This is a genomic window from Curtobacterium sp. LFS084 (assembly GCF_047977705.1).
In the GTDB taxonomy this organism is placed as follows: Bacteria; Actinomycetota; Actinomycetes; order Actinomycetales; family Microbacteriaceae; genus Curtobacterium.
In genome coordinates this window covers 1-90,043 of record NZ_JBFPFM010000011.1, presented here as the reverse complement: position 1 = coordinate 90,043, position 90,043 = coordinate 1, and the positions used below count along the sequence as shown (strand labels likewise).

86 protein-coding genes, 5 tRNA genes and 2 pseudogenes are annotated in these 90,043 nt (G+C 72.9%); 47 read left to right on the top strand and 46 right to left on the bottom strand.

All coding sequences use genetic code 11. The annotated features are described in order from the left end of the window. The first annotated feature begins 790 nt into the window (after positions 1-790). Both aqpZ and ACNQOV_RS08790 read left to right on the top strand, forming a co-directional pair. Positions 791-1,564: an aquaporin Z gene (aqpZ, locus tag ACNQOV_RS08795; protein WP_402262685.1), complete on the top strand. Its 774-nt coding sequence runs from the start codon at positions 791-793 to the stop codon at positions 1,562-1,564. A gap of 115 nt (positions 1,565-1,679) precedes the next feature. Next, positions 1,680-2,219 (top strand): DoxX family protein, encoded by a 540-nt coding sequence (locus tag ACNQOV_RS08790; protein WP_022905529.1) that lies wholly within the window; start codon positions 1,680-1,682, stop codon positions 2,217-2,219. A gap of 93 nt (positions 2,220-2,312) precedes the next feature. Here ACNQOV_RS08790 and ACNQOV_RS08785 read toward each other — a convergent pair whose 3' ends face one another. Both ACNQOV_RS08785 and ACNQOV_RS08780 read right to left on the bottom strand, forming a co-directional pair. Then, positions 2,313-3,074, bottom strand: a complete 762-nt coding sequence (locus ACNQOV_RS08785; protein WP_416394176.1) for a hypothetical protein — start codon at positions 3,072-3,074, stop codon at positions 2,313-2,315. Between the two features lie 47 nt (positions 3,075-3,121). Continuing rightward, on the bottom strand, positions 3,122-3,871 hold the full coding sequence (locus tag ACNQOV_RS08780) for an ABC transporter permease (RefSeq protein WP_416394175.1): 750 nt from the start codon (positions 3,869-3,871) through the stop codon (positions 3,122-3,124). 70 nt (positions 3,872-3,941) lie between these two features. Between ACNQOV_RS08780 and ACNQOV_RS08775 the strand changes: the two genes are divergently transcribed. Together ACNQOV_RS08775 and ACNQOV_RS08770 are read left to right on the top strand one after the other, a co-directional pair. After that, positions 3,942-4,604: a response regulator transcription factor gene (locus tag ACNQOV_RS08775; RefSeq protein ID WP_022905526.1), complete on the top strand. Its 663-nt coding sequence runs from the start codon at positions 3,942-3,944 to the stop codon at positions 4,602-4,604. Further along, positions 4,601-5,632, top strand: a complete 1,032-nt coding sequence (locus tag ACNQOV_RS08770) for a sensor histidine kinase (protein ID WP_416394174.1) — start codon at positions 4,601-4,603, stop codon at positions 5,630-5,632. The genes ACNQOV_RS08775 and ACNQOV_RS08770 overlap by 4 nt, the downstream gene beginning before the upstream one ends. Here ACNQOV_RS08770 and ACNQOV_RS08765 read toward each other — a convergent pair. From ACNQOV_RS08765 to ACNQOV_RS08755, 3 genes are all read right to left on the bottom strand, one after another. After that, positions 5,577-6,404 carry a membrane protein gene (locus ACNQOV_RS08765; protein ID WP_022905524.1) on the bottom strand — a complete coding sequence of 276 codons (828 nt, stop codon included), beginning with the start codon at positions 6,402-6,404 and terminating at the stop codon, positions 5,577-5,579. The two genes, ACNQOV_RS08770 and ACNQOV_RS08765, sit on opposite strands and share 56 nt — an antisense overlap. Before the next feature lie 35 nt (positions 6,405-6,439). Further along, positions 6,440-7,057 carry a DedA family protein gene (locus ACNQOV_RS08760; protein WP_416394173.1) on the bottom strand — a complete coding sequence of 206 codons (618 nt, stop codon included), beginning with the start codon at positions 7,055-7,057 and terminating at the stop codon, positions 6,440-6,442. A 68-nt stretch (positions 7,058-7,125) separates the two neighbouring features. Continuing rightward, the gene (locus tag ACNQOV_RS08755) at positions 7,126-8,706 is read right to left on the bottom strand and encodes a Na+/H+ antiporter (protein ID WP_416394172.1); all 1,581 of its coding nucleotides are present in this window, start codon (positions 8,704-8,706) and stop codon (positions 7,126-7,128) included. Positions 8,707-8,809: 103 nt separating this feature from the next. Between ACNQOV_RS08755 and ACNQOV_RS08750 the strand changes: the two genes are divergently transcribed. Continuing rightward, positions 8,810-10,207, top strand: coding sequence for a hypothetical protein (locus tag ACNQOV_RS08750; protein WP_416394171.1), 1,398 nt, complete (start codon positions 8,810-8,812; stop codon positions 10,205-10,207). Between the two features lie 40 nt (positions 10,208-10,247). Next, positions 10,248-11,009, top strand: a complete 762-nt coding sequence (locus tag ACNQOV_RS08745; protein WP_416394170.1) for an SDR family oxidoreductase — start codon at positions 10,248-10,250, stop codon at positions 11,007-11,009. 83 nt (positions 11,010-11,092) lie between these two features. Here the strand turns inward: ACNQOV_RS08745 and ACNQOV_RS08740 are convergent, their stop codons facing one another. The 5 genes from ACNQOV_RS08740 to ACNQOV_RS08720 all read right to left on the bottom strand — a co-directional run bounded on the left by ACNQOV_RS08740 (position 11,093) and on the right by ACNQOV_RS08720 (position 15,726). Continuing rightward, positions 11,093-12,661 carry a helix-turn-helix domain-containing protein gene (locus ACNQOV_RS08740; protein WP_022908221.1) on the bottom strand — a complete coding sequence of 523 codons (1,569 nt, stop codon included), beginning with the start codon at positions 12,659-12,661 and terminating at the stop codon, positions 11,093-11,095. Between the two features lie 134 nt (positions 12,662-12,795). Further along, positions 12,796-13,617, bottom strand: coding sequence for an anti-sigma factor domain-containing protein (locus ACNQOV_RS08735; RefSeq protein ID WP_416394169.1), 822 nt, complete (start codon positions 13,615-13,617; stop codon positions 12,796-12,798). After that, positions 13,614-14,159 carry an RNA polymerase sigma factor gene (locus ACNQOV_RS08730; protein WP_416394168.1) on the bottom strand — a complete coding sequence of 182 codons (546 nt, stop codon included), beginning with the start codon at positions 14,157-14,159 and terminating at the stop codon, positions 13,614-13,616. The genes ACNQOV_RS08735 and ACNQOV_RS08730 overlap by 4 nt, the downstream gene beginning before the upstream one ends. A gap of 53 nt (positions 14,160-14,212) precedes the next feature. Then, entirely contained in the window at positions 14,213-14,818 is a 606-nt protein-coding gene (locus ACNQOV_RS08725; RefSeq protein ID WP_416394167.1) for a sortase domain-bontaining protein, read from the bottom strand. A 50-nt stretch (positions 14,819-14,868) separates the two neighbouring features. After that, a complete protein-coding gene (locus tag ACNQOV_RS08720) occupies positions 14,869-15,726 on the bottom strand; it encodes a DUF4397 domain-containing protein (protein WP_022907972.1) in 858 nt (285 codons plus the stop codon). Between the two features lie 236 nt (positions 15,727-15,962). On the opposite strand from ACNQOV_RS08720, the gene ACNQOV_RS08715 reads away from it, so the two are divergent. The 13 genes from ACNQOV_RS08715 (at position 15,963) to csrA (ending at position 26,592) form a co-directional block, all read left to right on the top strand. Further along, entirely contained in the window at positions 15,963-16,268 is a 306-nt protein-coding gene (locus ACNQOV_RS08715) for a flagellar FlbD family protein (protein WP_416394166.1), read from the top strand. Between the two features lies 1 nt (position 16,269). Continuing rightward, entirely contained in the window at positions 16,270-17,100 is an 831-nt protein-coding gene (locus ACNQOV_RS08710) for a motility protein A (protein WP_416394165.1), read from the top strand. A gap of 2 nt (positions 17,101-17,102) precedes the next feature. Then, positions 17,103-18,032 (top strand): OmpA/MotB family protein, encoded by a 930-nt coding sequence (locus ACNQOV_RS08705; RefSeq protein ID WP_022907982.1) that lies wholly within the window; start codon positions 17,103-17,105, stop codon positions 18,030-18,032. An 88-nt stretch (positions 18,033-18,120) separates the two neighbouring features. Beyond that, entirely contained in the window at positions 18,121-18,999 is an 879-nt protein-coding gene (locus ACNQOV_RS08700; RefSeq protein WP_022907981.1) for a flagellar motor switch protein FliM, read from the top strand. Next, positions 18,996-19,712, top strand: coding sequence for a flagellar motor switch protein FliN (gene fliN, locus ACNQOV_RS08695; protein ID WP_402262726.1), 717 nt, complete (start codon positions 18,996-18,998; stop codon positions 19,710-19,712). The genes ACNQOV_RS08700 and fliN overlap by 4 nt, the downstream gene beginning before the upstream one ends. 8 nt (positions 19,713-19,720) lie before the next feature. After that, positions 19,721-20,254 carry a FliO/MopB family protein gene (locus ACNQOV_RS08690; protein WP_402262729.1) on the top strand — a complete coding sequence of 178 codons (534 nt, stop codon included), beginning with the start codon at positions 19,721-19,723 and terminating at the stop codon, positions 20,252-20,254. Beyond that, the gene (gene fliP / locus ACNQOV_RS08685; RefSeq protein ID WP_022907978.1) at positions 20,251-21,072 is read left to right on the top strand and encodes a flagellar type III secretion system pore protein FliP; all 822 of its coding nucleotides are present in this window, start codon (positions 20,251-20,253) and stop codon (positions 21,070-21,072) included. Before ACNQOV_RS08690 ends, fliP begins: the two co-directional genes overlap by 4 nt. After that, a complete protein-coding gene (fliQ, locus tag ACNQOV_RS08680) occupies positions 21,072-21,347 on the top strand; it encodes a flagellar biosynthesis protein FliQ (protein ID WP_022907977.1) in 276 nt (91 codons plus the stop codon). The genes fliP and fliQ overlap by 1 nt, the downstream gene beginning before the upstream one ends. Then, positions 21,347-22,105, top strand: a complete 759-nt coding sequence (locus ACNQOV_RS08675; protein WP_416394164.1) for a flagellar biosynthetic protein FliR — start codon at positions 21,347-21,349, stop codon at positions 22,103-22,105. The genes fliQ and ACNQOV_RS08675 overlap by 1 nt, the downstream gene beginning before the upstream one ends. A gap of 4 nt (positions 22,106-22,109) precedes the next feature. Then, a complete protein-coding gene (locus tag ACNQOV_RS08670; protein ID WP_416394163.1) occupies positions 22,110-23,333 on the top strand; it encodes an EscU/YscU/HrcU family type III secretion system export apparatus switch protein in 1,224 nt (407 codons plus the stop codon). Then, entirely contained in the window at positions 23,330-25,384 is a 2,055-nt protein-coding gene (locus tag ACNQOV_RS08665; protein WP_402262738.1) for a flagellar biosynthesis protein FlhA, read from the top strand. Before ACNQOV_RS08670 ends, ACNQOV_RS08665 begins: the two co-directional genes overlap by 4 nt. After that, positions 25,359-26,327 (top strand): hypothetical protein, encoded by a 969-nt coding sequence (locus ACNQOV_RS08660; protein WP_416394162.1) that lies wholly within the window; start codon positions 25,359-25,361, stop codon positions 26,325-26,327. Before ACNQOV_RS08665 ends, ACNQOV_RS08660 begins: the two co-directional genes overlap by 26 nt. Before the next feature lie 4 nt (positions 26,328-26,331). Then, entirely contained in the window at positions 26,332-26,592 is a 261-nt protein-coding gene (gene csrA, locus ACNQOV_RS08655; RefSeq protein ID WP_022907565.1) for a carbon storage regulator CsrA, read from the top strand. 180 nt (positions 26,593-26,772) lie between these two features. Here csrA and ACNQOV_RS08650 read toward each other — a convergent pair whose 3' ends face one another. Further along, entirely contained in the window at positions 26,773-28,863 is a 2,091-nt protein-coding gene (locus ACNQOV_RS08650; RefSeq protein ID WP_416394161.1) for an acyl-CoA dehydrogenase, read from the bottom strand. Between the two features lie 214 nt (positions 28,864-29,077). Between ACNQOV_RS08650 and ACNQOV_RS08645 the strand changes: the two genes are divergently transcribed. Further along, positions 29,078-30,532 (top strand): peptide MFS transporter, encoded by a 1,455-nt coding sequence (locus ACNQOV_RS08645; RefSeq protein WP_416394160.1) that lies wholly within the window; start codon positions 29,078-29,080, stop codon positions 30,530-30,532. Positions 30,533-30,678: 146 nt separating this feature from the next. Here the strand turns inward: ACNQOV_RS08645 and ACNQOV_RS08640 are convergent, their stop codons facing one another. The 6 genes from ACNQOV_RS08640 to ACNQOV_RS08615 all read right to left on the bottom strand — a co-directional run bounded on the left by ACNQOV_RS08640 (position 30,679) and on the right by ACNQOV_RS08615 (position 38,200). Next, positions 30,679-30,969, bottom strand: coding sequence for a hypothetical protein (locus ACNQOV_RS08640; RefSeq protein ID WP_416394159.1), 291 nt, complete (start codon positions 30,967-30,969; stop codon positions 30,679-30,681). Positions 30,970-31,105: 136 nt separating this feature from the next. Then, positions 31,106-32,005, bottom strand: coding sequence for a glycoside hydrolase family 16 protein (locus tag ACNQOV_RS08635; protein ID WP_416394157.1), 900 nt, complete (start codon positions 32,003-32,005; stop codon positions 31,106-31,108). A gap of 268 nt (positions 32,006-32,273) precedes the next feature. After that, positions 32,274-35,654, bottom strand: a complete 3,381-nt coding sequence (locus tag ACNQOV_RS08630) for an ATP-binding protein (RefSeq protein ID WP_416394156.1) — start codon at positions 35,652-35,654, stop codon at positions 32,274-32,276. After that, a complete protein-coding gene (locus tag ACNQOV_RS08625; RefSeq protein ID WP_416394154.1) occupies positions 35,651-36,445 on the bottom strand; it encodes a DUF4194 domain-containing protein in 795 nt (264 codons plus the stop codon). Before ACNQOV_RS08625 ends, ACNQOV_RS08630 begins: the two co-directional genes overlap by 4 nt. Continuing rightward, positions 36,442-38,004 (bottom strand): DUF3375 domain-containing protein, encoded by a 1,563-nt coding sequence (locus ACNQOV_RS08620; protein WP_416394153.1) that lies wholly within the window; start codon positions 38,002-38,004, stop codon positions 36,442-36,444. The genes ACNQOV_RS08625 and ACNQOV_RS08620 overlap by 4 nt, the downstream gene beginning before the upstream one ends. A 123-nt stretch (positions 38,005-38,127) precedes the next feature. Next, positions 38,128-38,200: transfer RNA gene (locus tag ACNQOV_RS08615), tRNA-Val, on the bottom strand. 204 nt (positions 38,201-38,404) lie between these two features. Here ACNQOV_RS08615 and ACNQOV_RS08610 point away from each other — a divergent pair. The 3 genes from ACNQOV_RS08610 (at position 38,405) to ACNQOV_RS08600 (ending at position 38,719) form a co-directional block, all read left to right on the top strand. Continuing rightward, a tRNA-Gly gene (locus ACNQOV_RS08610) sits at positions 38,405-38,476 on the top strand. Between the two features lie 82 nt (positions 38,477-38,558). Then, positions 38,559-38,632 (top strand) — tRNA-Cys (locus tag ACNQOV_RS08605). Positions 38,633-38,647: 15 nt separating this feature from the next. Then, a tRNA-Val gene (locus tag ACNQOV_RS08600) sits at positions 38,648-38,719 on the top strand. Positions 38,720-38,890: 171 nt separating this feature from the next. Here ACNQOV_RS08600 and ACNQOV_RS08595 read toward each other — a convergent pair. Further along, the gene (locus ACNQOV_RS08595; RefSeq protein WP_416394152.1) at positions 38,891-39,673 is read right to left on the bottom strand and encodes an MBL fold metallo-hydrolase; all 783 of its coding nucleotides are present in this window, start codon (positions 39,671-39,673) and stop codon (positions 38,891-38,893) included. Here ACNQOV_RS08595 and ACNQOV_RS08590 point away from each other — a divergent pair. Continuing rightward, entirely contained in the window at positions 39,630-40,628 is a 999-nt protein-coding gene (locus tag ACNQOV_RS08590) for a helix-turn-helix domain-containing protein (protein ID WP_416394183.1), read from the top strand. The two genes, ACNQOV_RS08595 and ACNQOV_RS08590, sit on opposite strands and share 44 nt — an antisense overlap. 69 nt (positions 40,629-40,697) lie before the next feature. On the opposite strand, the pseudogene ACNQOV_RS08585 reads toward ACNQOV_RS08590, so the two are convergent. Beyond that, positions 40,698-41,696 (bottom strand): annotated as a pseudogene (locus tag ACNQOV_RS08585) (acyltransferase family protein); the annotation flags it as partial. 109 nt (positions 41,697-41,805) lie between these two features. Between ACNQOV_RS08585 and ACNQOV_RS08580 the strand changes: the two are divergent. The 5 genes from ACNQOV_RS08580 to ACNQOV_RS08560 all read left to right on the top strand — a co-directional run bounded on the left by ACNQOV_RS08580 (position 41,806) and on the right by ACNQOV_RS08560 (position 45,397). Beyond that, complete coding sequence (locus ACNQOV_RS08580) at positions 41,806-42,471, top strand: response regulator transcription factor (RefSeq protein ID WP_416394182.1); 666 nt, start codon at positions 41,806-41,808, stop codon at positions 42,469-42,471. Continuing rightward, complete coding sequence (locus ACNQOV_RS08575) at positions 42,468-43,586, top strand: sensor histidine kinase (RefSeq protein ID WP_416394150.1); 1,119 nt, start codon at positions 42,468-42,470, stop codon at positions 43,584-43,586. The genes ACNQOV_RS08580 and ACNQOV_RS08575 overlap by 4 nt, the downstream gene beginning before the upstream one ends. Positions 43,587-43,663: 77 nt before the next feature. Beyond that, positions 43,664-44,026, top strand: a complete 363-nt coding sequence (locus tag ACNQOV_RS08570; RefSeq protein WP_402262766.1) for an ArsR/SmtB family transcription factor — start codon at positions 43,664-43,666, stop codon at positions 44,024-44,026. A 194-nt stretch (positions 44,027-44,220) separates the two neighbouring features. Continuing rightward, entirely contained in the window at positions 44,221-45,087 is an 867-nt protein-coding gene (locus ACNQOV_RS08565; protein ID WP_416394179.1) for a cation diffusion facilitator family transporter, read from the top strand. A gap of 22 nt (positions 45,088-45,109) precedes the next feature. After that, complete coding sequence (locus ACNQOV_RS08560) at positions 45,110-45,397, top strand: antibiotic biosynthesis monooxygenase family protein (protein WP_416394149.1); 288 nt, start codon at positions 45,110-45,112, stop codon at positions 45,395-45,397. A gap of 246 nt (positions 45,398-45,643) precedes the next feature. Here the strand turns inward: ACNQOV_RS08560 and ACNQOV_RS08555 are convergent, their stop codons facing one another. Then, on the bottom strand, positions 45,644-46,162 hold the full coding sequence (locus ACNQOV_RS08555; protein WP_416394148.1) for a VanZ family protein: 519 nt from the start codon (positions 46,160-46,162) through the stop codon (positions 45,644-45,646). 209 nt (positions 46,163-46,371) lie between these two features. Here ACNQOV_RS08555 and ACNQOV_RS08550 point away from each other — a divergent pair, with 209 nt between their 5' ends. Then, positions 46,372-46,878 carry a DUF4396 domain-containing protein gene (locus ACNQOV_RS08550; protein ID WP_416394147.1) on the top strand — a complete coding sequence of 169 codons (507 nt, stop codon included), beginning with the start codon at positions 46,372-46,374 and terminating at the stop codon, positions 46,876-46,878. A gap of 204 nt (positions 46,879-47,082) precedes the next feature. On the opposite strand, the pseudogene ACNQOV_RS08545 reads toward ACNQOV_RS08550, so the two are convergent. The 3 genes and pseudogenes from ACNQOV_RS08545 to ACNQOV_RS08535 form a co-directional block, all read right to left on the bottom strand. Further along, positions 47,083-48,324, bottom strand: a pseudogene (locus ACNQOV_RS08545) (MFS transporter). 90 nt (positions 48,325-48,414) lie between these two features. After that, on the bottom strand, positions 48,415-49,239 hold the full coding sequence (locus ACNQOV_RS08540; protein ID WP_416394146.1) for an ornithine carbamoyltransferase: 825 nt from the start codon (positions 49,237-49,239) through the stop codon (positions 48,415-48,417). 48 nt (positions 49,240-49,287) lie between these two features. Beyond that, positions 49,288-49,968: an HAD family hydrolase gene (locus tag ACNQOV_RS08535; protein ID WP_416394145.1), complete on the bottom strand. Its 681-nt coding sequence runs from the start codon at positions 49,966-49,968 to the stop codon at positions 49,288-49,290. A 44-nt stretch (positions 49,969-50,012) separates the two neighbouring features. On the opposite strand from ACNQOV_RS08535, the gene ACNQOV_RS08530 reads away from it, so the two are divergent. Next, positions 50,013-50,642 carry a class I SAM-dependent DNA methyltransferase gene (locus ACNQOV_RS08530; protein WP_416394144.1) on the top strand — a complete coding sequence of 210 codons (630 nt, stop codon included), beginning with the start codon at positions 50,013-50,015 and terminating at the stop codon, positions 50,640-50,642. A 9-nt stretch (positions 50,643-50,651) separates the two neighbouring features. Here ACNQOV_RS08530 and ACNQOV_RS08525 read toward each other — a convergent pair whose 3' ends face one another. The 4 genes from ACNQOV_RS08525 to ACNQOV_RS08510 all read right to left on the bottom strand — a co-directional run bounded on the left by ACNQOV_RS08525 (position 50,652) and on the right by ACNQOV_RS08510 (position 52,845). Further along, complete coding sequence (locus ACNQOV_RS08525; RefSeq protein ID WP_402262803.1) at positions 50,652-50,894, bottom strand: hypothetical protein; 243 nt, start codon at positions 50,892-50,894, stop codon at positions 50,652-50,654. Between the two features lie 128 nt (positions 50,895-51,022). Beyond that, positions 51,023-51,736 (bottom strand): ANTAR domain-containing protein, encoded by a 714-nt coding sequence (locus ACNQOV_RS08520; protein ID WP_416394143.1) that lies wholly within the window; start codon positions 51,734-51,736, stop codon positions 51,023-51,025. Between the two features lie 12 nt (positions 51,737-51,748). Then, positions 51,749-52,447, bottom strand: coding sequence for a GAF and ANTAR domain-containing protein (locus tag ACNQOV_RS08515; RefSeq protein ID WP_416394142.1), 699 nt, complete (start codon positions 52,445-52,447; stop codon positions 51,749-51,751). Between the two features lie 188 nt (positions 52,448-52,635). Continuing rightward, a complete protein-coding gene (locus tag ACNQOV_RS08510) occupies positions 52,636-52,845 on the bottom strand; it encodes a hypothetical protein (protein ID WP_022905794.1) in 210 nt (69 codons plus the stop codon). A gap of 42 nt (positions 52,846-52,887) precedes the next feature. On the opposite strand from ACNQOV_RS08510, the gene ACNQOV_RS08505 reads away from it, so the two are divergent. Continuing rightward, a tRNA-Gly gene (locus tag ACNQOV_RS08505) sits at positions 52,888-52,959 on the top strand. A 43-nt stretch (positions 52,960-53,002) separates the two neighbouring features. Here ACNQOV_RS08505 and lasR read toward each other — a convergent pair. From lasR to ACNQOV_RS08485, 4 genes are all read right to left on the bottom strand, one after another. Further along, positions 53,003-53,722, bottom strand: a complete 720-nt coding sequence (gene lasR / locus ACNQOV_RS08500) for a transcriptional regulator LasR (protein ID WP_347032980.1) — start codon at positions 53,720-53,722, stop codon at positions 53,003-53,005. A gap of 244 nt (positions 53,723-53,966) precedes the next feature. Further along, positions 53,967-54,221, bottom strand: coding sequence for a DUF6510 family protein (locus tag ACNQOV_RS08495; protein WP_022905795.1), 255 nt, complete (start codon positions 54,219-54,221; stop codon positions 53,967-53,969). Then, positions 54,218-55,003: an FAD-binding oxidoreductase gene (locus ACNQOV_RS08490; RefSeq protein ID WP_416394141.1), complete on the bottom strand. Its 786-nt coding sequence runs from the start codon at positions 55,001-55,003 to the stop codon at positions 54,218-54,220. The genes ACNQOV_RS08495 and ACNQOV_RS08490 overlap by 4 nt, the downstream gene beginning before the upstream one ends. Continuing rightward, the gene (locus ACNQOV_RS08485; RefSeq protein ID WP_402262813.1) at positions 55,000-55,593 is read right to left on the bottom strand and encodes a molybdopterin-dependent oxidoreductase; all 594 of its coding nucleotides are present in this window, start codon (positions 55,591-55,593) and stop codon (positions 55,000-55,002) included. The genes ACNQOV_RS08490 and ACNQOV_RS08485 overlap by 4 nt, the downstream gene beginning before the upstream one ends. 256 nt (positions 55,594-55,849) lie before the next feature. On the opposite strand from ACNQOV_RS08485, the gene ACNQOV_RS08480 reads away from it, so the two are divergent. The 9 genes from ACNQOV_RS08480 to phoA all read left to right on the top strand — a co-directional run bounded on the left by ACNQOV_RS08480 (position 55,850) and on the right by phoA (position 66,731). Beyond that, positions 55,850-57,451 carry an ABC transporter substrate-binding protein gene (locus ACNQOV_RS08480; protein WP_416394140.1) on the top strand — a complete coding sequence of 534 codons (1,602 nt, stop codon included), beginning with the start codon at positions 55,850-55,852 and terminating at the stop codon, positions 57,449-57,451. Then, positions 57,448-58,497: an ABC transporter permease gene (locus ACNQOV_RS08475; protein WP_416394139.1), complete on the top strand. Its 1,050-nt coding sequence runs from the start codon at positions 57,448-57,450 to the stop codon at positions 58,495-58,497. The genes ACNQOV_RS08480 and ACNQOV_RS08475 overlap by 4 nt, the downstream gene beginning before the upstream one ends. Further along, positions 58,494-59,372 (top strand): ABC transporter permease, encoded by an 879-nt coding sequence (locus ACNQOV_RS08470; protein WP_416394138.1) that lies wholly within the window; start codon positions 58,494-58,496, stop codon positions 59,370-59,372. Before ACNQOV_RS08475 ends, ACNQOV_RS08470 begins: the two co-directional genes overlap by 4 nt. Further along, on the top strand, positions 59,369-61,168 hold the full coding sequence (locus tag ACNQOV_RS08465; protein WP_416394137.1) for a dipeptide ABC transporter ATP-binding protein: 1,800 nt from the start codon (positions 59,369-59,371) through the stop codon (positions 61,166-61,168). The genes ACNQOV_RS08470 and ACNQOV_RS08465 overlap by 4 nt, the downstream gene beginning before the upstream one ends. Further along, entirely contained in the window at positions 61,165-63,204 is a 2,040-nt protein-coding gene (locus ACNQOV_RS08460) for a CocE/NonD family hydrolase (protein ID WP_416394136.1), read from the top strand. Before ACNQOV_RS08465 ends, ACNQOV_RS08460 begins: the two co-directional genes overlap by 4 nt. Further along, positions 63,201-63,854 (top strand): TetR/AcrR family transcriptional regulator, encoded by a 654-nt coding sequence (locus ACNQOV_RS08455; RefSeq protein WP_416394135.1) that lies wholly within the window; start codon positions 63,201-63,203, stop codon positions 63,852-63,854. The genes ACNQOV_RS08460 and ACNQOV_RS08455 overlap by 4 nt, the downstream gene beginning before the upstream one ends. Before the next feature lie 29 nt (positions 63,855-63,883). After that, on the top strand, positions 63,884-64,297 hold the full coding sequence (locus tag ACNQOV_RS08450; protein WP_022905803.1) for an SIP domain-containing protein: 414 nt from the start codon (positions 63,884-63,886) through the stop codon (positions 64,295-64,297). Between the two features lie 109 nt (positions 64,298-64,406). After that, positions 64,407-64,901 (top strand): Dps family protein, encoded by a 495-nt coding sequence (locus ACNQOV_RS08445; protein ID WP_022905804.1) that lies wholly within the window; start codon positions 64,407-64,409, stop codon positions 64,899-64,901. 138 nt (positions 64,902-65,039) lie between these two features. Next, positions 65,040-66,731: an alkaline phosphatase gene (gene phoA / locus ACNQOV_RS08440; RefSeq protein WP_416394134.1), complete on the top strand. Its 1,692-nt coding sequence runs from the start codon at positions 65,040-65,042 to the stop codon at positions 66,729-66,731. A 65-nt stretch (positions 66,732-66,796) separates the two neighbouring features. Here phoA and ACNQOV_RS08435 read toward each other — a convergent pair whose 3' ends face one another. From ACNQOV_RS08435 to ACNQOV_RS08415, 5 genes are all read right to left on the bottom strand, one after another. Next, positions 66,797-67,459, bottom strand: coding sequence for a response regulator (locus ACNQOV_RS08435; protein ID WP_416394133.1), 663 nt, complete (start codon positions 67,457-67,459; stop codon positions 66,797-66,799). Next, positions 67,456-68,739: a sensor histidine kinase gene (locus tag ACNQOV_RS08430; protein ID WP_416394132.1), complete on the bottom strand. Its 1,284-nt coding sequence runs from the start codon at positions 68,737-68,739 to the stop codon at positions 67,456-67,458. Before ACNQOV_RS08430 ends, ACNQOV_RS08435 begins: the two co-directional genes overlap by 4 nt. Next, positions 68,736-69,419 (bottom strand): DedA family protein, encoded by a 684-nt coding sequence (locus ACNQOV_RS08425; RefSeq protein ID WP_416394131.1) that lies wholly within the window; start codon positions 69,417-69,419, stop codon positions 68,736-68,738. Before ACNQOV_RS08425 ends, ACNQOV_RS08430 begins: the two co-directional genes overlap by 4 nt. A gap of 119 nt (positions 69,420-69,538) precedes the next feature. Further along, complete coding sequence (gene rfaE2 / locus ACNQOV_RS08420; RefSeq protein WP_416394129.1) at positions 69,539-71,083, bottom strand: D-glycero-beta-D-manno-heptose 1-phosphate adenylyltransferase; 1,545 nt, start codon at positions 71,081-71,083, stop codon at positions 69,539-69,541. Beyond that, positions 71,080-72,480 carry an aldehyde dehydrogenase family protein gene (locus ACNQOV_RS08415; RefSeq protein WP_416394128.1) on the bottom strand — a complete coding sequence of 467 codons (1,401 nt, stop codon included), beginning with the start codon at positions 72,478-72,480 and terminating at the stop codon, positions 71,080-71,082. The genes rfaE2 and ACNQOV_RS08415 overlap by 4 nt, the downstream gene beginning before the upstream one ends. A gap of 134 nt (positions 72,481-72,614) precedes the next feature. Here ACNQOV_RS08415 and ACNQOV_RS08410 point away from each other — a divergent pair, with 134 nt between their 5' ends. Then, positions 72,615-73,721, top strand: a complete 1,107-nt coding sequence (locus ACNQOV_RS08410; RefSeq protein ID WP_416394127.1) for a glycosyltransferase family 9 protein — start codon at positions 72,615-72,617, stop codon at positions 73,719-73,721. Between the two features lie 54 nt (positions 73,722-73,775). Here the strand turns inward: ACNQOV_RS08410 and ACNQOV_RS08405 are convergent, their stop codons facing one another. The 7 genes from ACNQOV_RS08405 to ACNQOV_RS08375 form a co-directional block, all read right to left on the bottom strand. Further along, positions 73,776-74,480 carry an SDR family oxidoreductase gene (locus ACNQOV_RS08405; protein ID WP_416394126.1) on the bottom strand — a complete coding sequence of 235 codons (705 nt, stop codon included), beginning with the start codon at positions 74,478-74,480 and terminating at the stop codon, positions 73,776-73,778. 66 nt (positions 74,481-74,546) lie between these two features. Then, the gene (locus ACNQOV_RS08400) at positions 74,547-75,914 is read right to left on the bottom strand and encodes a PfkB family carbohydrate kinase (RefSeq protein ID WP_416394177.1); all 1,368 of its coding nucleotides are present in this window, start codon (positions 75,912-75,914) and stop codon (positions 74,547-74,549) included. Positions 75,915-75,991: 77 nt separating this feature from the next. Next, positions 75,992-76,615, bottom strand: coding sequence for a D-sedoheptulose-7-phosphate isomerase (locus ACNQOV_RS08395; RefSeq protein WP_416394125.1), 624 nt, complete (start codon positions 76,613-76,615; stop codon positions 75,992-75,994). Continuing rightward, the gene (locus ACNQOV_RS08390) at positions 76,612-78,036 is read right to left on the bottom strand and encodes a glycosyltransferase (RefSeq protein WP_416394124.1); all 1,425 of its coding nucleotides are present in this window, start codon (positions 78,034-78,036) and stop codon (positions 76,612-76,614) included. The genes ACNQOV_RS08395 and ACNQOV_RS08390 overlap by 4 nt, the downstream gene beginning before the upstream one ends. Further along, positions 78,033-79,034, bottom strand: a complete 1,002-nt coding sequence (locus tag ACNQOV_RS08385; RefSeq protein WP_416394123.1) for a glycosyltransferase — start codon at positions 79,032-79,034, stop codon at positions 78,033-78,035. The genes ACNQOV_RS08390 and ACNQOV_RS08385 overlap by 4 nt, the downstream gene beginning before the upstream one ends. 41 nt (positions 79,035-79,075) lie before the next feature. Next, positions 79,076-80,155: a glycosyltransferase family 9 protein gene (locus tag ACNQOV_RS08380; protein ID WP_416394122.1), complete on the bottom strand. Its 1,080-nt coding sequence runs from the start codon at positions 80,153-80,155 to the stop codon at positions 79,076-79,078. Continuing rightward, positions 80,152-80,703 (bottom strand): HAD-IIIA family hydrolase, encoded by a 552-nt coding sequence (locus tag ACNQOV_RS08375; protein WP_416394120.1) that lies wholly within the window; start codon positions 80,701-80,703, stop codon positions 80,152-80,154. Before ACNQOV_RS08375 ends, ACNQOV_RS08380 begins: the two co-directional genes overlap by 4 nt. Positions 80,704-80,803: 100 nt before the next feature. Between ACNQOV_RS08375 and ACNQOV_RS08370 the strand changes: the two genes are divergently transcribed. From ACNQOV_RS08370 to ACNQOV_RS08360, 3 genes are all read left to right on the top strand, one after another. Beyond that, on the top strand, positions 80,804-81,805 hold the full coding sequence (locus ACNQOV_RS08370; protein WP_416394119.1) for a glycosyltransferase family 9 protein: 1,002 nt from the start codon (positions 80,804-80,806) through the stop codon (positions 81,803-81,805). Between the two features lie 50 nt (positions 81,806-81,855). Further along, entirely contained in the window at positions 81,856-82,212 is a 357-nt protein-coding gene (locus tag ACNQOV_RS08365) for a PRC-barrel domain-containing protein (RefSeq protein ID WP_031263208.1), read from the top strand. A 93-nt stretch (positions 82,213-82,305) separates the two neighbouring features. Then, positions 82,306-83,325, top strand: coding sequence for an SGNH/GDSL hydrolase family protein (locus tag ACNQOV_RS08360; protein ID WP_416394118.1), 1,020 nt, complete (start codon positions 82,306-82,308; stop codon positions 83,323-83,325). Here ACNQOV_RS08360 and ACNQOV_RS08355 read toward each other — a convergent pair. Beyond that, positions 83,277-84,167: a universal stress protein gene (locus ACNQOV_RS08355; RefSeq protein ID WP_416394117.1), complete on the bottom strand. Its 891-nt coding sequence runs from the start codon at positions 84,165-84,167 to the stop codon at positions 83,277-83,279. The two genes, ACNQOV_RS08360 and ACNQOV_RS08355, sit on opposite strands and share 49 nt — an antisense overlap. Positions 84,168-84,387: 220 nt before the next feature. Between ACNQOV_RS08355 and ACNQOV_RS08350 the strand changes: the two genes are divergently transcribed. Continuing rightward, entirely contained in the window at positions 84,388-84,840 is a 453-nt protein-coding gene (locus tag ACNQOV_RS08350; protein ID WP_416394116.1) for an NUDIX domain-containing protein, read from the top strand. A gap of 152 nt (positions 84,841-84,992) precedes the next feature. Beyond that, positions 84,993-87,008 (top strand): carboxypeptidase regulatory-like domain-containing protein, encoded by a 2,016-nt coding sequence (locus tag ACNQOV_RS08345; protein WP_416394115.1) that lies wholly within the window; start codon positions 84,993-84,995, stop codon positions 87,006-87,008. A 584-nt stretch (positions 87,009-87,592) separates the two neighbouring features. Here ACNQOV_RS08345 and ACNQOV_RS08340 read toward each other — a convergent pair. Both ACNQOV_RS08340 and ACNQOV_RS08335 read right to left on the bottom strand, forming a co-directional pair. Further along, positions 87,593-88,954, bottom strand: coding sequence for an MFS transporter (locus ACNQOV_RS08340; protein WP_416394114.1), 1,362 nt, complete (start codon positions 88,952-88,954; stop codon positions 87,593-87,595). A gap of 233 nt (positions 88,955-89,187) precedes the next feature. Beyond that, complete coding sequence (locus tag ACNQOV_RS08335) at positions 89,188-89,679, bottom strand: hypothetical protein (RefSeq protein WP_416394113.1); 492 nt, start codon at positions 89,677-89,679, stop codon at positions 89,188-89,190. Positions 89,680-90,043 lie beyond the last annotated feature (364 nt).

Genomic DNA, 90,043 nt, shown 5'->3' with positions numbered 1-90,043 from the left:
AACCCGCCCGCCGCGGCCCCCCCCCCCCCCCGCAACAAGTGACCGAGCCCGCACCGATCGGGCAGTCCCGCACCCGGTGAAAAAGCGCGCACCGTGGGAAACGCCGGTGCGCGGCGCCGCACGGTGCGACGTCCGTCACCCCGTGCGAGCTTGCCCGCTGGGTGCCCCGCTACAAGCCCGCACCAAGCGGGCACCTCCGCACCAAGTGAACTAAACCGCACCGTGCGAACCGCCGGTGCGCGGCGCCGCACGGTGCGACGTCCGCCACTCCGTGCGAGCTTGCCCGCTGGGTGTTCCGCTACAACCCCGCACCGAGCGGGCAACACCGCACCCAGTGAACAAGTCCGCACCATGCGAACCGCCGGTGCGCGGCGCCCGCCACCCCTCCGGCCCGCGCGGCACAGTACGGACCCGCGCGGGGCAGGCCGGACCCGCGCGGGAACAGGACAGCGGGCGCGACGCCGGGGCCGCTTTGCGCGCCGGACGGCTGCGGGACGGGCACCGGGGGACACGAACCCGGCCGTCGCGGGGGCTTCCTGGGACGTGTCTGGAAAGTCCGCCGCCGGCGTGACCACCGTCTGGTGTACCCCGTCCCATCCGCGGACGGCGACCGCCGGAACGGCCCGATCCCGGGTCCACCCACCGGCGGCGTCCGTCCCGGCCGCGCCGCAGGGAGCGGCGTCCACCGACACGCCCCCGCGTGCATCCACGACGACAGACGAACCCGAAGGAGACCCTCATGGCCCAGCGCCGACCCGACCGCGACCGAAACCGCGGACGCAACGAACCGGTGAGCGGATCGACCTCCGAGCAGCGCCGTGAGGACGCCGTGACCTGGTCGCCGCTCGCCCGGTACGCGTCCGAGTTCTTCGGCACCTTCCTGCTCGTCCTCGGCGGTGTCGGGACCGCGCTGTTCGCCGCGAACGTCCCGAGCGCCACGGACAACCAGCAGGGCGTCGGCTACCTCGGCGTCGCCCTGGCGTTCGGGCTGACGCTCGTCGCGGGGATCTCCGCCGTCGGGCACATCTCCGGCGGCCACTTCAACCCGGCGGTCACCCTCGGGCTGCTCGCCGCCGGACGCACCGACGCGCGGCACGTCGCCGGCTACATCGTGTCCCAGGTCGTCGGCGGGCTCGTCGCGACGAGCATCCTCGCCGCCGTGCTCTCCGGCAAGTCCGGGGCGTTCCAGGCCGCGCGGGACGGCGGCTTCGCCTCGAACGGCTACGGGTCGGCGAGTCCCGGCGGGTACGGGCTCGGGTCGGTCTTCCTCACCGAGGCCGTGCTGACCGGGGTCTTCATCGCGGTCATCCTGTCGATCACGGCCAAGCGGGAGTACCAGGCGGTCGCCCCGCTCGGCATCGGGCTCACGCTCACCCTGATCCACCTCGTGAGCATCCCGGTCAGCAACACGTCCGTGAACCCGGCCCGCTCGATCGCCGCTGCCGTCTACGGCGGCGCGACCCCGCTGTCCCAGCTCTGGGTGTTCATCGTCGCCCCGATCGTGGGCGCGGTCGTCGCCGGGGTGATCGTCCGGGTCGGCGGCCGGCGCCGGATCACCAGCTGACCCGACGAACACCGCGGGACGCCCCGCCGGTCCGCCTCGGGCCGGCGGGGCGTACCGTCTGCTGGACCGTGGTCGACCGCGACGATCGACCGCACACCGACGTCAGGGAGATCGCATGAGCTCGCGCACCACCACCGCCTCCGTCACCGCCAGGACCCTGCTGCGGATCGCCCTCGGCGCCGTGCTCGTCTCGCACGGCTCCCAGAAGCTGTTCGGCGCCTTCGGCGGCGGCGGCATCGAGGGCACCGCCCAGGGCATGCACCAGATGGGCTTCCGGCCCGGTCGCCGCAACGCCGTCCTCGCCGGCCTCGGCGAGGCGGGCTCCGGCGCCGCACTCGCCCTCGGTCTCGCCACCCCGATCGCCGGCGCCGGCGCCGCGACCACGATGGGCGTCGCGTCGAGCGTCCACACGCCCAACGGCTTCTTCAACGCGGACGGCGGGTTCGAGTTCCCGGCGTTCCTCGGCTTCTCCGCCGCGATGTTCGCACTCGGTGGTCCCGGCCCGGTCTCGCTCGACCACGCGACGCGGCACGTGTTCGACCGGCCGTGGCTGCGGGCGGTCGCCCTCGCCGCGGTCCCGGTCGCCATCGCGGTGCAGGTCGCGCAGCGTCGGAAGGCGCTCGCGTCGGAACCGGCGGCGACCGACGAGTCGTAGGGCCTGCCGGACGGGAGGCGCGGTGCCGGCCCGCACCGCGCCTCCCGTCGGTCGTCCCGATCGTCGCGTGCCCCGCTGGCGCAGCGGGACGGGTCAGGACCTGACGGCGGCCTGCCCGCCGGGCCGGATCCCCCTGCGCTGACCGGAGGCGAGTGCGGACACGGCCGCCAGGATGATGATCGCGAGGACCGCCGAGACGAGTCCGGTCCCGGCGCCGAGGCCGCCGCGCGAGGGCGCCACCGCGACCCAGTCGGCGAACGACGCGCCGAGCGGACGGGTGAGCACGTACGCGGCCCAGAACGAGGCGACGGGCCCGAGGATGCGGAGCCCGCGCGCCACGACGACGCCGGCGATCCCAGCCAGGAAGAGCAGGCCGCCGACGAGGAACCCGAGTCCGGCGGACGACGCGACGAGGTCCCCGACGGCGGTGCCGAGCGCGAAGGTCACGGCCACGGCGGCCCAGTACCAGAGCTCGCGGCGCAGCGTGTCGACGTGGTGCACGTCGAGGCTGCCCGCCGTGTGTCGCCAGCCGACGAACACGACGACGAGCGCGAGAGCGAACACCAGCGTCGACGCCCAGTACGGCACGCCGATGGCGACGTGCGCCGCGTCGGCGGCCATCGTCCCGAACACCGCGACCATCACCACGGCACCCCAGTACCGCCACGGCGAGGACCGCACGCTCGTCAGCTGCACGGCGAGCACGACCGCGAAGACGACCGCCGTGACGAGCACCGTCGGGACGGGGTCGAACCGTCGCACCAGGAAGTCGGACAGCGCCTCGCCGAAGCCCGTGGTCAGCACCTTGACGGACCAGAAGGACGTGGAGGGGGCCGGGACCTTGTTCGCGCGCACCCGTCGACGGTCGCGTGCCCGTTCGGAGGATCCTCTGAGAAACGCTGTCAGGCGGGCTTCGGGGGCCGGGTCCGGACCGGCGCCAGGGTGTGGGTCAGCGTCGTCGCGACGACCGCACCGGCCGCGATGATCGCGGCGAGGACGACGATCTGGAAGCGTCCGGCCTCGATCGGGGAGACCCCGCCGAAGATCGCACCGACGAAGGCGCCGGGCAGGGTGACCAGTCCGGTGGTGCGCGTCTGGTCGGTGCTCGGCACCATCGCGGCGTGGACCGCCCGGCGGACGAGCTCGGCGGTCGACTGCCGCGGGGTGGCACCGAGCGCGAGCCAGCCCTCGACGTCGTCCCACCGGTCGTCGACGAGCTCGACGAACCGTCGCCCGGAGAGCGTGGCGCTCGTCATGGCGTTCCCGATGACGATGCCCCCGATCGCGAGCACGTACCGCGGTGTGAAGGCGATCGCACCGGTGGCGAACACGACCGCGAGCGCACCGACGATCCCCGTTGACATCGCCAGGGCGACGGGGAGGAGCCGGGTCCGCAGCGTGCCGAGCCGTCGCGCCGCCGTCGTCGTGGCCACGCCGAACATCACCACGAGCGCCGCGGCGATCCAGGGCGGGTCACGGATCACGCCGCTGAGGACCAGGCTGATCAGCGCCAGTTGCACCGTGCCGCGCACGACCGCGAGCGCCGGCGCCCACGGCGACGGAGCGCGCGCGAGCAGGAGCACGAGGGTGGCCAGGGAAACCAGGACGACGACACCGACGAGCGTCCACAGGATGCTGCTCGGCTCGTTCACGGGTCGAGCCTGCCACGGCTGTGCCAGGCTGGACGGACGGTGCCACCCGCGACGCGCCGGAGGAGGCACGGTGACGAGGACGGACCGGTTGCTGCTCGTCGAGGACGACCCGCGACTCGGGCCCCTCGTGGCGGACGTGCTCGGCGAGGACTGGGACGTGACGCTCGTGACGAGCGGCGAGGATGCGCTGGACGCGGCGGCGGACCGGATGTACGCGGTGATGGTCGTCGACCGACGGCTGCCCGGGATCGACGGTGCCGAGGTCGTGGCCCGACTGCGGCGTCGACGCGACGCGACCCCGGTGCTGATGCTCACGGCCCTCGGCGCGCTCGGCGACCGGGTCTCCGGGCTCGACGCCGGAGCGAACGACTACCTCGTGAAACCGTTCGAGTTCGAAGAGCTCGCCGCGCGGTTGCGCGCCCTGACGCGGGACTTCCGGTCGGAGGGGGACCCGCTGCCGATCGGTGCGTGGACCTTCTACCCGGACACCGCGACCGTGTACTCGCCGTACTCCGGGCGGATCCAGTTGACGGATCGCGAGAACGCCCTGCTGGAACTCCTGGCCCGGGCACCGACGACGGCGTTCAGCCGGGCGCACATCCTGTCGACCGTGTTCGGCGACAGCGAGGTCGAGGGCACGGTCGACACGTACGTGCACTACATCCGGCGGAAGACCGACCGTGAGCTCATCACGACGATCCGCGGGACCGGCTACCGGATCGGTTCACCGTGACCCGTGACGCGGACGACGTCGCGGTCCGGCGGTCGGCGGTGCGGATCGGTGTGCAGGTCGCCCTCGTGTCGGCCGGGCTGGTCGTGGTGATCGTCGGCCTCGTGTTCGCGTACGTGCTCTGGCAGTCCACGCCGACCGAGGTACACGAGCAGCACGCGGCGGACACCACGCGGATCTTCGTCGACCGCGACGCGTTGCTCGGCGCCCTGGCCGTGATCGGCGCCGGTGCGGTGCTGCTCGCGGGGCTCGCGACGTGGTTCGTCGCCCGACGTGCGGTCGTGCCGCTGGGGGAGGCGCTGCGGCTGCAGCGAACCTTCGTCGCCGATGCGAGCCACGAGCTGCGCACGCCGCTCACCGTGATGAGTGCGCGGGTGCAGCAGCTGCAGCGCAGGATGTCCGCCGACGACGACCGCACGCCCATCGTCGACGCCCTCCGCGAGGACACGCGGTCGCTCGCGGCGGTGGTGGACGACCTGCTGCGGGCCGCGACGATGGACGGCGACGACGGATCGGCGGCGACGCCGGTGTCCGCCGAGGTCGACGGTGCGGTCGCCGACCTGCAGGTGGTCGCCGAGCAGCGTGCCGTGCGCATCGTGCACGGCGGAGACGGTGGCGACGACGACGGCCTCGTCGACGTGGCGGTCCGGATGTCCGCGACGCCGCTCCGCCGAGCTCTCGTCGCACTCCTCGACAACGCGGTGGGGCACGCTCCGGCGGGTTCCGACGTCGAGGTCCGGGTCACGGCGACGCCACGGACCGTCGAGATCGCGGTGCGGGACCGTGGCGACGGCATCACCGGGATCGACCCGGACCGGGTCTTCGACCGCTTCGCGCACGGGACGCCCGCGGCGGGTCCCGCCGAGCGTCGGACGAGCTACGGTATCGGCCTGGCCCTGGTCCGCGAGATCGCCGTCCGGGCCGGGGGATCGGTCCGTGTCGGCGCCACCGGCCCGGGCGGGACCACGTTCGTGCTCAGTCTGCCGCGGGTGACCGGCGGAGCCGAACCGCCTCGACCGACCCGTCGGTGAGCGCAGCGGAGGACCGCCGGAGCCGCACGGACGTCGCCCCGACGACCACGAGGATCGCGGCGAGGAACACCGTGCTCGTGGTGATCGTGCCGATGCCCAGTCCGCCATCGGACGTCGGCTGCGAGAGCAGGTCTCCCAGCGAAGCGCCGAGCGGCCGGGTGAGCACGTACGCTGCCCAGAAGCACGCGACCCCGTCGACCCGGAGCCCGAAGCGGAGCAGGGCGACCAAGGCGATGCCGCCGGCGAAGAGCAGCAGTGCCGGGAAGTACCCGATACCGGTCTGTTCCCCGATGAGGTCGCCCGCGGCGGTGCCGAGGGCGAAGGTGAACAGGATCGCGAGCCAGTAGAAGGCCTCGCGGCGCACCGTGTCGATCCGGTGGATGGACAGCGTGCCCTCCACCCGGTGCCAGGCGAGGAACACCACGACGAGGCCGACCCCGAACACCGTCGTGCTCAGCCACAGCGGGACGCCGAGCCCGTCCGTGAGGTTGTCCGTGATGCACGTGCCCACGATGCTGATGAGGACGACGGTGACCCAGTAGACCGACGGACGGTAGGAACGTGCGCGGAACTGCAGGACGAGGAACAGCACCAGCACGGCGCCCATCACGACCGTGGTCAGGGGGAGGCCGAGTCCGAGCGTCTCGCTCATCAGGTCGGCGGCCGTCTCACCGACGGTCGTCGCGAGGACCTTGACGATCCAGAACGACGCCGTCGGGTCCGGGACCTTGTTGCGGACGGTGGCGACGTGGGCGGGGGTCGAGCGTGGCATGGGGATCCTTCGCGATCGGGTGGGGGACGAAGTGCTCAGCTGGTGGTGGAACGGCTCCGGCGGCCGCGCCGCGCGCGGACCGCGCCGATGACGACGGGCAGGACCGAGACGACGACGATGACGAGCGCGAGGAGGTCGATGTTGTGCGCCACGAACGGGATGCCGCCGAGCAGGACGCCGACCAGGGTCATGAGGACGACCCACACCGTGCCACCGAGCGCGTTCCACAGCGTGAAGCGGCGCCAGCGCACGTCGGCGGTGCCGGCGGCGAGGGGGACGTACGTGCGGACGACCGGGACGAACCGACCGAGCACGAGCGAGAGGGCGCCGTAGCGCGCGAAGAACGACTCCGCCTCGTGCAACCGCGAGGTCTTCAGCACGCGGGCGTCGTCTCGGAACAGCCGGCGTCCGGCACCGCGCCCGATCCAGAACCCGACCTGGTCGCCGAGGAACGCCGCGACCACCCCGACGACGACGATCTGCCACGCCGTGATGCCGAGTCCGCCCGAGAGGATCGCCGCGGTGACGATCAGGGAGTCACCGGGGAGGAACGGGAAGAGCACGCCGGACTCGATGAACACGACCACGCCGATGCCGAGCAGGACCCAGGGGCCGAAGGCGTGCAGGAGGGAGGCGGCGTCGAGGAGGTGCATGGCGACAGCCTCGGGCGCCGGGGATCAGGATCGTCCAAGAATCGCAGATCGTCGGAAGAGGACGGGGGTCAGCCCGACGACGCGCCGTTCAGCCTGGCCTCTTCCGCGTCGTACCCCGAGCGGACCTGGCGGAGCACGAGGTCGTCGATCTCGTCGGCGTCCCGCATCCGCAGGAGCGTGGCGGCCTTGTGCCGGACGAGTTCGAGCTCGAGGGCGACGGCGGTGTCGTGCCGCTGCAGCGCCGGGTGGTCGTCGTCCGACTCCTCGCGCGCCTGGATGACGTCCAGGTGGGCCTCGTAGTCCTTCCGCACCCGGTCCACGGTGGCCCGGTCCGCCCCGGTGGCACGGGCGAGGCGGGGGAGCGCGTCGAGGGCCTCCTCGATCGCGGTGCGCTCCGCCGTCCGACGCTCCTCGCCCACGGACTCGTCCTCGGGCAGGGCAGCCCGGCGGAGCACCGCCGGCAGGACGAGGGCCTGCCCGACGATCGTGACGACGACCACCCCGGCGGTGACGAAGACGATGAGGTCCCGGTCGGGGAACGCGCCACCGGACTCGAGCGTCCGGGGCACGGCGACGGCCATCGCGAGCGACACGGCTCCGCGGAACCCGGCGAAGCCGCTGACGAGCCGGTCGCGGTGCCCCTCGCGCGGTGCGCCGCCCGAGCGTCGGGTGACGAGCCAGACCGTGCCGCCGGCGGCGTTGAGGAAGGCGAACCGCACGAGCACGAGGACCACCGACACCGCGGCGATCACCCCGGTGGCGCGGAGCAGCTCGGCCGGGTCGAGCGCGCGCGCCGCCACCATCGCCTCGATGCCGACGAGGACGAAGAGCGCGCCGTTCAGGAGGAAGGTCAGGAACGACCAGAACGCCCGGACCTGCTGGCGGGTCTCGGCACGGTCGAGCTTCGGGCCGACCTGGCTGACGACGATCCCCGCCGCGACGACGGCCAGCACGCCGGACGCACCGATCGCCTCGGCGCCGAGGAACGCGACGAAGGGCACGAGCAGCGTCACGAGGTTCTCGAGCACGACGGTGTCGACCCGGCGGAGCACCTGGGTGCCGAGCCACGCCGCGACCAGACCCGCGGCGACACCGCCGAGGTACGACAGCGCGAGCATGCCGGAGACACCCCAGAAGGTCAGCTCCTCGGTGCCGACCGTCACCGCGACCGCGATGCCGTAGACCACGAGGGTGGTGCCGTCGTTCACAAGGCTCTCGGCCCGCAGCACCGTGACGTTCCGTCGCGGCAGCATCTTCGTGAGCACCCCGACCGCGGTGGCGTCGGTCGGTGCGACGGCGGCGCCGAGCACCCAGGCGGGCCCCCACGGCAGGCCGAGCAGGTGGAGCAGCACGGCGACCGCGCCGGCGGTCACCACGACGAGCAGCGTGCCCATCAGGACGATGCCTCGGAGGTTCTTGCGGATCTCGCGCAGCGACGTCGTCAGGCTCTCCCAGTAGAGCAGCGCCGGCAGGAACAGCAGCAGCACGGCGTCGGCGGGGAGCTGCACGCCGGCGAACTCCGGGACGAGGGCGAGCAGCGCGCCGAAGACGAGCAGCAGGACGGGCGGAGCGACCCGGATGCGGTCGGCGATGCCCGCCGTCAGCGCGATGGCGAGGCCGAGCACGACCACCAGTTCAGGTCCGAGCACGCATTCCTCCTCGTGGGGTCGGACCGGATGCGGCCGACACCCCAGTCAACGCGCTCGCGGCTGACGGTGCCGTCGGCCACCCGTGACCGGTAGCGTCACGCACGTGACCGACGCGCAAGACCCCGACCACCTGCTCCCGCTCGACGTCGTGTCCATCGGGCACCGGCTGGTCGTTCCGGACCTGCACCGTCCCGTGGCTGCCGTCGTCGAGGAGGGAACGGTCGTGCGGTGGCTGACCTGGCCGACCGCTCCGCTGCCCGACCGGGCCGTCGAGGAGGCCGAGGCCTGGCCCACGGGCGAGGGCGTGTGGGTCGTCTACTCCTCGGACGGCATCGACGAGGTCACCCGGACCGCGGTGCACCTCGACCCGGACCGCGTCGGCGCCGCCGTCGACCTCGGGGACCGGAGAGTCGTCGCCGCGGAAGCCGGAGGCCTCTGGCTCGCCGATCCCCGTGATGCATCGACGTGGATGGCTGGCACGACGATCGACGACGACGAGGACCTCGCGGCGTTGGTCGATTCCGATCTCCAGTGGGCAGAGGCCGACCCGTTCTGGCCCGACCCAGCGGCCTGGACCGAGCCTGACGACGACGAAGACGACGCGGACGACGCACCCTGGCCCGACGACGACCTCGAGGCGGGTGCCGACCACGACCCGGACGACGACGGGACGAGGGTCATGACCGCGTACCAGTGGTCCATCGGCTTCGGCGACACGGAGGACGACTCCACCGACGGTGACGGCGCCGCCGACGCAGCGGAACCGCCAGGCCCGCCGTCGCCGACGCCGCCCACCGAGCTCGTCCGCGTCGCGCCGGACGGCACCCGCACGACCATCGCTGTCGACCACCTCGTCGAGGACGTGAGGGTCGAGGGTGACCGGATGACCCTGCGGTTCCACCGAACGGGTCCGGACCTCGTACCCCGTGCGTCCGGCTCCCGGGACGTCGTCTACCGGCCGCGCGAGGTCGTCGTCGAGGTGTCCGGCGGCCTGCCGGTCACGATCGACACCGACGCCCTCGACTCGGTCCCGGTCGAGGACCCGGTCGAGTGGGAGCGGTCGGTCGAGGAGCGCGAGGCCCGTCGCGCCCCGTGGATCGAGCGCATCGACCTCACGGGCGTCGACGGCACGCGGTGGCCCCGGTGGGACGCGGACACCGTGGGCCGCGCACGCAGCGTCGCCCGGCTCGTGGAGGAGTTCGCACACCTCGCCGACCCGGTGATCGTCTGGTCGCGCGGCGTCGACGGACCGCGACGCGCCAGGAGCGACTACCGAGAGGTCCGCGTCGAGGTCGAGGGCGACTGGCCCGTGACCGAGGTCGTGGTGTCGTTCGAGCACACGGCGGTCCCCTTCCTCCGACTCCGCCGCCGCTACCGGGTGTTCGACGACACCGGTCGTCCCGTCGACCACGGCTACGTGACGGTGTACCTCGAGGAAGCGATCGCGACCGGCCACATCCCGCCCCGCAGCACCGCGGTCGACGGCGTCCTCGACATGTGACGCCTGCCGTCGACGGGCCCGTCCGCGGTAGCGTGCGGGCATGAGCGACGACACCACCGACCACCAGGAGCGCACCGCGATCGTCACCGGGGGCGGGAGCGGCATCGGCCGTTCCGCCGCCCTCGCGCTGGCGGCCGACGGGTGGACGGTCGTGGTCGCCGGTCGGCGCGCGGAGCCGCTCGACGAGGTCGCGGCGCAGTCTCCCCGCATCGTCCCGATCGTCGCCGACGTCTCGGCCGAGGCGGACGTCCGGCGCCTCTTCGACGAGACCGTGCAGCGCTTCGGTCGACTCGACCTGCTCTTCAACAACGCCGGCACCGGCGCACCGGCGACCCAGTTCGACGAGCTCACGCTCGACACCTGGAACGCGGTGCTGTCGGTGACGCTCACCGGCTCGTTCCTCTGCGCCCGCGAGGCCTTCCGGATCATGCGGACCCAGACGCCGCAGGGTGGCCGGATCATCAACAACGGCTCGATCTCCGCGCACGCACCGCGTCCGCTGTCCGCGCCCTACACGGTCGCCAAGCACGCGGTGGCCGGACTCACGAAGCAGCTCCAGCTCGACGGGCGCCCCTTCGGCATCGCCTGCGGGCAGATCGACATCGGCAACGCCGCCACCACGATGGGGTCCGGCGCCGCGGACGGCACGCTCCAGGCGGACGGCTCGACGCGCCCCGAGCCGACGATGGACGTCGCCGAGACCGGCCGTGCGGTCGCGTACATGGCCAGCATGTCGGCCGGCACGAACGTGCCGAACCTGACGGTGATGCCGACCGCCATGCCGTTCGTCGGTCGCGGCTGACGACGGACTGGAGGCGCGGGACGGATCCGCCCCGCGCCTCCAGCCCGTCATCCGGTCACGTCAGTGACCGCAGCCCGCGTCGATCAGTCGTGGAACGTCTCGATGGAGGCGCCCAGGGAGTTGAGCCGCTCCTGCAGCTGCTCGTAGCCGCGGGCGATGATGCCCACGTTGCGCAGGACGCTCTCGCCCTTGGCGGCGAGCATCGCGAGCAGGATGACCACCGCGGGGCGCAGCGCCGGCGGGCAGCTGACCTCGGCGCCGGAGAAGTGCGTCGGCCCGGTCACGTCGAGACGGTGCGGGTCGCGCAGGGTCACGCTCGCGCCGAGGCGGGTGAGGTCGAGCAGGTGGATCGCACGCCCCTCGTAGACCCAGTCGTGCACGAGCGTCGTGCCCTCGGCCATCGCGGCGATGACGACGAAGAACGGCAGGTTGTCGATGTTCAGACCCGGGAACGGCATCGCGTGGATCTTGTCGATCGGCGCGTGCAGCTCGGACGGGTGCACCGTGATGTCGACCAGGCGGGTGCGGCCGTTCGCGGCGGGGTACTCCGGCGAGACGTCGAAGCGCAGGCCCATCTCGGCCAGGGTCGCGAGCTCGATCTCGAGGAACTCGATCGGGGCCCGCGTGACGGTGAGCGTGGAGTCGGTGACGATGCCGGCGGTCAGCAGGCTCATCGCCTCGACCGGGTCCTCGCTCGGCCAGTAGTCCACGACCTCGTCGATGCGGCTCTTGCCGGTGATGCGGAGGGTCGTCGTGCCGATGCCATCGATGCGGACGCCGAGGAGCTCGAGGAAGAAGCAGAGGTCCTGCACCATGTAGTTCGGGCTGGCGTTCCGGATGACGGTCTCGCCGTCGCGGGCGGCCGCGGCGAGGATCGCGTTCTCGGTGACGGTGTCGCCGCGTTCGGTGAGCACGACGGACTTCGTGGGGACGTGCTGGCTCGCGACGCCGACCTCGTACCAGCCGGAGGTCGCCTCGACGTCGACGCCGAAGGGACGGAGCGCGATGAGGTGCGGCTCGACCGTGCGGGTCCCGAGGTCACAGCCGCCCGCGTAGGGGAGGCGGAACGACTCGTAGCGGCCGCTGAGCGGGCCGAGGAACATCAGGACACTCCGGGTCCGGCGGGCGGCGTCGGCGTCGATGGCGTCGAGGTGCAGGTCGGACGGGGCGACGATCTCGAGGGTCTCGCCGTCCTCGGACCACGTGACGCTGGCGCCGAGGCTGCGGAGCACGTCGATGATGCGGTCGACCTCGACGATGCGCGCGACCTTGTGCAGGCGGGTGACACCGCGGTTCAGCAGCGAGGCGCAGAGCAGGGCGACGGCGGCGTTCTTGCTGGAGTTCACCGCGATCGACCCGCTGAGCTTCCGACCGCCCTGCACGCGGAGGTGCGCACGCTGCGGGGCACCGCCGATGGAGACGATCTGCTGGTCGAGGGCGTCGCTGATGCGGGTGAGCATCTCGAGGGACAGGTTCTGCCCACCCTGCTCGATGCGGTTGATCGCGCTCTGGCTGGTGCCGACGCGTTCGGCGAGCTGGGCCTGGGTCATGCTGCGGCCCTTGCGTGCGCCCCGGATCAGGGCGCCGACCTCGCGGAGCGGTGCCGGGGTCCCCGCGGGGGTCGGCGTGACGACGGTGGTGGTGTCGGACATGGCGCCAACGTAACACGCTCATGAGATAAAACCCGGGGGACAACACCCAGGAATCTCCAGGGCGCAGCAGGAATACACCGTCTGTGAGACTTTAGGCGCCGACCGTTGTCCAAGGGTCGACGCTCCACGCGAGCCTACGGGGACGTGAAGGTGCCCCGGACGATCGAGTCGCCGGAGTGCGCGGGCTTGCCGTCGTCGGGCTCCGCCGACACGTCGACGACCGGGTAACGCGCGAGGTCCATGCCGGCCGGCACCCGGAACCGCCCACGGTCCCCGTCGAGGTACCCGACGCTCACCAGGCCCTTGAGGTCGGTCTGCATCATCCAGACCTCGCGGAGGGCCCCGGCGTCCCCGTTCCGGTCGCCGTCACCGTGCACGTCGACGACGAGGGTCAGTCGCCCGTCGCGGTCGCGCTCGAGCTCCGCGTTGCCGCGGGCGCCGGACCAGCTCGGGAGCGCACTGAGGTCCGTGGACGCGACGACGGTCTCGCCGCTGCCGGCCCCCGGCACGACGCCGGTGACCACGCCGATGCCCACGAGGAGTGCGAGGACGCCGATGCCCGCCGCGACGACCCCGGCGATCGTGCGTCGGCGACGACGGACCGCGGTCCCGCGGCCCGCACGCGGGCCGCCAGCGGGTCGGTCGGCCGGACCGGCCGGCCGCGGTGCCGGAGCCGGAGCGACCGGGTGTGGGACCGACGGGGCGGGGTCGACCCGCGCCTCCCGGTCGGCGTCCTGCTCGGCGCGGACCGCGGCCTGGATGCGGTCCCAGACGCGCTCCGGCGGGGCCACCAGCTCGAGGTCCGCGATCGACCGCGTGACCGCGGCCACGCGCTGGAACTCCGCGACCGCGTCGCGGCAGACGGCGCATGCGGCCAGGTGCGCCGCGACGTCGTCGTCGGCGACCGTGTCGGTGACCGCGAGCATCGCCAGCGTCTCGTCGTCGACGTGCTTCATTCGATCACCTCCAAACGTGTTCGGAGCCGAGCCAGACTCCGATGGATGTGGCTCTTCACCGTGCCGAGGGGCAGGTCCAGCCGTTCCGCGATCTCACGATGGCTGAGGTCCTCCCAGAACGCCAACCGCATGACCTTCCGCGGGACCTCGTCGAGCCGGTCGAGCTCGCCGGCGACGAGCGCGCGTTCGGCCAGGTCGAACGCGGGTTCGGGGGCGGCGGTGGTCTCCTCGACGACGACGGGGTCGGCAGCGCTCGCGTGTCGCTGCCGGTCGTTCAGGGCGTCGGTGATGCAGTTCCGGGTGATGCCGACGAGCCAGGCGCCGAGCGGGGCCCTCGTGGGGTCGTACCGCGCACTGTGCCGCCAGGCCTTGACGAAGACCTGCTGGGTGACGTCCTCGGCCGCGCTCGGGTCGGCGAGCGCCCGGAGGGCGAGGGAGTGGACGAGTGGCGACCAGCGCTCGTAGGCAGCGCGCAGAGCGGGTTCGCCCCCGGCACTGAAGGCGTCGGAGAGCTCGCTGTCGTCCGGGAGGATGGCCGTCACGTCTTCCTGTCGCTGGTGCGGTCGTCGTCGACCGCGCACTCCGATCGTACGGGTCAGGACCCGATCGGTGTGGCGGTGATGACGAGGTTGCTCTCGTAGTGGTGGGTGGTGGTGTCGAACTTCCCGCCGCAGGTGACGAGCACGAGTTGGCGCGGTCCGTCCGTCCGGAACACCGACGCCCACGGCAGACCGCGCTTCTCGAGCAGGTCGACGGAGGTGATGCGCCACCGCGTGTCGGCGCCGTCCGTGTCGGTGAGGGTGACGGTCGTGCCGTCGGGGACGTCGCGCAGGTGGGCGAACGGTCCGACGCCGTACCCGACCGCGTCGACGTGGGCCGCGATCACCACGGCCCCCGCCGTCGAGGACGGGGCCGCGCCGTACCGGTACCAGCCGGCCGTGGCCGGGTCCGGTGGCAGGGCCATGGCGCCCTGCTCGTCGACGCCCTCGGGACGGACCGGGGCGGTGACGCCCGCCCAGTCGACCGTGATGCGGTCCGGGGCAGCCGCGGTCGTGACGGGCGGCAGGGTGGCCGCCTGCTGCGGGACCGCCGTCGAGAAGGCGGACGGCACCGGCGTGGGTGCCGCGGGGACGAGCGAGGGGTGCCCGCCGGGGGAGGGGGACCCGGCCGACGAGCACCCGGTCAGGAGGGCCGTGGCCACCGCGGCGACGACGAGCGTCGCCGCGGTGGTCCGTGCCGTTCGGGCGGTGTTCAGCGTCCCGAGTCCGCTCGGCGGTCCGCCGTCGCCAGCTGGCGGCGACGGAGGACGACGGCACCGACGGCGACGGCCGCCGCGAGGGCCGCGGCACCGCCGATGAGCGGTGCGCTGTCGACCCGGTTCGTGGCCACGAGACCGGCGTTGCCCGCGGGGACCCCGTTCGGCGTGCCACCGAGGTTCGAGATCGTCTGCGTGGCGAGCGCCAGGGTCTTGTCGTCCAGGCTGCCCCAGGCGTACACGATCGTGTCGGCGCCGGCGGTGACCGCGACGTCGGCCGGGCCGATCACCGGGTCGGTCGTGCCGGTGGCCGCGACCGAGGCCGAGACGGTGCCGGCGGGGAGCTCGAGCGCCTGCTCGTCCGGGTTCGACAGGTTGCTGACGACGGCCTTGCCGCCGGCCAGGACGTCCACCGCCGGGGCGGCGGCGACGTGCCGGACGATCAGGCGTCCCTGCCCGGCCGGGGTGGCCGAGGTGTCGTTGGTGAACAGGGTCGCCGTGGGGGAGCCGTCCGTCTTGTCGTGGGCGACGGCGGTGTAGTTCGCACCGGCCTGCAGCGTGACGTCGACCGGTCCGATGATCGGCTTCGACGCGTCGGTCGCGTCGGATGCCGTGATCGCGATGCTGTGTGCACCGGCCGGCACCATCATCGGTCCGGCGAGGGTGCCCGGCTTGAAGTCGTCGAGGGCGCGCTTGCCGTCGAGGTACACGTCGACCGTGACGGCCGGCACGGCGTGCAGGACGGACAGGGTGGCGTCCCCGGACGCGGCGGTCGCCGCGGTCGCGGGCATCACCGCGGCTGCTGCTGCGAACAGGACGCCGGCGGTCAGGCCGGTGGCGAGTGTCTTGCGCATCGAAGGTCTCCTTCTGGCCCGGTGGGCCGGTACGGGCGACGTCGTCGTCGACGTCGTACGGGCACTACCGCCGAGACCCCCGCCGTGGATGCACCCGGTTGCTGAGACCTTCCTGGAGTGGGGTACACGCCGCTAACGCACGGCACGTGTGGGCCGATAGTCCTCCGTGCAGCCCACGGACGGGCAGCATCCCGCCCCACGGACGGCGGCGGGACGATCGAGAACCAGGACGGGCCATGATCGTCGTCACACGACTGAACGGCAGCGGATTCGCTGTCAACCCCGATCTCGTGGAGCGCATCCAGGAGACGCCGGACACGACGCTCATCATGGTGGACGGCGCCAAGTACATCGTCCGCGAGTCGATGGCCGACGTCATCGACCTCATCGCCGCGTACCGGGCGCGCATCGTCGGCATGGCGTACGGCACCGACACCGCCGCCCACGACGCCACCGGCCCCCAGCCGACGCTGGCCGCGGTCGCCCCGATCCACCCCGTGTCGTCCGACCGGGCATCCCGCTCGCAGGACGGGGGTCGTTGACGTGGACATCGCGACGATCATCGGCATCCTCCTCGCCTTCGGCGCCCTGTTCGGCATGGTCGAGATGGAGCACGTCGAGCTGGCCGGCCTGTTCCTGCCCGCGCCGATGCTGCTCGTCTTCGGCGCGACGATCGGCTGTGGCATCGCCAGTACGACGCTCAAGGACGCCATCGCGAGCTTCAAGGCCGTCCCGAAGGCGTTCACGGGCAAGGTCACCCCGCCGCAGTCGGTCATCGACGACGTCGTCGGGTTGGCGGAGACCGCCCGCGCGAACGGCCTGCTCGCGCTCGAGCAGGAGGCCGACAAGCACGACGACCCCTTCATGAAGAAGGCGCTGCAGAACATCGCGGACGGCACCGACGGCGACGAGCTGCGGATCCTGCTCGAGGACGAGATCGAGTCGAACGCCGCACCGGTCCGGTCGGCCAGCTCGTTCTTCATGGGGCTCGGCGGGTTCGCCCCCACCGTCGGGATCATCGGCACGGTCGTGTCGCTCACCCACGTGCTCGCGAACCTCGGCAAGCCCGACGAGCTCGGTCCCCTCATCGCGAGTGCGTTCGTCGCGACGCTCTGGGGCCTGCTGACGGCGAACTTCCTGTGGCTGCCGATCGGCGGCAAGCTCCGCAAGCTCGCGCAGCTCGAGGCCGACCGCCAGACGCTGCTCATGGAGGGCCTCCTCGCCGTGCAGGCGGGCAGCCAGCCGCGCCTGCTCGGGGAACGTCTGACCGCGATGGTCCCGCCGGCCGCACGCGGTGGCGAGGCCAAGGCTGGCAAGGGGAAGTCCGGCAAGGGCAGCGACGCGGGCGCCGACGACCAGCAGCTGGCGGCCTGACCGTGAGCGCGAACCCCCGCGGCCGCGGTCGCGGCCGCTCGAAGAAGTCCCACGACGAGGCGGAGCACCCCGACGAGCGCTGGATGGCGTCCTACATGGACATGATCACCGTGCTGATGTGCATGTTCCTCGTGCTCTTCGCGATGTCGACGGTCGACCAGCAGAAGTACATCCAGCTGAAGAACTCGCTCGCCACGGGCTTCGGCGAGGTCAAGTCGCAGAAGATCGACACCGCGTCCGGGACCGTCGTGACGAAGGACGAGGTGAAGGACGGCTCCGGCTACTCCGTCGACAAGTCGCAGGCGGACCACTCGACCGCGTCGTCCGGCACGAAGGACACGAACGTCGACCCGGCGTCCACCGTCGTCCCGAAGACCGCGACGAAGGCGGACGTCCAGGCGGCGCAGCAGGAGCTCGACGACCTGCAGGCGATCGAGCAGGCCATCAAGGCGAACCTCGCGAAGGCCGGGCAGACGTCGAACGTGCAGTTCACGGTCGACGCGCGCGGCCTCACCGTGCGGCTCGTCGGCAGCGAGACGTACTTCACCACGAACAGCGCCGACCTGTCCGACCAGGCGAAGCGGATCATGGACGCGATCGCCCCGGTGCTGAAGACGAGCGGCCACGACGTCAGCGTCGAGGGGCACGCCGACCAGCGGAACTCGACGGCACCGTACGCGACGAACTGGGAACTCAGTGCCGCCCGCGCGACCGGGGTGCTCCGTGACCTGGTGGAACGCGGCGGGATGCCGGCCGACCACGTCCAGAGCGTCGGGTTCGGGTCGAGTCGTCCGCTGGCGAAGGGCGGGACGGACGCCGACCTCACGCTGAACCGGCGGGTCGACATCGTGGTGCTCTCGAACCAGGACCAGGACGTCAGTGCCCTGATGCCGGCCCTGGCGAAGGCGCAGGACGGAGCACGGACCGGCTGAGCGAACGACCGCCCGCCCGCCCCCAGAAGGAGGCACAGCCGCGGCACAGCACTGACGGGTCCGGCACAGCGGACCGATAGACGCACCCGTGACCGAGACCCTGCCAGCGCCCGAGGTGTACGACTTCGCGCGCCCGTCGACGCTCGCCCGCGAGCACGCCCGGGTCCTCGAGCTCGCCTTCGAGACCTTCGCGCGCCAGTGGGGCACCCAGCTGACGGCGAAGGTCCGCGCGGTGAGCCAGGTCACCTGCGAGCAGGTCCAGATGACGACGTACGACGAGTACGCCGCGTCCCTGCCCGCGCTCACGGGCATGGTCCTGCTGCCGATCGCGGACGTGGTGCCGAAGGGCGTCCTGCAGGTGCCCCTCGACGCCGCCCTCACCTGGGTCTCGCACGCGCTCGGCGCCTCGAAGCCGCTGCCGACACCGGACCGGACGTTCACCCCGATCGAGCAGGCGCTCGTCCGCAAGATCGTCGAGGACGCCCTCGACGACCTCCGCTACTCGTTCGGCGGGCTGCTCGCGCACGACGTCACCGCGGGCGGGTTCCAGTTCAACTCGCAGTTCGCCCAGGCCGCCCAGAAGGGCGACCTCATGATCGTCGCCTCGTTCACGATCCGCGTCGGGGAGCGCGTCGCCCCCGGCACCCTCGCGCTGCCGGCCGACGCGGTGCTGCCGCAGCTCGGCGAGACCGCCACGCACGTCTCACCAGCCGACGCCCGCGCCCTCGTCGACGCGCAGCTCGCCTCCGTCCCGGTGGGCGTCAGCCTGCGGTTCGCGCCCGCCACGGTCCTGCCGTCGCAGGTCCTCCGCCTGGCCGTCGGCGACGTCCTGCCGCTGCCGCACCCGCAGCACCGTCCCCTCACCATCGCGGTCGACGGCGAGCCCGTCGGCACCGCCGCCGTCGGCGCGAACGGCTCGCGCCTCGCCGGCATCGTCGTCACCACCACATCGGAGCAGCCCGCATGACCGTCACGACCACCCTCCACACGCAGGCGGCCGAGGCACTCGCCGCGCAGCTCCCGACGGCCGCGCCGCTGACCGCGGTGGCCCAGCCAGGAGGCGCGACACCCGTCGCCCTCGAAGCGGCCGGTGACGCCGTGGTCGCGTCCTTCGTCGGCGGCCTGTCGGCCGACCTCGTCCTCGTGCTCACCGACCTCGAGGCCGTCGTCGCCGCCGGTGGCACCGACCACGGGATCGTCGACGTCACCGACGTGCTGCGGCCGTCGCTCGAGGCCGCCGCCGGTGTCCTCGGCGTCGGCGTCCTCGGCGACGCGCGGCGCGAGTCGGCCTCTGCGCTCCTCGCCGACCCGGACACGGTCGTCTTCGAGCTGACCGCCGGTGGCGTCCCCGGCGGCTGGTTCGCCCTGCGCGTCCGCGAGAACGGCACCGTGTCGGCGTCCGCCGTCCAGGCGCCGGTGCTCGGCATGCCCGCCGGGAACCTCGGCCGGATCAACAACGTCGAGATGACCCTGACGGTCGAGATCGGCCGCACCCGGATGTCCGTCCGCGACGTGCTCGGCATGGAGCCCGGCGCGGTCGTCGAGCTCGACCGCAGCGCCGGCGCCCCCGCCGACGTGCTGCTGAACGGCCGGCTCATCGCGCACGGCGAGGTCGTCGTCGTCGACCAGGACTACGCGGTCCGGATCACCAAGATCCTCGACGTCGCCGAGAGCGTCTGAGCCCCGACGTGGACACCGCCGTCATCGTCCTCCGCGTCGCGCTCTCGCTCGGCGTCGTGCTCGCGCTCATGTGGGTGCTGCACCGTCGCGTCGCGAAGAGCGGCCTGGTCGGGAGCAAGACCAAGGGGCGCCGCTCGGCCTCGGTCGAGGTCGTCGGGCGTCAGGGCATCGGCGGCAAGGCGAGCGTCGTCGTGGTCGACGTCGAGGGCGAGCGCCTCGTGCTCGGTGTCTCCGAGCACGGTGTCGCACTGCTCACCAGCGGGCAGGCGCCCGCGCCGGAACTCACCATCGTGACCGGACCCGTGACGCTGCCCGTGCGTCCGACCCCGTCGGCCGAGCGGTTCGGTCAGGAACTCGCGCAGCAGACGGCAGCCGCCCCGTCCCTCCCGTCCGACGCGGCGCAGCCGCTGCCGATGCGCCCCCGCAACCGTCGCGCGCAGCGTGCCGCACTGCCGACCGCCCAGCAGCTGCAGGGGTCGATCCTGTCCGCCGACACCTGGCGGCAGGCCGCCTCGGCGCTCCGGAACCGGCGGGCCGGGTGACCGCGGCGCGGACCGGACGTCTGATCGCCCTCCTGCTGCTGGGGGTGACGGTCGTGGCCGGCTTCCTCATGCTCACCGCCACCGGCGCCCACGCGGCCGGCGTCGTCCAGCCGACCGCTCCCGCCACGCCCACGGCGCCCGCGACCGGTGACTTCAGCGTCAGCGTGAACGGACCGGACGGCACCCCGTCGTCCGCCGTCGTCACGCTGATCGGGATCACGCTGCTGAGCGTCGCGCCCGCCCTGATGCTCATGATGACGTCGTTCACGAAGATCTTCGTCGTGCTCGCGATGACCCGGAACGCCCTGGCGCTGCAGTCCATCCCGCCGAACCAGGTGCTCGCGGGCCTCGCGCTGTTCCTGTCCCTGTTCGTCATGGCGCCCGTGCTCGGCCACATCAACGACGACGCCCTGCAGCCCTACCTCGCCGGGCACCTCGACTTCGCCCAGGCCGTCGAGATCGGGACGAAGCCGCTCCGGACCTTCATGCTGCACCAGACGCGTGAGGAGGACGTGGCGCTCATCACCCGTGCCGCCGGGCAGGACAACCCGAAGTCGATGGCCGACGTCCCGATGACGACGGTGATCCCCGCGTTCGTGATCTCCGAGCTCCGCAGCGCCTTCATCATCGGGTTCGTCATCTTCATCCCGTTCCTGGTGATCGACCTCGTCGTCTCGGCGGCGCTCATGTCGATGGGCATGATGATGCTCCCGCCGGTCATGATCTCGCTCCCGTTCAAGATCCTGCTGTTCGTCCTCGTCGACGGGTGGGGGCTCATCATCAAGTCCCTCATCGAGAGCTACCAGGTGGTGCACTGATGGACCAGCAGGCCGTCATCGACCTCACGCTGCAGGCGCTCCTGGTGTCGGCGAAGCTCGCCGCGCCCGTGCTCGTGACCTCGCTCGTCGTGGGCTTCGCGATCTCCCTGTTCCAGTCGGTCACGCAGATCCAGGAGGTCACGCTCTCCTTCGTGCCGAAGGCCGTCGCCGTCGCGATCGCGCTGGTCGTCTGCGGCAACTGGATGATCTCGGAGATGGTCGGGTTCACCCACGCCGCCTTCGACATGATCCCCAAGCTCCTGGGGTCCGGCTGATGGAGCTGTCGATCGATGCCGACCGCCTCGAGGCGACCATGCTCGCCGGCGTGCGCCTCGTCGCCTTCTTCGTGATCGCCCCGCCGTTCTCGTACCGGGCGTTCCCGGCGACGGTGAAGGTGATCCTCGGCATCGGGCTGGCCATCGGCGTCGCCCCGCGGGTCGCGGTCGGCTACGAGTCGCTCGAGACCGGGCCGTTCCTGCTCGCGCTCCTCACCCAGCTGCTCGTCGGGCTGGCCCTCGGCTTCCTGGTGTTCCTCGTCTTCGCCGCGGTGCAGTCGGCCGGCGCGCTCGTCGACCTGTTCGGCGGGTTCACGCTCGCGCAGGCGTACGACCCGCAGTCGCAGGTGAACGGCGCACAGTTCACGCGGCTGTTCCAGATGGCGGCGCTGGCGCTCCTGTTCGCCTCCGGCGGGTACCAGCTCATCGTCGCCGGGCTCGTGCGGTCCTTCGACGCGGTGCCGCTGACCGGCACGTTCGACCTCGGTGGCCTGGCGTCCGTGCTCGTCACCGCCCTGACCCAGATGTTCCTGTCGTCGCTGCAGATCGCCGGCCCGCTCGTGGTCGTGCTGTTCCTCGCCGACGTCGGGCTCGGGCTGCTCACCCGTGTGGCCCCGGCGCTCAACGCCTTCCAGATGGGCTTCCCGATCAAGATCGGCCTGACCGTCGTCTTCGCCGGGGCGCTCTTCATGGCCCTGCCGTCCGTCGTGTCGTCGCTCACCGGCGACGCGGTCGCCGCGATCACCGGACGGGGGTGACGACGTGTCCGACAGCGGGGAACGGTCCGAACAGGCCACCCAGAAGCGCATGCGCGAGGTCCACCAGAAGGGCCAGATCGGTCGCTCGCAGGACCTCGGCGCGTGGATCGGCATCGCCGTCGCGGCGCTCATGATGCCGTCCGCGATCGGCAACGCCGCCGCGGCGGGATCGTCGCAGCTCCGGTCCGTGCAGCGCGTCATCGCCGACCCCACCATCGGCACGATGAACGCCGTCTTCCACGAGGCCCTCGCCTCGCTCGGCGGAACCCTCGGCCCGATGCTCGCCGTCGTCGCCGTCGCCGTGCTCGCCGCGGCCGTCGCGCAGGGCGGCGTGCACATCCGGAAGCTGACGCCGCAGCCCGAGCACTTCGACCCGATCCAGGGCCTGAAGCGGGTGTTCGGCACCCAGGCGCTCTGGAACGGGTGCAAGGCGCTCCTCAAGACGGCCGTCGTGGGCCTCGTCCTCTGGACGGCCGTGCAGGCGCTCGTCCCGGTCCTCATGACGAGCGGATCGCTCCCGCTGTCGGCGGTGCTGGACGCCGCGGCCGCCGGCACGGGCACGCTGCTGCGGGCTGCGATCGTCGCCGGGCTGGTCCTCGCCGCGCTCGACGTCTTCGTCGTGATCCGCCGCAACCGCAAGCGCACGATGATGACCAAGCGCGAGGTCAAGGACGAGAACAAGCACGCCGAGGGCGACCCGCTCGTGAAGTCGCAGCGTCGGTCACGCCAGCTCGCGATGAGCCGGAACCGGATGGTGCAGGCGATCGGCACGGCGGACGTCGTCATGACCAACCCGACGCACTACGCCGTCGCCCTGTCGTACGAGCCGGGCAGGTCCGCGCCGCGCGTCGTCGCGAAGGGCGCCGGACCGATCGCCGCGATGATCCGCGACAAGGCGCTCGAGGCCCGGGTGCCGATCGTGCAGGACGTGCCGCTCACCCGGGCGCTGCACGCGGCGTGCGAGCTCGGGCAGGAGGTGCCGGTCGACCTCTACACGCCGGTCGCCCGTGTCCTGTCGTTCGTCATGGCGCTGAAGGCCAGGGGAGCGGCGGCCGGCACCCACGCCCCGCCGCGGCCGACCACCCCGGACGAGGTCGCGACGGTCATCGACCCGGCCACCATCGGCGGCGACCTCCGGCCCCGGAAGCTCCGCACGCCACGACCCGATCCCGTCCCGTCCGCCACCGCCACCGCCACCGCCACCGCCACCGAGGGAGTCCCCGCATGAACCGCACGGACCTGCCGAAGCTCGCCGTCCCGGTCTTCATCGTCGGCATCATCCTGCTGCTGATCCTGCCGGTGCCGTCGTTCCTGCTCGACTTCCTCATCATCTGCAACATCCTGCTGGCGCTGGTGATCCTGCTCACGACGCTGTTCGTGAAGAAGCCGCTCGACTTCTCGGTGTTCCCGTCGCTGCTGCTCGTCGCGACGCTGTTCCGGCTCGGCCTCAACGTCGCGTCGACCCGCCTCGTGCTCGGCGAGGGGTTCGCCGGCGACGTCATCCAGGCGTTCGGCCACGTCGCCGTCTCCGGGTCGATCATCATCGGCGCGGTGATCTTCCTGATCCTCGTCGTCATCCAGTTCGTCGTCGTGACGAAGGGTGCCGAACGCGTCGCCGAGGTCGGGGCCCGGTTCACCCTCGACGCGATGCCCGGCAAGCAGATGGCGATCGACGCGGACCTCAACGCCGGGCTCATCACCGACGCCCAGGCCAAGGAGCGCCGTGCCGCGGTCTCCGCCGAGGCCGACTTCTACGGCGCGATGGACGGTGCGTCGAAGTTCGTCAAGGGCGACGCGATCGCCGGCATCCTGATCATCGTCATCAACCTCGTCGGCGGCATTGCGATCGGCATGGTGCAGAACGGGCTGTCGATCACCGACGCCCTGTCGAAGTACGGCATCCTCACCATCGGCGACGGGCTCGTCACGCAGATCCCCGCGCTGCTCATGGCGGTGTCGACGGGCATGATCGTCACCCGCTCCGGTGCGGAGACCGAGATCGGCGCGTCCGCGACGACGCAGCTCACCCAGTCGCGGAACGCCCTCGCGATCGCGGGCGTCGCCGCGATCGCGATGGGGTTCATCCCGGGCATGCCGATCGTCCCGTTCCTCGTCATCGGTGCGACCCTGCTCGTCGTCGCGTGGCGCCTCGGGCAGACCGCGAAGCGCGAGGCGGCGGCACTCGCCCAGCAGGAGGCCGCCGCGTCCGCCGCCCCGAACGCCGACACCCCCGAGGACCTCATCGAGCAGATGCGCGTGCACGCCCTCGAGATCCTGCTCGCCCCCGACCTGGTCGACATGGTCTCCGGCGCCTCCGACGACCTGCTCGGCCGGGTGCGGGCGCTCCGCCGGAAGATCGCGATCGACATGGGGATCGTCGTGCCGCCGGTCCGCACCCGCGACAGCATCGAGCTCCCGCCGTCGACGTACGCCATCCGGATCGCCGGCGTCGAGGCCGGCCGGGGCACCGCTCCGTCGCGCAGCGTGCTCGCCCTGGGGGACCACCTCGAGGGACTCCCCGGTGAGACCACCGTCGAACCGGTCTTCGGGCTCGCCGGCAAGTGGGTGCCGGCCGAGCTCCGGCACGCCGCCGAGATGACCGGCGCGACCGTGATCGACCGCGTCTCCGTGCTCGTCACCCACCTGCAGGCGATCATCGGCGACAACGCCGCGAGGCTCCTCACCCGCGAGGACGTCAAGGTCCTCACCGAGGGGGTCAAGCAGGTCAACCCCGCGGCCGTCGAGGAGCTCGTCCCGGGGATGCTCTCGCTCGCCGAGCTCCAGCGGGTGCTGCAGGGACTCCTCGTCGAGCGGGTCCCGATCAACGACCTCGGCCGGATCTGCGAGGGACTCACGCTCCGCGCCAAGGTGTCGACCGACCCCGAAGGGCTGGTGGAGGCCGCCCGCGCATCGCTCGGCCCGGCACTCCCCGCCCGGTACCTCGACGCCGGCACGCTCCGGGTGATCATGATCGACCCGCTGCTCGAGCAGTCGATGCTCGAGGGGCTCCGACCGTCCGAGCACGGGACCCAGATCGTCCTCGACGCGCACCGCATCGAGCAGGTCCTGGGGTCGCTCCGCGACGCCGTGCGCTCGGTGGAGGACCAGGGGCTGTCCGCCGTCCTGGTCTGCGCCCCGCAGCTCCGACCGGCCGTGCACCGCATGGTCTCGGCCCAGTCGAACGGCCTGCCGGTGCTCTCCTACCAGGAGGCCACCGCCGCGGGCTCCACCATCGAGACCGTGGGAGTGGTCCGTGCCGCCGACCCGATTGCAGCGTAACGGCGCCACGCTCGACCAGCTCCGTGACGCCGTCCGCGCGGAGTTCGGTCCGGCGGCGCGCATCGTCGCCGCCGAGCGCGTGACGACCCCCGGCATCGGCGGCCTCTTCCGCAAGGCGCACGTCGAGGCGACCGTCGAGGTCCCCTCGCCCGAGGACGTCCCGACCGCGCGCGTCGCCATCAGCGACTCGCCGGTGCAGCGGGTGGGGATCGCCGCACTCCTGGCCGACGCCGAGGCCGCTGAGGCGCGCATCGCCGGGCACGACGGGACCGCCTCGACGCGCGCTGACGCGTTCGCATCGGTGCTCGACGGTTTCGTCGCCGACGGGATCACGGGGAGCGCTGCGCACCCGACGCGTGGACTGCCGGAGGCGGGGACCGGCGAGCCGGGTGGGTCGCGCCTCCAGGACGACACCGGCCTGCCGGTCGCGTCGGTCCTGCCGCTCCAGCCCGTCACGTCCGTCGAGACGGGAGGCGCGGCGCGGCTCCTCGACGAGGTGGTCGCCGAGCAGGCGGTCGCCGCCAGGGCGATCGTCCGGCCCGTCCCGTCGGTGCGGTCCGCCGACGGCGACCTCGTGCTCCTCGTCGGACGGCCGAACGACGTGGACGCGGCCGCCGGGCTGTTCGCGGCACGGTACGCACTGCGCCCGACCGACGCCGCCGACCGTCGGAGCGGGATCCTCGCGCGCGCCGAGGGCGTGCGTGACGGCTCCGCGCTGCTCGCGGTCGCCGCGTGGGACGATGCCCGGACCACCGACGGGCTCGCACCCGACCAGGTCTGGGTCGTCGTGGACGTCGGACGGAAGCCCGAGGACGCGGCACGCATGCTCGCCACCGTCGCCGAGCGGGCGCCCGTGGCGGGGGTCGTGGCGATCGGCGCGGGGGAGACCGCCACGCCGGAGTCGATCGACCTGCTGGGAGTACCCGTCGTGTCGCTAGGCTGAACGGGTGCTGGTACTCACGCGGAAGGTCGGCGAGCGGATCCTCGTCGGTGACGACATCGTCATCACGGTGCTCGACAGCCGCGGGGACGGCGTGCGCATCGGCATCGACGCGCCGCGCGGGGTGAAGATCCAGCGCGAAGAGGTCGTCCGTGCGGTGACCGAGGCGAACGCCGAGGCGGCCGCCGCTGCGGCCGGAGCCGGAGACGACGCCGAGGCGCGGCTCCGCCGGGCGCTCGGCGACCGCGGCGCCACCGGCGACGCCTGACGCGGGGCCCGAGGCGCGCCTGCGCGCTGCTCGCGTGGTCGCTTGCGCGCCGGCTCTCGCGGTCGCTTGCGTGCGCGTGCTCGCGCTCTCGAAACGCGCCCCGTGTCGAACAGTGCGCCCCGACCATCCGGGGCGCAGTGTTCGACACGGGGCGCGGTCGTGCCCGATGCTCGGCGAGGACTAGGCCCGGGGCTTCTTCTCCGGCTCGGGCAGGCGACCCGCTGCGGCCTCTGCGGCGAACCACGCGCGCGCCTCGTCCTGGCGGGCCTGCTCGGCGCCGAGGGCGATCGGCGCCCGGACGTGACCGGGCTCGTAGCCGAACGAGTCGAGCAGCTGCGGGATGACCGGTCGGACCCGGGCCACGAGCCGGTCGATGTACGCCGACACCGCTCGCGCGCGCTGCGCCGTGATGCGGCCGTGCATGAGGTACCAGTCGAGGTGCTGTTCGAGCAGCCCGAGCGCGAACAGGTCGCGGAGCCAGACCAGCACGCGGCGGGTGTCGCCGGGCGGGACCTCGTCGATGGCCTCGGTGAACGCCTCCCACTGCATGAGCTCGGCGTGCGCCTTCGCGGCCTCGATCAGCTCGTGCTGGGACCGGTTCAACAGTCGTGCTGCGCGTGCGCGGTCCTTGCCCGCCGACGCCAGCCGCATGCCGATCTCCGTGACCATCGTGTCGACGCGTCCCGCGAGCAGATCCCGCTGGGTCGACGCGTCCTGCAGGTCGGTGACGGAGGCGGCGAGGGAGCCGCGGTCGGCGACGGTCTGGCCGAGACGCCGGAGGCCCGTGGCGTCGGCGAGCTTCGTGGCCGCCTGGGCCGCGACGAACTTCGCCGTGGAGGCCGCGTCCTTCGGGGCCTTCGCGCGGAAGTCGGTGAGCAGGCGCTTCCCGACGAGCTGGAGCAGGACCGTGTTGTCGCCCTCGAACGTCACGTACACGTCGAGGTCGGCGCGCAGCCCGGTCAGACGGTTCTCGGCGAGGAACCCGGCGCCGCCGCAGGCCTCGCGGCACTCCTGGAGCGTGTCGAGCGCCGACCACGTCGACATCGACTTGAAGGCCGCCGCCTGGGTCTCGAGGTCCTCGCGGCGCTGCGGGGTGTCCTCGCGCCCACTGAACACGTCGTCGAAGGTCCGCAGGAGCTTCTCGTGGGCGAACGACTGCGCGAACACCGTCGCGAGGCGCGGGATCAGCCGACGCTGGTGCCGGCCGTAGTCGAGCAGGACGCCCTCGGTGCCGTCACCCGTGGGGAACTGGCGCCGCTCGGCCGCGTAGGTCAGCGCGATCTGCAGACCGATCTTCTGCGCGACCACCGCCGCGCCGTCGAGCGACACGCGGCCCTGCACGAGGGTGCCGAGCATGGTGAAGAACCGGCGACCGGGGGAGGCGATCGGCGAGGAGTAGGTGCCGTCCGCGGCGACGTCGCCGTAGCGGTTGAGCAGGTTCGTCCGGGGGACCCGGACGTGGTCGAAGTGCAGGCGGCCGTTGTCGATGCCGTTCAGGCCGCCCTTGTAGCCGTCGTCCTCGCCGCCGACGCCGGGCAGGAACGCGCCGTCGGCGTCACGGAGCGGCACGTAGAACGCGTGGACGCCGTGGTCGACGCCCTTCGTCACGAGCTTCGCGAAGACGACCGCCGCCTTGCCGTGCAGGGCGGCGTTGCCGATGTAGTCCTTCCACGCACCACGGAACGGCGTGTGGATCTCGAACTCCTCGGCGTCCGGGTCGTACGTGGCGCGCGTGGCGATGCTCTGGACGTCCGACCCGTGTCCGGTCTCGGTCATCGCGAAGCACCCGGGCACCTCGAACGAGACGATGCCGGGCAGGAACTCGCGGTGGTTCCGCTCGGTCCCGAGGTGGTGGACCGCGGAGCCGAACAGCCCCCACTGCACACCGGCCTTGATCTGCATCGAGGGATCCGCCGTCGTGAGCTCCTCGAACGCTGCGAGGTTCCCGCCGTGGTTGCTCGAGCCGCCGAACTCCTCGGGGTAGGGGCGCTGGATCGCACCCGCGTCGACGAGGATCCGGAGCTGGTCGAGCGTCCGGGCGCGGGCGTCGGCGTAGGGCATGCCCTCGACCTTGTGCATCGCGGGGTCGAGTGCGAGGCGACGCGAGATGCGGCGGTCCTCGGCCCACCGACCGAGCAGGTGCTCGCCGAGGAGGTCCACGTCGATCCGGACGTCGGTGTCCGTCCCGCCGACGGGGGTGCCCGCTGCGGGGTCGCCCGTGGCGTCGGCCTTCGGCGTGTTCGTGCTGTGGACGGGTGCGGTGTCGACCATGGTCGGAGCCCTCCTGAACTGCTCTGTCCCGTGTTGCAGAACCCACGCTATTGAGCCGACCCGCGAGTCGGGTGAACGCCGTCAGGGCGGCACAACGAGCGGGCCGCTCGTGTCGGGTGCGGTGGTGGGAACCCTCTAAACCACCGGCCGGTGAATTCCTGAGCAGGGCTAGACGATTGTGCGCGACGGTCCCGCCGAGGGCAGACTGTCCGGCATGTCAGGTACCACCACACCCGCACGCCAGCGGACGTTCTTCGGGCAACCGTTCGAGTTGTCGACGCCGTTCGCCGTCGAGCTCTGGGAGCGCTTCTCGTTCTACGGGATGCAGGGCATCGTCCTCATCTACATGTACTACACGCTCTCGCAGGGCGGGCTGGGCATCGACAAGGGTGTCGCCACCGGCATCATGGGCGCCTACGGCGGCGCGGTGTACCTGTTCACGATCATCGGCGCGTGGATCGCCGACCGGCTGCTCGGCGCGGACCGGACGCTCTTCGGCAGCGCGATCGTCGTGATGCTCGGACACATCGCCCTCGCGCTCATCCCGGGGGTGGCGGGGGTCGGCGTCGGCCTCGTGCTCATCGCCCTCGGCTCCGGCGGGCTCAAGGCGACGGCGACCACCATCGTCGGCGGCCTGTACAGCCGCGACGACCCCCGTCGGGACGCCGGCTTCTCGCTCTACTACCTCGGCGTCAACCTCGGCGCGTTCCTCGGGCCGCTCCTGACCGGTCTGCTGCAGAGCTCCCTCGGGTTCCACTACGGCTTCGGTCTCGCCGCCGTGGGCATGGCGGCCGGGCTCGTGCAGTACGCGATCCGACGCCGCAAGCTGCCGGACGCGGTGCGCCACGTCACGAACCCCGTCGACCGCCGTCGGCTCCCGCTCGTCGGCGTGCTCGTCGTCGTGGCGCTCGTGGTGATCGTCGCGGCCGTCCTGACCGGGCTGCTGAACGTCGACAACCTGCCGACCGTGGTCGTCGCCATCGTCATCGTCGCGACCATCGGGTACTTCGTCGTCATCCTCTCCAGCGGGATCACCGCGAAGGAGCGGTCGCGCGTCCTCGCCTTCATCCCGCTCTTCATCGGCAGCGCGGTGTTCTGGTCGCTCTACCAGCAGCAGTTCACCGTCGTGACCGTGTACTCCGACGAACGCCTCGACCGGTCGCTGTTCGGCTGGGAGATGCCCGTCTCGTGGGTGCAGTCGATCAACCCGGTCTTCATCATCGTGCTGTCGGGCGTGTTCGCCGCGATCTGGACGAAGCTCGGCGGCCGGCAGCCCTCCACCCCGACGAAGTTCGCCCTCGGCACCGGCATCATGGGCATCGCGTTCCTGCTGTTCCTGCCGTTCATCGGCACCGGGCAGAACGGCACGCCGCTCGTCGCCCTCGTCGGCATCCTGCTCGTCTTCACGATCGCCGAGCTCCTGCTGTCCCCGGTCGGGCAGTCAGTGGCCACCAAGCTCGCTCCGCCGAAGTTCCAGACGCAGATGGTGGCGCTGTTCTTCCTGTCGGTGTCGCTCGGCACCGCCGTCACGGGCGTGCTGTCGCAGTACTACGACCCGACGAACGAGGCGCCGTACTTCGCGGTCCTCGGCCTCGTCGCCGTCGCGGTCGGGGTCGTCCTGCTCGTGCTCGTCAAGCCGGTGCTGAAGCTCATGCGCGGCATCCGCTAACCTGAGGGCAGCCAGACCGGCCCCGGAACCAAGGAGTCACCAATGCTCGAACTCATCGCAGGCATCATCATCGGCATCGGCGTGCTCGGCGGCGTCGGGACCTGCATGGCCTTCGCGGCCATGATGAAGAGCGGCAACGAGGAGTACTAGCCCTCGGTGTCCGGTGCCGGCTCGACCGGCACCAGCTGACGACTCAGGACGGTCGCGCGCTCGAACGGGCCGCGGCCGTCCTTCGTGTAGACGGGCTCCTCGAACGCGACGGTCCACGTGCGCTGCGCCCCGCCGAGCTGGCTGCCACCGGGGGCCACGACGACGCCGATCGGCTCGTCGGCCCACTGCTCGCCGCCGTGGTCGGTGTCGACGACCCGCACGAGGGCGCCGATGCCGAGACCCGGCTGGTCGTCGGGGCGGGGGTTGGGGGAGCGGCGTCCGAACACGCGCCCACCGTACCGCGCCGCTCCCGCCGCCCGCTCCCCGTGGTCGGGTGACGGCCGCGCCGAGCGGTCGTGTGACGGCCGCGCCGAGCGGTCGTGTGACGGCCGTGCCGAGCGATCGTGTGACGCCCGCGCCGGGTCAGTCCCAGATCGAGATCCAGTCGACGGAGACCGTGCCGGCCGCACCCGTCGGGACGGAGCCGTGGTCGGTCCACGTCTCGCCCTGCAGGGTGACCCGCATCGGCGTGGTCGGCACGGCCGTGGTGGTGGAGGAGACGAGCTCGCCGTCCCAGTAGAACCGGACGATGCCGTGGTCCCACTCGGTCGTGGCGACGTGGTACTCGGTGGTGTCCGTCTTCGCGTGCACCTGCACCGAGCGGTCGTACCGCACGTGACGGTTCGCGTACGTGCCCGGGATCGCGGACGCGGGGCGCGGCGATGCCCCGAGCGTGAGTGACTCGGGCCAGTCGATCTCGCCGTCGTTCCACTGGTCGGAGGACGGCCACAGCATGCCGACGAACTTGTACCCGGCCGTGACCGAGGTCTTGTAGCGGATGCTCACGCGGGCGGTGGTGTGCGGGGCGTACCCGTCCGGCATGACGGCCGCGACGAGGGGTCGGCCGTCCTCGGCGTGGAAGTCGAAGTCGAGGTTGCCGTCCGCGACGGAGAGCACCTTGGTGGGGGCGTACGTCCCGAGTCCGCTGGTGTCCTGGAACCCGTCGTAGAAGCCCATGCCGGGGTAGACGGCGGCGACCTGGCCGAGCGCGGCGGGCTTCGTGAAGTCCTCGGCGTACGTCTGGTGCCACGTCCGGCCGTTCGAGGTGACGTCGCCGACGGGGAGCGGGGTCGTGTCCGGAGTGGGCGTCGGCGTCGGCGTCGGGGTGGGCGTCGACGTGGGCGTGGCCGGCGGGGTCGCAGTTGCGGTGGCCGACGCCGTTGTCGACCCCGGCGCCGTCGAAGACGGGACACACGCAGCGAGCGTGCCGACGACGAGGAGCCCGGTGACGATCGCGCCTGCGGTGCGTGTGCGAATGGTCACGGTACGGTCCTTGCTGGAGTCGGTCGAGCTCCTGGCGATCGTAGTCAAGGGATGTCCGCCATCCTGCTGCTGGCGGGACCCCAGTCCGGGGGTGGTGGCGAGGTCCGCCCCGGTCGCACGACATGCCGCGCGCCCACCGTCACGGTCGCACGAGGTGCCGCCGGGGCCGGCGCGGGGCAGCAGTTCGTGCGACCTCGGCGGCCCGCGACCTCGGCGTCCCGCGAACCCCGCGGCCCGCGACCCCGGCCCGCGGGCGGGACGGACGCGCCTACGCGTCCGACGCCACGCGGGCGATCTCGGTGATCGAGGAGTGCCCGGTGTCCGGGTGCTTCCGCATCGAGAGGAGCCGCTCCATCGAGGGCTCGAGGGCGGTCACCTTGTCGAGCGGCGCACTGACGACGAGCTGGAACCCGAGGCGCAGCCACGCGGTGACGGCCCGGCCGGCGAACTCCGAGTCGGCCTTGATGAACGCCTCGTCGAGGAACACCGGCGCGAACCGGGGCCGCGGTCGGGTCTCGTCGCCGAGCTGGTACCGGAGTGCCGCGCCGACGATGAACGCCACGAGCTCCTGCGTCTCACCGCCCGACTTGTCCCCGAGCGACGAGTACACGCCGAGGTCGTCGCCGGACGAGTCGTACCGGACGGCCGTGATCTCCATGTGCCGGCGGACGTCGAGCACGGCGTCGCGCTGGGTGGTCCGGCCACCGCGCGGGACGGACGGGTCCGGACGGATGACGGCCATGAAGCGCCGGAGCCGGCGGAACCGGGTCTCGAGCACGTCGTCGGTCAACTCGGTGTCGACCGACGCCGACAGCGCCCGGAGTTCGCGGCGGAAGGCCGTCACCTCTTCTCGGGTGACCCGGCGGATCTGGATCTTGAGCCGGTCGCGGTTGGCACCGAACGGCAGCTCGCGCAGGATCTCGTTGACGGGCTCGAGTCGCTCCTCGATCTCGACGACGGCACGGTCGAAGGCGCCGGCGAGGGGGACGAGGTCCTCGCCGCTCCACTGCGACAGCCGTCGACGCCACTCGCTGCGCCGGGAGTGCAGCCCGGTCGCGACGATCTGGTCGAGGATGGCCCGGTAGTCGGGGTAGGACGCGACGCCCGTCCCGAGGTTGGGGTCCGGCCAGGCGTCCTGGTAGCGCTGGAACGTCAGCGTCAACGCCGTCGAGGCCGAGGCCGCACCGTCGAGCGCCTGTGACAGCCGTTCCTCGAGGCGGCGCTTCAGACGGCGGGTGGCGTCGTCGAAGCCGTCGACCCCGTCCGGTGCACCGACCTCGGCGAACGTCTCCTCGAGCAGTCGGGCCTGTTCGACGTCGGGCAGCGACTGCGGGGTGTCCTCGAAGCGCGACAGGATCTCGGCCGCGGCGTCCTGACCGTCCACGAGCACGGCGTGCCGCTCCTCGAGCCGGGCGACCGACTGGCGGGCGGCGGCGCGACGGTCCGACGCCTCGTCGAGGGCGGCCCGGAGCCGACCGACGGCCGTGCGCAGGGTGCGGAGGCCGTCGTCGGCGGCGAGGAGCGCCTGGCGTTCCTGGTCGAGCCGGGCGAGCGAGTCCTCGAGGCCGGCGACGTCGATCGCCTCCCACGTGACGTCCACGACGTGCTGGTGCGCCTGGCGCAGGACGTCCAGGGCGGTGATGTCCTGCGCGACGTCGGTGCGGCGGGCCTCGAGCGTGGCGAGGTCCTGGGCGATCGCGGCGAGTTCCTGCTCGACCGAGGCGACCCTGGCCTCGTTCGTGAAGCCGATGACATTCGCCTGGCGCCGGTCGCCGTGCGCGCCACGCCGACCGTCACGGAGCTGGCCGGACTCGGTCACACGACGGCCGCCACCGCCGAGTTCCGAGGCGTCGGCGACGCACCGGGCGTCGGTGCGGTCGGACTCGATCCGCTCCCGCACCCAGGTGCTGAACGGCGACGGCTTGATGGCGAGCTTGCCGGACACCATGGACGGGTCGCCGTCGACGTCGATGTGCGGCCCGGTCGGCACGCCCTCGAACTGCACGCGCACGGGCAGGCGGAGTGCGTCGATCGCCTCGCTGAAGTCGGCGAGGCGGTCCTGGTCGACGAGCAGCGTCCGGGCGACGGGCGCCAGGACGGACTCGATCGCGGTGCGCCAGCGCTCCTCGCCGGGGAGCACGTCGAGGAGTTCGGCGACGAAGGGCAACTCGGACGGGTCGATGCCGGCCGCGCGGGCCATCGCCAGCCGAGCCTCGTGCATCGGGAGCGGCATCGCACCCTGGCGGTGCTCGAGCGACTGGCGCTCCTGCCGCAGGGTCCGCTCGCGGTCGAGGAGCGGGTACTCCTCGCGCGTCAGGGCGTCGCGACGGTCGTCGAGGTCCGAGCGCTCGGCGGCGTAGATCCCGAGGAAGTCGTGGGCGGTCCGCTGGGCAGCGGTGAAGGCCCGTTCCGAGTCGACCGTCGTGCCGAGCACGGCGGTCCGCTCGTCGAACGTCGCCCGGGACCGGACGACGGCGTCCCGCTCGCGGGTCCGGCGGTCGATGCGGTCCTCGAGCTGCGCGAGGGCGTTGCCGCCCTGGTCGCGGAGCCGGGCCTCGGCGTCGCGGAGTTCGATCTCGACCGCGGCGTGCCGGGCCTCGGCGGCGGCGACCTCGGCGCGAGCCGCCGTGCGCTCGCGCCCGTTGCGGTCGACCTCGGCGTCGAGCAGCGACCGCTTGCGCGACGCGGTCCAGTGCGCGAAGGGCGAGACCTCGGCGCCGGGTGCGATGCCGTCCAGGGCCTCGGCCGCCGCCTTCGACCGGGCGATCTCGGCGTGCAGCTCCGTGATGGGGGAGAGGATGCGGACCTTGCGCTCCTCGGTGTCCATCGCCTCGTACGCCTCGTCGAGGGCGGAGAAGTGGGCGAGGGCACGGTCGGCCGCCTCGTACGTGCCCGGGGTCTCGAGCACGAGCGACTTGTAGAGCGCGTCGACGGTCGGCAGGTGCTGGCCGGCCTGGATCCGTGCGAGCAGGCGCATCGCCCGGTTGCCACCGCCGGAGTCGCCGATCCCGAGCCGGGTCTGCAGCGTGTACGCGAGCTCCTGGTAGGTGTCGCGGATGACGAGCCCCGGCACGCGTCCGGTCAGCTCGAGGTGGTGGAACCGCGACGGGACGAACTCCTCGAGCCGGCGCAGGTCGAACGTGTCGTCGACCGTCGCCATGGTCATCTGGATGTCGCCGACCCCGCGCGCACGCTTCGGCACGATGTACGTGCGCAGCACCGTGAAGCGCCGCTCGTCGTCGTTCCGGAACGTCACCGCGACGGCACCCCAGGTGGTCTGGTCGTCACCGCGCAGGTTGACGTCGCGCAGGCTCCCGGACTCGGGGTCGCGACGGGTGTCCACCTTGCCCCGCAGGTACGTGAGCAGGTTGCGCTGGTCGGCGCTCCGCGCGCGCCCGGTGGTCGCGTCGTTCGACGCCCCGTTGAACGGCACGTCCGACGGCATCATGACGGCGAGGTACGCGTCCATCAGCGTCGACTTGCCGGTGCCGGACGCGCCCGAGATGAGCGTGGCGGTGCCGGAGAGCTCGACCTGGCGGTGGCCGTGGAACCCGCCCCAGTTCACGACCTGCATGGACTCGGCGCGCCACTGCGCGACCGTGTCGAACAGGGCGGGGATGCCGAAGGAGTCGGTCGCGGTGTCGGTCATGCGTCCGTCTCGCCTTCGTCGTCGGTGTCGGTCTCGTCTGCCGGGAGGGCCGGGTCGTCCCCGTCGGTCGGCTCGCCGTCCGGGGTGGTCGCGTCGGCGTGCGCGGTGGTGGTCCGGAGCGCCGTGTTCGCCAACCACGTGTCCAGGTCGCGCAGCCGCTCCAGCGGGAGCAGCACCTCGACCACGCTGGCGATCCGGAACCGGTCCGGGTCGCTGGTCTTGAGCAGGATCCGGGCGGTCACGAGGCGTTCGACGGCCTTCGCCACGCGGCCCTCGTCACGGGTGCGGTCGGTCGCCGTCGCGGGACGGAACCCGGCGACGTGGCCGAGGATCTCGGAGCGGTCGACGACGACCTGGTCCGGACCGGGACGGGTGTCGGCGCGCAGCCGCATCCGCAGGTAGACGAGGACGATCGTCTCCTCGCGCGTGTACGGGACGTCGCGGAGCAGCGTCGGGAACCCGCGGCGCTGGCTCTCGGAGCGGGCCTGGCGCTTCCACGCCACCTCGCGGTCGCGGTCCACGTGCAGTTCGAGGAACAGGTCGTTGAGCCGCGACCGGAGCTGGTGCTCCGCGTCGAGCACCGCGCGCCACTCGTCGGTGTGGGTGCGTGCACTCACGTAGGGGCTGCGGAGCAGCGCCACGAGGGCGCGGCGCTGCCGGTCGTCGAGACGGCCCTCGTCGCCCTCGAAGAGGGCGAAGCTCGTCTCGTCGCGTTCGTCGTCCTGCTGGACGGCTGCGGGGTCGTCGTAGGGGACCGTCTCGTCGACGGGTGCCGGTGTCGTGTCGCTCACCGCGCCTCCTGTGCGTGTTCGTCGTTCGTCGTGTCCGGGTCCGGGCCGCGCCGCTCGTCGGTGAGCGCCGCCGTCGGCATGTGGAAGGTGACCGAGCGGCCGTCCGGGCGGACCGTCCGGTGCTCGGCGAGGTGCGCTGCGGACTCGAAGTCGTCGTGGCCGGTGAGCAGGTGGGCGAGGCCGAAGAGCTCGACCGGGCGCCGCTGTTCCGGCGGCAGCCCGTGGAAGGCGTCCACGCTGGAGTCGGCCGAGACGGAGCGGAGCGCCGCGCGCAGCTCGGTGAGCAAGGGGCCACCGTGTCGCCGCAGGGTCTCGACGTCGAGCTCCTCGAAGACGTCGTCGTCCGGCTCCTCGATCGCGGGCGGGACCGACTCGGCGTCCGGGTCGTAGAACCGTTCGCGAAGCGTGCCGACCTCGGCCGTCGCCGGCAGCAGGCCGAGCGGCAGGCGGTCCCGTGCCGACCCCTGGTCCATCCACGTCGCCAGGCCGCGCTCGACCGAGCGGAGGACGGCGTCGAGCTCGCGGTCGCGGGCGACGTCGTGCGCCACGATCTGGTCGCGCAGCGTGGCCGTGAGCTGCCGGCGCTGGGCGAGGACGTCCTCGATGCCCTGCCGGAGGATGACCACCGTGTTCCGGAACGCCCGGCGCTCCGCCGCCCCGAGACCGTCCGCGAACGGGTGGGCGAGGATCGTCTGGATGTCGTCGCGGAGCCGGAGGAGCAGCGCGTCGTCGCGGAGCAGCTCGAAGGCGCCCTCGAACGCGCGGCCTTCGGGCGTTGCCTCCATGAGGTTGTCCGTCCGCGCGAGGTAGTCGTCAAGGATCTCGCCGATCGGCCGGACCTCTTGCCGGAAGTCCTCGACGATCGACCGGTGCATCGCCGCAACCGCCTCCTCGACGCGCTTGAAGTCGCTCGGGAGCTGCCGGATCAGGTCGGAGATGTTCGTGTAGCCGTCGCGCATCCGGGCGTCGTCCACGGTGTCGACCTCGCCGTGCTCGAGGCGGTCGCGCTCGGCCTGCAGCTCGGCGATCTGCGCGTCGATCCGGCGGACCTGGACCGCGGGGTCCGGCTCGGCGCGGGCCGCCCAACGGTGCACGGCGTCGACGATCATCGCGAGCCGGCTCTCGCTGATGAGTGCGCGGTCAGACGAGAGCGCGTCGACGAGGGACAGGGCCTCGAGCGCGTGGCTCGTCAGGGAGTACTGCTCGTCGCCGTCGGGGGAGTTCGACCGGACGAGCCACTGCGCGGCCACCCACTCACGGCAGAGCGCACGGCCGTTCGGTCGGGCGTCCGGTTCGCCCTGCTCGGACGCGATGCCCGCATCCGGGGCCGCCGAGCGGGCCTCGTTCGCGGGCGTGCGCGCGCCGGCGGCCTGCAGGCGCGCGACGTGTTCCTCGACCTGCAGGTGCATGCGGTCCGCGGGGACGTACTGCACGTCGCGGTCGAACACGGTCCGGAACACCGCGAGCACGACGGCGCTCGTCGGGCGGGACATCAGCCGCAGGGTCGGACGGTCGAGGACCGCCCGGACCCGGGCGAACTCGAGGTCGACGTCGGTCATGCGCCCCTTCGTCCTTGCTCTGCTGCGTGGTCTGCGGTGTCGTCCCCGTCGCGTGGTCCGCGGGTCGTCGGCGGGGGAGATGCGAAGAGCCCGACGCTGCTGCGTCGGGCTCTTGCGGGTGGGTGGGCGATACCAGACTCGAACTGATGACCTCTTCGGTGTGAACGAAGCGCGCTACCAACTGCGCCAATCGCCCCTGCACTGTGCGTGCCAGTCGATAGTAGCGGATGCCGGGGCGTGCACCGAACACGGCGCGCGTCCCGGGTGTGGCGTCGGGGCTCGACCCGGCCCGATCCGCATGAACACGGGGGACACGCCCGGTGAACGAGGAGGATTTTGGTGGATGCCCTCGGGTTCGTATAGAGTTTACGTCGTCGCCGCGACAGCGGGTCGGACAAATGCGGATGTGGCGCAGTGGTAGCGCATCACCTTGCCAAGGTGAGGGTCGCGAGTTCGAATCTCGTCATCCGCTCGAGTGTGGTCTTCTCCGGAGGACCACGACTCACCAGAGGGTATCCCACCGTTCGGGTACTCACGGAGACGTGAACCTCGATGGTGGGGTGGCCGAGAGGCTAGGCAGCGGCCTGCAAAGCCGTCCACGCGGGTTCGAATCCCGTCCCCACCTCCAGTTCCACACTCCTCTGGGCGATTGGCGCAGCGGTAGCGCGCTTCCCTGACACGGAAGAGGTCACTGGTTCGATCCCAGTATCGCCCACAGCAGAGAGCCCCCGGGAAACCGGGGGCTTTCGTCGTCCCCGGGCTCGGACCGCGAGGATCCGGGCGCCGCGCGCACGACCGGCGCCGCTGCAGTGGGGTGACCACCGAGCGGACGGGAGGCGCAGTGCGGGCCCGCACTGCGCCTCCCGTCCGGTGGTCATTCCCTGGGTCAGCCTGCTGCCCCGGGGAACGGGGACCGGTTGGCGATGTCGATGACGAACTCTCCGCCGTACTCCGGGTAGCGCTTCGTGATGGCCGCCTTGTAGGCCGCGCCGTCGTCACCGAGCAGCTCCGCGGCGTCGGCGAGGTAGCGCTCCAGTTCGCCGAAGACCGCCGGGGTGGTGGGCAGCCCGTGACCGGCGAGGACCGTGTCGTACCCCTCCGCCTGCGCGAGGAGCGACACGGCTCGCTGCCACCCGTCGATGTCCCGCTCGCCGAAGTACAGGTGCACGTCGTGGTAGACGAGGTCCTGGGCGATCAGGACGCCGTGGTCGGGCAGCGCGATCAGGAGCTGGTCGTGCGCCTCGCCGCCGACGACGTGCTCGAAGGTCAGGAGGACACCGTCGACGACCTCCTCGCCGACCCGCACGGACCCGTCCGGCGTGACGTCGGCCACCGGGACCAGGCCGCCGGTCGGCAGGTGGACGTCGCCTCGGGCGAGGATCGCGTCGCGGACCTCGGGCAGCGACACGAGCGGGGCACCCCACCGGGCCGCCGCCGCGTAGTGGTCCGGGTGTCCGTGGGTGATGACCAGTCGGTCGATCGGCTTCCCGAGTGACCGGGCGTACTCGGCGGCCTCGTCGGCGAACGGTGCGAGGAACTGCCCGTCCACGACGATCAGCCGCTCCGGGGTCTCGATGATCTGCGACGTGACGTTGACGCTCTTCTCGGGCGCCATGTAGCTGTGGATGCGGACCTCGCCCTTGTCCAGGACGGTGACGGTTCCGTTCATGATTCCTTCTCTCCGGCCGCTTGCTGCTCGCGGCCACGGATCGATACTCTCCTCACCGGGTCCCAGCATCGAGGGCACTGGTGGACTCGTTCGGATCAATCCGGGACAGGTGGTCGGTGTGGGGCAGATGCAGCAGCTGGCGTTCGGGACGACCGTCGTGCCGGGCATCGAGGTCGTCGGGATCCGCGACCTGCGGCGTCGCATGCGCTTCGGCGCCGACGGACGGCAGCACCGGGTCGACTTCCACGTCCTCACGGTCGTCGCCGAGGGCGCCGGCCGGCGAGAGGTCGACTTCGAGGACTTTCCGCTCGATCGTGACCGGGTGCTGTGGGTGCGACCTGGGCAGGTGCAGCGGTTCGAGGACGGCGACCTCGACGGACTCCACCTGCTCGTCGCCGACGAGTTCCTGGCGAGCCTGCCGGCCGCCGACGGGATCGGCGTGCGCCAGCCGGTGTCCGTCGCGGACCCGGAAGCCGCCGCCGCGATCCGTGCGGTCGCCGGCGAGCTCGCGCGCGAGCACGACCGCGCGGTCCCGTCCCGGATGGTGCTGCAGCTGCTGCTCCGTGCGGTCCTCGTCCTGCTCGAGCGCGGCGCGGCAGCGGCCGCCGACGACGGGGTGGAGGACCCGCTCGCGACCCGGTTCCGCAAGGAGGTGGAGCGGCGGTTCACCGAGCTGCACACCGTCGCCGAGTACGCACAGGTCCTCGGGCACAGCATCCGGACGATCTCCCGCGCCGTGGCCCAGGGGAACGGCACGAGTCCGAAGCAGCTGATCGACCGGCGGATCGCGCTCGAGGCGCAGCGCCTGCTCGGGTACACCGACCTCCCGGTCGCGCGGATCGCGGAGCGTCTCGGTTTCACCGAAGCGACGAACTTCAGCCGGTTCTTCCAGCGGACGACCGGGATCAGCGCGACGCGGTTCCGGACGGACCGTCGGCCACCGGTACGGCGCTGACCGGCGCTGGTGTCTCCCGAGGAGCACTGCCCGGGCGGGGAGCTCCACTCCGTGGTGGAGCCCTGCGGCGAGCGCCGTCGCGACCACGAGGGCGAGCAGCGCGTGCAGCACCGCCGCGCGGCCTCTGGGGTCGACGGGGAGGACGGTCGGGAGCCGCTGCAACACGAGCAGGTGCACGAGGTAGAAGGCGAACGAGAGCTCCCCGAACCAGCGCATCGGCGCGCTGGCGAGCGGACTCCGGCGGCCCGACAGGTCGATGCGGGCCAGCGCCGTCACGAGCAGCCCGTACCCGACGACCGTGAAGCCGCTGAGGTGCCACGGGCTCGAGGATTCGGCGGTCGCAGCCGCGTACCCGACGGCCGCGAGCGGGACCGCCAGCGCGAGCGGTGCGCCACGCCACGCTCCGGTCCGCATCAGTCGTGCGACCGCGACGCCGAGGAGGAACTCCGGGAACCGTGCGATCGGCGAGTGCCCCGCGTCGACCGGGATCGGGAGCACGGCCTGGACCGCGTGCAGGCCGAGCAACGGCTCAGCGAAGGTGGCCACGACCGCCGCGACCGCGACGACCGCCAGCGCCGTCGTCGACACGCGCCGGAGGACCAGGGTGAGCAGCGGGAAGGTGGCGTAGAACGCGGCTTCGCAGACCAGGGACCAGCTCACCGGGTTCCCGGCCTGCCACCAGTCGGGCCGCCACGCGCTGATGAGCAGGGCGTTCGCGACGACCGAGCCCCGCGACGGACTCACGATCTCTGGGACGACGGGGGCCACCACGGCGACCGCGAGGGCGAGCGCGGTGAGGTGCAGTGGGGCGATCCGAGCGATGCGCGCCCACCAGAACCGTTGTGGGCTCGTCTCGTCGCGGTGGGACCAGGCCAGCACGAACCCGGACAGGACGAAGAAGAGCGACACCCCGGTGTCGCCACCGCCGACGACGCGGGAGAGGAGCTCCTCGGACCGGCCGGAGAAGAAGCCGACGTTCCGCAGGTGGTAGGCCCAGACGGCGAGGGCTGCGCACCACCGCAACCCGGTCAGGGAGGGCAGCGCGCGCGGTGTGAGGGTGACGGACATGCCGCGAGTCCACCGGAGCCGGTGTTGCGAGCGCGTCCGTCCGACCCCTTACGTTCGCCTTACCCCGGCGCCCGTATCCTGCTCCGACACGACGAAGGGTTCTGACATGGTGCGCGTGTTGGTGGTCGAGGACGAGCCGTTCCTCGGGGACGCCGTGCAGACCGGACTGCAGCTGGTCGGGCTCAGCGTCGACCTGGTCCGTGACGGTGCCGCGGCGCTGGAGGCCGTCGACGTGCACGCGTACGACGTCGTCGTGCTCGATCGTGACCTGCCCCTCGTGCACGGTGACGACGTGTGCCGCGCGCTGGTCGCGATGCCGGAGCCGCCGCGCGTCCTCATGCTCACCGCGGCGACCACGGTCGGGGACCGGGTGTCCGGGCTCGCCGTCGGCGCGGATGACTACCTCGGGAAACCGTTCAACCTGGCGGAACTCACCGCCCGCGTCACGGCGCTGCACCGCCGACCCTCCGCGGTCGTCCCGCCGACCCTGCACCGCGCCGGCCTCACGCTGGACCCGTTCCACCGCGAGGTCTTCCGCGACGGCCGTGTCCTGCACCTGTCCCGCAAGGAGTTCGCCGTCCTCGAGGTCCTCATGCGCGCGGGCGGCGGCGTGGTCAGCGCCGAGCGACTGCTCGAGAAGGCCTGGGACGAGCACGCCGATCCGTTCACCAACGCCGTGCGGGTGACCGTGTCGACACTCCGCAAGAAGGTCGGAGCCGACCGGATCGAGACGGTCCCAGGGGTCGGGTACCGGATCGCTCGGGTCACGTCGTGACGCGGGAGCGGCTGCGGCGACCGAGCGGGATCCGACTCCGGATGACGCTGCTCGGCACCGCGGCGGTCCTGGTGGGCGGGATCGCGGTGCTCCTCGTCGTCGTCTGGATCCTCACGATCATCCCCGGGTTCACGATCACCGCGGGGCCGTTCCCCTACGGCACGACGCACGACGTCTTCACGGTGCACGGGCGGCAGGACGTCCTCACGCTGTTCTGGTTCTGCTCCGTCGTCGTCCTCGTGCCGTTGACCGTCCTGGGTGGCGTCGTGAGCTGGCTCGTCGCCCGGCGCACGGTGCGGCCGCTCCACGACGTGATCGCCACCGCCGACGGACTCGACGTCGACGACCTGCGGGCGCGGGTCCCCGTCGCGGCCGCGCAGGACGAGACCCGAGCCGTGGCGATCGCGCTCAACGCGCTCCTCGACCGGCTCGAAGCCGGCGTCGCAGCACGGAGCCGCTTCGCCGCGAACGCCTCCCACGAGCTCCGGAACCCACTCGCCACCGTCCGTGCGATCGCGCAGCTCGCCCAGCGCCAGACCGACGACCCGGTCATCCAGCGGGCGCTCTCCCGGATCGTCGCGACCAACGACCGGATGAACGAGACGACGGCGGCCCTGCTGACCCTGGCGCGCGCCGACCGTCCGGCCGCCCCGGAGCGGTTCACGGTGCACGCACTGGTCGACGACGCCGTCGAGGGCCTGCAGATGCCGATGCGGGCTCGCCGTGTCGCCTTGTTGAACGTCGTCGACCCGGCGCTCGAGGTCGACGGCGACCGGGTGCTCTTCGGGCAGCTCGTGCGCAACCTCGTCGACAACGCCGTCCGGTACGCGACGCCCGGGTCGACGGTGCGGGTGTCGGGGACGCCGGACGCCGCGGGCCCGCTCCTCGCGGTGGAGAACGAGGGCGATGCGATCGACGATGCCGACGTCGCGCTGCTGGCGGAGCCGTTCCGCCGACGGGCCACCCGGGTGCGCACCGATGCCGAGGGCGCCGGTCTGGGGCTCGCGATCGTCACGACGATCGCCCGCGTGCACGGCGCCGAGCTGGTGCTGGCCGCCCGTCCCGTTGGTGGCTTGCTCGCCCAGGTGCGGTCCACCTCGACCGGGTCGCCCTGATCGGGCCGTCCGGCGGGTCGCCGAGCGGGGTCGGCCCGGTCGGTGACGACGGCCGTGGCCTTGTGTAGTATCTGCGTGTGCACGTAGACAAGCAGCCCTGCGGACTCAGCCCGGAGTCCGAGTACGTCGAGCTCGCGGTCGAGGTGTTCGCGATGCTCGCGGACGCCACCCGGGTGAAGATCATCCTCGCGCTGCGGAACGCCGAAGAGATGAGCGTCAACCACATCGCCGACGTGGTCGACAAGAGCCCGGCCGGGGTGTCCCAGCACCTGGCGAAGCTCCGCCTGGCACGGATGGTGTCGACCCGTCGCGAGGGCACCACGGTGTTCTACCGGTTGACGGACGAGCACGCGTCGGAGCTGGTGATCGACGCGGTGAAGCAGGCGGAGCACGTCGTCGGCCAGGCGCCGCACCACCATCGGGGGCAGGAGTCCACGTGACGGCACACACGCACACGCACACGCACACGCACACGCACGGTGAGCATCCCGACCACGGGGACCACGACCACGGCGATCACGACCATCAGCACGGTTCGCACGGGCACTCGCATCCGCACGGTGGTGTGCAGGGGTTCCTGTACGACCTGTTCGTGCCGCACACGCACGACGCAGCGGACTCGATCGACGACGCGATGGAGGCCAGCACCGCCGGCGTCCGCGCGCTGAAGACCAGCCTGTTCATCCTGTTGGGCACCACGGTCCTGCAGGCGGTGATCGTCGCGTTCACGGGGTCCATCGCGCTGCTCGCGGACACCGTCCACAACTTCGCGGACGCCCTGACCGCGGTGCCGCTGTGGATCGCGTTCATCCTCGGTCGTCGCGTGGCGAACCGCCGCTACACGTACGGGTACGGCCGGGCGGAGGACATCGCGGGCATGTTCATCGTGTTCGTCGTCGCACTGTCGGCCGTCGTCGCCGGGTGGCAGGCCATCGACCGGTTCATCACCCCTCGACCGATCGAGAACCCCTGGCTGCTCGTCGCCGCCGGCCTGATCGGCTTCGCCGGGAACGAGGCGGTCGCGATCTACCGCATCCGCGTCGGCCAGCGGATCGGCTCCGCCGCACTGGTCGCGGACGGCGTGCACGCTCGCCTCGACGGGTTCACGTCCCTGTCGGTCGTCCTCGGTGCCGTCGGCGTGATGCTCGGCTTCCCGATCGCGGACCCGATCATCGGGCTGCTCATCTCGGTGTCGATCATGGTCCTGCTGTGGGGGACCGTTCGGTCCGTCGGCGCCCGGCTCATGGACGCGATCGACCCGACTCTCGTCACCCGCGCCGAGCAGGCGCTCGAGCACACGAGCGGGGTCGAGGTGGTGCGCGATCTCCGGCTCCGGTGGGTCGGGCACCGGCTGACCGGCTCCGCCACCGTCGAGGTCGCCGCCGCCTCGCTGCACGACGCCCAGCACATCGCCGAGCACGCCGCGGAGCACGTGCACGAGGCGATGGGCAACGTCGATGCCTTCACCGTCACCCCCGTCGTCCACCCGCACGAGCACTGACCACCATCGAGAGGAACCCGCCATGTCCGTCGTGAAGATCAACGCCATCACCGTCCCCGAGGGCAGGGGCGCCGACCTCGAAGCACGCTTCGTCGGACGGGCCCACGACGTCGAGCAGCAGCCCGGCTTCGAGCGCTTCGAGCTCCTCCGGCCCACCGCCGGTGGCACGCGGTACTTCGTCGTCTCGACCTGGACGGACGAGGACTCCTACCAGGCGTGGCGCACCGGTCAGGCGGGCGCGCACCACGGCGGGAGCAGCCCCGTCGCGACCGGTGCCGAGCTCCTCGAGTTCGAGACCGTCATCCTCTGATCCGAGCTCGGTGCACGGGTGACGGTCGATCCTCGCGTGCGCAGTGCTCCTCGGTGTCCCGCTCGAGAGCCTGCTCGGGTGGGGGTGGACCGATCCCGTCGTCGACAGTGGCGCGTCGCCACGGATCGTCTCGGGTGCGGCGTCGAGCACGTGCGCACCGGGCACCTTCCGGCGTTCGCCAGACCCGGCCCCGTGGTCCGGGCACAGCTTCGATGCACCCTGCTCGCGGTCGCGCGAGCGAGGCGGTCAGGGGACCGACTGCCGCGGCGACTGCTCGGGTCCGCGCGGTGCCCGGCGATCGATCGCGATGATGCCGAGTGCGACCAGCCCGGCGAGCACTGCCCCGACGGTGTTCATGAACCAGTCGTTGGTGTCGCACGCTCTCCCGAGGGACGGGACGAGCGCCTGCAGCAGTTCGACGGCAGCGGAGAACCCCGACGCCGCGGCCACCGCCCAGACCGGACGAGTGGTGCGCAGCCCGGCGAAGAGCGTCACGGGGAACAGGAGTGCCACGTTCGCGAGCGTGTCGATCCCTCGGAACGGGACCGAGAACTGCACAGTGCAGAAGGTTCCGTTCCCGCCGTTGCCGTCGGGTGTCATCGTGAGTGCCACCGCTCCGACGACGCTGACGACGGTGAGCGTGGTGAGCAGCCACCGTGTTCCGCGGCGGTACACGAACCAGCCGAGGGCCGCGAACGCGATCAGGGCCACCCAGAAGAGGACCCGCACGGCGGCCGCGTGGTTGACGAGGAAGGTCGTGATCACGGAGTGATCCTCGCACCTGTGCGCGATGCCGAGCGCCGGACGCATCCCACGCGGTCCGACCCGTTCGTGGGTCGCGGCCGGACAGGACGGTCCGCTGCGCGGATCATCGTCGGATCGGGAACACCGAGGGCGCGCTCGCGTTGCACCATGTGGTACCCCCGGGGGGTGTACAAGGGTCGTCGGCGCAAGCCACGTCAGATCGGAGCAGCATGGACACGCACGAGCACCACCGGACGAGCGAGCACGAGCGGGCTGGCCACGGCAGGGCATCCGGACCCGGCTCGACCACCTGGGCGATGGCGGCACAGGCGACGCTGCACTGCCTCACCGGCTGCGCGATCGGCGAGGTCCTCGGCATGGTCATCGGCACCGCCGCCGGCTTCCACAACGCGGGCACGATCGTCCTGTCGATCGTCCTCGCCTTCGTCTTCGGCTACGCCCTCACGATGCGCGGCGTCATCCGGTCCGGCATGACCCTGGCGGCCGCGTTCACGGTCGCGCTCGCTGCGGACACCGTCTCGATCGCCGTCATGGAGGTCATCGACAACACCGTCGTCGTCGCGATCCCGGGCGCCATGGACGCACAGCTCGACCAGTGGCTCTTCTGGGGTGCACTGGCGCTCTCCCTCGCGCTCGCCTTCGTCGTGACGACGCCGGTCAACCGCTGGATGATGAGCCGCGGGCTCGGTCACGCCGTCGTCCACGCCCACCACTGAGCAGCCGGCGCCCGCGCTGACGGTCGAGCGTCCGCCGCCGGACCGGACCGACGACGGACGGGTGGGGGGGGGGGCGCCGGGGCCCCCCCCCCCCGCCCCCCGCCCCCCCCGCCCCCCCCCCCGGGCCGGCCCCCCCCCCCCCCCCCCCACGGCCGCTCGCGCCACACGCGATGACCGTCCGCCGGCCCCGCGGAGCGGGATCCGCTACCGGGCGCCGGCCGTCCGCAGGGGCGAGCACGCCGCGACGAGGACGGCGGCGACGAAGACGAGCGTCACCGCGCCCAGGGCGACGCCGTCACCGGCGACGGTCATGACGGCACCGCCGCCGATCGCTCCGACGGCCGCGAGGGTCCGGTTCGCACTCCGCACCGTGCCGTTCGTACGACCGAGGAGCGCATCCGGCGTGACGCTCTGGCGGAGGCTCATCTCGTTCACGTTCTCGCACCCGGCGGCCGCGCCGTGCACCGCGAAGGCGACGAACAGGACCACGACGGTCGCCGGGCCCGTCGTCGCAGCCACGGCCGCGAGGGTGACCGCGGCCCAGGCCACCGGGTAGGCGGCTCGTGCGGCGATGATCGTCCGTCCGGCACCGAAGCGGGTCCCGAGCCAGGGTGCCGCGGTGGCGCCGAGGAGCGTCGCGACGCCGCCGACGGCGATGATGCCGCCGTACACGGCCGCGGGCAGGGCCAGGGTGCGCAGCGCGAAGGTCGCGAAGACGGTGAGCGCGGCGGCGTTGGCGAGGAACCAGAGGTGTGTGGAGAGCGCCAGCGGGGCGAGCGTCGCGTGGCCGTACGTCCAGCGCAGGCCGTCGGCGATGTCACTCCGCAGCTTCGAACCCGGCCGCCTGACCGCGGTCTCCTCGACGACCCGGATCCGGGCGACGAGGACGGCGTCGACGAGGTAGCTGATCGCGTCGAGGGCGATCGCGACCGGTGCGGTCACGATGCTGACGAGCACGCCGCCGAGCGCCGGACCCACCGTCTGGGCCGCTGCGTCGCTCTGGTCCACGCGTGCGTTCGCCGCCGTGAGGAGCGGGCGCGGCACGATCCGCGGGAGCAGTGACTGGGTGGCGGCGAACCCCGCGACGGACGCGACACCGAAGAGGAACAGCACCGCAGCCGTCACCCAGAGGTCGAGGAGCCCCGTCCATCAGAGGAGCGGGATCGTCCCGAGGCAGACGCCGCGGAGGATGCTCGCCCAGACGAGCAGCGGCTTCCGCGGGACACGGTCGACGGCCGCGCCGATGAGCAGGCCGAAGAGCGCGTAGGGGACGAACTGGGCAGCGTTCACCAGGCCGACCTCGACGGGCGTGGCGTCGAGGACCGTCACGACGAGGACCGGGATCGCGACCGCGCTGACGGCCGATCCGAACGCCGACACGGTCGCGGCGGTCCAGTAGGGGCGGAACCCGGGGACCCGGCGCAGCGTGGTCACGTCGTCGCCCATGCGCCAACGCTCGCAGACCGCTGTCGCGCGGGCAACCGGGCGCGCTCGGTGGACGGGGCCGGGAAGCGCGGGTGACGCCCGTCGGTCGGGTCAGCCGAGTCCGGTGCAGTGCGCCATGACGGCCTGCTGCACCGGGAGCAGGGACGCCTTGAAGGCGTGCCCGACGAACGCCGGGTGCGCCACCGCGTCGTCGCTGACCTCGCGGCCGCGGACGAACGGCGGGCACGGTGCGAGGCGGACGCCGGCCGGCGCGGTGTCGAGGAGGGCCGCCGTGATCCGGAAGGATTCGAGTGCCTCGGCATGCCGCCCGGGGCCGTCCGTGAGCACGACGTCCGCCGTCCGGATCGCGGTCGCGAGGTCGTCGGTCCACACCGCTCCGGGGGTCGCGAGGCCGTCCGGACCGCACTGCACGAGGTCGAGCCGCAGCACGCGTGCGGCCTCCTGCCAGGCCCTGGAGATGTTCCCGTCCGCTCCCACGAACAGGAAGCGCAGGGTGCCGAGGTCCGCGCCCGAGCTCCGGAGCGCGTACAGGTCCGACAGGACCTCGCACGGGTGGTTCTCGTCGGTCATGGCGTTCACCACGGGGAGCACGCCGGCGTCGGCCAGGCCCTCGACCACGGCGAGGTCGTGGTGGCGGACGACGAGGACGTCCGCCCACGAGGCCAGGTAGCCGGCGACGTCGGCCAGGGCCTCGGGCTTGTCGAGCGTCGTGTCCGGGAAGACGATCGGCTGGAGGCCCATCGCCGCGGCACCCCGCTCGAAGGTCACCCGGGTGCGCAGGCTCGTCGCGGGGAAGAACATCACGGCCGAGCCGTCGGTCGTCGGTCCCCGACCGTCGCGGTAGGCGTCCGCGAGGGCGAAGACCTCGGCGACGTCGTCCACCGTCCAGTCGTCGAGCCGGGTGAGGGAGCGCATCCCACCAGCCTAGGGAACGGGCGGGTCGGAGCGTGTCGGTGGTGCCGTTCAGGCCTCGCCGAGTGCCGTCAGCACCCGGGCGCGGAGACCACTCGGATCACCGGTCCGCCGGTCGACGAGGACCGCGTGCATCCCCACCGACCGGGCACCGGCGACGTCCCGCACGGGGTCGTCGCCGACGAAGAGGCACGCCGTCGCGGGTACGCCCAGTTCGTCGGCGAGCACGTGGAAGGCGCGCGCGTCCGGCTTCTGGACACCGATGCGCTCCGAGGTGCACACCACGTCGAAGGCGGTGTCGAGACCCGTCACCCGCAGCTTCTCGGACTGCTGGGCGGTGGTGCCGTTCGTCAGGAGGCCGAGACGGTGCCCCCGGGAGCGGAGCTCCCCGAGGAGCGGCAGGACGTCCGGGAAGACCCGCCAGGCGGCTCGGTAGGCGCCGAGGTACTGCTCGAACACGACGTCGAGCCCACGGTCGTCCCGGGGCAGCGCGATCCCGAGCGGGGGCAGGACGGTCCGGAGCCGTTCGCGCCGCTGCTCCTGGAAGCCGATCTCGCCGGAGCGCCAGCGCTCGAACTGCGTGTCCTCGGCGTCCGACCAGGCGTCGAGGACGGACGGGGTGACGGTGACGCCGAGTCCGGCGAGGAAGGCGGCGGCACCGGCACGCGCGGCGCCACGATGGTCGAAGAGGGTGTCGTCGAGGTCGAAGCCGACCGCTCGGGGCGCGCGCACGTGGCAAGGGTACGGCGGCTCCGGCCGACCGTACGATGGCCGGGATGGACAGGACGGACGACGTGACGGCGGCCTACGGGCGTCGCGCAGCGGAGTACGCGGAGCTCCTCGGCTCGATGGCGTCCGTGCACCCGTCCGACGAAGCGCTCGTGCGGGCGTGGGCCGCGACCGTCGACGGCCCCGTGCTCGACGCCGGGTGCGGGCCCGGGCACTGGAGTGCGCACCTCGCCGCCCTCGGCCACGACGTGCGCGGGATCGATCGGACCCCGGCGTTCGTCGACCACGCCCGGCAGGCGCACCCGGGCGTCGCGTTCGCGGTCGCGGACGTCGACGCGCTCCCCGACGAGCCGGAGCGCCTCGGCGGGGTCCTCGCGTGGTACTCGCTGATCCACCACGAGCCGGATGCGCTCGGGCGTCCCCTGGCGGAGTTCGCGCGGGTGCTGCGACCGGGCGGGCGGCTCCTCGTCGGGTTCTTCGCCGGCGAGCGGGTGGAGCCGTTCGACCACGCCGTCACCACCGCGTACCGCTGGTCGGTCGGCCACCTGGTCGGCGAGCTCACCGCCGCCGGCTTCGAGGTCGTCGCCACGTCGACACGGGATGCCGACGCGCAGACGCCCAGGCCGCACGGAGCAGTCTCGGCGCGACGCCGGGGCGGTCCGTCCGCGCCGCGCTGACCCGGGCGGTCAGAGTTCGCCGGGAGGCCCGGACTGCCAGCGGACCCAGGCCTCGAGCTGTGCCTTCGCGCTCTCGAGGCTCGTGTGGGACCCCGCGAGGTCGCCGTGTCGGAGCCGCACGACGTACCGCGACCCGAAGACGACCGTGCCGATCACGTGGGAGCCGCAGCGCGCCTCCCAGGTCCGCGCGTCCACCGAGGCCCAGCGGACGTCATCGGTGTCGGACTGCTCGGAACTGGAGAGGGAGGTCATGGCGCTTCCGGTCGCTGGACGATGGGATCGTTCCGGCGGCCGTGGACTGGGGTCACCTCGTCGAACGCTAGTCCCCGACGGCTGAGCGGTGGACCGTGCACCCGCCGCCACCAGCCCGGGACCGGTGCTCAGGGGAGGACGAGTCGCCGTTCCACGACCGCGCGGGCGACGTCCGCGAGCAGCAGCTGGTGGGATCGGGCGTACGCGCGGAGCATCGCGAACGCGTCGTCCATCTCCACCCGGTGGGTGTGCGCGACGAAGCCCTTCGCTTGTTCGATGACGACCCGGCTGTCGAGCGCACGCTGGAGCTGCTGCTGCGTCAGGGTCGCGTGCTCGAGGGACCGCTGCTGCAGGATGCTGATGGTGGCCACGTCGGTGAGCGCCTGGGCGGCGAGCGCGTCGTCCCGGTTGAGGGCACCCTCGGCTTCGCGGAAGAGGTTCAGCGACCCGAGCGTGGTCTCGCGGAGGCGCATCGGGATCGAGTGCACCGAGGCGTACCCCGACTCGGCCGAGGCGCGTGCGAAGGTCGGCCACCGACGCTGCATCTCGGCGGGGTCGCGGCCGGAGACGGTCTTGCCGGTGGCGAAGCACTCCACGCAGGGCCCCTCGCCGGAGTCGAGCTGGAGCAGGCCGAGGAAGCTGGACCGTTCGCTCGTGGACGCGAGCACCTCGAGCTGCTGCTCCTGGTTCACGAGCAGGATGCCGGCCGCGGAGGCATCGAAGATCTCGACGACGCTGTCGACGAGGTTCTGCAGGAGCTCGACGACGTCGTAGTCGTCGACGAGGGTGTCGGTCAGGGCGACGAAGGTGTCGACGAGTCGGTGCTCGCGAGTCGGTGCCATGGTGCGTGCTCCCTAGGTCTCGGAACCGTACGGCCGGGCGAGGTCGAGTCGGCGTGCGATGACGTCCGCGGCGACGTCGCGGACCGGTCGTTCGGTGGCGAAGGCGTGCGCGCGGAGGACCAGCAGCGCATCCTCGACGCTCACGCCGAGTTGCGCGGCGGCCATGCCCGTGGCCTGGTGCACCTCTCGTCGTGAGTATCGTCCGTTCTCGGTCGCGGTGTGCTCATCCGCGGTCGCGGCGACGAGCGCGCTGCGGAGGACGCGGCGGGCGGCGACCTCGGTGAGTTCGACCGCGCCGCGCACCTGGGCGGCGGTCAGGGTCAGGTCGTGGCCGATCGACAGGTCGACCGCGCCCACCGGGATCGTCCCGATGCGCATCGGGAAGGAGAAGATCGCGCCGACCCCGGCGCTCATCAGCCCGTCGAGCGCGAGGGGCCACCGTTCGACGGGCGTCACCCGCAGATCGGGTTCGAGGACCGGCCGACGGGTGTCCAACGCCTCCCAGCACGGGCCTTCGCCGAGGTCGAACTGGATCTCGTCGACGCGTTCGGCGAGGGCGTCGCTGGCGAACACCGTGGCGGTGCCGAACGGGTCCCCGAGCGTCGAGATCCCGACGGTGGTCACGGGCAGTGTGGCGAGGAAGGGCGGACACAGGTCCGAGCCGTCCGGCGCCGCCTGCATGGCGGACGCCGCGGCCGCGTAGTCGTCCATGGGCGGGCACCGCTCTCTGTCGGGTGTCCGGGCGGCGGTCGGTCGCACGGTCCACACCGGGCGCTGATCCGTTGCCCGCGCCCCCGACGCTAGTGCACGCCGGCGCCGCCGGGACGAACCGGATGCGTTCCGCAGCGCGTGTCATGTCCTGCGGTCGGGCTCCGACGGTCCAGGAGGCGCTGGTCGGCTCAGCCGACCGGCCGGTAGATCGCGATGGGGGGCGCCTGGTCGTCGCCGTCGTCGTGGCTCTCGCCGGAGGACAGCCAGGTGCGCCCCTCGTGCTCGATCGTCGTCGGCAGGTCGCCGTGCACGAGGATGCGCACCGCGGGCCGGTCGCCGTCGACGAGGTCCACACCGTGGGCCTCGGTACCGCCGGGGTTGTCGTGCACGTAGCTCATGGTGCGATCGAACTCCCTCGGCCTGGTAGTGTTCTCGTGTACGCGGATGTGGCGCAGTGGTAGCGCATCACCTTGCCAAGGTGAGGGTCGCGAGTTCGAATCTCGTCATCCGCTCAGTACACGAAGGCCCCGGTCACCCGACCGGGGCCTTCGTCATTCAGAGAGTAATAAGACCCAAATTAACGGCCATAATGGCCGCTACGCGGCGGGAGGTCACACCGAACTTCCGCCGAATATTTCCCATATGGAAGTTCACATTGGCTTCCGAGCAGTTGCAGATAACCGATATCTCCCAACTGGTCTTGCCGATGGCGCACCACTGCAACACTTCCTTCTCCCGGCTGGTCAGAACCACCGGTTTGCTGACCGGATGTTCGAAGGCCAGTCCGGCACCGCTCTGCAGTGCGTAGTCCTTGAGCATCCACAGGGTCGGCAGGACCGACTCTATGAAACGGTTGGCCTCGGCCCGGTTTTCCGCTTCCACGCTGAGGCTCAGCGCGCCGAGTTCGCCGCGAGCACCATGCAGCGGCATGGTCAGCCCATACACCAGGCCGGCGGCCGAGGCTTCCTCGAAGAACTCGTGCTGCTTTCGCGTCTGGTAGATGGACGGTTCCCAGAAAATCGGCAGTACGCTCTGGGTACAGTGACTGACCGTCGGGTCGACCCGCGCGTAGCCAGCCCGGTCGTAATGCTCGCGCCAGGCGGCCGGGTAGTTGCCGACGATGAAGGCGTTCTCGTAGTCCTGGCTGTCCTTAGGCAACAGGCCGAACAGGATCTTCGAGAATCCAAGGTCGCTCGCCATCTTCTGCAGGATGGCGCTCCACTCCAATTTTCCACTTGAGCGTTCCAGCTCAAGAAAACCGTCAACCAAGGCCATGGGGACGGCAGTCGTTCCCGGTCCGGGGGCGCAGGCTTCGGGTGCCCGCGCCCCTCGGACGCGCGGGCCACCGTGCCCACTCGAGCGCCTGCGGATGGGTGGTCCGGTCGGCGCCCATCGAGTGATCCGGAACGGGGCGTCGTCCGGATGGGTCGACTTCCGCCAGCATGCGGTTTCCCGCACGGATCCCGCACGTCCGTGCGCCGACACGGCGTGGCGCTCGCGCTCCGTTCGCCGAACGCCCTCAGTCGTCGCCGGGGGTGACGCGCGCGCCCGGGATGCCGATCCAGGGCCCTCCCGGGACGTCGACGACCGTGACGAGCACGTCGTCGCAGTGCGGGCACCGCGCGACGACGCCCATCGGACTGGCGTGCACCCGCGTGACCGCGAGTGCCCCGACCGTCCGGCACCCGGAGCACCGGAGCGTGGCCACGGTCGGGTCCGGTCCGAGGAACCCGGCGAGCGCCCCGGCCAACGCGTTGCCGTCGAGCATCGTCATGCGCTCCCCCCGAACCGTTCGGCGCGGACGTCGGTCGTGTCGTGACCGAGCTCGCCGAGCCAGGTGAGCACCTGCTCGACGAAGGGCGTCGACCCGCAGACGTAGACGAGGGCGCCGGCGTCCGGCGGGAACACCGCGGCGGCGAGGGCGTCCCGGGTGAGCCGTCCGGCGGGGGTCGTCGCACCGTCAGGGGCCCGGCGGCTGTACACGACGGTGGTGTCGACCCCTGCGGCCTCGGCCCGGTCGAGCTCGGTGCGGAAGAACACGTCGTCCGGGGTGCGCACGGCGTAGAGGAGCCGGAACGGCGCCGGGTCCTCGGCCTCGGCGTGCGCGGTGGCGATCGCGGCGAGCGGGACGATCCCGGATCCGCCGGCGACGAGCTGCACCGGGCGGTCCGACACGCCCGGGCGCCAGACGAACCAGCCGCCGAGCGGACCGTGCACCTCGAGGGCGTCCCCGACCTCGACGGCGTCCACGAGGAAGGGGGAGACCTCGCCGTCCTCGACCCGGTCGACCGCGAGCACGACCGAGGTCGCCGTGCCCGACGAGGCGATCGAGTAGGAGCGTGACGCCTGGTAGCCGTCCTCGGCCGTCAGGCGCAGGTCGAGGTGCTGTCCCGGGTCGTTGCCCGGCCAGGTGGGGACGTCGAGGACGATCCGTCGGGCGTTCGGCGTCTCCGGGGAGACGGCGGCGACCGTCGCGGCGTGCCAGGCCGGCCGCCTGCGTGCCGGTGCCGACGTCGGCGGGGCGTTCCGTGCCTCCAGGCCCTCGACGGCGCTCACCAGTACCGCTCCTCCTTCCACGGGTCGCCGTGCAGGTTGTAGCCCGCGTTCTCCCAGAACCCGGGCTCGTCCTCGGACTGCATGACGATGCCGCGCACCCACTTCGCGCTCTTCCAGAAGTAGAGGTGGGGGACCAGCAGGCGGGCCGGCCCGCCGTGCTCGGGGGTGAGGGGCTCGCCGTCGGCCTCGAACGCGATCCACGCCTGGCCGTCGAGCAGCTCGTCGAGCGGGACGTTCGTCGTGTAGCCGCCGAAGCTGTGCACCATGCAGAAGTCGAGCGATGTCTCGACGTCCTCGAACAGCCGGTCGAGCGGGACGCCCCGCCACGGCATGTCGAGCTTCGTCCAGTGCGTCACGCAGTGGATGTCGACGGTGACGTCCTCGACCCCGAGCGCGTGCACCTCGTCCCACGTCCAGGTGTGCAGCCCGGACTCGGTCCGGATCGAGAACGCCCAGTCGGTGGGCGCGATGTCGGGGGTGGCGCCGGCGGACAGCACGGGCCAGTCGCGCACGAGCGTCTGGCCGGGCGGGATGCGCGGGTCGTCGCGGTCGTCGCGGCGACCGCCGAAGCCTCGGGTGAAGGTCGCCATCGGTGCTCCTCGCTCGCGCGTCCGGTGACCGCGTGGTCGCCGCTGTCGTCGATCATCCCGCCTCCGACCGGCCCTCGTGTAACGGCTTGGTAAACCTTCCCGCGCCCGTGGCGGGGCCGCACTGGACCGCTCGATCGCCCGCAGCCCGCGGATCCGGGGCTGTCCGGTGCGCCGTGCGGGTCCGACGCCGGGCTTGGCCGCGGGCGATCCGCCCTCTATCGTTCACCGGAACGATTACCAGGAGGGGTCACCCCGAATGCCACCCATCGTCCACGAACCCCGGAACGCCCGCGGCCCGAGCCGTCGCGCGGTCCTCACCGGCGCCGCCGGCCTCGCCGGCCTCGGCCTGCTGACGCTCACCGGGTGCAGCTCCGGCGCCTCGGCCGGCACCACCGACCTGCCGGAGGCGGCCGCCACCGGGACCGCCCGACGCGGCGGTCGGCTCCGCATCGCCCGTCCGGCAGCCTCGGCCGCCGAGACGCTCGACTCCGCGAGCTCCCTGTCGGCGTACGAGTACCTCGGCGCGCTCTACAACCGGCTCGTCAAGCTCGACGAGCAGGGCCGGACCGTGCCCGACCTCGCCGAGGAGTGGTCGGCGAACGCCGACGGCACCGAGTGGACGTTCCGCCTCCGCCGCGGGGTCCGGTTCCACGACGGGTCGCGCTGCACCGCGGACGACGCGATCGCGAGCATCCGGCACATCCTCGACGAGAAGACCGGCAGCCCGCAGGCCGGGGTGCTCGGCGAGGTGATGGACGCGCGCTCCATGACCGCCGTGGACCCCTACACGCTGCGGTTCGCGCTCACGAAGCCGAACGCCGAGTTCCCGTCGCTCCTCACCGCCTACCAGTGCTACATCGTGCCGGCGGACGCGATCACGGACATCGGCCGGACCGGCATCGGGACGGGGCCGTTCCGGCTGTCGTCCTTCACCCCGGCGGGCGCCGGCAGCGTCGAGGCCTTCGACGACCACTTCGCCGGTCGCCCCGCGCTCGACGGGATCGACTTCTTCTCGATCCAGGACACCACCGCCCGGGTGAACGCGCTGCTCGCCGGGCAGATCGACCTCATCTCGCAGACGAACCTCGACTTCGCGACGGCTCGGGTCGTCGCCGCCTCCGACCGCGCGACCATCGCCCGCTCGAAGAACGCGCAGTGGTACACGATCCCGATGCTCGCCACCTCCGAGGAGTTCCGCGACCCGCGGGTCCGGCAGGCGATGAAGCTCGCGTACGACCCCCGCACGATCGTGGACACCGCCCTGCAGGGCACCGGCTCGCCCGGCTGGGACAACCCGGTGCCGCCGCAGCTCGCCGCGTTCGTGGACGACCACCGCGAGTACGACCCGGACAAGGCGAAGGCGCTGCTCAAGGCCGCCGGCCGGTCGGACCTCCGTACGTCGATCTACACGTCGAGCTACGAGTCGGTGTTCACCCCGATGGCGGTCGCCTACCGCGACGCCGTCGCGGACGCGGGCATCCGCCTGACCGTGCAGAACGCCAGCTCGGACTCGTACTACACGCAGATCTGGATGCAGAAGCCGCTCATGGTGAGCTACTGGTTCACGGGCCGTCCGATCGACCAGCTCCTCAACCAGATCTTCCGGTCCGGCTCGTCGTACAACGAGAGCGCGTGGTCGAACGAGCGGTTCGACGGGCTGCTCGACGACGCCCGTGCCGAGATGGACGACGCGAAACGCCTGACCCTCTACCAGGACGCCCAGCGGCTCGTGGTCGAGGACGGTGCGGACATGACCCCGATGTTCGGCGACCGCCTGGTCGGGCTGTCCCGCGACGTCGTGAACTACTCGGAGTACGGCTTCGAGTTCGACTACCTCCGGATCGGACTGCGCCGATGACCCCCACACCCCGGCGCACCGCGCCGTCGGACGTCCTCGTCCCCGTCCTCCGCCGCCTCGGCATCGCCGTCCTGACGGTCGTGCTCGCGTCGCTGTTCGTGTTCCTCGCCGTGCAGGCGCTGCCCGGCGACGTCGCGCAGCAGCTGCTCGGCCAGAACGCCACACCGGACGCGGTCAAGCAGCTCCGGGAGTCGCTCGGGCTCGACCAGAACGTCTGGCTCCGGTACCTCGAGTGGCTCGGCGGCGCGGTGCACGGCGACTTCGGCACCTCGCTCGTGAGCGTGGAACCCGTCGCGCCGACCCTCTTCACCGCGTTCCGGAACAGCATGCTCATCGCGGTCCCCGCGATGCTCGTCGGCGTCACCCTGTCGCTCACGCTCGGGGTCGTCGCGGGGGTCCGCCGCGGCCGCGCGTCCGACCGGGTCATCTCGATCGTCAGCCTCGTCGTGATGAGCGTGCCGGAGTTCATGGTCGCCACCGTGCTCGTGCTGCTGTTCGCGATCGGGCTGCCGCTGTTCCCCGCGGTCGTGCTGCGGGGGAGCGACGCCACGGTGGCCGAGCTGCTGCCGACCATCTGGCTGCCGATCATCGTGCTCACCCTGGCGATGGCGGCCTACATCGTCCGGACCGCACGGTCCTCGACGATCGACGTGATGGCGTCCGAGTTCGTCACGACCGCCGAGCTGAAGGGCCTCACCATGCGACGGGTGGTCTGGAAGCACGCGGTCCCGAGCGCGCTCCTGCCCACGCTCAACGTCGTGGCGCTCAACGTCGCCTGGCTCCTCGGCGGGGTGGTCGTCGTCGAGAACGTCTTCAACTACCCCGGCATGGGCAAGCTCATGCTCGAGTCCGTCTTCAACCGCGACCTGCCGACGATCGAGGCGATCGCACTCCTCAGCGCCGTCGTCTACGTCGTGTGCAACCTGGCGGCCGACCTCACGGCGCTCGCGCTCGACCCGAAGCTCCGCACCCGACAGCGTCGGACGCGCACCCGGACCCGCGCCGGGTCGCGCGGCACGCGCTCCGCCCGGAAGGCAGCAGCATGACCGCCATCGCCCCGCGCACCCGGACCGTCATCGGCGCCGCCGTCGCCCCCCTGCGCGGCTCGACCGCGCTGAGCATCGGCCTGGGCCTCATCGCGCTGCACCTCGTGCTCGCGGTCCTCGCACCGCTCATCTCCGGGCACGACCCGGTCGCGACGAACTCCGCCGACGTGCTCGCCGGTCCGACCTGGACGAACTGGCTCGGCACCGACCAGTACGGCCGCGACATCCTCTCGCGGACCCTCAACGGCGGTCGGTACGCGCTGCTCGTCACCTTCCTCGCGACGACCATCGCCGTGGCGATCGGCACCGTCCTCGGGTGCGTCACCGCGTACGCCGACAACTGGTTCGACGAGGTCGTGATGCGGGTCGTCGACGCGCTCCTCAGCGTGCCGTCGATCCTCGCGCTCCTCGTCGTCGTCACGGTCTTCGACGCCGGCCTCTGGGTCATCGTCCTCGCCGTGACCGTGGTCTACGCGCCGGCCGTCACCCGTGTGGTCCGCGGCGCGGCACGGACCGTGATCACGCAGGACTACGTCACCGCCGCGCGCGCCCGCGGGGAGCGCGCCCTGTCCATCGTGTTCCGCGAGATCCTGCCGAACGTGCTCGACGTGGTCCTCGTCGAGTACGCGATGCGCGCCTCCTGGATCGTCCTGCTCGTCGCCTCGCTGTCCTTCCTCGGCTTCGGTGCGAACCCGCCGACGCCGGACTGGGGGCTCATGGTGCAGGAGAACCGCACCGCCCTGACGGTCGTGCCGCTCGGCACGCTCGCCCCGATCGTCGCGCTCGCGACCCTCGTGATCGGGCTCAACCTCGCCGCCGACGGACTGGCGAAGTCCCTCGGTGTCGACCGTGCCACGCAGGGGGTCAGCGCATGACGCACACCGACCAGACCACCGCCCCGGACGTCGCCGCCCGGGCGACCGGAGCGGGCACGGACCCGATCGTCCGGGTCACCGACCTCGCCGTCTCGTACGCCGCCGGCCGACGACTCGTCCCGGTCGTCCGTGGTGTGTCCTTCACGATCGCGGCCGGTCGGACCCTCGGCCTCGTCGGGGAGTCCGGCAGCGGCAAGTCCACCGTCGCCCGCACCCTCCTCGCGCACCTCCGCGCCGGGTCGCGGATCGAGCGCGGCTCGGTGCGGGTCGCCGGCGACGACGTGTTCGCCCTGTCGCCGGCCGGGCGACGGTCGCTCCGGGGTGGCACCGCCTCGGTGGTCGCGCAGAACGCTGGGCAGGCCCTCACCCCGTCGATGCGCGTCGGCGAGCAGATCCGCGAGGCCCTGCGCGCCCACGGCGAGCCCGACGGCCCCGAGCGCGTGCTCGAGCTCGTCCGGCTCGTCCGACTGCCGTCGCCGGAGACGATCGTCCGCCGGTACCCGCACCAGCTCTCCGGCGGCCAGCAGCAGCGCGTCGCGATCGCGATGGCGGTCGCCGCGCGGCCCCGGGTGCTCGTCCTCGACGAACCCACCACGGCGCTCGACGTCGTCACCCAGGCGGCCGTCCTCGACCTCGTCGCCGACCTCGGGCGCGAGCTCGGCATGGCCGTCCTGCTCGTCAGCCACGACCTCGGCGTCGTGTCGGCGATGGCGGACGAGATCGCGGTGATGCGCGACGGCGAGGTCGTCGAGCACGCCGCCACGGCGGCGCTCTTCGCCGCGCCGCAGCACGAGTACACGCGCGCCCTGCTGGCGGCGGTGCTGGACGGGCGACGGCCGGGAGGGACGGACCACGTGCCCGAGACGGCGACCGTCTCGTCGACGGTCGCCTCCAGGGCCGGCCGCACCGTTCCTCCCGAACCGCTCGTCCGCCCCGTGGTGACCGCCGAGGACCTGGTCGTCCGCTACGCGAGCGGCCTGCCCGCCGCCGTCGACGGGGTGTCCTTCACGATCGCGCCGCGCGAGACGCTCGCCGTCGTCGGCGAATCCGGGAGCGGCAAGTCGACGCTCGCGACGGCCCTCGCGGGCCTGGTGCCCGCCGAGTCCGGCACGTTCGCGTTCGACGACGGCACCGTGTCGGGCGACCTCCGCGAGCCCGTCGCCGGACGCTCCCCGGAGCTCCGCCGTGCCGTGCAGCTCGTCTTCCAGAACGCGGACACGTCGCTCAACCCCCGGCGGACCGTCGGCGCGGCGATCGCCCGCCCGCTCAAGCTCTTCACCGGTTCCTCGTCGGCGGAGCGGGTCGGCGAACTGCTCACGCAGGTCGGGCTGGGGCCGGCGTTCGCCGACCGCCTGCCCGCGCAACTGTCCGGCGGGCAGCGCCAGCGCGTCGGCATCGCCCGGGCGCTGGCCGCCGAGCCGCGCCTCGTCGTCGCCGACGAGATCACGACGGCACTCGACGTGCAGGTGCAGGCCGGGATCCTCGCGCTCCTCGCCGAGCTGCAGCGTTCGCGCGGGCTCAGCTGCCTGTTCATCAGCCACGACCTCGCCGTCGTGCGTGGCGTCGCCGACCGCGTCGCCGTGATGACCGGCGGTCGCATCGTCGAGATCGGCCCGACCGATGCCGTCTTCGGCGGCCCGAACCACCCGTACACGGCGACGCTCCTCGCGGCGACGCTGGAACCCGGCAGCACCGTGCTGCCGGACGTCGGCGACGGCGTCCCACGCTGGCGGCACGCCGAGGGCTGGACGGACCGCGGCGACGGACACCTGACCCGGAACTGGGAGGACGCATGACCGGCTCCACCGCACTCGGGGTGGATCCCGTGCTGCCCGAAGGCGTGACCGTCCGCGACGAGTGGATCCCGATGCCCGACGGCGTCCGGCTGCACACCCGGATCTGGTCACCGTCGTCGCCCGACGGTCCGGTGCCGGTGCTGCTCGAGTACCTGCCGTACCGGCTCGACGACTGGACGGCGCCCCGCGACTCGGAACGGCACCCCTGGTACGCCCAGCACGGGTACGCCTCGGTGCGGGTGGACATCCGTGGGACCGGCTCGTCGGACGGGTTCTTCGACGACGAGTACAGCGAACAGGAGCTCCGCGACGGCGAGGCCGTGATCGCCTGGCTCGCCGAGCAGGAGTGGTCGACGGGTGCCGTCGGCATGTTCGGCATCTCGTGGGGCGGGTTCAACGCGCTGCAGCTCGCCGCCCGTGCCCCCGAGGCCCTCAAGGCGATCGTGACGGTGTGCTCCACCGACGACCGGTACGACAACGACGTGCACTACGTCGGCGGTGCGGTGCTCGGGATCGACATGGCGGCGTGGGGCGCGACGATGTTCGCCTTCAACTCGCGCCCGCCGCGGCCCGAGGTCGTCGGTTCCGGCTGGGTCGACCAGTGGCGTGACCGTCTGGATCGGAACCGGCCGATGACCCCGGTGTGGTTGTCGCACCAGGAGCGCGACGACTACTGGCGGCACGGCAGCGCTGCGGAGGACTACGACGGCATCGGCGCCGCGGTCCTCGCGGTCGGCGGTTGGGCGGACCCGTACCGCGACGCCGTGCTCCGGCTCGTGGCGAACGTGGACGCCCCGGTCAAGGGCATCGTCGGTCCGTGGTCGCACCAGTACCCCGACCGAGGGCTCGCGCCCGGGCCGTCGATCGGCTTCCTGCAGGAGACCCTGCGGTGGTGGGACCGCTGGCTGCGGGGGATCGACACCGGCGTCGAAGCGGATCCAGCGCTCCGTGCCTGGATCAACGAGGGCGAGGCGCCCGCGACGTACTACGAGTCGCGCCGCGGCCGGTGGGTCGGCGCCGAGGCGTGGCCGTCGACCGCGACCGTGGCACGCAGGGTGGGGTTGACCGCGCTCCGCGGCGGCGCAGACGGCCCGGTCGTCGTGCGGTCGCCGCAGCACACCGGCGCCGACGCGGGCCGGTTCTTCCCGTTCGGGAACGCCACCGACCTGCCGCCGGACCAGCGCGCCGAGGACGGCCGCTCGGTCTGCTTCGACCTGCCGCTCGAGGAACCGCTCGACGTCCTCGGCAACGTCCTCGTCCACCTCGCGGTCACGAGCGACCGACCACGGGCGACGCTGACGGTCCGGCTGTGCGACGTCGCCCCGGACGGCTCGTCGACCCTCGTCACGCGTGGTGTCCTGAACGCCGCGAAGCGCGACGGGGCGGACCGGAACGACCCGCTCGAGCCCGGGATGCCCGCGTCGCTGCCGGTCCGCCTCGTGTCGACCGGACACCGGTTCGCCGCCGGGCACCGGCTCCGGATCGCCGTGTCGACGGCGTACTGGCCTTGGGTCTGGCCGCACCCGGACGCGCCGACCGTGACGCTCGACCCCGCGGCGTCGACCCTGGAGCTGCCCGTCTGGACGCGTGGCGCCGACGACGGCGTCCGGTTCGAGCAGCCCGAGCGGTCGACACCGCTCGCGATCGAACGGGTCGCGCCGACCGAGGCTCTCCCGCAACGCACGGTCACGCACGACGTCGAGACGGGGGAGTGGACCCTCGACGTCGACCCCGGGTACGGCGGCGGACGCGTGTACCCGGACGGCCTCGTCTTCAGCGAGGACGCCCGCGAGACCTACCGGATCCGGTCCGACGACCCGACGAGCGCCAGCGCGACGTCCCGTTGGTCGATCGGGTTGGAGCAGCCCGGGTGGGCCGCACGGATCGAGACCGCGTCCGAGGTCACCGCGGACGCCGACGCCTTCCACGTGCGGAACACCGTGCGCGCCTGGGCACGCGACGGAGGCCCCGACGTCCCCGAGTTCCTCGTCGCCGACCGGACCTTCGTCGACGACGTCCCGAGGACCTCGGCGTGAGCGGCGCAGGACCGGCCCGGGTCCGACAGCGCCCGGAGGTCCGCCGCGCGATGATCGTCGAGGCCGCGCGGGCCGTGATCGTCCGGAACGGTGTCGGCGCCACCGGCCTGCGCGACATCGCCGCCGAGGCGGACGTCTCGGTCGGGACCGTCACCTACCACTTCGGCAGCGTCGCGGAGATCCTCAACGAGGTCGTCGTGCTCGAGACCGAGCGCTTCTACGGGGCGATCGTCGCCGCCGTCGACGCCGAACCCGACCCCGTCGTCGGCATCCGCATGCTCGTCGAGCCGCTCTTCGGCGACACCGAGCAGGTCCGGCAGCACTGGCGGATCTGGTCGGACTACTGGACCGCGGTCGTCCGTCGTCCCGAGGTCGCCGCGGAGTACGCCGAACGCATCCGCGTCTGGGAGGCGTGCCTCGTGCGGGTCGTCCGCCGGGGCACGGACGCCCGGGTGTTCACACCGGAGGGGACGGCCGAGGTCGTCGCGCTCAAGCTCGCCGCGTACAGCGACGGGGTGGCGACGCAGATCGCGCAGGGTGTCCCCGGGCTGACGAACACCGTCGCGCTGTCGTGGATGTGGACGTTCCTCGCCCACGAACTCGGTGTGCCGGCTGAGCGTCTCGCCGGAACCGTGTCGGTGCCCTTGTGATGAGGTAAGGCTTCCCTTACCGTTGCCGTATGGCACGGACCCGGCGACAGCCCAGCGAACGCATCCTCCTCGCCGGTGGCGTCGACGACCTGCCCGAGATCACCCGCATGCTCGAGGACCTGCCCGCCAACGCGTACGGCCAGGTCTTCGTCGAGACGGCCCTGCCGGAGCAGGTGCACACCCTCCCGGCGCCCCCGCGGGTCACCGTGACCTGGCTGGTCCGGAGCGCCCGCCCCTCGGCGGTGGCGTCCCTCGTCTTCGCCGACCACGGCGAGGCCCTCGCGAGCGCGGTCACGGGGTGGGCCGCCGAGTGGTGCGTCGCCGACTGCGAACCGCGCACGACCGTCTGGATCGGCTGTGCCGACAGCCCCTGGGTCGAGCGGGCGCGCTCCGTCGTGCAGATCGAGCTGGACGAGGCCGGCTTCGACACCCTCGTCGGCTGACGGGGCGAGGCCAGCCTTCGCTTCCTTGTGGCGCACGAGCGGAGCGGGCACTGTTGTCACCATCGGACCCACCCCACTCGGGTGGGACCACGAGGCAGGAGGAAACGACATGACCGACACCACCAGCACCAGCACCACGTCGCCGTTCTCGACCACGCCGGAGCTCGCCGCCGGTGTGGCGCAGTTCCTCGCCCCGGTCGTCATCGACCTCGAGGCGCTCGTCGTCAACGGCAAGCAGGCGCACTGGCACGTCCGTGGTCGCAACTTCGTCGGCGTGCACGAGCTGCTCGACACGATCGTCGAACACGCGCAGGAGTGGGCCGACCTCGCCGCGGAACGCATCGTCGCACTCGGCCTGCCCGTCGACTCGCGCATCGCCACCGTCGCCGCGAACACCACGATCCCGCCGCTCTCCGAGGGCTTCCAGAACTCCGACGTGACCATCACCGAGGTGATCGCCGAGATCGACGCCGCGCTGCTGCAGGTCCGCCGTGCGGTCGAGGGCCTCGACGAGGTCGACCTCAACAGCCAGGACGTCGTCATCGAGATCGAGCGCGGGCTGACCAAGGACCGCTGGTTCCTGCAGGCCCACCTGGCCGCGTAGACGCGACCCGTCCGACGCACGCGCACCGACCGCGCGGCAGCCGTTCACGTGACGGCCGTCGTCCGTTCACCCGCCTGTACCCACGCACAGCCATCCTCGGATGGCACCCGTTCGGGGCACAGACGAGGGGAACAACCGATGCAGCACACTCCCGAGCGACGCCGCCGGACGGCGCTCGCACTCTCCGCCGCGCTCATCGCCGGCGCCGTGGCACTGCCGGGCGCGGCCGAGGCGGTCGGGCAGCTCGCGCTCGACCAGCACGGCGGCGCCCAGCGCCACCAGGGCGACCAGACGCGCTCGGTCCAGCAGGAGATCGAGCGCGCCGGCGCGAAGAACGTCATCCTGCTCATCGGCGACGGCATGGGCGACTCCGAGATCACCATCGCCCGGAACTACCAGTACGGCGCGGCCGGCCGGCTGCCGGGCCTCGACGCCCTGCCGCTCACCGGGTCGTACACGACGTACTCCGTGGTCAAGGACGGCGCGGACAAGGGCAAGCCCGACTACGTGACCGACTCCGCGGCGTCGGGCAGCGCGTGGGCGACGGGCACGAAGACGTACGACGGCGCGATCTCGGTCGACGTCGACGGGAAGCAGCAGCAGACGCTCCTCGAGCTCGCCAAGGCCAACGGGCTGCGCACCGGCGACGTGTCCACCGCCGAGATCCAGGACGCCACCCCGGCGGTCCAGGTCGCCCACGTCGGCGCCCGCTCCTGCTACGGCCCCGACACCGCGTCGTGCGGCACGGACGCGCTGCAGAACGGCGGCCTCGGGTCGATCAGCGAGCAGCTGCTGAACACCCGACCGGACCTCACCCTCGGCGGCGGGTCGGCGAGCTTCCAGCAGACCGCGAAGGCCGGGCAGTGGCAGGGTTCGACCCTGTTCGACCAGGCCGAGCAGCGCGGCTACCAGGTGGTCTCCGACGCCGACGGCCTCGCCGCCGTCCGTCGCGCCGACCAGTCGAAGCCGCTCCTCGGACTCTTCACCCCCGGGAACTTCCCGACCCGGTACGCCCCCACCACGGCGACCGTCGGCGGGGCCGACCAGGCACCCGTGCAGTGCACGCCGAACCCGGCACGCCTGTCGACCGGGCTCTCGCTGCAGTCGCTCACGAACAAGTCGATCGACCTGCTGAACCGTGACCGTGCGAAGTCCGGCAAGGGCTTCTTCCTGCAGGTCGAGGGCGCGAGCATCGACAAGCAGGACCACGCCGCCGACGCGTGCGGCCAGATCGGCGAGACGATCGACTTCGACGAGGCCGTGCAGGCGGCGCTCGCGTTCGCCGAGAAGGACGGCAACACGCTCGTGATCGCCACGGCGGACCACGCCCATTCGAGCCAGATCGTCGACAACACGCCGCCGACCTCGCTCTCCACGGCGCTCCGCACGGCCGACGGCACCACGATGAAGGTCTCGTACGGCACCTCGGCCGCCGGCAGCTCGCAGCAGCACACCGGCACGCAGGTCCGCATCGCGGCGTACGGCCCCGGCGCCGCGAACGTCGTCGGGCTCTCGGACCAGACGGACACGTTCTTCACGATCCGCGACGGCCTGGACCTGCACGAGGACCTCGCGGCGCTGTCCCGCGGCGCCCGCGTCGACCTGTCGGTCGGGGCACCGCGTCCGGGCCAGCGCGTGATGCTCACGGGCTCGCGGTTCGCCGGCGACCGCCAGGTGCGGGTCGCGGTCGGCTCGACCGACCTCGGCACGGTCGACGTCATCGACGGCACCGCCACGGTGGAGTGGAAGGCGACGCCCGGCAAGTCGACGATCACCTTCACGGGCGTGCAGTCCGGCAAGCAGGCGTCGAAGCAGGTCCGGGTCCGCTAGCACCCGGTACGGACGACGTCCGCGGCGCGCCCTGCCGGACCGGCGGGGCGCGCCGTCGCCCTGCGTCAGCCGCCGGGCGTCACCAGGCCCGTCTCGTACGCCAGCACCACCGCGTGCACGCGGTCCCGCAGCTGCAGCTTCGCGAGGATCCGTCCGACGTGCGTCTTCACGGTCTGCTCGGCGATGAAGAGCTCCGCGGCGATCTCCCCGTTCGACCGGCCCCGTGCGAGCAGCAGGAACACGTCGCGCTCCCGTTCCGTGAGCACCTCGAGCGCCTCGGTCCGGGGCGCCACCGGCAGCGGGCCCGCGACGAACGCCTCGACGAGGTGCCGGGTCACGCGCGGAGCGAGCAACGAGTCGCCGGCCGCCACCGTCCGGACCGCCTGCACGAGCTCGTCGGCACTGGCGTCCTTGAGCAGGAAGCCGCTCGCACCGGCGCGGAGGGCGTCGAACACGTAGTCGTCGATGTCGAAGGTCGTCAGCATGACGACCCGGACCGGTTCGGTCGCGGGTGCGGCCGTGATCCGGCGGGTCGCCTCGATGCCGTCGAGCGCGGGCATCCGCACGTCCATCAGGACGACGTCCGGCCGGAGCCGCAGCGCCTCGACGACCGCTGCGGCGCCGTCGGCGGCCTCGCCGACGACCTCGATGCCGTCCTGGGCCTGGAGGATCGCCACGAGTCCCATGCGGAACATCTGCTGGTCGTCGACCACCATCACACGCGTCATCGGGCTCCTCGGTCGGCCTGCGGACGCAGGGTGGTGGTGCCGGGGTGGCAGGGCAGGGTGACCCGGACGCGGAAGCCGCCGGACGGCAGCGGTCCGTGGTCGATCGTCCCGCCGAGGGCCGCGACGCGCTCCCGCATGCCGGTGAGCCCGAACCCGCCGTCGTCGGGCGGGACGATCGCGACGGTGTCCCGCGGTGGTGCCGCGTTCACGACCTCGACCGCGAGCACCGCGTCGCGCCGTACGACGGTCACGGCGGTCTCGGCACCCGGGGCGTGGCGTGCGACGTTCCCGAGGGCCTCCTGCACGACGCGGTAGGCAGCGAGTCGGGCCAGCGGGTCGATCGTGCCCCCGGACGCCCCCTCGTCGAGCTGGAGCGCGACCGGGATCCCGGCGGCCTGCGTGGCACGGGCGAGTGCGGGCAGGTCGTCGAGCCCGGGTTGCGGAGCCCGTTCGGCGGCGGTGTCGGCGCGGAGCGTACCGAGCAACTGGCGCATCTCCCGCAGGGCGGTCCGCGAGGTCTCGGCGATCGCGGCGAACTCGGCGCGTGCGGCCGGCGGCAGGTCCGCCACGCGGAAGGGTGCCGACTCGGCCTGCATGTGCACGACCGACATGCTGTGCGCGACGACGTCGTGGAGCTCGCGGGCGATCCGGGAGCGTTCCTCGACCGAGCGGCGTCGGGCCTGCTCGAGCTCGACGTCCCGACGGGCCTCGGCGAGCTCGACCCGGACCGCCCGACGCTGCCCGACGGCCACGGCCGTGCCGGCGAGGAGCAGGGAGCTGCCCGCGGAGACGACGAAGGTGGCGGCCCAGACGTCGGCCGGCTCCCAGCGTCCGGGTGCCACCGCGACGAGGGCGAGGGTCAGCACCGTGGCCGCGGTCCAGACGGCTGCGGTGAGCCGCCAGTCGGTCCGGACGCCGAGCACGACCAGGAGCGCGCCGACGCCGATGATCGCGGTGACCGGGAGCGGCCACGGACCGGCGGGCGACCCGGCGGTGAGGAGGCCGAGCGCCGCCACCGCCGCGAGGTGCGCCACCGAGGAGGTCCGCGGCAGGACCGGGGCGAGCCCGAGCGAGACCGAGAGGACCGCGGTGACGAGCAGTGCGAGGGGGACGGGCACGTCGTACACCGCCACCGTCACGGGGGCCGCGACCGCGAACAGGGTCGCGGCGACCACGACGAGCACGATCCGAGCGACGACCACGGGCCAGGTCGCCCACTCCCGACGCGTCGACCACGGCCGGCGTCGGCGGGGCGTCACGGGTGGGACGTGGGCGGTCACGGTCGAGCGGTCCCTCCGGCGTGGGCGAGCTGCGGGGCGGGTGGTGCCGTGTCCATCTCGGCCGCACGGGCCGCGGCGCGGGCGTCCCGCTTCCGGCCGACTCTACCGAGGACGCGGTCGACGGCGATGCCGAGCCCGGCGGCGACCACCATCGAGACGAGCGCGGCGACGACGGGTTCGTGCAGCACGCTCGACGTCGCGAGGGCGATCCCGATCGAGGTGGCCGACCACGCCAGTCCGGCGATCGAGCTGATCGCGAGGAAACGGCGGTACGGCAGCCGGGTGGCGCCGGCGGTCATGTTCACCGCGACCCGTCCCACGGGGATGTACCGGCCGACGAGGACGAGGCTCGCGGACCGCCGTTGCATCTGCCGCTCGGCGAAGGCGAACGCCGAGGCGATCCGTGGGCGGCGGGATCGCGCGAGCCGGTCCAGTCCGATCCGACGGCCGATCCAGTACGCGACGGAGTCCCCGGCGACCGCGCCGAGCGCGGCGGCCACGAGCACCCCCGCGAGGAGCGGCTGTCCGGAGGTCGCGGCGACGGCGGCGACCGCGACGAGGGCCGTCTCGCTCGGCACCGGCGGGAAGAAGCCGTCCACCAGGCAGAGCACGAACAGGACGACGAAGACGAGCGGGCTGGTCGCCAGCTCGACGACGAGCGGGGTGATCTGGTCGAACACGGTGGCTCCCTCCGCCGACGGACCTCGTCGACGGTCCCGACGTTACGGAACCGCGCGCCTGCTGCCATCCCCCGCGGGTCTCGACCACCCCCTACCGTGGTGTGACGTCGCCCGACCGGTCAGGCGGCGCCGTCCGACCCGTCGGCGGCCGTCGCCTCGCGCGCGATCGTCTCGGTCGCCGCGGCTGCCTCGGTCGCCGCGGCTGCCTCACGGATCCGTCGGACCACGGCCGTCGTGGAGTGCTCCGGGACGTAGTCGACCATGACGACCTCGCCGCCGTAGCCGCGCACCACCGCGGTCTCCCGCAGCATCTCGGGGGAGTAGTCGCCGCCCTTGACGTAGACCTCGGGCCGCAGCCGCTCCAGCAGGGGGATCGGGGTGTCGGTCGCGAAGACGGTCACCAGGTCGACGCACGCGAGCGCCGCGATGACGCCCGCCCGGTCCTCGGCCGGGTTGATCGGACGCTCCGGGCCCTTCAGCCGCCGGACGGAGTCGTCGTCGTTGAGCGCGACGACGAGCAGGTCGCCGAGGTCGCGGGCCTGCCGGAGGTAGGTCGTGTGTCCGCGGTGCACCACGTCGAAGCAGCCGTTCGTGAACACGATGCGCCGACCGGCCGCCCGCGCGTCCGCCACGGCGCCGGCGAGTTCCTCGTGGTCGACGACCGTGGCCGCCGGCGCCGTCACGGACTCCAGGAGCGCCGCGGCGGTGCAGACGGACGTCCCCGCCTCACGGACGACGACGTCCGCGGCGGCCTGGGCGACGGACACGGCGTCGCGGAGCGGTGCGCGCACCGCGAGCGCCACCGTCACGGCGGCGCAGAAGGTGTCGCCGGCACCGGACGCCTGCTGCTCGGACGCCGGGACGGCACGCGTGCGGAAGCCGTCGGCAGTGCCGTCCTCGACGAGGACGGTGCCGTCGCGGTCCAGCGTGACGACGGCAGCGCGCGCGCCGGTGCGTCGGAGGACCTCCTGCCGGGCGTCCACGACCGCCGAGGCCCGGTCGCTGCCGGTCCCGAGCGACGCATCGAGCAGTGCCCCGGCCTCGCCGGCGTTCGGCGTGACGAGGTCGGGTCGGAGGTGCGCCCAGCGGGTGAGGTCGTGCGCGTCGACGACGACCGCGGCGGGACGGTCGGCGTCGAGCACCGGGACCACGTCGGCCGGGTCCACGCCGAGCCCGTAGTCGCAGACGACCGCGGCGTCCGCGCACCGGAGCGCACGGGCGACGGCACCGGCCAGACGCACACCGTGCTCGGCGGTCGGCTCGGCGGCGATCTCGTCCACGCGGACGACGACCCGGTCGCCGCCGACGACGCGCGACTTCGTCGTGGTGCGGGTGCCGGGGACGACGACCATGCAGGACGTGTCCACCCCGGCGGCGTCGAGGCGTTCGCGGAGCACGACACCGGCCTCGTCGTCGCCGAGCAGCCCGACCATCCGGACGCGTGCGCCGAGCGCGCGGGCGTTCACGGCGGTGTTCGCCGCGCCGCCCGGGACCGCGACCGTCCCGGTGACACGGACCACCGGGGCCGGTGCCTCGCGCGAGACCCGTTCCGCCTCGCCGACGGTCCAGCGGTCGAGGATGCAGTCGCCGATGACGACGACGAGCGGTTCGCGGTCGTCGACCGCGGCGACGAGCTCCCGGACGAGCCGGACGTCCGCGCTCACCGTGCGCCCCCGGCGGGCGGTGCCGCCTCGAGGTGCACGACGGTCGTGGTGGTCAGCTCGTCGAGCAGGTGCGGGCCGTACCCGAACCCGGCACCCGAGGCCCCCCGGGGCTGGGCGCTGCCGCCCGGGGCGCCCCCGAACACGGCGTTCACCTTCACCGTGCCGACGGGGAGCTCGGCCGCGGCGCGCAGGGCGTGCCCGGTGTCGTTCGTCAGCACCGTGGCGGCGAGCCCGTACCGGTCGGCGGCGGCGAGCCGGAGGCCCTCGTCGAAGTCCTCGACGACGCGGACGGGGGCGATCGGCCCGAAGGTCTCCTCGGTCATGACGAGCATGTCGTCGGTGACACCGGTGAGCACGGTCGCGGGGTAGAAGGTGCCAGGGCCGTCCGGTGTGGCCCCGCCGGTGCGCGCCGACGCACCACGCTGCAGGGCATCGTCGACGTGCGACTGCACGGTGCGCCGGAGCCGGTCGTCGACGAGCGGCCCGTACTCCGCCGCCGGGGCGGAGGTGCGCCGCTCGGCCTCGGCGACGAGTGCGGTCACGAACGGCTCGGCGACCGCGCGGTGGACGTAGACCCGCTCGACGCTCGTGCAGATTTGGCCGGTGTTGGCGAAGGCTCCGAGGGCGACCTGGGCCGCGGCCCACACCGGGTCGACGTCGCCGTCCACGACGACCGCGTCGTTCCCGCCGTTCTCGCGCACGACGTGGGCGCGGGTCCGCACGGCCGCCTCGGAGAGCCGGTCGCCGGTGGCGGTCGACCCGACGTGGGCGTAGACGTCGATGCCGTCCTGATCGAGGAGCAGCTCGCCGGTGGCGGCGTCGCCGTCGACCCCGACGAGGACGCCGTCCGGCAGGACCTCGGCGAGCAGGGCGTTCAGGCGGGCGATCGTCGCGGGGGAGCGCTCGCTGCCCTTGTGCACGACCGTGTTGCCGGTGACGATCGCGGCGCCGAGGATCCCGCACGCGACGGCGACCGGGTCGTTCCAGGGAGTGAGTGCGAGCACGACGCCACGCGGGTGCGGCACCGACCAGTCGGCAGCGCCGAACGCACCGCGCAGGGCCTCGCCGCGGTGCACGGGTCCGAGCTCGGCGTACTGCACGAGGGTCCCGATGCCCGCTTCGACCCCGCCGATCGCGTCGCCGGGGACCTTGCCGGTCTCGCGGGTGTTGAGCTCCGCCAGCTCCTGTGCGTGCGCACGGACGTGCTCGGCAGCGCGGTGGAGCAGGGCTCCGCGTCCCGCAGGCGCGGTGCGAGCCCAGGCCGGTGCAGCCGCGCGGGCACGCGCGACTGCTTCCCGGACCTCGTCCTCGGTGGCGCGCCGCACGGAGCTGGCGAGGGCCCCGGTGGTCGGGTCGGCCACGACGATGTCGTCGGTGGCGGGGGGTGCGATCGTCATGGTGTCCTTCCGAGGGGCTGCCGGGCGTCCGACGCTCCTCGCGCGGTGCTGGGCACGTCCACGGCATCGCGTTTCTCGTCCATCCGGCGTCGCTGCTGGACGCCCGGGCGGCGCACGGTCGGTAGACGGGACGGGTGCAACTGATCGGCAACGGTGGAGAACCCTTCGACGACGTCCGCGAGATCGCGGTGCTCCGGGGCGGTGGACTCGGCGACCTCATGTTCGCCGTCCCTGCGATCGAGGCCCTCGCGGCGGCCTACCCGGCGGCGCGGGTCACCCTGTTCGGCACGCCGATCGCACCGGCGGTCCTGCGCGGTCGGACCGACGCCGTACACGCGTTCGAGGAGCTCCCGGTCGTGCCGGGCGTCCGGGACGCCGGAGCCGGTGCCGGTGCCGGTGCCGGTGCCCCGACCGTCGAGGCCTTCGAGGCGCGGACCGTCGGCCGCTTCGACCTGGCCGTGCAGCTGCACGGCGGCGGCCGGAACTCGAACCCGTTCCTGCTCCGCCTCGGCGCCCGGCACACGGTCGGCACCGCCACCGAGGACGCCGAGGTGCTGGACCGCTGGGTCCGCTACGTCTACTACCAGCACGAGGTCCTGCGGGCGCTCGAGGTCGTCTCGCTCGCCGGTGCAGCACCGGTGGTGCTCGATCCTCGCGTCCGCGTCACCGACGAGGAACGCCTGGCGGTCCGCGACGGACTCGGGGTGACCGACCGGCTCGTCGCGATCCACCCGGGCGCCACCGACCCGCGTCGACGGTGGAGCCCGGAGCGCTTCGCCGCCGTCGCCCTGGCGCGGCTCCGTGCCGGCGACGACGTGGTCCTGGTCGGCGACGCGACCGACGTCCCCGCGGCCCGCGCGATCCGGGCGGCACTGCCGGACGAGGTCGTGGGCCGGCTGCACGACGTGACCGGATCGCTCCCGCTGACCGAGCTGCCCGCGGTGCTCGCCGCCGCCGACCTCGTGGTCGGGAACGACTCCGGCCCACGGCACCTCGCGGTCGCCGTCGGGACGCCGACGGTCGGGGTGTTCTGGTTCGGCAACGTCGTGAACGCCGGGCCGTTCGACCGCGGCCGGCACCGCGTGCACCTCGCCTACGTGACGCGGTGCCCGGTCTGCGGCATCGACGTCACGCAGGTCGGGTGGACGGCCGAGCGCTGCGCGCACGACCCGTCGTACGTCGACGAGGTCGATCCGGAGGCGGTCCTGGCCGACGTCGAGGACCTGCTCCGCACCACGTGACGGGAGGCGCGGTGCGAGCCCGCACCGCGCCTGGCGTCCCGCACTCGGTGCGGTCTACGGCCAGCTCGGCTCCGTCGCCGGCATGATCGACATCTCGCGGATCTCGCAGCCGGCCGGCTGCGACAGCGCGAACAGGATCGCGTTCGCCACGTACTCGGGCTCGATGAGCTGCGCGTCCGGACCGGGCTTGTACTGCTCGGTGCGGTCCGCGAAGAAGTTCGTGCGCATCCCGGCGGGGATGACGTTCGTCACGCCGACGCTGCCGCCGGTCTCGGCGGCGAGCGCCTGCGAGAACCCGCGGACACCGAACTTCGACGCCGAGTAGGCGGTGCCGTCCCCGACCCCGCGCAGGGCGAGCGAGGACGAGATCGTCACGACCCGGCCGTGCGAGGCCTCGAGCGCCGGCAGCGCCGCACGCACGACCGCTGCGGTGCCGAGCAGGTTGACGGCGACGATGCGCTCCCAGTCCCCGGAGGAGATGCCGCCGATCGGCGCGGGCTTGTCGATCCCGGCCGCGGTGACGACCGCGTCGAGACCGCCGTGCCGCTCGGCCGCGTCGCGCACGGCACGCTCGGTGGCCTCGGTGTCGGTGACGTCGACCGCGACCGCGTCGGTGCCCCCCGGGACGGCGTCGACCCGCAGGTCGAGGACGATCGGGGTACCGCCGGCCTCGGTGACCAAGGCGACGACGGCGGCTCCGAGGCCGGAGGCGCCGCCGGTGACGAGGACGCGGCCGATTGGGGTGGTGGGGACGGGCATGGACTTCCTTCCGTGGTGGTGGTGCTCGCGCGCGGTCCGCGCGCGAGCGTCGTGGGACGTCGAGGCTCAGCCGACGTGCTCGAGCGCGGCCGCGAGGCGGGTCGTCGAGCGGCCGGGGTGGAACGGGACCGTGACGACGCGGCCACCCCACTCGGCGAGGGTGGCCGTCTCGGGCAGCTCGCTCGCGGTGTAGTCGCCGCCCTTCGCCCACACGTCGGGCCGGAAGCGTCGGAGGGCCTCGTCGGGTGTCGGCTCGTCGAACACCACGACGGCGTCGACGCAGTCCAGCGCGAGCAGGAGTTCGACGCGGTCGTCCTGGGTCATGATCGGTCGTTCGGGACCCTTGAGCGCCCGGACCGAGTCGTCCGAGTTCAGGCAGACGACCAGGCAGTCGCCGAGCGCGCGGGCGGCGGAGAGGGTGCGGGCGTGGCCGGCGTGCAGCAGGTCGAAGCAGCCACCGGTCGCGACGACCGTCCCCCCGGCACTCCGGACGTCGTGCACGACGCGCATCGCGTCGCGGTCGGCTCCGGGGACGCGCACGGGTGCGGGGCCCTCGTCCGCGAGGAGTGCGGTCACCCCTCCGGCGGCGAGGTACTCGGAGGCGGCGTCGACCCCGGCTGCGACGGCGTCGGTGACGTCGGACCCGGACGCGAGCGCCACGGCGACGCTCGCAGCGAGTCGGTCGCCGGCACCGCAGGGGTCGCCGGCCGTCACGGACGGGGCGGGGACGAAGCGGTTGCCGGACCGACCGTCCGCGACGAGGGCGCCCCGGTCACCGAGCGTCACCGCCACGGCGTCGACGCCCCAGCGCGTGACCAACGCTTCTGCCGCTTCGGTCGCGAACGGCACGCCCTGTCCGCCGACGTCGGTGAAGCCGCGCGCTTCGGCCTGGTTCGGCGTCGCCACGGCGATCCCGGCGACGGGCTCGGCACCCTTGGGGTGCGGGTCCCACACCACGGGGACACGCTCGGCGGTGCGGGCGATCGCGGTGCGCAGGGCCGGCGCGGCGGCGACACCGCGGCCGTAGTCGGCGACGACCACGGCGTCCACGGTGTCGAGCGCGGCCAGCATCTCCGGCGTGGCATGTGGCACCGGCGGGGTGGCGCACCCCTCGTCGATCCGCACGAGGGCGTGGTCGACGACGCGGACGCGGGTCTTCACCGGGGTGGGCGCGCCGGACGGCCCGGCGACCACGGTGACGTCGGGCAGCAGGGACCGGATCTCGTCGGCCGGGCCGTCGTCGCTCAGCACCGTGACGAGGGTGACGTCGTGTCCGTCCCGGGCGAGCATCGTCGCGACGAGGCCGGCGCCGCCGGCGCGTCGGTCGTCCGTGCGGACGTCGACGACGGGCACCGGTGCGTCCGGGCTGAGCCGTTCGCTGGTCCCGGAGACGTCGACGTCGAGCAGGGTGTCGCCGACCACCGCGATCCGCAACCGCACGGGACCACCAGGGGCGGCCGTACCGACCAGCTGTCGGCGGGTGCCCGGCCGCTGTCGGCGGGTGTCGGCGCTCATCGGCGGCCGCCACGGCGGAGCGCGGGCTCCATGGCGCGGCAGAGCGCGTGCACGAGCACGAGCTGCGCCTCCTGCACGTTCGCGGACGCCCCGTCGATGCAGATCGCGTCGTCGACCGCTTCGGCGAGGGGGTTCGGACGCGGGCCGGTCATCGCGATCGCCCGCGCGCCGACCGCCCGTGCCGCGGCTGCCGCACGGAGCAGGTTCGGGCTCCTCCCGCTGGTCGAGAGCAGCACGACCACGTCCCCGGCGCGGGCGTGCGCCGACACCTGCCGGGCGAACACCTCGTCGTAGCCGTAGTCGTTGCCGATGGCTGTCACGGCCGACGACTCGGCGTGGAGCGCGATCGCGGAGTAGGCGGGCCGGTCCCCGTCGAACCGTCCGACCAGCTCCGACGTCAGGTGCTGCGCCTCGGCTGCGGACCCGCCGTTGCCCGCCGCGAGCAACCGTCGGCCGGCGACGAGCCGCGCAGCGATGTCGTCCGCCCAGTCGGCGATGTGGTCCCCGTGGTCGACGAGCGACGCGATGACGGGGACGGAGGCGGCGACGTGGTCGAGGACCACCCGGGCACTCGCCGTGGTGGCGTGCCCGTCGAGTCCGGTCTGCTGGTCGATGGTCATCGTGCGGTCCTCTCCGTCGGCTGCACGGCGCGGGCGATCCGGCCGGCGTCGGTGCTGCGCGTGCGTGCGGCTGCGCGGGTGCGTGCCGCGGCGGTGGTCCCGGCGACGGCCACCGACTCCGCGGCGGTGGCGCCGGCGACGCCCACCGACCCCGTGGCGGCGGTCCCGGCGACGCCCGCCGACCCCGCGACCCCTGTCGTCCCGGCGAGGAGGCGCTCGTAAACGCGTTCGCTGTCCCCCGCGACCTTCTGCCAGGTGTACCGGGCCTCTGCACGTTCCCGGCCGGCGCGCCCGTAGGCCTCCCGTCGGTCCGCGTCGTCGAGCAGCGCACCGACCGCCCGGGCGACCGCGTGCTCGTCGCGCGGGAGGACGTGCAGCCCCGTGGCGTCCTCCACGACGGTGTCGATGAGTCCGCCGACGCTCGAGGCCACGACCGGTCGACCGCACGCCATCGCCTCGAGCGGCACGATGCCGAACGGCTCGTACCACGGAGCACACACGACGACGTCGGCGCTGCGGTAGACGGCGGGCATGTCGTGCTGACCGAGCTGGCCCCGGAAGGTCGCGTGGTCCCGCACGCCGAGCTCCCGCGCCAGCGCGTCGAGCCGCTGGTACTCCGGGTCGTCCGGCAGGTCGGCGCCGGCGACACCGGCACCGCCGACCACGACGAGTTCGACGTCGCGTCCGGCGTGCACGAGGTCCGCGAGCGCGGCGATGGTCGTGCCGACGCCCTTGCGCCGGACGAGGCGGGAGGCGGACAGCACCCGGAACGGACGCTGCCGCTCCTCGACGGGGCCGTCCGGTCGGAACAGCGTCGTGTCGACGCCGCACGGGACGACCGAGATGCGCTGGAGCGGCACTCCGAGGGCCTTGAGCTCGAAGGCCTCGTCCGAGCAGGTCGCGACGACCTGGTCGACGCTCCGGCCGACGGCGGGTTCGATCCACTCACGCTCGGCTGGACTGGTGTCCGCCGAACCCTGGTGCCGACGCTTCACGACACCGAGCGCGTGGAAGGTCTGCGCAACGGGGATCCGGACGCCCCCGGTGCGGGCCTGCACCTGGGCGACGGCCTCGAGCGCAGCGTGCCCGGACATCCAGAAGTGCCCGTGCACGACGTCCGGCCGGTCGACGAACCACTCGGCGGCGAGGACGGACGCGAACGCCCCCATGTACGGGAACAGCTCGTCCTTGGGGACGTGCCGTGCCGGACCGGCATCGACGTGCACGACCTCGACGCCCGGTCGGAGGAGCACCCGGACCGGCTGCCCAGCGTCGTCGCGCCGGGTGTAGACGGTGACCCGGTGGCCCCGGTCCGCGAGTGCACCGGACAGCTCCGCGACGTGGACGTTCTGGCCACCAGCGTCGACCCCGCCGAGGACCGCGAGCGGACTCGCGTGCTCGGACACCATGGCGATCTTCATCCCAGGCTCCCTTCGAGAGCGGCTCCCGCCGCTCGGTTCGTGCGCCCCCCGCGCGTGACCACGTCGTCGAGCAGGTCGTCCCAGTCGGCCAGGTACCGTCCGAGCGCGTGCCGCGCCAGCACGGCCTCCCGTGCCACGGCCCCGCGGCGACGTGCTTCGTCGGGGTCCTCGAGCAGGGTCCTGGAGGCGCGGACCAACTCCTCGACGTCGGTCGCGATCGCGCCCGCCTCGGCGGGGACCGTGCGACTCGCGTCGGTCGTCGCGAGCGCCAGGACGGGCATCGCCATGTGCATCGCCTCGATGAGGGACAGTCCGAGGGACGTCCACCGGTTGGGGTGCACGTAGGCGCGACGCTCCGCGAGCGCGGCGTGCATCGGGTCGGACGGGACGTCGCCGAGCGCGACCACACCGTCGCCGAACCCGAGTTCCGGCAGTCGTTCGGTGGCCATGCCCCACACGTCGACCGGCGCCACCGCGGCGAAGCGGGGGAGCAGGTCCGTCCCGACCACGCGGTTCCGCCGGACCGGCTCGTTGATGACGACGCCGAAGCGGTCGAGCGAACCGGTGTACAGCGGCCCGGGGTCGACGACACCGTGCTCGATGACGGTCGTCCGGGTGGTGCCGCAGTCCCACATGAGCGCGTTCCAGTGCGTGACGTGCGCGATCGTGAGGTCGTCGCGGTCGCGGAACGGGTGCAGGCTGTTCGGCACGTCGATCCGCGGTGCGTTGTGCTCGACGACGACCACGGGCACCTCCCGACCACCGAGCAGTCGTCGAGCGAGTTCGCGTTCCTCCACCCGCTGCACGACGACGACGTCGACCTCGGCGGCGGCGACGTCGGCCGGGTCGATCTCGACCGCCGAGTCGGGCCAGTCCCGGCCACCACGGCCGAGGCCCCACGCGTCGCGCTCGGCGTTCGTCGGGATGAGGTACTCGTGCGTGCCGCGGACGAAGGCGTCCATCCAGCCGCCGTGCACGTGCCACACGAGGATCCGCATGCGGGCCTTCCGGTCGAGGAGAAGTGGGAGCAGTGCGGAAGCTACGCAGCACCCTCTGGCGCGCTCCGCAGACTTCTCCGGTCCATCCACGAAGCGCGGTCGAGGAGCCGTTCGTGCGCTTCGAGGACGTCCTCGGTGCGCACGGAGGACAGGCACGGGTGGCCCGGCACCGGGCACTCGCGGGCCCGGCTGAGGCGGCACGGAGCCTGCTGGTCGCCCAGCAGTTCGACGAGCGGCGCGTCCGGCGCCCACTTGACGGCGGGGACGACCGGCGAGAACAGGCTCACGATCGGTGCCCCGACCGCGGCCGCGAGGTGCGCCGGCCCGGTGTTGCCCACGACGACGACCTCGGCGCCGGCGAGCACCGCCGCGAGCTCGGCCGGCGTCGTACGACCACCGAGGTCGATCGCGGTGTCCCCGGCGACCCGGGCCGTCAGCGCGCGTTCGCCCGGCGATCCCGTGACGACGACGGGCATCCCGCGGGTCGCGTACGCGGCGACCAGGTCGCGGTGCCGCTCCTCCGGCCACGCGCGCGCCGGGACGCTGGCGCCGGGGTGCACGACGACGTAGCGGTCCAGGGCGGCCACCTCGGCAGGCGGGTCGACGTCGAGACGCACGCCGAGCCTCCCGGCGTCCCCCTCGGGCGGACGGAACCCGGCCGCTGCGACGATGCGCAGCGCCCGTTCGGCCTCCGGAACGTCCTCGGGGAGGTCCTCGCCGGGGCGGAGCCGCACGTCGAGCAGGAAGCCGGGGTGGTCGACGCTGGCACCGGAGACCCGGCCGACGCCGGCGAGGCGGAGCAGGAGCGCCACGGGGAGTGGCGACTGGTGGAACGAGGTGAGGACCACGGCCTCGTCCGGTGCCTCCTCGGCGACCAGGGCGCGGAACTCGGCGAGCACGGCGTCGTCGACCGGTCTGGCGGTCTCGGTCACCCACGGCGCCGCCCAGACCCGGACCCGGTCGACACCGGGCAGCAGGTCCGCCGCGGGGGCACCCTGCGGCCCGCACAGCATGCTTACGTGGGACGCCCCGGCGGCGACGGCCCGGACAGCAGGGCCCGCGACGAGCACGTCCCCGAACGAGTCGAGCCGGACGACGAGGACCCGGGGGCCGGCCCTCACGAGCGGACCGTCCGCACGTGCTCGAGCACGAGGGCGACCGCGTCCTCGATCGTCGCCGCGACCGTCGGTGCGGCGTCGACCTCCTCCTGCCGGGTGCGCGGCGTCGGGACGAGCACGGCCTGGGCGCCCGCGGCCAGCGCCGCTCCGACGTCGGCGCCGATGTCCCCGACGACCACGAGCTCGGACGGGTCGAGGCCGAGCCGGTCGGCCGCGTCGAGGACCATCCCGGGGCGGGGCTTCCGGCACGCGCAGTCGTCGTCGGCGTCGTGCGGGCAGACGCACCACACGTCGAAGGCTCCGACGAGTTCGTCGACCCGGGCGTTCGTGGCGTCGACCTGCTCGCGCGTCGCCGTCCCCCTCGCGATCACCGACTGGTTCGTCACCACCCCGAGCGCGAGTCCGGCCGCCCGGGCACGACCGACCGCCCGCCGCGCGCCGGGGACGGGCACCACCAGCCTCGGATCGGCGTTGTAGGGGACGTCGACGACGAGCGTGTCGTCGCGGTCGAAGAGGAGACCGCGCACGGTGCGGTCCGGAGCGAGAGCCATGCCCCCGACCTACCGGCGCGCAGCCGGGGGCCGGCTCAGGAACAGCCGGCGAACGCGATCCCGGACGAACGGACCGGCGCCCACGGCTACCGTCGCCCGCGTGACCGCCGTCCCCACCCTGCCCCCGTCCGACGGGCGCCCCGAGCTGCTCGTGCTCCGCGCCATCAAGCTCGGCGACCTGCTCGTCGCGGTGCCCGCACTGCACGCGCTGCGCCGCGCCTTCCCGGACCACCGGATCTCGCTCGCCACCACGGCGTGGCTCGCGCCCGTCGTCGAACTCCTGCCGGACGTCGACGTGCACCTCGCCCAGCACGGTCTGGACCACCCGATCGGTGCGCCCGCCGGGGCGATCGACGTGGCGGTGAACCTGCACGGCGCCGGGCCGGAGTCCTCCGACCTGGTCGCGGCCCTCGGTGCCCGTCGGGTGATCGGCCACGCCGACCCCACGAACGGCTTCGACGGGCCTGGTTGGCCCGACGGCGTGCACGAGCGCGACCGGTGGGCCCGCCTGCTCGCCTGGCACGGCATCGCCGCCGATCCCGACGACGTCGGCATCGCGCGTCCGGCGACGCCCCCGGTCGCCGAGGGGGCAGCGGTCGTGCACGTCGGCGCCTTCCACGGCGCACGGCACTGGCCGACGGACCGCTTCGCCGCCGTGGTGCGCGGACTGCGAGCGCGCGGCCTCGACGTGGTCCTGACGGGAGGCGCGGACGACGTCGAGCGTGCGGCCGCCGTCGCGCAGGCGGCCGGGCTGGCGCCGGGGGCGGTGCTGGCCGGTGTGCTGCCGCTGCAGGACTTCGCGGGCGTCATCGCCGCCGCCGCGCTCGTCGTCACGGTGGACACCGGGGCGGCGCACCTCGCGTCCGCCTACGGGATCCCCTCGGTGGTCGTGTTCGGACCGGCGCCACCCGAGGCGTGGGGGCCGCCCGCAACGGGTCCGCACGTCGTCCTCACCGACGCCTCGGTGCGCCGCGGCGACGTCTTCGCCGAGGACCCGGACCCGGCGCTCCTCGCGATCGGTCCCGACGACGTGCTCGCCGCGGTCGACACGCTCGCGGTCGGTCGACGACCCGCTGTGACCGACGGGACGGCCGCTCAGTAGCGTGGCCGTTGAGCGACCCGGACACGCCGGGTGCTCACGAGGAGGCACACGTGTTCGAAGCCGCGAACATCCGGGACTGGATCGGTCTGCCGGTCGTCGACGAGGCGGACGACAAGGTCGGCACGCTCGAGAGCATCTACTACGACACCGCGACCTCCGAGCCCGCCTTCGGAGCGGTCACCACGGGGATGGTCGGCTTCCAGAAGCTCCTGTTCGTGCCGCTGACCGGTGCGCTGGTCGCGCCGAAGCACCTGCGGGTCGCGTACCCGAAGAAGCTCGTGAAGGACGCGCCGACGATCGCGACCGACGGCGAGCTCGACGCGTCGCTCGAGCCGGAGGTCTACCAGCACTACGGCCTCGAGTACCGCACGGGCAGCGGGGGAGAGCGACGCCTGGGCCGTCGCTGACCGCCGGCGACGGGTCGGCGCGTTAGCCTGGTTCGTCCGACCCGTCCCTGGAGGCCGAACCTGCTCCGCTCCGTCCGCTCGACGCTGCTCGCCGTGGTGGCGGTCATCGTCGTGCTCGCGGGGTCGGTCGCCGGCGGCGGTGCGGTGTCCGCTGCGCCGATGTGGCCGGTCCCGCAGCCGTACCCGGTGACCGGCGACCCGGTCGAGACGCTCGCCGACATCCCACCGGGCAGCGAGTACGTCGCACTCGGCGACTCGTACTCGGCCGGCTACGGGCTGTCCGATCCCACCCACCTGCCGACCGGCGCCTGCGGACAGTCCGCCCAGGACTACCCGCACCGCATCGCCGCACGGTTCGGGCTCGACCTCACCGACGTCACCTGCGGCGGTGCCACGAGCGACGACGTCACGAGCGGATTCCAGTTCAAGGGGGTCCCGCCGCAGATCCGGTCGCTGTCCGAGCGCACCCGGTTGGTGACGCTGACGATCGGCGGCAACGACGCCGACCTGTTCGGCACCGCGGCGTCGTGCCTCGCCCTCTCCCCGAAGGGCCCGGTGTTCTCCGGCCGCGACGCGCCCTCCTGCCGCAGCACGCTCGTCCGGGACGGCGAGGACATGCTCCGGACGAAGATCGAGTCCCGCGTGGCGCTCGGCATCGCCGACACCCTCGCCACCGTGCGGGAGGCCGCGCCGAACGCGACCGTCCTGTTCATCGGGTACCCGGCGATCTTCCCGGACACCGACCACACGCCGAAGGGCGGCTGCTTCCGGTCCGCGCTCGACCTCGGGACCCTGGCGGGCTCCTTCCCCTCGAACACCTACCCGTTCACGAACACCGACGTGCGGTACCTGCACGGCGTGCAGGAGGCACTGAACGACGTGTCGGCGTCGGCGGCACGGGCCGCAGGGGTCCGGTTCGTCGACGTGTTCTCGAGCACCCAGGCGCACTCGGCGTGCGCGACGAAGAAGCCCTACGTGTCGGGGGTCTCGCTCGACGGGACCGGTGACCTGCGGCGGATCGACCTCGAGCCGGGCGCGCTGCACCCGAACACCCGCGGCGTCGCCTACCTCACCAAGCGCGTCGCGGCGGCCGCCCGGGACCTCGCCGGCTGATCCGCCGCTCCGGCGACCGGGGCGTCGTGCGCCGCGGGCGGGACGACGACGACCGGCGACACCGTCTCGCGCAGGACGTCGTGCAGGACCGAGCCCGAGAGCGCCGTCACGTGCCCGAGCCCGAGCACCACGACCGAGGCGCGACGCGTGTGCGCAGCGATCGCGTGCCCCGGGTGGCCCTCGACGAGCAGCGGGTGGAAGCGGACGTCGGGGTAGCGGCCCACCAGGTCCGTCGTGACCCGCTGCAGGAGCTCGGCGTTCCGGGTCCGCCACCGCATCGGGTCCTCGGCGAAGTCCGTGAGACCCGTCCGGGTGAGCACCGGCATCTCCCACGCGCGGAGCAGCGTCACCCTCCGGCGGAGCCGACGGGCCTCGTCGACGGCGATCGCGAGGGCGCGGTCGTCGACCGGTTCCTCGACCGCGAGCACGACGTCGCCGGCGATCGGATGGGGTCCCTCCGGCACGACGACCGTCGGGACCGCTGCGCGTGCCGCGACACGGGCCGGGTCCCCACCGGCGGTGGAGCCGCGACGGCCGCGGAACGTGCCGATGACGAGGACGTCGCCGCCGTCCGACTCCTCGACGAGTGCCGTGGTGAACGGTCCGGCGTGCCGTCGTACCTCGACCCGCGCGTCGGGCATCGCGGCCCGGGCAGCGTCCGCCACCGCGTCGGCGACGCGTTTCCCGTCCGGACCCGTGCGACCCTCGATCGCCGGGTCGACCCCGATCACCCGGATGCGGTCGATGCCCGTCCCGGCCCGGTCGGTGACCCAGTGCAGGGCCTCCTCGTGCGGCGCTGCCGCATCGGCGGCCAGTGTGACCGTCCTCCACCGTTCGTCCATCCCGATCGACCTCCTCGTCCGGGGTCCTCCGGGGCGTCGTCATGGCGCTCCTCACCCTGCAAACTACTCCCGCTCCCCGGTCGCGGACCCGACCCGTCGGCACGGTGCGGACGCCGACCGGGCCGACCCGCGCCTCCTGGACCAACCGGCGCAGCCGGGGACCGACCCGCACCGCGCGGCCCCGCGTCGACACCGTCCGCCGCCGGGTAGCGTCGCGCTCGTGGTGCTGAGCGCGGGACTCCTGCTGTACCGGACGGACGACGTCGGCGTGCAGGTCTGGATCGCGCACATGGGCGGGCCGTTCTGGCGGAACCGACCACGCGCGTGGTCCATGCCGAAGGGGCTCGTCGAGGGGGACGAGGACCCGCTCGAGACCGCCCGCCGCGAGTTCGCCGAGGAGATCGGGGTCGCCGCGCCCGACGGCCCCGTCACGGACCTGGGGGAGGTGCGCCAGGCGTCCGGCAAGCGTGTGCGGGTGTTCGCGGTCGCGGCCCCCGCGTTCACGGTCGACCGGGTGCGGTCGAACACGGCGCGGATCGAACTGCCGCGGGGATCCGGCCGGTACGTCGAGGTGCCGGAGGTCGACGACGCACGGTGGGTGCCGGTCGACGAGGCGCGCACGATGCTCGTCGCGGGACAGGTCGCCGCGCTCGACCGGCTGCCGGAGGGGTGACCCGCGCCGGACACCGGTCGACGGTCACCTGTCCCGATCACGGCATCGTGTGGACGGTCTTCGCGCTCCCTGGATAGCCTGAGGAGGCGTCGAGACACCGACGTCTGGCTCAGGGACCAGGTCAGCACGAGCAGGGGAGCACGATGCGGCGCTTGCGCACCGTCACGGCGGCACTGACCGCCCTCGCACTCGGAGGGGGACTCGCGCTCGTCGGCGCGTCGTCAGCCTCCGCCGCACCGGCCGGACACTGGGGGACCTTCACCCTCGCCGGCCAGACCAAGGCCTACACCGGCACCGTCAGCATGCCTGGCTTCCCGGAGACCACCTTCACGTCGAACTCGCGGCAGTCGACCGTCGTGAGCGGCAACTCCACCTGGCAGGGACCGAACACCGGCCCGGGCGCGGCGTACGGGTCGAGTCGTGGCAACACGTACCTCAACCAGCGACCGCTCGCCGACGCGGCCGGCCAGCCGTCGGTCACCACGTACACCTTCGCCGAGCCGACGCCCGGTGCGAGCAGCTGGTCCTTCGTGCTCGGTGACGTGGACGCCGACCGTGCGACCATCTCGGCCGTCACCCAGGCCGGTGCCGCCGCGACCGCAGCCGACCTCGGGTTCCAGAGCGTCTACAACTCGTGCTCGGCGACCTCGCCCGGTGGCTGGTCGTGCCCGGCGGACCCGGACGGGTCGACCGGTCGAGACGTCCCGACCTGGGACCCGGCGACGTTGACGCTCACCGGCAACGCCGGCTCGGTGGACACCGCGGGCGCGACCGCCTGGTTCACGCCGACGACCCCGCTGACGAGCCTGACGATCACCTACGAGCGCCGCAGCGGGTTCCCCGTCTACCAGACCTGGTTCGCGAACCGCACCGCCGCGATCACCGGTACGGCCACGCTCGACGGCACGCCCGTCCCCGGGGCGACGGTCACCGTGACGGCGCCGCGCGGCACCGTGTACACGACGACGACCGACGCCGACGGGAAGTACGCGTTCCCCGAGCTCCCCGTCATCAACGACTACTCGGTGTCGATCTCCGCGCCGCCCGGGGCCGACGGTGCTTCGACGGCGACGGACGTCTCGTTGAACGGCGTCCCGGGCGGCGCGGACCAGGTGCGCGACTTCACGTTCACGTCCCCCGACGGGACCACCGCGGTGATCGGACAGGTCGTGGACGACGCGGGCAACCCCGCAGCCGACGTGCCCGTGGTCATCACCGACCCGAACGCGACCGACCCGATCGAGACGGTCACGAACGAGGACGGCTACTACACCGCGTCGGGCCTGACGCCGAACACGGCGGTCACCGTCGCGGTCGACGGTGCCGACCCGGTCACGGTCACGACGGGTGCAGCCACTCCCGCGGCACCCACGCGAGCCGAGCCGATCGTGACCACAGCCGTCGCGAGCGTCGGTGGGGTGGTGCGTCTCGACGGCGCACCGCAGGCGAACGTGACCATCGACCTGCTCGACGCGTCGGGCACGGTCGTCGACACGACGGTCACCGGAGCCGACGGCTCCTACTCGTTCACGACGGTCGGTGGCACCTACACGGTCCGCTCGGCACTGCCGACGCCCGACGCGACGGGCGCAGCGACGAGCACCGCGGTGACGCTGGTCGGCGGGGGCGCGGACCAGACCCGCGACTTCGCCTTCACCACGCCCGCGGCGCCGGTACCGGTCACCACCAGCGCGAGCGGTCGGGTCGTGGACACGAACGGTGCTCCTGTGGCCGGGCGCACCGTGACGGCGACGCCGGACGAGGCGGACTCTGGCGCGCCCGTGACGGCCACGACCGGTGCCGACGGCCGCTACACGCTCGACGGACTCGCCCCGTCGACCGACTACACCGTGTCGGTCACCGGGAGCGACGTGACGATCGGGTTCACGTCCGGCCTCGACGACACCGACGTGGTGACCGTCGACGACCTCGTCGTGGCAGCCGCCGCGACGCCGACCGCCTCCCCGGTGCCCACGGCGAACCCCGTCCCGACGACCACGCCGGTCGCCGCGACGGGATCCGGTCCGACGAGCGGCGCCCTCGCCTACACGGGTGCCGACCTGACGCCGGGGCTCATCGCCGCGGGCGTGCTCGTGCTGCTCGGCGGAGGGCTCCTGACGTTCCGCGCGGTGCGCAACCGTCGCCGGACGTCGCACCTGCAGGACTGACCGCACACGCGAGGGGCGGGGCCGGCGCTGCCGGTCCCGCACCTCGTCGTCTCGTGCGCGGCGCGTCGGCCCGTGCCGTGCCGTGCCGTGCCGTGCCGTGCGAGGTTGCTCGCTCGGTGCTGGCTCGTAGCGCCGCACCCAGCCGTCAGCCTCGCACCGGATGACGGACACCGCACCGTGCGGAAGTGGCCCCGTGCCAGACGTTCGCCGGCCGGCCTCGTGCCGGAGCAGCACCGATGCGCCACACCGTGCCGGATCCGCCACCCCGTGCGAGGTTGCTCGCTTCGCGCCCGCCTGTAGCGCGGCACCCAGCCATCAACGCCGCACCGATTGACCGACACCGCACCGTGCGGAACTGGCCGCGTGCCAGACGCCCGCCGGCCGACCTCGTACCGGACCAGCACCGACGCGCGGCACCGTGCCGGATTCGCCAGCCCGTGCGAGGTTGCTTGCTCCGTGCCCGCCTGTAGCCCCACACCCAGCCGTCAACGCCGCACCGAGTGACCGACCCGGCACCGTGCGCCGCGCCGGACGGCCGGCTCGCCCCGCGCCCCCGCGGCCCCGCGCCCCCGCGCCTCAGCGCCTCAGCGCCCGCGCCGCGTCGGCACCGAGCCCGTGGCCACCGCGACCGACCCCGTGAGGGTCTGGATCGCCCGCGACACCACCGGCACCGAGGTCGTGACGACCTGGAGCGACGCGGTGATCGCCTCGATGGACGACGTCGACAGGTGCTCCTGGTTGTGCGTGTGCACCGGGAAGCCCCGACGCGCCGCGATCACGACGCCGAGCGACCCGACCAGCACAGCGGCGCCGGCGAACGGCATGGACTGCAGGCCGACGACCCCGAGTGCCTGCCCACCGATCGCGGCCCCTCCGGCGATGCCGATGTTGGACGCACCGTTGACGAGGGCGCCCGCGATGTCGGGGGAGACACCGCCGGTCCGGATCGCCGCCGCCATGAACAGCGTGCCCGTGGTGCCGTTGGCGGCCATCCACACGCCGGCGACGACCATGGTGCCGAGCAGCGACCCGTGTACGAACGGCAGCACCGCGAACGCCGCGGCCATCACGGCGACGGCTGCGATGAGGGTCTGTCGCGGTGCCCGGTCGACGAACATCCCGGCTAGCCAGAGCCCGACGACACCCGTGCCGCCGAGGACGAGCAACGCCCCGCTGACCATGTCGGCGTCGAGCCCGGCGTCGACCGCGTAGGGCCCGATGTACGTGTAGACGACGTAGTGACCGGCGAAGAGCAGCAGGTCGGCGACCACGACGGAGAGCAGGCCGGTGCGAGCCCAGGCCTTCGGCGAGCCGATGTGCGGCGAGGAGGCCCCGCGGACGCTCGGCAGGAACAGGAGCGCGACCACGGCGAGCACCGCGGCGGCGACCGCGACGGCACCGACGGCCGGGCGCCACCCGATGGACTGCGCGACCCAGGTCGCCACGGGAACGCCGATGACGAAGCCGAGCGAGCTGCCGGAGTACACGAAGGCGATCGCACGACCGGCGAGCCGCGGCGGGACGATGCGCGTGGCGTACGCCGAGGCGACCGAGAAGAACAGCGCGTGGGCGACACCGCCGACGACCCGGCCGGCGCACACGACGGCGAAGGACGGCGCGAGGGCGATCATCACGTTCGACACCGTGTAGCCGACGAGCGTCGCCACGAGGACGGTCTTGCGCGGGAGCCGGGCGGTGAGCGAGGTCAGCGGGAGCGCGAGGATCGCCACCGCCGCGGCGTACACCGTGACGACGATGCCCATGGTCGACTCGGAGACGCCGAGGTCGGCGCTCATGGTGCCGAGCAGCCCGACGGGCATGAGCTCGGTCGTGATCGCGAAGAACGTCGCGAGACCGAGCACGGCGATGCCCACGACGGACTGCGTGGTGACGGTGATCGGCCGCGTGTTCGTCGACACGGCCGAGGTGGTGGTGTGGATGGACACGCTGCTGACCTCCTCCGGGGAACGGCGGAGCGCGCGTCGGTGTCGACGTGACGACGACCGGACCGGACGGTGCCGGCCGACGATGCGCGCTCGCTGTGGTGTGTGGGTTGTGGGTACGACTCCACGGCGAGTGCGCTCTTCCAGTGTTGCACGGTGCACCGATGAGATGCGAGAGCCTTCGCCGAGAAAGTCCTAGGAGCGCTCCAACGCCTGTGGCGCCCAGGCATTCCCGGTCAGTTCTCGTTCGTCACCGTGCCCTGCACACCGCCGCCCCGGAGGTTCAGCGTCAGCGTTCCGCTCATCGACTGCGCGGACAGCGACACCGACCCGTGCAGCGCGTCCTGGCGCGGGTAGCACGCCGAGGTCGACTCCAACCGGTTCGCCGTCGCGACGAGGCAGATCGTGGATCGGTCGGTCCCGACGCCCGCCCAGACGCTCCAGGGCGTCTCGAACGAGCCCCCGTCGAGCGCTCGGTTCGTGAAGATGAGCCGGGTCGTCCGGAGCGTCACCGGCGCCTCGACCGGACCGGGCAGCTGGTCCGCGTAGGTCTGCGGCATGTCCAACAGATCCTCGAGCGTGATGGTCCCGGCGCTCGGCGTGACGCTCGGCGCCGCCGCGGGGTCCGGTCGCGACGTCCCGACGACGGTCCCGGCGGCGAACGCGACGCCGACCGCGGCGGCGACCCCGAGACCGACCCACACACGCGGGCGCGTGGTCCCGATCACGCGCGTGATCCGATCACGTACGGCGCGGGTGCGGTCCTGGAGGCGCGGCGCACCCCCGCCTCCGACGCCCGCCCCCGCCTCGTGGCCGGGCATCGTGCGTCCATCCGGACCACCCGTCCCGTCGCCAGGGGCGCCGGTGGCGCCAAGGGCGGCGGCGCCGCCGTCGACGTCGGCCGACACGTCCGCGTCGGCCCGGCGCACCGCCGAAGCGGCTGCGTCCGGCAGAGCGCCGACGGCCCCGGGACCGACCGGTGTCACACCGGTCGGTCCCGGGGTGGATGCGGACCCCGGAGCCGGGGCCGGAGCTGTGGCACCGGGAGCTCGGGACGCGTCTCCGCCGGCCGCGCCCGCCGCTGCCCCCGAC

What these genes read in the sequence shown, in the direction of transcription:
- ACNQOV_RS08790 (WP_022905529.1), top strand. Translation starts at nt 1,680, where the DNA reads ATGAGCTCGCGCACCACCACCGCCTCCGTCACCGCCAGGACCCTGCTG.
- ACNQOV_RS08765 (WP_022905524.1), bottom strand. Translation starts at nt 6,404, where the DNA reads ATGCCACGCTCGACCCCCGCCCACGTCGCCACCGTCCGCAACAAGGTC.
- ACNQOV_RS08760 (WP_416394173.1), bottom strand. Translation starts at nt 7,057, where the DNA reads ATGCACCTCCTCGACGCCGCCTCCCTCCTGCACGCCTTCGGCCCCTGG.
- ACNQOV_RS08745 (WP_416394170.1), top strand. Translation starts at nt 10,248, where the DNA reads ATGAGCGACGACACCACCGACCACCAGGAGCGCACCGCGATCGTCACC.
- ACNQOV_RS08740 (WP_022908221.1), bottom strand. Translation starts at nt 12,661, where the DNA reads ATGTCCGACACCACCACCGTCGTCACGCCGACCCCCGCGGGGACCCCG.
- ACNQOV_RS08735 (WP_416394169.1), bottom strand. Translation starts at nt 13,617, where the DNA reads ATGAAGCACGTCGACGACGAGACGCTGGCGATGCTCGCGGTCACCGAC.
- ACNQOV_RS08720 (WP_022907972.1), bottom strand. Translation starts at nt 15,726, where the DNA reads ATGCGCAAGACACTCGCCACCGGCCTGACCGCCGGCGTCCTGTTCGCA.
- ACNQOV_RS08715 (WP_416394166.1), top strand. Translation starts at nt 15,963, where the DNA reads ATGATCGTCGTCACACGACTGAACGGCAGCGGATTCGCTGTCAACCCC.
- fliN (WP_402262726.1), top strand. Translation starts at nt 18,996, where the DNA reads ATGACCGTCACGACCACCCTCCACACGCAGGCGGCCGAGGCACTCGCC.
- fliQ (WP_022907977.1), top strand. Translation starts at nt 21,072, where the DNA reads ATGGACCAGCAGGCCGTCATCGACCTCACGCTGCAGGCGCTCCTGGTG.
- ACNQOV_RS08675 (WP_416394164.1), top strand. Translation starts at nt 21,347, where the DNA reads ATGGAGCTGTCGATCGATGCCGACCGCCTCGAGGCGACCATGCTCGCC.
- ACNQOV_RS08665 (WP_402262738.1), top strand. Translation starts at nt 23,330, where the DNA reads ATGAACCGCACGGACCTGCCGAAGCTCGCCGTCCCGGTCTTCATCGTC.
- ACNQOV_RS08650 (WP_416394161.1), bottom strand. Translation starts at nt 28,863, where the DNA reads ATGGTCGACACCGCACCCGTCCACAGCACGAACACGCCGAAGGCCGAC.
- ACNQOV_RS08645 (WP_416394160.1), top strand. Translation starts at nt 29,078, where the DNA reads ATGTCAGGTACCACCACACCCGCACGCCAGCGGACGTTCTTCGGGCAA.
- ACNQOV_RS08630 (WP_416394156.1), bottom strand. Translation starts at nt 35,654, where the DNA reads ATGACCGACACCGCGACCGACTCCTTCGGCATCCCCGCCCTGTTCGAC.
- ACNQOV_RS08620 (WP_416394153.1), bottom strand. Translation starts at nt 38,004, where the DNA reads ATGACCGACGTCGACCTCGAGTTCGCCCGGGTCCGGGCGGTCCTCGAC.
- ACNQOV_RS08590 (WP_416394183.1), top strand. Translation starts at nt 39,630, where the DNA reads ATGCGGACCTCGCCCTTGTCCAGGACGGTGACGGTTCCGTTCATGATT.
- ACNQOV_RS08595 (WP_416394152.1), bottom strand. Translation starts at nt 39,673, where the DNA reads ATGAACGGAACCGTCACCGTCCTGGACAAGGGCGAGGTCCGCATCCAC.
- ACNQOV_RS08565 (WP_416394179.1), top strand. Translation starts at nt 44,221, where the DNA reads ATGGAGGCCAGCACCGCCGGCGTCCGCGCGCTGAAGACCAGCCTGTTC.
- ACNQOV_RS08560 (WP_416394149.1), top strand. Translation starts at nt 45,110, where the DNA reads ATGTCCGTCGTGAAGATCAACGCCATCACCGTCCCCGAGGGCAGGGGC.
- ACNQOV_RS08550 (WP_416394147.1), top strand. Translation starts at nt 46,372, where the DNA reads ATGGACACGCACGAGCACCACCGGACGAGCGAGCACGAGCGGGCTGGC.
- ACNQOV_RS08540 (WP_416394146.1), bottom strand. Translation starts at nt 49,239, where the DNA reads ATGCGCTCCCTCACCCGGCTCGACGACTGGACGGTGGACGACGTCGCC.
- ACNQOV_RS08530 (WP_416394144.1), top strand. Translation starts at nt 50,013, where the DNA reads ATGGACAGGACGGACGACGTGACGGCGGCCTACGGGCGTCGCGCAGCG.
- ACNQOV_RS08525 (WP_402262803.1), bottom strand. Translation starts at nt 50,894, where the DNA reads ATGACCTCCCTCTCCAGTTCCGAGCAGTCCGACACCGATGACGTCCGC.
- ACNQOV_RS08520 (WP_416394143.1), bottom strand. Translation starts at nt 51,736, where the DNA reads ATGGCACCGACTCGCGAGCACCGACTCGTCGACACCTTCGTCGCCCTG.
- ACNQOV_RS08515 (WP_416394142.1), bottom strand. Translation starts at nt 52,447, where the DNA reads ATGGACGACTACGCGGCCGCGGCGTCCGCCATGCAGGCGGCGCCGGAC.
- ACNQOV_RS08510 (WP_022905794.1), bottom strand. Translation starts at nt 52,845, where the DNA reads ATGAGCTACGTGCACGACAACCCCGGCGGTACCGAGGCCCACGGTGTG.
- lasR (WP_347032980.1), bottom strand. Translation starts at nt 53,722, where the DNA reads ATGGCCTTGGTTGACGGTTTTCTTGAGCTGGAACGCTCAAGTGGAAAA.
- ACNQOV_RS08495 (WP_022905795.1), bottom strand. Translation starts at nt 54,221, where the DNA reads ATGACGATGCTCGACGGCAACGCGTTGGCCGGGGCGCTCGCCGGGTTC.
- ACNQOV_RS08485 (WP_402262813.1), bottom strand. Translation starts at nt 55,593, where the DNA reads ATGGCGACCTTCACCCGAGGCTTCGGCGGTCGCCGCGACGACCGCGAC.
- ACNQOV_RS08480 (WP_416394140.1), top strand. Translation starts at nt 55,850, where the DNA reads ATGCCACCCATCGTCCACGAACCCCGGAACGCCCGCGGCCCGAGCCGT.
- ACNQOV_RS08475 (WP_416394139.1), top strand. Translation starts at nt 57,448, where the DNA reads ATGACCCCCACACCCCGGCGCACCGCGCCGTCGGACGTCCTCGTCCCC.
- ACNQOV_RS08470 (WP_416394138.1), top strand. Translation starts at nt 58,494, where the DNA reads ATGACCGCCATCGCCCCGCGCACCCGGACCGTCATCGGCGCCGCCGTC.
- ACNQOV_RS08465 (WP_416394137.1), top strand. Translation starts at nt 59,369, where the DNA reads ATGACGCACACCGACCAGACCACCGCCCCGGACGTCGCCGCCCGGGCG.
- ACNQOV_RS08460 (WP_416394136.1), top strand. Translation starts at nt 61,165, where the DNA reads ATGACCGGCTCCACCGCACTCGGGGTGGATCCCGTGCTGCCCGAAGGC.
- ACNQOV_RS08450 (WP_022905803.1), top strand. Translation starts at nt 63,884, where the DNA reads ATGGCACGGACCCGGCGACAGCCCAGCGAACGCATCCTCCTCGCCGGT.
- ACNQOV_RS08445 (WP_022905804.1), top strand. Translation starts at nt 64,407, where the DNA reads ATGACCGACACCACCAGCACCAGCACCACGTCGCCGTTCTCGACCACG.
- phoA (WP_416394134.1), top strand. Translation starts at nt 65,040, where the DNA reads ATGCAGCACACTCCCGAGCGACGCCGCCGGACGGCGCTCGCACTCTCC.
- ACNQOV_RS08435 (WP_416394133.1), bottom strand. Translation starts at nt 67,459, where the DNA reads ATGACGCGTGTGATGGTGGTCGACGACCAGCAGATGTTCCGCATGGGA.
- ACNQOV_RS08415 (WP_416394128.1), bottom strand. Translation starts at nt 72,480, where the DNA reads ATGACGATCGCACCCCCCGCCACCGACGACATCGTCGTGGCCGACCCG.
- ACNQOV_RS08405 (WP_416394126.1), bottom strand. Translation starts at nt 74,480, where the DNA reads ATGCCCGTCCCCACCACCCCAATCGGCCGCGTCCTCGTCACCGGCGGC.
- ACNQOV_RS08395 (WP_416394125.1), bottom strand. Translation starts at nt 76,615, where the DNA reads ATGACCATCGACCAGCAGACCGGACTCGACGGGCACGCCACCACGGCG.
- ACNQOV_RS08390 (WP_416394124.1), bottom strand. Translation starts at nt 78,036, where the DNA reads ATGAAGATCGCCATGGTGTCCGAGCACGCGAGTCCGCTCGCGGTCCTC.
- ACNQOV_RS08385 (WP_416394123.1), bottom strand. Translation starts at nt 79,034, where the DNA reads ATGCGGATCCTCGTGTGGCACGTGCACGGCGGCTGGATGGACGCCTTC.
- ACNQOV_RS08375 (WP_416394120.1), bottom strand. Translation starts at nt 80,703, where the DNA reads ATGGCTCTCGCTCCGGACCGCACCGTGCGCGGTCTCCTCTTCGACCGC.
- ACNQOV_RS08355 (WP_416394117.1), bottom strand. Translation starts at nt 84,167, where the DNA reads ATGGACGAACGGTGGAGGACGGTCACACTGGCCGCCGATGCGGCAGCG.